General features: G+C 47.4%; 92 protein-coding genes and 4 tRNA genes. 40 read left to right on the top strand and 56 right to left on the bottom strand.

The genetic code is table 11. The features are described from left to right. From B160_RS28460 to B160_RS0104935, 4 genes are all read right to left on the bottom strand, one after another. Positions 1–224: ISAon1 family transposase N-terminal region protein (locus tag B160_RS28460; protein WP_018626772.1), on the bottom strand; the 224-nt coding region annotated here is incomplete at its 3' end. Positions 225–354: 130 nt separating this feature from the next. Continuing rightward, positions 355–428 (bottom strand) — tRNA-Val (locus B160_RS0104945). A 106-nt stretch (positions 429–534) separates the two neighbouring features. Further along, positions 535–607: transfer RNA gene (locus tag B160_RS0104940), tRNA-Lys, on the bottom strand. A gap of 199 nt (positions 608–806) precedes the next feature. Then, positions 807–3,266, bottom strand: a complete 2,460-nt coding sequence (locus B160_RS0104935) for a bifunctional glycoside hydrolase family 9 protein/polysaccharide deacetylase (RefSeq protein ID WP_018626771.1) — start codon at positions 3,264–3,266, stop codon at positions 807–809. A gap of 68 nt (positions 3,267–3,334) precedes the next feature. Here B160_RS0104935 and B160_RS0104930 point away from each other — a divergent pair, with 68 nt between their 5' ends. Then, positions 3,335–4,144 carry an SDR family oxidoreductase gene (locus tag B160_RS0104930; RefSeq protein ID WP_018626770.1) on the top strand — a complete coding sequence of 270 codons (810 nt, stop codon included), beginning with the start codon at positions 3,335–3,337 and terminating at the stop codon, positions 4,142–4,144. 65 nt (positions 4,145–4,209) lie between these two features. Beyond that, positions 4,210–5,037, top strand: coding sequence for an SAM hydrolase/SAM-dependent halogenase family protein (locus tag B160_RS0104925; RefSeq protein WP_018626769.1), 828 nt, complete (start codon positions 4,210–4,212; stop codon positions 5,035–5,037). A 171-nt stretch (positions 5,038–5,208) separates the two neighbouring features. Here the strand turns inward: B160_RS0104925 and B160_RS0104920 are convergent, their stop codons facing one another. Further along, complete coding sequence (locus tag B160_RS0104920) at positions 5,209–5,592, bottom strand: SET domain-containing protein (RefSeq protein ID WP_026309529.1); 384 nt, start codon at positions 5,590–5,592, stop codon at positions 5,209–5,211. A gap of 199 nt (positions 5,593–5,791) precedes the next feature. Between B160_RS0104920 and mgtE the strand changes: the two genes are divergently transcribed. The 3 genes from mgtE to B160_RS0104905 all read left to right on the top strand — a co-directional run bounded on the left by mgtE (position 5,792) and on the right by B160_RS0104905 (position 11,480). Then, a complete protein-coding gene (gene mgtE / locus B160_RS0104915; RefSeq protein WP_018626767.1) occupies positions 5,792–7,186 on the top strand; it encodes a magnesium transporter in 1,395 nt (464 codons plus the stop codon). A gap of 81 nt (positions 7,187–7,267) precedes the next feature. Further along, entirely contained in the window at positions 7,268–9,106 is a 1,839-nt protein-coding gene (gene glmS, locus B160_RS0104910; protein ID WP_018626766.1) for a glutamine--fructose-6-phosphate transaminase (isomerizing), read from the top strand. 169 nt (positions 9,107–9,275) lie between these two features. Next, complete coding sequence (locus B160_RS0104905) at positions 9,276–11,480, top strand: DUF4954 family protein (RefSeq protein WP_018626765.1); 2,205 nt, start codon at positions 9,276–9,278, stop codon at positions 11,478–11,480. A 198-nt stretch (positions 11,481–11,678) separates the two neighbouring features. Here the strand turns inward: B160_RS0104905 and B160_RS0104900 are convergent, their stop codons facing one another. The 4 genes from B160_RS0104900 to thrS all read right to left on the bottom strand — a co-directional run bounded on the left by B160_RS0104900 (position 11,679) and on the right by thrS (position 16,148). Further along, positions 11,679–12,065 carry a hypothetical protein gene (locus B160_RS0104900; RefSeq protein ID WP_018626764.1) on the bottom strand — a complete coding sequence of 129 codons (387 nt, stop codon included), beginning with the start codon at positions 12,063–12,065 and terminating at the stop codon, positions 11,679–11,681. Positions 12,066–12,308: 243 nt separating this feature from the next. Continuing rightward, the gene (locus tag B160_RS0104890; RefSeq protein ID WP_018626762.1) at positions 12,309–12,698 is read right to left on the bottom strand and encodes a hypothetical protein; all 390 of its coding nucleotides are present in this window, start codon (positions 12,696–12,698) and stop codon (positions 12,309–12,311) included. A gap of 56 nt (positions 12,699–12,754) precedes the next feature. Beyond that, on the bottom strand, positions 12,755–14,068 hold the full coding sequence (gene der, locus B160_RS0104885; RefSeq protein WP_018626761.1) for a ribosome biogenesis GTPase Der: 1,314 nt from the start codon (positions 14,066–14,068) through the stop codon (positions 12,755–12,757). Positions 14,069–14,207: 139 nt separating this feature from the next. Then, positions 14,208–16,148 carry a threonine--tRNA ligase gene (gene thrS, locus B160_RS0104880; protein WP_018626760.1) on the bottom strand — a complete coding sequence of 647 codons (1,941 nt, stop codon included), beginning with the start codon at positions 16,146–16,148 and terminating at the stop codon, positions 14,208–14,210. 276 nt (positions 16,149–16,424) lie between these two features. Here thrS and B160_RS0104870 point away from each other — a divergent pair, with 276 nt between their 5' ends. The 6 genes from B160_RS0104870 (at position 16,425) to B160_RS0104835 (ending at position 21,155) form a co-directional block, all read left to right on the top strand. Further along, a complete protein-coding gene (locus B160_RS0104870; protein WP_018626758.1) occupies positions 16,425–17,123 on the top strand; it encodes an outer membrane beta-barrel protein in 699 nt (232 codons plus the stop codon). A gap of 407 nt (positions 17,124–17,530) precedes the next feature. Beyond that, entirely contained in the window at positions 17,531–18,517 is a 987-nt protein-coding gene (locus B160_RS0104855) for a WD40/YVTN/BNR-like repeat-containing protein (RefSeq protein ID WP_018626755.1), read from the top strand. A 221-nt stretch (positions 18,518–18,738) separates the two neighbouring features. Beyond that, positions 18,739–19,344 (top strand): Crp/Fnr family transcriptional regulator, encoded by a 606-nt coding sequence (locus B160_RS0104850; protein ID WP_018626754.1) that lies wholly within the window; start codon positions 18,739–18,741, stop codon positions 19,342–19,344. A 211-nt stretch (positions 19,345–19,555) separates the two neighbouring features. Continuing rightward, positions 19,556–19,981 carry a VOC family protein gene (locus B160_RS0104845; RefSeq protein WP_018626753.1) on the top strand — a complete coding sequence of 142 codons (426 nt, stop codon included), beginning with the start codon at positions 19,556–19,558 and terminating at the stop codon, positions 19,979–19,981. Then, complete coding sequence (locus B160_RS0104840) at positions 19,981–20,568, top strand: YdeI/OmpD-associated family protein (RefSeq protein ID WP_018626752.1); 588 nt, start codon at positions 19,981–19,983, stop codon at positions 20,566–20,568. Before B160_RS0104845 ends, B160_RS0104840 begins: the two co-directional genes overlap by 1 nt. Then, complete coding sequence (locus tag B160_RS0104835) at positions 20,568–21,155, top strand: hypothetical protein (protein WP_018626751.1); 588 nt, start codon at positions 20,568–20,570, stop codon at positions 21,153–21,155. Before B160_RS0104840 ends, B160_RS0104835 begins: the two co-directional genes overlap by 1 nt. Positions 21,156–21,456: 301 nt before the next feature. Here B160_RS0104835 and B160_RS0104825 read toward each other — a convergent pair whose 3' ends face one another. Further along, positions 21,457–21,816 (bottom strand): winged helix-turn-helix transcriptional regulator, encoded by a 360-nt coding sequence (locus tag B160_RS0104825; RefSeq protein ID WP_018626750.1) that lies wholly within the window; start codon positions 21,814–21,816, stop codon positions 21,457–21,459. A gap of 134 nt (positions 21,817–21,950) precedes the next feature. Between B160_RS0104825 and B160_RS0104820 the strand changes: the two genes are divergently transcribed. Continuing rightward, a complete protein-coding gene (locus B160_RS0104820; protein WP_018626749.1) occupies positions 21,951–22,835 on the top strand; it encodes an NAD(P)-dependent oxidoreductase in 885 nt (294 codons plus the stop codon). Between the two features lie 361 nt (positions 22,836–23,196). Here B160_RS0104820 and B160_RS30440 read toward each other — a convergent pair whose 3' ends face one another. The 5 genes from B160_RS30440 to rpsU all read right to left on the bottom strand — a co-directional run bounded on the left by B160_RS30440 (position 23,197) and on the right by rpsU (position 26,332). Next, complete coding sequence (locus tag B160_RS30440; RefSeq protein ID WP_018626747.1) at positions 23,197–23,784, bottom strand: DUF6799 domain-containing protein; 588 nt, start codon at positions 23,782–23,784, stop codon at positions 23,197–23,199. A gap of 117 nt (positions 23,785–23,901) precedes the next feature. After that, on the bottom strand, positions 23,902–24,435 hold the full coding sequence (locus B160_RS30435; RefSeq protein ID WP_018626746.1) for a YMGG-like glycine zipper-containing protein: 534 nt from the start codon (positions 24,433–24,435) through the stop codon (positions 23,902–23,904). Between the two features lie 287 nt (positions 24,436–24,722). After that, entirely contained in the window at positions 24,723–25,022 is a 300-nt protein-coding gene (locus B160_RS0104800) for an HPF/RaiA family ribosome-associated protein (protein WP_018626745.1), read from the bottom strand. A 149-nt stretch (positions 25,023–25,171) separates the two neighbouring features. After that, the gene (locus tag B160_RS0104795) at positions 25,172–26,077 is read right to left on the bottom strand and encodes a tyrosine-type recombinase/integrase (protein ID WP_018626744.1); all 906 of its coding nucleotides are present in this window, start codon (positions 26,075–26,077) and stop codon (positions 25,172–25,174) included. A 57-nt stretch (positions 26,078–26,134) separates the two neighbouring features. Then, positions 26,135–26,332 carry a 30S ribosomal protein S21 gene (rpsU, locus tag B160_RS0104790; RefSeq protein WP_018626743.1) on the bottom strand — a complete coding sequence of 66 codons (198 nt, stop codon included), beginning with the start codon at positions 26,330–26,332 and terminating at the stop codon, positions 26,135–26,137. Between the two features lie 121 nt (positions 26,333–26,453). Between rpsU and B160_RS0104785 the strand changes: the two genes are divergently transcribed. Then, the gene (locus B160_RS0104785) at positions 26,454–27,056 is read left to right on the top strand and encodes a riboflavin synthase (protein WP_018626742.1); all 603 of its coding nucleotides are present in this window, start codon (positions 26,454–26,456) and stop codon (positions 27,054–27,056) included. After that, complete coding sequence (locus tag B160_RS0104780) at positions 27,053–28,237, top strand: hypothetical protein (protein WP_018626741.1); 1,185 nt, start codon at positions 27,053–27,055, stop codon at positions 28,235–28,237. Before B160_RS0104785 ends, B160_RS0104780 begins: the two co-directional genes overlap by 4 nt. On the opposite strand, the gene B160_RS0104775 is transcribed toward B160_RS0104780, so the two are convergent. The 4 genes from B160_RS0104775 to B160_RS0104755 form a co-directional block, all read right to left on the bottom strand. Continuing rightward, the gene (locus tag B160_RS0104775) at positions 28,179–29,636 is read right to left on the bottom strand and encodes a sulfatase-like hydrolase/transferase (protein ID WP_018626740.1); all 1,458 of its coding nucleotides are present in this window, start codon (positions 29,634–29,636) and stop codon (positions 28,179–28,181) included. The genes B160_RS0104780 and B160_RS0104775 overlap by 59 nt on opposite strands. Further along, entirely contained in the window at positions 29,617–31,005 is a 1,389-nt protein-coding gene (locus B160_RS0104770) for a class I SAM-dependent methyltransferase (protein WP_018626739.1), read from the bottom strand. The genes B160_RS0104775 and B160_RS0104770 overlap by 20 nt, the downstream gene beginning before the upstream one ends. 190 nt (positions 31,006–31,195) lie before the next feature. After that, on the bottom strand, positions 31,196–36,244 hold the full coding sequence (gene porU2 / locus B160_RS0104760; protein ID WP_018626737.1) for a putative type IX secretion system sortase PorU2: 5,049 nt from the start codon (positions 36,242–36,244) through the stop codon (positions 31,196–31,198). Positions 36,245–36,256: 12 nt separating this feature from the next. After that, on the bottom strand, positions 36,257–37,366 hold the full coding sequence (locus B160_RS0104755) for a putative type IX sorting system protein PorV2 (RefSeq protein WP_018626736.1): 1,110 nt from the start codon (positions 37,364–37,366) through the stop codon (positions 36,257–36,259). Between the two features lie 204 nt (positions 37,367–37,570). On the opposite strand from B160_RS0104755, the gene tyrS reads away from it, so the two are divergent. Beyond that, positions 37,571–38,869, top strand: a complete 1,299-nt coding sequence (gene tyrS / locus B160_RS0104750) for a tyrosine--tRNA ligase (protein WP_018626735.1) — start codon at positions 37,571–37,573, stop codon at positions 38,867–38,869. Between the two features lie 88 nt (positions 38,870–38,957). Here tyrS and B160_RS0104745 read toward each other — a convergent pair whose 3' ends face one another. Together B160_RS0104745 and B160_RS0104740 are read right to left on the bottom strand one after the other, a co-directional pair. Beyond that, positions 38,958–39,641 (bottom strand): SGNH/GDSL hydrolase family protein, encoded by a 684-nt coding sequence (locus tag B160_RS0104745; RefSeq protein WP_245562144.1) that lies wholly within the window; start codon positions 39,639–39,641, stop codon positions 38,958–38,960. Between the two features lie 105 nt (positions 39,642–39,746). Continuing rightward, positions 39,747–41,126 (bottom strand): exonuclease domain-containing protein, encoded by a 1,380-nt coding sequence (locus B160_RS0104740; protein ID WP_018626732.1) that lies wholly within the window; start codon positions 41,124–41,126, stop codon positions 39,747–39,749. 35 nt (positions 41,127–41,161) lie between these two features. Here B160_RS0104740 and B160_RS0104735 point away from each other — a divergent pair, with 35 nt between their 5' ends. After that, positions 41,162–42,106 carry a class I SAM-dependent methyltransferase gene (locus B160_RS0104735; protein ID WP_018626731.1) on the top strand — a complete coding sequence of 315 codons (945 nt, stop codon included), beginning with the start codon at positions 41,162–41,164 and terminating at the stop codon, positions 42,104–42,106. 378 nt (positions 42,107–42,484) lie between these two features. Here the strand turns inward: B160_RS0104735 and B160_RS0104730 are convergent, their stop codons facing one another. From B160_RS0104730 to B160_RS0104670, 11 genes are all read right to left on the bottom strand, one after another. After that, on the bottom strand, positions 42,485–42,694 hold the full coding sequence (locus tag B160_RS0104730) for a hypothetical protein (protein ID WP_018626730.1): 210 nt from the start codon (positions 42,692–42,694) through the stop codon (positions 42,485–42,487). Continuing rightward, on the bottom strand, positions 42,684–43,781 hold the full coding sequence (locus tag B160_RS0104725; protein ID WP_018626729.1) for a lipase family protein: 1,098 nt from the start codon (positions 43,779–43,781) through the stop codon (positions 42,684–42,686). The genes B160_RS0104730 and B160_RS0104725 overlap by 11 nt, the downstream gene beginning before the upstream one ends. Positions 43,782–44,056: 275 nt before the next feature. Further along, positions 44,057–44,743 (bottom strand): SIR2 family NAD-dependent protein deacylase, encoded by a 687-nt coding sequence (locus tag B160_RS0104715; RefSeq protein WP_018626727.1) that lies wholly within the window; start codon positions 44,741–44,743, stop codon positions 44,057–44,059. An 89-nt stretch (positions 44,744–44,832) separates the two neighbouring features. Then, entirely contained in the window at positions 44,833–46,416 is a 1,584-nt protein-coding gene (locus B160_RS0104710; protein ID WP_018626726.1) for a vWA domain-containing protein, read from the bottom strand. 251 nt (positions 46,417–46,667) lie between these two features. Then, positions 46,668–47,468 carry a hypothetical protein gene (locus tag B160_RS0104700; RefSeq protein ID WP_018626724.1) on the bottom strand — a complete coding sequence of 267 codons (801 nt, stop codon included), beginning with the start codon at positions 47,466–47,468 and terminating at the stop codon, positions 46,668–46,670. A 184-nt stretch (positions 47,469–47,652) separates the two neighbouring features. Further along, positions 47,653–48,528, bottom strand: a complete 876-nt coding sequence (locus tag B160_RS0104695; RefSeq protein ID WP_018626723.1) for a flavin reductase family protein — start codon at positions 48,526–48,528, stop codon at positions 47,653–47,655. 120 nt (positions 48,529–48,648) lie between these two features. Further along, positions 48,649–50,013, bottom strand: coding sequence for a methyltransferase RsmF C-terminal domain-like protein (locus B160_RS0104690; protein WP_026309526.1), 1,365 nt, complete (start codon positions 50,011–50,013; stop codon positions 48,649–48,651). A 244-nt stretch (positions 50,014–50,257) separates the two neighbouring features. Then, positions 50,258–51,691, bottom strand: a complete 1,434-nt coding sequence (locus B160_RS0104685) for an NAD(P)(+) transhydrogenase (Re/Si-specific) subunit beta (protein ID WP_026309525.1) — start codon at positions 51,689–51,691, stop codon at positions 50,258–50,260. Positions 51,692–51,876: 185 nt separating this feature from the next. Next, positions 51,877–52,074: a four helix bundle protein gene (locus B160_RS28445; protein WP_018626719.1), complete on the bottom strand. Its 198-nt coding sequence runs from the start codon at positions 52,072–52,074 to the stop codon at positions 51,877–51,879. A 21-nt stretch (positions 52,075–52,095) separates the two neighbouring features. Continuing rightward, a complete protein-coding gene (locus B160_RS0104675) occupies positions 52,096–52,410 on the bottom strand; it encodes an NAD(P) transhydrogenase subunit alpha part 2 (RefSeq protein WP_018626718.1) in 315 nt (104 codons plus the stop codon). A 48-nt stretch (positions 52,411–52,458) separates the two neighbouring features. Further along, on the bottom strand, positions 52,459–53,592 hold the full coding sequence (locus B160_RS0104670) for an NAD(P) transhydrogenase subunit alpha (protein ID WP_018626717.1): 1,134 nt from the start codon (positions 53,590–53,592) through the stop codon (positions 52,459–52,461). A gap of 123 nt (positions 53,593–53,715) precedes the next feature. On the opposite strand from B160_RS0104670, the gene tpx reads away from it, so the two are divergent. Next, positions 53,716–54,213 (top strand): thiol peroxidase, encoded by a 498-nt coding sequence (gene tpx / locus B160_RS0104660; protein ID WP_018626715.1) that lies wholly within the window; start codon positions 53,716–53,718, stop codon positions 54,211–54,213. A 164-nt stretch (positions 54,214–54,377) separates the two neighbouring features. Then, positions 54,378–54,968, top strand: a complete 591-nt coding sequence (locus B160_RS0104655) for a TMEM175 family protein (protein WP_040679328.1) — start codon at positions 54,378–54,380, stop codon at positions 54,966–54,968. On the opposite strand, the gene B160_RS0104650 is transcribed toward B160_RS0104655, so the two are convergent. The 7 genes from B160_RS0104650 to B160_RS0104620 form a co-directional block, all read right to left on the bottom strand. Further along, complete coding sequence (locus tag B160_RS0104650; protein WP_026309524.1) at positions 54,965–55,765, bottom strand: O-methyltransferase; 801 nt, start codon at positions 55,763–55,765, stop codon at positions 54,965–54,967. The two genes, B160_RS0104655 and B160_RS0104650, sit on opposite strands and share 4 nt — an antisense overlap. Before the next feature lie 132 nt (positions 55,766–55,897). After that, positions 55,898–56,389, bottom strand: a complete 492-nt coding sequence (locus B160_RS0104645) for a dihydrofolate reductase (RefSeq protein ID WP_018626712.1) — start codon at positions 56,387–56,389, stop codon at positions 55,898–55,900. 37 nt (positions 56,390–56,426) lie between these two features. Then, positions 56,427–56,783: a four helix bundle protein gene (locus B160_RS0104640; protein WP_018626711.1), complete on the bottom strand. Its 357-nt coding sequence runs from the start codon at positions 56,781–56,783 to the stop codon at positions 56,427–56,429. A 30-nt stretch (positions 56,784–56,813) separates the two neighbouring features. After that, positions 56,814–57,638 carry a thymidylate synthase gene (locus B160_RS0104635; protein ID WP_018626710.1) on the bottom strand — a complete coding sequence of 275 codons (825 nt, stop codon included), beginning with the start codon at positions 57,636–57,638 and terminating at the stop codon, positions 56,814–56,816. A 295-nt stretch (positions 57,639–57,933) separates the two neighbouring features. After that, positions 57,934–59,031: a tetratricopeptide repeat protein gene (locus B160_RS0104630; RefSeq protein ID WP_018626709.1), complete on the bottom strand. Its 1,098-nt coding sequence runs from the start codon at positions 59,029–59,031 to the stop codon at positions 57,934–57,936. A 104-nt stretch (positions 59,032–59,135) separates the two neighbouring features. Continuing rightward, positions 59,136–59,786 carry an NAD(P)-dependent oxidoreductase gene (locus B160_RS0104625; RefSeq protein ID WP_018626708.1) on the bottom strand — a complete coding sequence of 217 codons (651 nt, stop codon included), beginning with the start codon at positions 59,784–59,786 and terminating at the stop codon, positions 59,136–59,138. Positions 59,787–59,844: 58 nt separating this feature from the next. Continuing rightward, a complete protein-coding gene (locus tag B160_RS0104620) occupies positions 59,845–60,249 on the bottom strand; it encodes an Rrf2 family transcriptional regulator (protein WP_018626707.1) in 405 nt (134 codons plus the stop codon). 139 nt (positions 60,250–60,388) lie between these two features. Here B160_RS0104620 and B160_RS0104615 point away from each other — a divergent pair, with 139 nt between their 5' ends. Continuing rightward, the gene (locus tag B160_RS0104615) at positions 60,389–60,826 is read left to right on the top strand and encodes a DUF6526 family protein (RefSeq protein WP_018626706.1); all 438 of its coding nucleotides are present in this window, start codon (positions 60,389–60,391) and stop codon (positions 60,824–60,826) included. Between the two features lie 207 nt (positions 60,827–61,033). Here the strand turns inward: B160_RS0104615 and B160_RS0104610 are convergent, their stop codons facing one another. From B160_RS0104610 to B160_RS0104600, 3 genes are all read right to left on the bottom strand, one after another. Next, a complete protein-coding gene (locus B160_RS0104610; protein ID WP_018626705.1) occupies positions 61,034–61,693 on the bottom strand; it encodes a gluconate 2-dehydrogenase subunit 3 family protein in 660 nt (219 codons plus the stop codon). Between the two features lie 40 nt (positions 61,694–61,733). After that, entirely contained in the window at positions 61,734–63,413 is a 1,680-nt protein-coding gene (locus tag B160_RS0104605; RefSeq protein WP_018626704.1) for a GMC oxidoreductase, read from the bottom strand. Between the two features lie 372 nt (positions 63,414–63,785). Then, positions 63,786–65,015: a proline dehydrogenase family protein gene (locus tag B160_RS0104600; protein WP_026309523.1), complete on the bottom strand. Its 1,230-nt coding sequence runs from the start codon at positions 65,013–65,015 to the stop codon at positions 63,786–63,788. A 271-nt stretch (positions 65,016–65,286) separates the two neighbouring features. Between B160_RS0104600 and B160_RS0104595 the strand changes: the two genes are divergently transcribed. After that, on the top strand, positions 65,287–65,796 hold the full coding sequence (locus B160_RS0104595; RefSeq protein ID WP_018626702.1) for an acyl-CoA thioesterase: 510 nt from the start codon (positions 65,287–65,289) through the stop codon (positions 65,794–65,796). A gap of 2 nt (positions 65,797–65,798) precedes the next feature. Here the strand turns inward: B160_RS0104595 and B160_RS31550 are convergent, their stop codons facing one another. Continuing rightward, positions 65,799–65,942, bottom strand: a complete 144-nt coding sequence (locus B160_RS31550; RefSeq protein WP_157557880.1) for a hypothetical protein — start codon at positions 65,940–65,942, stop codon at positions 65,799–65,801. Positions 65,943–66,261: 319 nt separating this feature from the next. Here B160_RS31550 and aroQ point away from each other — a divergent pair, with 319 nt between their 5' ends. The 5 genes from aroQ to B160_RS0104555 all read left to right on the top strand — a co-directional run bounded on the left by aroQ (position 66,262) and on the right by B160_RS0104555 (position 71,354). Continuing rightward, positions 66,262–66,687: a type II 3-dehydroquinate dehydratase gene (aroQ, locus tag B160_RS0104580; protein WP_018626699.1), complete on the top strand. Its 426-nt coding sequence runs from the start codon at positions 66,262–66,264 to the stop codon at positions 66,685–66,687. A 9-nt stretch (positions 66,688–66,696) separates the two neighbouring features. Further along, positions 66,697–67,929: an MFS transporter gene (locus tag B160_RS0104575; RefSeq protein WP_018626698.1), complete on the top strand. Its 1,233-nt coding sequence runs from the start codon at positions 66,697–66,699 to the stop codon at positions 67,927–67,929. Positions 67,930–68,179: 250 nt separating this feature from the next. After that, positions 68,180–68,785, top strand: coding sequence for a DUF4254 domain-containing protein (locus tag B160_RS0104565; protein ID WP_018626696.1), 606 nt, complete (start codon positions 68,180–68,182; stop codon positions 68,783–68,785). After that, the gene (locus tag B160_RS0104560; RefSeq protein ID WP_018626695.1) at positions 68,785–69,822 is read left to right on the top strand and encodes a glycosyltransferase family 9 protein; all 1,038 of its coding nucleotides are present in this window, start codon (positions 68,785–68,787) and stop codon (positions 69,820–69,822) included. Before B160_RS0104565 ends, B160_RS0104560 begins: the two co-directional genes overlap by 1 nt. 35 nt (positions 69,823–69,857) lie before the next feature. After that, positions 69,858–71,354, top strand: a complete 1,497-nt coding sequence (locus B160_RS0104555; protein WP_018626694.1) for a S41 family peptidase — start codon at positions 69,858–69,860, stop codon at positions 71,352–71,354. 3 nt (positions 71,355–71,357) lie between these two features. Here the strand turns inward: B160_RS0104555 and B160_RS0104550 are convergent, their stop codons facing one another. The 3 genes from B160_RS0104550 to B160_RS0104540 are packed head-to-tail and all read right to left on the bottom strand — an operon-like array spanning position 71,358 to position 73,331. Next, positions 71,358–71,621, bottom strand: a complete 264-nt coding sequence (locus B160_RS0104550; protein WP_018626693.1) for a hypothetical protein — start codon at positions 71,619–71,621, stop codon at positions 71,358–71,360. A 36-nt stretch (positions 71,622–71,657) separates the two neighbouring features. Beyond that, complete coding sequence (locus B160_RS0104545; RefSeq protein WP_026309522.1) at positions 71,658–72,851, bottom strand: M20 metallopeptidase family protein; 1,194 nt, start codon at positions 72,849–72,851, stop codon at positions 71,658–71,660. Positions 72,852–72,905: 54 nt separating this feature from the next. After that, the gene (locus B160_RS0104540) at positions 72,906–73,331 is read right to left on the bottom strand and encodes an SPOR domain-containing protein (protein WP_018626691.1); all 426 of its coding nucleotides are present in this window, start codon (positions 73,329–73,331) and stop codon (positions 72,906–72,908) included. A 127-nt stretch (positions 73,332–73,458) separates the two neighbouring features. On the opposite strand from B160_RS0104540, the gene B160_RS0104535 reads away from it, so the two are divergent. From B160_RS0104535 to B160_RS28440, 6 genes are all read left to right on the top strand, one after another. Beyond that, positions 73,459–73,701 carry a hypothetical protein gene (locus B160_RS0104535; protein ID WP_018626690.1) on the top strand — a complete coding sequence of 81 codons (243 nt, stop codon included), beginning with the start codon at positions 73,459–73,461 and terminating at the stop codon, positions 73,699–73,701. Between the two features lie 7 nt (positions 73,702–73,708). Next, complete coding sequence (locus B160_RS0104530; RefSeq protein WP_018626689.1) at positions 73,709–74,776, top strand: glycosyltransferase family 2 protein; 1,068 nt, start codon at positions 73,709–73,711, stop codon at positions 74,774–74,776. A gap of 43 nt (positions 74,777–74,819) precedes the next feature. Continuing rightward, positions 74,820–75,062 (top strand): hypothetical protein, encoded by a 243-nt coding sequence (locus tag B160_RS0104525; protein ID WP_018626688.1) that lies wholly within the window; start codon positions 74,820–74,822, stop codon positions 75,060–75,062. A 109-nt stretch (positions 75,063–75,171) separates the two neighbouring features. Next, a tRNA-Gly gene (locus B160_RS0104520) sits at positions 75,172–75,244 on the top strand. 90 nt (positions 75,245–75,334) lie between these two features. Further along, positions 75,335–75,420 (top strand) — tRNA-Leu (locus B160_RS0104515). Between the two features lie 115 nt (positions 75,421–75,535). After that, positions 75,536–75,946 carry a hypothetical protein gene (locus B160_RS28440; protein ID WP_040679326.1) on the top strand — a complete coding sequence of 137 codons (411 nt, stop codon included), beginning with the start codon at positions 75,536–75,538 and terminating at the stop codon, positions 75,944–75,946. A 95-nt stretch (positions 75,947–76,041) separates the two neighbouring features. On the opposite strand, the gene B160_RS31545 is transcribed toward B160_RS28440, so the two are convergent. The 6 genes from B160_RS31545 to B160_RS0104485 form a co-directional block, all read right to left on the bottom strand. Then, on the bottom strand, positions 76,042–76,455 hold the full coding sequence (locus B160_RS31545) for a hypothetical protein (protein WP_018626687.1): 414 nt from the start codon (positions 76,453–76,455) through the stop codon (positions 76,042–76,044). A gap of 20 nt (positions 76,456–76,475) precedes the next feature. Then, positions 76,476–76,883: a hypothetical protein gene (locus B160_RS31540; RefSeq protein ID WP_157557879.1), complete on the bottom strand. Its 408-nt coding sequence runs from the start codon at positions 76,881–76,883 to the stop codon at positions 76,476–76,478. A gap of 54 nt (positions 76,884–76,937) precedes the next feature. Beyond that, positions 76,938–77,360, bottom strand: coding sequence for a hypothetical protein (locus B160_RS0104500; protein ID WP_157557878.1), 423 nt, complete (start codon positions 77,358–77,360; stop codon positions 76,938–76,940). Between the two features lie 35 nt (positions 77,361–77,395). Then, the gene (locus tag B160_RS0104495) at positions 77,396–77,815 is read right to left on the bottom strand and encodes a hypothetical protein (RefSeq protein WP_018626685.1); all 420 of its coding nucleotides are present in this window, start codon (positions 77,813–77,815) and stop codon (positions 77,396–77,398) included. A 20-nt stretch (positions 77,816–77,835) separates the two neighbouring features. Beyond that, positions 77,836–79,791 carry a hypothetical protein gene (locus B160_RS0104490; RefSeq protein ID WP_018626684.1) on the bottom strand — a complete coding sequence of 652 codons (1,956 nt, stop codon included), beginning with the start codon at positions 79,789–79,791 and terminating at the stop codon, positions 77,836–77,838. 319 nt (positions 79,792–80,110) lie between these two features. Then, a complete protein-coding gene (locus tag B160_RS0104485; protein WP_018626683.1) occupies positions 80,111–80,398 on the bottom strand; it encodes a hypothetical protein in 288 nt (95 codons plus the stop codon). 301 nt (positions 80,399–80,699) lie between these two features. Between B160_RS0104485 and B160_RS0104480 the strand changes: the two genes are divergently transcribed. Genes B160_RS0104480 through B160_RS0104460 form a run of 5 tightly spaced genes read left to right on the top strand, consistent with a single transcriptional unit; the run spans position 80,700 to position 85,479 of the window. After that, positions 80,700–83,297, top strand: coding sequence for a hypothetical protein (locus B160_RS0104480; protein ID WP_018626682.1), 2,598 nt, complete (start codon positions 80,700–80,702; stop codon positions 83,295–83,297). Beyond that, positions 83,287–83,676 carry a hypothetical protein gene (locus B160_RS31535; protein WP_157557877.1) on the top strand — a complete coding sequence of 130 codons (390 nt, stop codon included), beginning with the start codon at positions 83,287–83,289 and terminating at the stop codon, positions 83,674–83,676. Before B160_RS0104480 ends, B160_RS31535 begins: the two co-directional genes overlap by 11 nt. Before the next feature lie 51 nt (positions 83,677–83,727). Continuing rightward, positions 83,728–84,693 (top strand): hypothetical protein, encoded by a 966-nt coding sequence (locus tag B160_RS0104470; protein ID WP_040679320.1) that lies wholly within the window; start codon positions 83,728–83,730, stop codon positions 84,691–84,693. Between the two features lie 2 nt (positions 84,694–84,695). Beyond that, on the top strand, positions 84,696–85,082 hold the full coding sequence (locus B160_RS0104465; protein ID WP_018626679.1) for a hypothetical protein: 387 nt from the start codon (positions 84,696–84,698) through the stop codon (positions 85,080–85,082). Positions 85,083–85,086: 4 nt separating this feature from the next. After that, positions 85,087–85,479, top strand: coding sequence for a hypothetical protein (locus B160_RS0104460; protein WP_018626678.1), 393 nt, complete (start codon positions 85,087–85,089; stop codon positions 85,477–85,479). Positions 85,480–85,649: 170 nt separating this feature from the next. On the opposite strand, the gene B160_RS32355 is transcribed toward B160_RS0104460, so the two are convergent. The 4 genes from B160_RS32355 to B160_RS32065 are packed head-to-tail and all read right to left on the bottom strand — an operon-like array spanning position 85,650 to position 87,942. Beyond that, a complete protein-coding gene (locus tag B160_RS32355; protein ID WP_281163359.1) occupies positions 85,650–86,066 on the bottom strand; it encodes an ATP-binding protein in 417 nt (138 codons plus the stop codon). 20 nt (positions 86,067–86,086) lie between these two features. Beyond that, positions 86,087–86,368 carry an ATP-binding protein gene (locus B160_RS32350; RefSeq protein WP_018626676.1) on the bottom strand — a complete coding sequence of 94 codons (282 nt, stop codon included), beginning with the start codon at positions 86,366–86,368 and terminating at the stop codon, positions 86,087–86,089. A gap of 54 nt (positions 86,369–86,422) precedes the next feature. Next, positions 86,423–87,445, bottom strand: coding sequence for a Mu transposase domain-containing protein (locus B160_RS28430; RefSeq protein ID WP_245562148.1), 1,023 nt, complete (start codon positions 87,443–87,445; stop codon positions 86,423–86,425). Positions 87,446–87,450: 5 nt separating this feature from the next. Beyond that, positions 87,451–87,942, bottom strand: coding sequence for a winged helix-turn-helix transcriptional regulator (locus B160_RS32065; protein ID WP_211218040.1), 492 nt, complete (start codon positions 87,940–87,942; stop codon positions 87,451–87,453). Positions 87,943–88,239: 297 nt separating this feature from the next. Between B160_RS32065 and B160_RS28425 the strand changes: the two genes are divergently transcribed. The 4 genes from B160_RS28425 to B160_RS0104435 all read left to right on the top strand — a co-directional run bounded on the left by B160_RS28425 (position 88,240) and on the right by B160_RS0104435 (position 89,818). Continuing rightward, positions 88,240–88,419, top strand: a complete 180-nt coding sequence (locus tag B160_RS28425; RefSeq protein ID WP_040679319.1) for a hypothetical protein — start codon at positions 88,240–88,242, stop codon at positions 88,417–88,419. A gap of 30 nt (positions 88,420–88,449) precedes the next feature. After that, on the top strand, positions 88,450–88,842 hold the full coding sequence (locus tag B160_RS0104445; protein ID WP_018626675.1) for a hypothetical protein: 393 nt from the start codon (positions 88,450–88,452) through the stop codon (positions 88,840–88,842). Positions 88,843–88,952: 110 nt separating this feature from the next. Next, the gene (locus B160_RS0104440; protein ID WP_026309521.1) at positions 88,953–89,315 is read left to right on the top strand and encodes a cysteine peptidase family C39 domain-containing protein; all 363 of its coding nucleotides are present in this window, start codon (positions 88,953–88,955) and stop codon (positions 89,313–89,315) included. 113 nt (positions 89,316–89,428) lie between these two features. Further along, complete coding sequence (locus tag B160_RS0104435; RefSeq protein ID WP_018626673.1) at positions 89,429–89,818, top strand: hypothetical protein; 390 nt, start codon at positions 89,429–89,431, stop codon at positions 89,816–89,818. Positions 89,819–89,851: the final 33 nt, after the last annotated feature.

Raw genomic sequence — 89,851 nt, 5'->3', positions numbered from 1 at the left:
TGATCCCGTATCGGGAAATCCTGTACACGTACCTCCGGTAAAAATCCTTTGGAATGATAGCGTTGTCCTTTGAACTCTTCTGGAAGCTCGTTGCGCTCTTCTAAAAACAACACCAACCCTTCCTTGTCTTTTAATACCCGAACTAAATCGAAATATTCCAGCGTACCTGCCGGCAAAAAATACCCCGCTAATGCCTTAAATGTCTCTGATTGATCTTCACTCATACCCCAGCAAAAAAATCACTTTTTTACTATTCCCCCAACTTTTTCACTTGATCCCGTTTATGGGATATATTTTAGCCGAACATAAAAAAGCCTTCAAAATCAAAGACTTTAAAGGCTTCAAAGTAATCAGTGAACCTTACTGGATTCGAACCAGTGACCTCTACCATGTCAAGGTAGCACTCTAACCAACTGAGCTAAAGATTCATGAGCGCAAATATTGCTAGCATAAAATGGAAAAGACTTTACTGGCCATCAAAAATACCGCAACCAAAAATTAAAAAAGGACGATCAAAGCTGACCGTCCTTTCTGTGATCCCGCTGGGACTCGAACCCAGGGCCCATACATTAAAAGTGTATTGCTCTACCAACTGAGCTACGGAATCAACCCTTTTCCCGTTTGGGAGTGCAAAAATAAGGGAATCAATTTATTGCTCCAAAAAAAAATCAGGGATTCTCATTTTTTTTTGCTTTTCTTCCCCGCACTCCTGTTGCTTTTAACCCAAAAAAAACTTTCTGCATATGGAAATCAGCACATCCCAAATGACGGAACGTACCCTGCTAAAAACCACCGCTACTCCGGTATCAGGGAAGCCGGTCCAAACGGTATCCTTTCGACCGTAAAAAAGAAATGATCGCTCCGAGGTGCTTATAAAATTTATCCTTCCGCCGCTCGTCGGTACCATAATGGATCAGCAGCAAACTTCCTCCAAGCCCCTTTTCCGATTCCACTTTTTTCAACCGGTCCAGCAATTGTTCGCTGCTTTTATAATTGGACTGCTCCGGCCATGTATAATCCGCATTGGTTCCGGTGCCCGGGGTAAAATTGATCACCGTCAGGCCTTCTTCGCCGGCCCATTGTACAATCGTTTTATTATACCACTCGTAGGGCGGCAGAAACCACCTGCCCTTTTCAATACCCATTTCTTTTAACGTCCGGTACCCTTCCCGGAGGTCTTCTGAAAACTGCTTCTTCGTTACCAGCAGCGAGTCGCGTTTATCCCAATCATTGTACAGCAAATGCCTGTTTGAATGGGAAGCTATATAATGCCCGTCTTTTTTTAATTGTAAAACAAAGGGCCGGAACGCGGGGTTACGCAAAAAATCGCCGGTAAAAAAGAAACTGGCTTTTACATGGTTTTTCTTTAACACCTTATTGATATAAGCGCCCCCCTCTCCTTTGTCGTGGGCTGAAAAGATGAGATACACTTTCTTTCCGGGCATTCCGATCACAGCACCTTCCCGGTCGGTAACCAGCCTCTCGTGAAGATGGGCCGCTGCTTGCTGCTGAGACAGGTAATAACTCAAACTTGCCGTACCGTCCATGGTAGGTTCATTGCTGGAATAATCACCATAGTCATCATGATAAATCACCAGGGGCGACTGGAATGCGGCAAATGCGTCGGGCTTATAAAGCCTGATGCCGATCAGTTTGTTCCAGATGCTTCCATAGATGGGACCATCCACCAGGCCCCCGGAAATTTTATAGCCGTTCAGATGTGTAAATGCAGAATGCGGGTCCTTTGGAGCCACTCCATTTTCCGGCAGGTCGCAGATCATGCTGGTGCCCCAGGGATTACACCCCAGCAGCCAGTCGCGAAGCGCCGCTTCCAGTTCATCATACTGGTGATCCCCGCTGGCTTTTTTATAAAGGCTGATCTGTGTAAGCAGGGCAACGGTAAGATTATTGGAGCACCATATAAACGGCACGCCCATCAGAAAAGGATTACCGGCCCCGCGCTTCTTTACCCGTTCGATCCCCTCTTTCATAAACGACAGGTACTCCTCCCGGTTCGCGGGTTGCTTTGTTCCAAAATAATGTCCCAGGTTTAAAAACGGGTACCACTGGTAATGCCGGGCGGTGTCGGCTCCCATCCAGGGGGTAACAGGCTCCTGCCGGGCAAAGGCGATCGCTTCTTTCAGATACCCTTCTTTTTTATCCGTTTCATAAAGTGCGAGTGCCGCCAGCTCCATATCATCTACATAATTGTCTTCTTCATAAAAATAAGGCGCCCCAAAAGGAATGGTCTGGTTATTTCCCGGATATTTTTTCCCGAATGTATACGCGTCTTTTGCTTTTTCGAGCAGTTGTCCTGCAAAAGACGGGTCATAGGATTTCAGGATCTTTGCACCCAGGGCAAAGGCAGAGGCAAACTTGCCCGCGCTGGAAGCCACTCCCCGGCTCCGGTTTTTGTATTTCGGACCCTGCGGTTCGCCGGAAATAAAATAAACCGGCCGGCTCAGCCCCATACCGGGGCCGTACCGTACCGTATCCTTATTGGGCAGCCGCATGCCGCGATGATCCCGGTCGTCCGCTATCTGGTTGTAATATTCCTCCTTTCCCGGGTTCATCTTTACCATCCACGTCAACCCCCACCTGGCCTCATCCAGAATATCCGGAATGCCATTGCTCCCTTTTCTTCCGTTGGCATCATATGCGTCGCCAAAGCTTGCCGGGTTCTGCATATAGGCAAACAGCATCTGAAAAGTAGCATTGGCGGATGTAGGCAGGTATTGCAGGTAATCGGAGGCATCATGCCACCCTCCTGCCACATCGATCCGCGTGGAATCTTTGGCTTTATCTTTATGATACACGATAAAGCCGTCTTCCGTATGACAGCTATCGTTCAGAAAAGGATTGTATTGGGATCGTTGCTGCCGCATATATTTCAGGATAAAATCCGCAGAGCCGTCGTACACCCGGTTGTTTACGGGGAATACGGGTGAAACAGCATCTCCCGCCTTTATATAATATGTTCCCGGTTTTTGAAAAGTCGTGAAATTCAGCCGGCACCCGCTTTTAAACGCCGCATAGGCCGGAAAGGCCTGAACCCGGTCACTGGTAAAGACCTCTTTGCCGGTGGCCGCATCGATCAAAGAGAAATGCCGGCAGGCGACCGCGTCTTTGGAAACCAGCACGGCAACCTTCACATCCCTTTCCGTGTATCCCAGTTGATTGACCCGTACCCAGGACTGGGCAGCGCCGGCAACGGTCGTCAATCCCAAAACGGACACCCATAGTATTTTCTTCAGCAACCGTATCATATAACAGGCATTAAAAGCTATTTTTTAATATTTTATAAGTAGGTTTGTTAAAATATTTTAATAGCCGCATGAACGAATATTACAAAGATAAGGTGGTAGTAGTTACGGGCGGAACAGACGGGATCGGGCGGGCCCTGGTGGATGTTTTGCTCAGATTTGGAGCTAAAGTAGCAACCTGCGGACGGAATCACGATAAATTATATGCCTTACAGGCAGCACATCCTTCTTCCTTCTTACATACCCTCGTGGCAGACGTGAGCGCGGAGGCCGATTGTCAGCGTTTTATTTCCTCCACCGTGGAAGTGTTCGGAGGCATCGATGTCCTGATCAATAATGCCGGCATCAGCATGCGGGGACTTTTTAAAGACCTGGACGTGGCGGTGATCAAACAACTGATGGATATCAATTTTTACGGAGCGGTATATTGCACCAAGCTGGCGCTGCCCTGGCTGATCCAAAGCAAAGGCTCCATCGTTGGCATTTCTTCCATTGCCGGCTATCGCGGGCTGCCCGGAAGGACCGGCTATTCCTCCAGCAAATTTGCCCTCCAGGGTTTTCTCGAATGCCTGATGACGGAGCTCCGGGATGACCAGGTGCACGTAATGTGGGTAAGCCCCGGCTTTACCGCTTCCGGCATTCGCGACAACGCCCTGAATGATAAAGGCGAAAAACAAAAGGAAAATCCCATGGATGAAGGGAAGATGATGACCGCAGCCGAAGTAGCCATCCGGATCCTGAAGGCGGTCAAAAACAAAAAGCGCACCATTGTAATGACCGCTACCGGCAAAGAAACCGTCTTTCTGAATAAATTTTTCCCGTCGCTTGCTGACAAACTGGTTCACAAATTTTACTTTAAAAACAAAGAGTTGATAAAGTAACAAATGCTCGTTTACTTTGCAGGATATACCCTTAACAACAAATAAGTGAATCTACTGAACAGGAAATGAATTTTGTAACATTAACATCTGATATCGGGTACCAGGACTATTTAGTGGGAGCGGTTAAAGCGCAATTGTTACAAGTAAATGCAGATCTGCAGCTGGTAGATATATCACACAATATTACTCCCTTCAATTTTCCGCAGGCCTCCTATGTATGTCGCGGGGCCTTTAAAAACTTCCCGGAATTCACTTTCCATTTGATCCTGGTCAATCTTTTTGGCACCCGGCCGGAAAACCTGCTGGTGGCTTTTCATAAAAATCAATACATTATCTGCGCAGACAACGGCTTGCTGAGCATGATCCTTGAAGAAAAACCGGACATCATTATCGGCGTGCCGCTGAGCAGCAATGCCGTAAAAAACACGCTGTACGTTACCGAGGTCATGGCCAAAACGGTAGAACGGCTGGTGAACGGGGAATCCATACAAAAAATAGGCGTTCCTGATTTCAGCTTCCGGGAAAAAAATCCCCTGCAGCCGCTGGTAGACAGTAATTATATAGAGGGCCAGATCATTTTTATCGACAATTTTGAAAACGTGATCGTCAACATAACCCGGGAGCAGTTCGAACAGCAGCGCAAAGGGCGTGGTTTCAAGATCGTATTTAAACGGGACGAGGTCATCGACCGGATCAGCGAATCCTATGCCGATGTGCGCGAAGGGGATAAACTGGCGCTCTTCAACAGTGCCGGCTATCTGGAGATCGCGATCAATAAGGGAAATGCCGCAGGGCTTTTCGGCTTAAAAGGATTCTCCGACAAAGCCAGCCAGTCGTCCAACATCATGCAAAACCAGCTCCTTTACCAGACCGTACGGATCTATTTTGAGTAACGGCGTCGGATTTGAGATCTGAGGCATAGAGGGCACCCGGCATTCGATTTTCCATCCTTTCATCCCTCTCATTAAAGTAATGCGATCCGGGATTATTGAGACCTGAAGTAAAGTTCCGATGACTCACATACATCAGAAAGCTCCGGTCTCAAATCTCAATTCCCAGGTCTCCTATTTCGCTTCAAACCAGACCGGCTTCTGCTCATCCCAGCTGCCTCCGTAGTTGATAAGCAGCTCCTCCCCCGCGCGGATATTTCTTACCGTTTTTATTTGTATGGAATTGGTGGTGTAATCCATTTCATATTCGCAATTGGCGGTGTAGGAATGATTGTACACAGATACCCACCCCAATGCCAGGGCACACTGAAGGCTATCCGTTCCCCATTCAAAAATATAATCGTGCAAAAGGGTCTGATCAATTAGCGCCCGCTCCTTTCCCGACATGACGATCACCGGCGCAATTTCGATCAGCGAGCCCGCAGTTATGGCCACGCTTGTAAATACGCCCCGGCCCATCTGTTCCGTATCTGCTATGTACAAACCAGGTGCGATCACACTGCTCCTTTTTTAATAATAAGACCTGATATTTAATCAAAAAATAATATACCCCGAACCGACCGGAGGCATTGCCTGCAAAATAAGCAAAGTTTGCGCATTCCCCGCAAAAACCCGGCCTCCGGAAGCACCCGATGCCGCAAAACTTTTCGTTCATCCCGTTGCGTAGGGAATGAAAAATTTTGTGTACGTTTGACGCATGTCTTTTGAAGAAGAAGATAAAACATTGGTAGAATCTTTCAAAGAGGTCATCGCCACGGAAGACAAGCTGGAGATCAAAAAATTTTTAGATGCCCAGAACATTACCGACGTGGTGGACCTCGTCTACGAAATGCCGGAGTACGACAGTCAGATCATTGCAAATATGTCGATGCACCGGGCTGCCAGTGTGTTTAAGCTGCTGGAAACAAGCAACCAAAAAGACATCATCCACAAACTGCCGCCCAGCAAGGCGGCGGAGCTCCTGAACGACCTGCCGGCGGATGACCGTACCGACTTTCTTGAAGAGCTTCCCTCTAACGGGGTCCGGGAGCTCATCAAGCTGCTTGATCCGGAAGAGCGGAAGATCACCCTTTCCCTGCTGGGCTATCCGGAAAACAGCATCGGGCGTCTGATGAACCCGGATTATGTGTACGTGTACCCCTATAACACCATTGCTGAAGTGTTTGATATCATCCGGAAATACGGAAAGAACAGCGACGCCATCAATGTCATTTATGTGATCAATCATAAAGGCGAGCTGCTGGATGATATCCGCATCGGCGAGTTTATCCTGAACCCAGCAGAAACCCTGGTGTCCGACCTGATGGATGAACGGCGGGTCATCTCCTTAAATGCATACGACGACCAGGAAACCGCCAGTGAAGTGTTCAAAATGAACAACCGCATTGCCCTGCCCGTTGTCAGCCAGAGCAATAAGCTGCTGGGTATTGTGACCATCGATGACGTATTATGGGTAGCTACAGAAGAGTACAGCGAGGATATGCAGAAGATGGGGGGTACACAGGCTTTTGAGGAGCCCTATCTTGATATAGCCCTCATCAAATTATATAAAAAGCGGGTGGGCTGGCTCATCATCCTTTTCCTCAGTGAAATGCTGACCGCCACCGCCATGCAGTTTTTTGAAGTAGAAATTGAAAAGGCCACCCTGCTGGCGCTCTTTGTTCCGCTGATCATGAGCAGCGGCGGTAACAGCGGCTCCCAGGCCTCCACCCTGATCATACAGGCCATGACACTGGGCGAAGTGACCATTGCCGACTGGTGGCAGGTGATGCGGCGGGAATTGTTTTCCGGGCTGCTGCTGGGTCTTACCCTGGGCACTATCGGCTTGCTGCGGATCATGCTCTGGCAGCAACTGCACCTTTATGATTACGGACAGCATTGGCTGCTGGTAGGCATCACCATCTTTTTTACGCTCATCGGCATCGTGCTGTGGGGAAGCCTGATCGGCTCCATGTTGCCCATCGTTTTAAAACGGCTCAAGCTGGACCCCGCCACCTCTTCAGCCCCTTTTGTAGCCACATTGGTAGATGTAACGGGGATCATCATTTATTTTTCCGTAGCTTATATGGTGTTAAAAGGCACGCTTCTTTAAACAATATTTTAATAAAGCTGCGCAATCGATTGCACAAAATTTTGTTTATTTTCGCCCTCTTTAATAAAAACAAGAAACATTATGTGCGGAATTGTCGGTTACACCGGAACGCGGGATGCGTATCCCGTTATTGTTAAAGGTTTAAAAAGATTGGAATACAGGGGATATGACAGCGCCGGAGTGGCCCTGATGCACAATGACCAGCTCCGGATTTACAAGAAAAAGGGAAAGGTAGCAGATCTGGAAGATGCGATCGGAATCAAAAGTGTGGAGGGTACAACCGGCATCGGGCATACCCGTTGGGCTACCCACGGGGAGCCCAACGATAAGAATGCACATCCCCATCTTTCCAAAAGCGGGGCCATTGCCATGATCCATAACGGCATCATCGAGAACTATGCCCAGTTAAAAAATGAGCTCCTCAAAAAAGGATACACTTTTTCCAGCGATACCGACACCGAAGTGCTGCTGAACTTTATCGACGAGATCCGGCTGCAAAACGACTGTTCCCTGGAGGAAGCCGTACGCATTGCGCTCAAACGGGTTTCCGGTGCCTATGTGATCCTGCTCATTGAAACCAGTAACCCGGACACGATCATTGCCGCCCGTAAGGGCAGCCCGCTGGTGATCGGTGTCGGGAAAAACGAGCATTTCCTTGGCTCTGATGCCTCCCCCATGCTGGAATACACCAAGGAAGTAGTATACATCAACGACTATGAGCTTGCCATTGTAAAACCGGATCAGCTTATTCTTAAAAACCTGGGCAACGAGCAGATCACCCCCTATGTTCAAAAGCTGGACCTGGAGCTGGCGGCCATCGAAAAAGGCGGGTTTGATCATTTCATGCTGAAAGAGATCTTTGAGCAGCCCCAAACCATTTTCGATTGCATGCGCGGCAGGCTGCATTCTGCAAACGGAACCATCACTATGGCCGGCATCCAGCAGTATGCCGAGCAGATCATCAATGCCAGCCGGATCGTCATCATTGCCTGTGGTACCAGCTGGCACGCAGGCCTGGTGGCCGAATACATCTTTGAGGAGCTTTGCCGCATCAATGTGGAAGTAGAATACGCTTCGGAATTCCGTTACCGCAACCCCGTCATCAACAAGGGAGATGTGATCCTTGCCGTAAGCCAAAGCGGTGAGACCGCCGATACCCTGGTGGCCATCGAAAAAGCAAAAGAAAAAGGCGCCATCATCCTGGGCGTGGTGAACGTGGTGGGCTCTTCCATTGCGAGGATCAGCCATGGCGGTGCCTATACCCATGCCGGACCGGAGATCGGAGTGGCATCCACCAAGGCCTTTACCGCACAACTGGTGGTATTGACCATGATGGCCCTGAAGATCGCTTATATCAAAGGCAGCATCGATGAGAACCGGTATAAAAAACTGTTGCTGGAACTGGATGCCATCCCCGAAAAAGTAGCCTGGATCCTGAATCATCATGAACAGATAAGACAGATTGCAGAAAAATATAAAGACGCGCGCGACTTTCTTTATCTCGGCAGAGGCTATAATTTCCCCGTTGCCCTCGAAGGCGCTTTAAAACTGAAAGAGATCTCGTACATCCACGCTGAAGGCTATCCGGCAGCAGAGATGAAACACGGCCCCATCGCCCTCGTGGATGAACAGCTGCCGGTGGTTTTTATTGCCAGCAAGGATGCTTATCATGAAAAGATCCTCAGCAATATGCAGGAGATCAAGGCCCGTAAAGGAAAAGTGATCGGCATCATTACGGAAGGCGATGAAACCAGCAGTGCCCTTTGCAATGACTCCATCAGCATTCCTGAAGCCGATGAGATCGTAGCCCCCATGCTGGCGGTGATCCCCTTACAGCTGCTCTCCTATTATATTGGTGTGGCCAGGGGCTGTAATGTAGACCAGCCGCGGAACCTGGCGAAGAGCGTTACGGTTGAATGATAATTTAGTTCCAGGTCTGAAGTTTAAAGTCTCAGGTTCGTTCCTCCCCGGGGTCAAGGACCATACATGGAATATCAAACCGCAATCAAACCAGAAACATGAAACGTTGAACCCGAAGCCGCAAAGAGCCCATCATCTAAAGTCTAATATCTAACGTCTAAATACGCTCATGAACCAAATAAAAAAACATCCGGTAGAAACCCTGGGTTATAATTTCATTCCCTGCGAATTCTTACCGGAAGGAAAAGATGAATTCCATATCCGTTTTCAACAAAACCCGGCAGCGGACTACCGCCCCCTGACCAAGCAGGAAATAGCCATCCTAAAATCGAACGGCAACCGGTCCGATAACTGGTCGCAGGTGCTCGTCCGGGAAGGGATCGATATCCTGCTTATTGAAGAATGCACATTTTTTGGATTGGTACGCATCGGTAAGCTGGAACCTTATTTTTTAGAGTTCAGCCAGCTGCGTACACCGGTAGGACTCTACCGGAGCCTGATCGTAAGCTGTGATATCGGCAACAATGTAGCCATCAATAATGTGCGCATGCTGAGCCATTACATCATCGCGGACGAGGCCATACTGATCAACATCAATGAAATGTCCTGTACCTCGCACAGCAAATTTGGCAACGGTATCGTCAAGGATGGCGAACCGGAAGATGTGCGCATCTGGCTGGAGATCTGCAATGAGAATGCCGGAAGAAAAGTGATCCCCTTCGACGGCATGCTTCCCGGGGATGCCTGGCTGTGGTCCAAATACAGGGCCAGCGAAAAATTACAGGACGCCTTCAAAACATTTACCGACCGGCAGTTTGGTACCTACAGGGGTACCTATGGCACTGTGGGCAAAAGAACGGTCATTAAAAACACGCATATCATAAAGGATGTCAAGATCGGCAGCGATGCCTATATCAAAGGCGCCAATAAATTAAAGAACCTTACCATCAATTCGGATGAAACCGCCAAAACCCAGATCGGCGAAGGCTGTGAAATGGTGAACGGTATTATGGGAGCCGGCAGCCGTGCCTTCTATGGAGTAAAGGCCGTGCGCTTCATCCTGGCGCCCTTCTCTCAGTTAAAATATGGCGCCCGGCTGATCAACTCCTATCTGGGGGAGAACGCTACCATTTCCTGCTGTGAGGTTTTGAACACCTTGCTGTTTCCCGCGCACGAACAGCACCATAATAATTCCTTTTTATGCGCTTCCCTGGTAATGGGACAAAGCAATATCGCTGCCGGCGCCACCATCGGGTCCAATCATAATTCAAGAGCTGCCGATGGTGAATTGCAGGCCGGACGGGGGTTCTGGCCCGGGCTCTGCGTAAGCCTCAAGCACAATTCAAAATTTGCTTCGTTCACCATGATCGCCAAAGGCGATTATCCCGCCGAGCTCAATATTCCCATGCCTTTTTGCCTGGTAAGCAATGATGTGCACCACGACCGGCTGCTGGTAATGCCGGGCTACTGGTTCCTGTACAATATGTATGCGATCCTCCGTAATGAGCGCAAATTTGCCGACCGGGATAAACGAAAGGAAAAAGCGCAGTTGCTGGAATACGATTTCCTGGCGCCGGATACGGTCAATGAAATGTTCCTTGCCCTGCAGCTGCTGTGCCGGTTCACAGGGCAGGCTTTTTATCAAAAGTACCGGCTCGTTGGCGGTAATAAGGAATACGAGCAAAAGGGACAGGAACTGCTGGAAAGCGATGCGCCTGTTCTGGATCAGTTAGAAGTACAGGCAACGGACTTTGAGAACTCCGGCCGCCCCGTGCACCTCATCAAAGTACGGGAAGGTTATATCCGCTACAAAAAAATGATCGCATACTATGGCACCCTGCTGCTGATCCGGTACCTGCAGGAAAATAATGACAAAAGCATTGCCGCCATCCAGGCCCTCTTTGCGGAAGCCGGCAGCCGGACCAGCTGGTTAAATGCAGGCGGGCAGCTTATACCGGAAGAGCACGTAAACACGCTGATCCGGGATATTGAAGCCGGGAAGCTGGAGCAGGGATGGCCGCAGGTGCATGCCTTCTATAAGGAACAGGCGCTCCTGTATCCGGTCCAGAAGCTGCGGCACGGTCTCGCGGCCCTGATGGAAATGGAAAACTTTCAGCCCGGGGCCGTGAACCTCCCGCTACTGAACCGGCTGCTCCGCGACGCCGCAGATACCAAGCAATGGATGGCACAATCTGTTTGTACATCAAAAGCAAAAGACTATGAAAACCCTTTCCGGAAAATGGTTTACGATTCCACCGCTGAGATGGAAGCGGTCGTAGGCAAACTGGAAGATAACCCGTTCGTCAATGAACAGCAGCGGGAAACAGCACAATTTAGGGATACGGTGGAACAGCTGATCGCCCGCATTTCCTGAAGGTGCGGGGCATTTTTGATTCATGCAGGCATTATCCCCCCGGATGGCTTCATAACAAACCAGTATCAATTCGATTAAAATGCGTATCATTACGAATGGTTTGTGAAGGCACAAAACATAGCTGTGCAACGATCCGTATTCCCACCAGCCGGATAATAAACTGATTTTGCTACAGGGTCATTATAGAAGTCTGTAAAACTACTCTCCGCTCAGGGTCTTACGGGTTTCGGCTACTGTTTTATGAACCGCATCTGAGGTCTTTTTAATTCCTTCAGAGATCTCTTTCGCACTCCTGGAACCGGCTTCTGTTACTTTTTTTACTTTATCCAGTCCTTCCTGTACCTGGTTCAATCCTTCCTTTACCCCGCCGGTGATCGTTTCGATGCCCAGCGAATCTCCGTCTGAGGTTTCCGGATCCGTTATCCCCTCTGTAAAGCCCCTTGCCTGGTTAATGCTATCGGCGATGCGTACTTTCCACAACGAATCGGCTCTTAATGAATCCAGGTCGACCTGCTTTGCATCTGGGGCAGTATTACAGGCGCCGATCAAAAGAATCGCCGCGAAAAGGAACCTATTATTTTTCATATCCCGGGTTTTAAAAATGATCAATAACCGGTAACAGCAGGACAAAATCCATTCCAAAAGTAATGGCAACCCATCCGGACCCGGTGTTTTGGAAAGCCGGCGATGCCGCACTCAACAACTACGGCAGCAACAAATACCCAAAAAAACTGGAATAAAGCGGTTAGCAAAAATGAAGAGCAAGCCAATACAGGTGTTACAACACTGCTGATTCCCCGGCAAACGGACGGCTATATCCGGCGGGATTTATTTTTTTAACGCTTCTTTTCCGGCTTCAACACCAGCTTTTGCAGCATTACCGATCTTTTCAGCTCCTTCTTTTACAGCATTGATACCTTCCTGCGCCTTTTCCCTGGCCTTGCTTCCCAGTTCCACAGAGCGGTCTTTTACCTTGCCGGCTACATTTTTCAGGTCGGCTTTTAAAGAATCACCCAGGCTTCTTAACGAGCTGTCGGCATCTTTACCCGCAGCAGCAATGCTGTCGGAAACCGCCCTTGTAGTACTATCCGTAACTTTTGTAATCGAATCGGAGGATAAAGAGTCCTTGTTCGCCTCCGTGCCGCTCCCCGAGTTGAGGTCGCAGGAAGCCATAAACAACATCATTCCCAAAGCGGTCAATTTCAATCCATTTTTCATAACGATCTTATTTTTTTATGATTCCGTTATACCCGGAAAGTAACCCGCTCAAATTGTTATTTTTTTCGGAAAAACAGCCGCACGGAAACACCGCTGAAATCAAAATGCTTGCGCAGCTGATTTTCCAGATAGTTCCGGTACGGAGTTTTCACATCATCCGGGAAATTACAGAAGAATGCAAAAGAAGGAACCACCGTAGGCAGCTGGGTCACAAATTTTATTTTGATGGCATGACCTCTCACCACCGGTGCATGATGCGCCTCCACGGCTTTCAGCATGACCTCATTCAGTTTATTTGTAGGGATCCTGCGCTGCCGGTTCTGGTACACTTCCAGTGCCGTTTCAATGGCTTTATAGATCCTTGTTTTTTCCATGGCCGACACAAACAGGATCGGCACATCGCTAAACGGAGCCAGCCGTTTCTTTAACTGGTCTTCATATTCCTTGGCCGTATTGGTTTTCTTGTCCTGCACAAGATCCCATTTATTTACCAGCAATACAATGCCTTTTCCTTTTTTGGCCGCAAGGCTGAAGATGTTCAGGTCCTGTGCGGTGATCCCTTTTTCGGCGTCCAGCAGCAATAAACAAACATCAGCCTCGTCCATGGCTTTGATAGCACGGATGACCGAATAAAATTCCAGGTCCTCGTGTACTTTTGCTTTCCGGCGGATCCCGGCCGTATCGATCAGCACAAACTCTTTCTGGAACAGGTTATAGTGGGTATGGATGGTGTCCCGCGTGGTTCCTGCAACATTGCTCACAATGGTGCGCTCCTCTCCGATCAACGCGTTCAGCAGGGATGATTTGCCCACATTGGGCTGGCCGATGATGGCAAATTTCGGAAGTCCCGCAATATGCTCGTCGATGCCGGCATCCTCCGTCATCAGGTCCGTAACCGCATCCAATAGCTCTCCTGTTCCACTGCCGCTGGCAGACGCTATGAAGAATACCTGGTCAAAGCCCATGCTGTAAAATTCGCTGGCTTCCAGCAGGCGCTCATTGTTGTCTACCTTATTAATGACCAGGAAAACCGGCTTGGTACTCCTGCGCAACACTTTGGCCATAGAGTCGTCCAGATCGGTAATGCCGGTAGCCGCATCCGTCATAAAGAGGATTACGTTGGCCTCCTCCACCGCTACCAAAACCTGTTTTGCGATCTCTTTTTCAAAAACATCATCGCTGCCATGCACAAAGCCCCCGGTGTCGATCACGTTAAACGTCTTACCGTTCCATTCACTAATGCCGTATTGCCGGTCCCGCGTTACGCCACTCACGTCATCAACGATCGCTTTCTTTTGCTCCAGCAAGCGGTTAAAGAGCGTGCTCTTCCCCACATTAGGCCTTCCTACAATTGCTACGGTAAAACTCATTTGAAATGTAAAATATAAAATGTAAAATAATAAATGTAAAGGGGGAGCACCGGAATCTTAACAATGTGGAAATGTGAAAATGAAACATCGAGCACGAAACCGGATTCAACCTGAAACTTTAAACGTGAAACGTTGAACTCTATACCGCATCCGTCCTGTTCTCAATCTCGCTTTTAATCCCCTCAATAAATTCCTCAACAGATTTTATACCGGCGTCGCCTTTGCCCTGACGGCGGATAGCCACTTTACCATCGTTCACTTCCTTTTCACCGATCACCAGCATATAGGGGATCTTCATCAATTCTGTGTCGCGGATCTTTTTCCCGATCTTTTCATTGCGTTCATCAATTTCCGAACGAATGCCCGCCCTGCGTAATGCGCGGTACACGTCTTTGGTGTATGCGGCAAACTTGTCGCTGATGGGAAGGATCTTTACCTGCACGGGGGCCAGCCATACCGGGAATTTTCCGGCATAGTGCTCCAGCAGGAACCCGATAAACCGCTCATGGGTGCCCAGCGGTGCCCGGTGAATGATCAGGGGTACATCATGCCCGTTGTCTGCAGTGGTATACTGCAGATTGAACCTCCGGCCCTGGGCAAAATCTACCTGGTTGGTGGCCAGGGTGAACTCGCGGCCGATGGCGCTCCAGATCTGCACGTCGATCTTCGGCCCGTAAAAAGCACCCTCTCCCTTTACTTCCACAAAGGGGATATTGGATTCTACCAGCACTTTCCTTACCAATGCTTCGGTTTCGAGCCACAGCTCCGGTTCGTTGATGTATTTCTGTCCCAGCTTTTCCGGATCGTGCAAGGACAACCGCATCACATAACGATCGATCCCAAAGATCTTAAAGTACTTCAGGTACATATCATTTACGGCACGGAACTCATCACCAAACTGTTCTTTGTTGCAATAGATATGCGCATCATTCATATGCAGACAACGCACGCGCATCAGTCCGAATAATTCGCCGCTCTGCTCATAGCGGTAACAGGTACCGTATTCGGCCAGGCGCAGCGGAAGATCCTTGTAACTCTTGGGCTCTGCTGCAAATATCTTATGGTGATGCGGACAGTTCATCGATTTCAGATAGTATTTCTGTCCGTCAACCTCCATCGGCGGGTACATGCTGTCCTGGTAATAAGGCAGGTGACCGCTGGTCAGGTACATGCTTTCCTTGGCAATATGCGGTGTTACCACCCGCTTATAATCGGCGGCATCCTCGGTTTCTTTTGCCAGCTTTTCCAGCTCCTCAATGATAATCGTGCCATTGGGCATCCACAGCGGCAGACCCTGGCCCACATCATCATCCATGGTAAAAATACCCAGTTCCTTGCCCAGTTTCCGGTGATCCCGCTTCTTCGCTTCTTCCAGCATCTGCAGGTATTCGTCCAGCTCTTTTTGATTGGGAAAGCTGATGCCGTAAACACGGGTCAGCATTTTATTTTTTTCGTCGCCCTTCCAGTAAGCGCCGGCCACACTGGTAAGCTTGATGGCCTTGATGATGCCGGTAGCGGGTATATGCGGGCCGCGGCACAGGTCCGTAAAATTCCCCTGTGTATAAAAGGTAATGTTCCCGTCTTCCAGGTTGGTAAGCAGGTCCAGCTTGTATTCATCGCCTTTTTCAGCAAAGTATTGTACCGCCTCGTTCTTCGGAACATCTTTACGGAGGTAAGGGTTATTCTGTTTGGCGAGTTCATTCATTTTCTTTTCCAGGGCCGCCAGATCCTCTTCGGAGAGCTTACGGTCGCCCAGGTCCATATCATAATAAAAGCCTCCTGAGTCTAACGGAGGGCCCACCCAGAACTTAACTCCCGGGAAAGCGGCTTCCACTGCCTCGGCCATCAGGTGCGCGGTCGAATGCCAGAATGTCTTTTTACCATCGGTATCACTCCAGGTCAGTAAAACCACAGCACTGTCTTCGTTGATCGGGCGCGTAGCGTCCCAGACCGCTCCGTTCACTGTTGCAGCAATTACCTTTCTTGCCAGTCCTTCTGAAATGGACTTCGCGATATCCAGCGCGGTAACGCCGGCCTCGTACGCACGCCTGGCCCCGTCGGGAAATGTAATATTGATCATATTCACTAAAATTCAATAAAATAAGGTTGCAAAATTAGCAAACTATTGGCAGTGTGCAAAGAGATATAATACCGGGCATTTTTTCTGCCATGTTTTTCCGAGCCGGCAACCGGACTACCTCAAAAAACGGATGCCGGAGCGCAGCCTGGTTGGTATAAAAAACGGTGATTTATGGAAAAAGCCACTCTTTGCGCCCGGGAGCCATAACATAAAGCTTACAGAATCAGTCTTTTTGGCACGGTTTTGCCGGCTGTATTCATAAATAACACTTTATATATGAAACATTTATTTTTTGCAGGGGTCCTGTTCATTGCGGGAGCACAGGGAGCAGCCGCTCAAACCGGTTGGAATATCGGCGACCGTGCCGCATTTGGACATAGCTGGACGGTGGGCAATAAACCGGAGGATGCCAAGCGCCAGTTCCATCCTACTTTTGAATTGGGCCGCACCGCTACTTATAACTTTACCGACGTTGCCGGTGTCGGTTTCGGTACCTTTTTCAGCAGCCAGGGTGCCACTTTTAAAGATGAAGATACCGACAACCGCCTGATCGCGAGGGCCAATTATATAAAGGTCCCCGTTTTTGCCAGTTTCAATTTTGGCAGTGCGGAGCAGCGGGTACGCCCGCGTTTGACCATTGGCCCATCGGTACAGTTCCTGGTAGGCGGTAAGTCTTTTCTGAAAACAGAAGAGGATGCGTTTGCCGGACTATATACCACTAAGGCCATGAACACCAAAATAGATGTGGGCGGCAATGCGTCACTGGGACTGAATATACGGGTATTTGATGGTTTTTACCTGAACCATGAGATCAATTATTATCATGGATTCATCGAACAAAAACCCAATAATTCCGATGAAGCTCCATCCTTTACCAACCGTAACCTGACCATGAGCCTGGGCATGCAGATCAATTCCGCCGCCATGAAAAAATGGAAAGGGAAAATGATGAAGATGCATCACCATAAAAGATAGGGGGGCTGTGTTTTACAGCGGCGATCTGCCGGCCGCAAGCGGTCAGCAGATCGCCGTTTTTTTCAGGTTCATTTTTAAGCCCCGGAAACAGCAGCCCTAGCAGCTGGTTGCGGATACCCAGTGAGCAAAAGGTTCTGATACATTTTCAGCGCTTTTCGTACAGCTTGTCACAAATTTGTGAAAAGTTGTGTTGTGAAATTTGAGAAATTTTACAAACTGATCTTTCACATTACTTCTTATTTCCCCCATTCACGACCATATTGTAAATGAACATAGCCAACACTGCATGCGCTATCTCATTTTAAGAACAGACCGGTAGTTTCGTATGCGTACATTGCCGGATCTTCTGCTAATCATGGAACCATTCACCCGGAAACACGGTATCTTTAAGTCAAAAAGGATCATCCATGTTTAAAAGCCTGCTTTTTGTTTTTTTATCTGCCTGCAGTTTAGGAGCAACCTCTCAAAACCTGGAGATCATCGCCAGCGAAAGGCCCACGAACCTCCGGGGGATCGGGGGGGTTAAGAATACCATTTGGGTCAGCGGCAGCAACGGGTACATTGGCCGCTCCACAGATGCGGGAAGAACCTGGGAATGGAAGCAGGTACCTGGTTTCGAGACCAATGATTTCAGGGACATAGCAGTACTGGATACGAACACTGCCCTGGTAATGGCCATCGCCAGCCCGGCCTATATCCTTAAAACCACCGACGGAGGCAACTCCTGGAAGACCGTATATGAAAACCGGGACACAGCCATGTTTTTAGATGCGATGATCTTTGCCGGTCAGAAGAAAGGCTATGTGATCGGAGATCCGGTGCTTGGCAAAATCTTTATAGCACAAACAACTGATGCCGGAAATACCTGGATGCCCCGGCCCGGTCCCACCGCCCTGCCGGGGGAGGCTTTTTTTGCGGCCAGCGGTACCAACCTCACGGTTACAGGAACAAAAGTCCTGATGGCAAGCGGGGGATCCACATCCCGGCTTTTTGATAATGGTAACACTATCCGGCTCCCGCTGATGCAGGGTACCGCCAGCACCGGCGCCAACAGCATTGCAGCCATGGGCTCCCTGCTGATGATCGCAGGCGGCGATTTCCAGAATCCCAACCGCAGCGACAGTGTGCTGCTAATCAGCAAAGACAGCGGTAACACCTTCCGGCAGCCGGAAAATGGCCCCAGGGGTTACCGGAGCGCCGTAGCACCACTGAACCAACGCATTTGGGTAACCTGCGGACTGAACGGGGTGGATATAACTACAGATGGAGGTAAGAACTGGAGACCCGTTTCCGGCCAACCGTTCAATTCCATTTATATTGACCGGGCAACAAAAACGGCTTATCTGTCCGGCCCTAAGGGAACCATTGCCCGTTTTGCAAGATCTGAAAATTGAGCCATCAACATTGCACCTCTCACCCGCTAACAAATGAAATGTCAAAAGCAGCGGCAGGCCGGGCTCCAAATACTAAATACCAAACACCGGCAACATCTCACCTGTTGCTCCTACCCTGGCGAATCACATGAGCCATAAAAATATCTGACATAATCAGTAAGTTTGAGGCCGGAATCCAATAATGGTCTCCGGCGTGTTGATATCCGGCAAAAAAAGTTACTATGCAAGCAGACCCAAACCCTGAATATGTAACCAGGTTTAAGAAGGCTATTTCAGATTACTATACCATATCCGAAAATACCTTTGCCTTGCTGGAACAGTTTATTCAATTCAGGAAATTTAAAAAAGATGACATATTGCTCCACAGCGGCCGGTTGGGCAATGATATTCACTTTATATGCAAAGGCGCGTTGAGGTCCTATTTTATCGACAAAGCGGGAAATACCTGGAACAAATACATCTACCTGGAAAATGATTTTGCCAGCACACGGTTTTCACTCATTTTGAGAGTGCCAACCGAGTATATGTTACAAGCTATTGAAGATACCGTGAGCCTCTGCTTACCTTATCTGAAGACCAAGGCGGCGGTCAGTAGAAATGATGAGCTGAAAAACCTCTATATTGCTTACCTGGAACAAAAATGGATTGTAGACAATGAGCAAAGGGAGATCTCATTGCTTACGGAAACGGCAACCGAACGCTATTTAAAACTCCTTCAGGCACATCCGGGCATTGAAAAAAGGATCCCGCTACAGTATATTGCCTCTCACCTGAGTATCACCCCCACGCAACTAAGCCGCATACGCAAAGAACTGGGAACGATTTAAATATTTTCGTCCCGCTCAACATATGTAGAGTGGCACCCGGATACGGTTTGGTATTTTTGACACATCAGACAAGCAGAGATACAGTCAAAAATCAATTTAAACAATGGGAAAAGAAACCTTCCTTAAACAGCGTCAGGCATAAAGTTCATCCCCTGAATAGTAGCGGTTGATACACTGTTTTCAAAGCGATTAATTTTTAAATACACACAATATGGAAACAACATTACGTGGTTTAACAACCCTGAGTTTTTATGCTGCTGATCTGGAAGCTGCAACCCAATGGTACACCGGGTTTCTAAAGATAGCGCCCTATTTTAAAGTGCCTGGTTATGTTGAATTTAGAATTGGAGACTATCAGCATGAGCTGGGCATTATTGACAGCAAATATGCTCCTGATGGAGCTACCGGCAATCCCGGAGGGGCCGTCGTTTACTGGCATGTTGATAATCTACAGGAGACACTCGACAAACTTCTGTCATTGGGAGCAACGCTCTATCAACCTATAAATGATAGAAGCGGCGGCAAGGGAGCGTTCGTAACCGCATCCGTTGTTGATCCTTTTGGAAATATTCTCGGTATTATGACAAACATTCATTATCTGGACATTCTTACCAGCAACAAACCGGGTCTACACTAATGGAAATCAAAGACGGAAAAAAAGTCGTTTTGACGAAGAACAGGACCGAATGGAGAAATTGGCTGTTGGCCAACCACGACAAAGAAAGTTCAGTATGGCTTGTGCTGTATCATAAAGGAAGTTCAACGCCATCCGTTGAGATAGCTGAAGCTATGGAAGAAGCCTTATGTTTTGGGTGGATAGACAGCAAAGCAAAAAAAAGGGACAAGGAAAGTTTCTACCTGACTTTTTCGCAACGAAAGCCTCAAAGCAATTGGAGCAACATTAACAAAGAGCGGGCGGATAGAATGATAAAACTTGGCCTGATGACCCAAAGCGGGCAACGGCTGATAGACCTGGCAAAGAAAACAGGAACCTGGGATGCATTGACGGATGTTCAAAACCTGGTTGTACCCGCAGATTTGCAGGAGTTGTTTAACCAGAACCGTTCGGCTTTCGGGCATTTTGAAAAATTTTCACCCTCTTCAAAAAGAGTCATCCTCGAATGGATACAAAATGCAAAGAAACCTGAAACCCGCCAGCGTAGGATAGTCGAAACCGTAAGGCTTGCAGCGGAAAACCGGAAAGCAAATCACAGCCGGCAATAATGAGCAATCAGTTCAAAAAGCAACCACCCCAGGCCTCTTCAAGCAAATCAGGGAAGACAAAGAACACCACCGGAGAAAGTGTAAATCTTACAAACCAAATCCAGAATTCCGTAACAGTCGCCGGTGCATGTTGGCATATTTTTGCTTATCAAAATTTATTTTGTAAACCTGATAAAACAAAAAAAGTGGACTCAAAAACACATCACCATGAGCATGCATACCCGACCAGCCAGTCATCGACAGTAAAAATGAAGATGCTAACGGCCACCGACACTATCCATATCGGAGAAAATGCACGACTGCTATTCCGGCCAGTAGACGCGCAGCGACCGGAGTTGCATTTGCCGCTGAGCGTGCAGCACGAAACTGTTTTTCATTTAATCGTTGTAAACAGCTCTCTGATGGTTTTTCAGCACCTGCATCAGGAAGCGGACGGACACGGCAATTATACGGTATTTCCCCAGGCAGGTATGTACCGTATGTGGGTACAATTTAAAACCGGTGAAGTATTGCACACGGCACGTTTTACACTGCATGTGAATAAGGCGCCATCCCCGGTGCATCAGCATCACGCACATCATCCTTGATAAATTTCACCTAACCATTCGCAGCGATGAACACAAAAGATCATGACTTTACGGTGTATCCGTCCATCGGCCTTTCCAGCTTTTTTGCGGGCAGGGTGCCCAATTTCTGAGGCTGGCGAGGCGTAAATTACGTGTTGCTGCTGCTGTCTGCAGTGTTTATTGCAATTACTTTAAGATGGTTTGCATACAGGAAAGCAAAAACGAATTTAGCAAAACAGTAGAGAAGCGTTTGCGTTGTTTGGTTAGCCGTTAAAAATAGTGCTCCAAAGAGCCAATGATTTTCATTTCAACGGGAATCCGGTCAGCTTTCTGCCGATGCTTGCAGGTTTTCGACCAGGTGATTATGTTCTATCCCCCATTTGTCAATAAGGGTTATAATGGGCAGCAGGCTCATCCCCAATCCGGTCAAACGGTACTCCACCCTGAGCGGCAGGCCGGGATAAACCGTCTTTGTTACAATGCCCGTTTCTTCAAGCTCACGGAGTTGCATATTGATGACGCGAGGGCTTGCTTCGTCAATAGCGCGATGCAACTCGCTGGGGCGTTTCATACCCTTGTTAATACCATCTAATATACAGGTCTTCCATTTTCCTCCAAGCACCTTCATGGTAACCACGATACCACAATCCAGGTCTTCCGGAATTTTCCGATTATACTTCATTATGCGCGTTTCGGCGAATTTAATAATTTTCAAAATCCCTCGGGGAATAATTATTCCCTGGGTGAATCCTTCTTCCCGTATTGCACCGCAGGTTGGTGCAATCTACATTTGCATAAATAAAACACAAAGACAAAATGGAAACAAGTAAAAATCAAATCAGTGTTATCGGTCTTGGCCCTATGGGCATAAAAATTGCGCAGCTCTATCTGCAAAAAGGGTTTGAAGTTACCGTGTTCAACCGGACAGCAGCAAAAGCACGACAACTGGTACAAGAAGGCGCCAAACTCGTCGAAACGCTACACGAGGCCGTTGAAGCCAGCCCATTGAGCATTGTCATCGTGCACAACTATGCCATAGCAACGGCACTTTTTGCCGCGGTCGAAACGGAAACAGTGTTGAATGGCAAGATCATTGTACAGTTGACAACCGGTACGGCACAGGAGGCACGCCAAAGTGAAGCCTGGTTCAGGAATAAACAGGCATATTACCTGGATGGGGCTATACAGGTGGCGCCGGAACAGATGGCACAGCCCGATACCACCATATTGTTTTCGGGCGATACGGAAAAATATGCAGCAATTGAAGACACCCTAAAAATTTTGGGCGGAAACTTGAAATACCTTGGCAAAAATATTGCCGCTGCTGCCGCCCTTGATACAGCTACGCTTTCCTATATCTATGGAGCGGCCATCGGTTTCTTTCATGGCGCACTCATCGCTGAATCTGAGAACTTTGACGTAGAGGAATATGGTAATATTATTGCTGAAATAGCACCCGGTATGGGCGAGTTTCTGAAACACGAGGGTGCCGTAATCAGTAGCGGTGATTTTAGGATATCGCAAAGCCCGCTCGCCATTTCCGTTAGCGCTGCAGAAAGAATCCTGTCCACTGCAAAGCTAAGCGGCATCAACAGTGAGTTTCCCCAATTTGCGGCAAACTGGCTCAAAAGGGCAAAAGAAGCAGGTTACGAACAGGAGGAATTTGCAGCATTGATCAAAACATTGCGGAGTCCGGCATAACGCGGGCAGAGTTATCAGGACCAGGAATTCAGCATCCCGCCTAGGCCTTCAGCTTTCAGTTATCAGACTGTTTGCGATCGTTACTCCATGAATAAATTTCTACTGAGCGATTACAACGGTATCCGGTATTCAGCATCCAAATACGAAATACCAGGGTCCCCGAATTTTCTGTGGAAGTCGGAAACCCATGAGCAATAAGCATCGAGAACCAAATCCTCAACAGTTCACTTCTCACCTACTGATAAGCGACACGTGAAAAGCGGCGGCTCCCCGGGATCCCGCGATGCCTTTTGCTTCAAAAAAAAACAGGGGCCGGTTGCCCGGCCCCTTCATCAAAACATAATCGAAAATGCTGTGCTGGTTATTTTTTAATATCGTCCACGACCTCCCTGGTCTTATCTCCTACTTTCTTTGCACCTTTTTTAATGGCTTCGCCGGTCTTTTGCGCGGCATCTTTTGTAGCCTCCACGCCTTTTTCCACACCTTCTTTTGTAGCGTCAGCCGCTCTTTGGGTGGCATCCCTGGTGGCTTCTGCCCCTTTTGACACCCCCTCCTTGGTTTTGTCCCATGCGTTGTCTATGGCATTACCGGTACGGTCAAAAAAGCCGCCGGACTTATTCACATACTCTCCTTCCTGCAGTACCACAACTTTTCCGTCCTTGCTCTTTACCGTTCCATCGGGGGTAATGATGATGCCGTTGTCCAGCTTGATCTCTTTATCGGCAGCCACCCAGCTTCCGTTGGTGTACACATACACTTTTCCTTCTTTCAGGATCACATCGCCATCCGTGTATTGAACGGCAGTTGGAGCGACAACCGCATTGGTATCTACAGTAACTACAGCTGTTCCCGTAGAATCGGCGGCGCTTTCCGGCGACCGGGTTTCAGAACTGTTGCAAGCAGCCAGCAGCGCCATGCTCAGGGCCAGGCCTAATGTTTGTTTCATCATTTTAGTTATTTTCTAAGGATTAATAAATACAGCTTTAAACAAATATATTGTCAGCAATGATCATGAATACAAAAAAACGGCCCGAAATTCATCCGGACCGTTTGTATTATTCAATCATTAATAGCCATTACGTTGACGTTCTTTTTTATCCACAATGGCACCCACACCTGCACCGGTTGCCGCGCCGATCACACCACCAACCACACCGCCTCCCAAACGGTTCTTTTTGTTTGCCACTGCACCGATGATCGCACCGGAAGCTGCACCTACGATTGCGCCTTTAGCCGTGTGGCTCATTCTTTTTTTCTGGGGAGCCGGTGCCGGAGCCTCGGTTGTTCCTGCAGAGCCGGAAGAATAATCGCCGTTTCCACCACTGTTATAAGTGGTACCCCGGCTGCCACTGCTTCTTGAACTGCTTCTCGCAGAGGAAGAACGTGCGGGGGCCGCCGCGGCCGGAGCCACTTCAGCCTGCTGTTCCTGCTCCAGGCGGTTGCGCACTTCATTTTCCATTTTCCATTTCTGATACTCGGCCAGTCCTAAGGTATCCTGCACGGGAATAGCGCCGGTACTGTCTTCTTTCTTGGTATTGCGGCAGGCTACGGCCAGTAACATTACTGCAATCACTGCAAAAGGTATAATTCTCTTCATCATAATAGATACGTTTTAAGTCCGAATTAAAAATCTATTTTAGTATATACATAAAACTGTGCCAAACTATGATAACAAGACCAAAAAAGTATACTCAAATAACTAACACTGCGTGTTTTAGCTCATGTTCCGGCCTTAAGACCGTTTTCCCGGGCCATTAGCGGCACCGTTCCCCGTTAATCATTTGTTAACCGGGCATCAGCAATAAAAAGCCCCGCCCCGGAAAACCGGGGCGGGGCTGAACGAATATGGATAATATATATAGTTATTTTTTCTTTTGCGGATATGATCTACGCGATCATTTTTTCTTTACGTCTTTTTACCTGGTTTACTAAAGAATCGAAAGCATTTTCAAACGACTCTTCAAAAGATTTGCTGGTGGTTTTTACAAAGAAACTATGCCGGGGCACCTGTACCCTGATCTCTACTATCTTATCTTTAATATTGTGTACGATGTTGTCTAACTTCAGATAGACATCCGTACCAATGATGCGATCGTGAAATGTAGCTAATTTGTCCATTTTGTGGTTGATTGACTCAATCAACTTCCTGTCTGCGTTAAAATTAACCGTTTGAATGTTCACATTCATGATAGTTGAATTTAAAAGTGAATAATCGATATTTTTCCTATTTCAAAGATCTGATGCTCTTTAGCCTAAAGTTAATCAAAAAAGATATCGATTCCCAAAATTAAATGCTAATTTTTGGGAGAATTTCTCCCCTTTTTTGCACCGCTTTTTTAGCGCGCCTTAGGATGCGCTTTCCGGTACACGTCTTTCAGTTTTTCTATGGAATTATGGGTGTAAACCTGGGTAGCGGCGAGGCTTGCATGCCCCAGCAGATCTTTTACCGCTTTTATTTCTGCCCCGTTATTCATGAGGTGTGTGGCAAAGCTGTGCCGCAGCACATGCGGGCTCTTTTTATCCAGTGTGGCAACGGCCGACAGGTGCTTCTTCACCAGCAGGTAGGCATATTTGGGATAGAGCTTTTTCCCTTTTTCCGTTACCAGCAACTCACCGGGCAGATCTGCAAACTGTTTTCGTTTCAGCTCGTTATACTCCTGTATTGAGGCGACCAGTACCAGGTCCAGGGGCAGCACCCGTTCTTTGTTGCCCTTTCCCAATACCTTAACCTGTTTCCGGCTCAGATCCACCTGGTCCGTTTTCAGCTGGATCAGCTCGCTCAAACGCATTCCCGTGCCATAAAAGAGCTGGATCAGCATTTTCGCATTCAGGCTCTTCCAATCCTCGGTAGCCCGCGTAAGCGTTTCGTTCAGTGTTTTCATATCCTGCTCGTTCACAAAAGAAGGCAGGCGTTTACTTGTTTTTGGCGCTATGATCCGGAACATGGGGTTCTCCCCGATCGTGCCCACTTTGATATGGTACTTAAAGAACGACTTCAGGGTAGAGATCTTGCGGTTAACGCTCCGGGCGGTAAGCCCTTGTTCCATCAGGTCTGCCAGCCAGCTCCGGATATACAGGTAGGATATTTCCCCGATGGGCGCATCCCCGTAAACCGGCGTGATATAATCTGAAAATGCACGCAGATCGGTCGAATAGGCCGTTACCGTGTGCCGGGAGTATCTTTTTTCAAACTTCAGATAGCTGATAAAGGGTTCAATATGGTCTGATAACCGTTCCGGCATAAAAAAAACCTCAAGTAAGTACTTGAGGTTACAATATTATATAAAATATCAACTATTTTATAATTCTATTTTACCGCTGGCGATCTGCTGCTTGTAAATTGCTTTTAAACGCTGTCCGCGGCTCTTCACCGATGGTTTTGTAAAATGCTGACGTTCACGCAATTGCAACAAAGTTTTCGACTTTTCGAATTTCTTTTTGTACTTCTTTAAAGCCTTATCAATGTTTTCGCAGTCTTTAGAATCAATAATTAACATAAAATATTTTTATACCTCCTTTGGTCATTTTTTAGGATTGCAAAGATAGGGGAAAAATATAAAATACCAAATTTCAAATCCTAAATCCCGAATTTTCAATTTCTTCCCGGAAATTTGGCGCATGTTTACAGGAATTATTGAGGCAACCGGAACCGTGGTTTCGCGTCATGAAGAAGGTACCAATCTTACTTATTGGATCGAAAGTGCGGTTTCCGCGGAGCTGAAGGAAGACCAGAGCGTGAGCCATAATGGTGTTTGCCTTACTGTGGAAGCCATTGCCCGGAACAGGCACCAGGTAACTGCGGTGGCAGAAACCCTGGCGGTAAGCAACCTGAGCAACTGGCAACCGGGAACCACGGTAAACCTGGAGCGGTGCATGATCCTGAATGACCGCCTGGATGGTCATATTGTACAGGGGCATGTGGACGGAACAGCCGTTTGCCAGGCGGTTGTTCCAAAAGACGGAAGCACGGAGTTTACGTTTGCGTTCGACCAAAAATTTGCTCCCCTGGTGATCGAAAAGGGGTCCATCAGCCTCAACGGCATCAGCCTCACTGTTTTTAATATTACCGATACCCGCTTTACAGTAGCCATCATCCCCTATACCCTTGCCCATACCAATATGGGGCAGCTGCAAACGGGCGATACGGTGAACCTGGAGTTTGACGTGATCGGGAAATATATTTTGAGGAGCAGGGAGCTGGAAAAAAACATGCTGCAATGAGGGGTACAGCAGAACATGACACCAAGCCCGTAACAAAAAGTACTACCGCCATCCTGGTCCTCTGCTGGCTTGGAGTTCAGGCAGGGTTATGGATCCAGTACGGAATCCGCACCGACTTCGAAGCGGTCAAATACATCCATGAAGCTCATACCTTTTTAAAAACAGGTAGCTTCAGCTCACCCAATTTCTGGTTTTACAGCTTAGAAATATTCCTTATTGCATTCTGCATTCAACTTAAATTAGGATTTGGCACCGTCGTTTTTATACATTTACTGGTAAATGCACTCGCCTGTTCTTTGTTCTACAGGTTTACCATTTCCGTTGCTGATAAAAAAACAGCTTTTATCACTACCGCCCTTCTGCTGATCTGTATCCCGTTCCATCAATATAATGTAGCCCTGCAAACGGAGTCGTTGTTCCATAGCCTTATTGTACTGTACACGGTCTATCTGTTAAAGCAGCGCCGTATTACATTTAAAACACTCGCCATTATTGTAGGGTTCCTCCTGCTACTAATGCTTACCCGTCCCTCCGGCCTGTTGCTGATCCCTCCAACGCTTGTTTATTTGATCTCAAAACTGAACCGGGGCAGCAACCGTTTTGTGCTGTCAGCCGCCGTCATTGCGCTGTTCATTACAGGCTGGCTGATCCTTGACCGGGCCATGGGAAGCGGAGGAGAGCTGGATTTTATGCTTCCCTTTAAGGAAAATATGATCATTTGCGGTGTACCGGTACACCACACTGCGCCCAATCTGAGTGATAACCCAAACTCCCTAGGCGGTATTCTTTATTATATCACGCACAATTTTTCACAGTTTGCACCCCTTGCGCTCAACAGAACAATCGCATTTTTCGGGGTCTACCGAAGCTACTTTAGTCCGGTGCACAACGGGCTGCTCATGGGCTTCTTTTTTTTATTATACCCGCTCGCGGCTATGGGAATATACAGCTGGTTCAAAATGAACAGAGGGCTCCTCCGCTTTTGCATCGTTGCGGTCATTTCCGTCTGGTGCAGTGTGATCTTAACCTGCGACGACTGGCATAACCGGTTCGTGGTTACGATTGTGCCGCACCTACTGATATTGGCAATACCCTTCATCAGCAAGGTGGTGAGCCGCTTTGTTAAAAAAGAACAACGGAATCTTTCAAAAACGGAATACGCTGATGATACCCCGCATTAAGAAGATACCTGAAGAGGTTTACCCCACTACGGGGAAACGGGATCTCCCGGTTCCCATTGGGTAACCGGATCGCGCAAAGATTGTCAAATGCAAGTGGTGGTGTATTCTTATCATTTTTAAGCTCCCTGAAACCATGGTCGCTCATGATGACCACAATCGCAGAAGGGTTTGTTTCCACAACCCGGCGGGCCACATTAAGGATCTGCTTATTGCTGTATTTTAAATAGGAAAGATAGCGTCCTTTATCGATCTTAACCGCCGGGCTTAAAAGATCGATACCTTCATTCGGCCGGCCAAGACTATCATAAAAATAAGGATGATGCGGAAGAAAGAAATGACCATATATCAGCCGGGGCTTTCCCACCTGCGGATTTAATGATGCCAATACTTTTTCTTCAACGGTTTCATTATAATGCCGGATATCGCCATAATATATATTCTGAAAAAACTTTACCGCGTGCCGTCCGGTTACAAACCACCAACCCAGGTCCTTTATGACCCGGTTATGCAGCATTTTATCCACGATCAAGCGGTTGGAATTGAGTATAAAGCTATTTACAGATAATGGCTTATTCCCCGTTACGGTAAAAACAGAATAGCTGCGGACCTCGTAGCCCAATGATTTAAAAATATCAAAAACCCTTGCCTCCTGGATCTCCTTATACCGATCCTGGATCACCGCCGTGGTCACCGGCCTGGCAACATCGCCATCTTTCACATAATCCATATTAAAGATCGATGCCATCGAAAAGGGCGTTTTGTTATAGTTGGAAAACGTTGAACCCACCGAAAAGCCCAGATGCGATAACCGGTCATAGAACAGATCATTTTTAAAACCAAAACTATCCCTGAGCGTTTTGTAGCCCGCATATTCGTCATACAACAGAAAATAAACATCCGGCTTATCTGACACAGACATTTCATTTACCGGAACTTTTTCAAAGCTGGTCACCTGTTTTTTGCTATTAAAAGAATGTCCCAGACAACTTGCCAGATCAATAACAACCAATACAAAAAAGAGTAAATTAAAATAGCGCGTAAGTTTGATAAGAAGCGGTTTCCTGCTACGGATAAAAAAGAAAAAGATGATGAGCAACAGCAGGAACAGCGGCAACAGGAACGTATAGCTGCCGGACAGCGTTCCGGCTAACGCGTCTTTAATGGCCCCAAAGAACAAATAGAATACCCCTCCTATTGAAGTTAAAAGAGCCGCGGACAGCAGATCCTTTAAGAGGATCCTGAGCACAACGGCGAAGATTACAAACGACAGGACAACCTGAAAATTCAGGAGCAGGATGTCGCCGAAGGAGATGAAATCAAAATTTTCTGCCCATCCATGCAAACAAAAGAACACCGGAATGAGCAAAAGATGAAAAGGCTTATCCCGGTATTTTGTCATGTCTTTTAAAAATAAAAAGTTCCCGGATACTGCCTCTAAGCGGATGTCTGTCCACCAATGTAAAATAGGCTTCGAACTCCCTGAGGAATGCCGCTGCCGTATAATCTCCAAAAATGTCCCTGCGGTTTTGCAATAATAATTTCACCTTCTCATCCTCTTTGGGAACAAATTCGATCACCAGGTGTTGCGAGATCTTCGCCAGCCAGGATGCAATCTTTTGAAAAGGCAGGTTTCCGGATATAGCCAGATGATGGATCAGCGCCAGGGCGATGACAACGTCGCTTTTAATTCGCTCCGTAAGGCCGGAGCGCTCTTCACCACTCCACCCGATTGCCGGCGTGGGATGGTTGATCGCGCTCAAAACAGGCGTAATATTCCTTATCTGATGCTGTTGAATACGCCGGTACAGGTCATTGACACAGGAATGATCTGCATCCAATGCAATGATCCTGCAATCCTGCTCTTGCAGGAGCAGGCTGAACTGTCCTGTATTACATCCGAGATCCAACAGAGAGGATGGTTTTAATGACTGCAGCGTCTGCAGCACCCGTTCTTTTTTATAGCTATAATACTCCTCTGTATGACAATCATCGTAATAACGTCGCCAGGCAGACGCTCCTTCCTCCCGCTTCCGGTTAAGAGATGCCGTGTATTGTTTCAATCCATTCAATAATGTCAGCAGCCGGCCCTCAGACATATTTTCCTCCCTGCCTGGTCCGCCTTTGTATTTTGTACTGATCTTGCTTTGCAACCAAATATGCAAGTAGGTATGAAGATTCCAAAAGGCCTTCCGGGGTAGCATTTTCCTCACCAGGCTTAAAGGGATCCCGTCCGGGTACAGCTGAAACAATTTACCAAGCTCCGGGGCCACATACTTCATTATCAATAAGGGAGCTAAAAATCCTTCGCAATACTGCCTGTAAGCAACCCAGGGAGTACCCGGCGTGTATCTTTCAAAGGAAAGCGTATCTATAAAAACAGGTTTTCCCTTGTCAAACTGGATATTAAAAGGGGTCGCGTCCTTTAATAGCATTCCTTTTTTTAATGCTTCCATCGCTGTTTCCAGAGTGCGCAGCGCTGCATCCTTCCACATATCAAAACTCCACTCATAAGGGTACGTTATCACTGTTAACTGCCTGGGGCGCAAAAACCTTCCAGGCAGCGCCCTTTCACGGAATATTTCGTCTGCCTCCTCATGCTCTATTAAAAGCCCTTTTTGAACCAGGGTTCCATACAACCCGCTTTCCATAAAGAAGCGGTACGTATCCATATACTCAGGAGAGAGATACCTGTAATAATTATTATTGTGGACAAAAACAAATCCGCTGCTATCCCGGTAGGAAGCGGGCACCCTTTGAAGCTCAAGCATAGTATGTCACCTGCGGGTTATTGATCACTTTCATTTTCATTCTTACTATCTTTCTTTGTAAAGATGCTTTTGACCCGTTGCCAAATATCCTTAAAGAAAAACAATCCGCTTAAAACTGCTGCAACGATCATTTGCACAAGATAACTGCCACTTCCGGGATCGATATAAAGAAAACTATTATCCATGTTGCTTACCTCATTAAATACATTTTGCCGTAGCCTTTATTGAAATACTTATCCGTATTGTCGTCCTTTGCCCTGTATTTATCCAGCGATTTCCCATGCAGATTGGTGATCACACGATAGAGGTACACGCCGTTGGCCAGCTTTTGTCCATATTGATCGGTACCATCCCACCGGTACTCTGTAATATTCCTTCCAATGCGCAACGGGCCCAGCTCCTGGCTGGTGATCTCTCTTACGATCTTACCGGTGATCGTCAGGATCTGGATCCGCAGGTTCTGAGGCACTTCGGACCCCGTCAGCGTAAAAACAAAGGCGGTAGCCGTAGTAAACGGGTTGGGATAATTGAGCATATTGGAGATCATGGGCTTGTTGATCACCTGGAATCCTACCCGGTACTGCACCTGGCCTGCTTCATTCCCGCTCTGATCCTTTGCAGAAACCAGCAGCTCATAGTCGCCGTCTTCCATATGCGGCCTGAAATTCATCGTGGCGGCATTCTCATCGCCATTGGATGGCGGGGTAAACTTAAGGGTATCCGTACCCACTTTATAATTATAGGTAATATTCCGGTTCTTGTTGATCAATTGTACACGGATCAGGTCAGGGTTATCCAGCAGCAGCCATTTGGCGTCATCCGTCAGCTTTACCAGAATATCCGGTTTGGCGGAAACAATGTCCCGATTCAAAATATGGATCCCGTCAAAAGTTACGTCCATATAGGGACTGGTCGTATCTCCGCGTACAAGAAACTCTTTGTACAGGAAATTATTAAAATGATATTGTTCCGGCTGGGCGCCAACCGGGTTGAATTCAACAAAAAGCGTGTTCTTTCCGGGTAATTGTTTCAGATTTACCGGAACCGTTAATTTAATGGTATCGCCGGCCACAAGCGCTTTTTGATCGGGCACCGCCACCAGCGTTTCTGCGTTATTCTGATTCCGGATCGATAGCTTTACCTTGATACTGTCGAAATTAAACGCGCTTACATTTTTAAATACCACACCTACATTTAAAGGTTCCCCGGCATCGATCGTATCCTTTACAGAAAGATACAGGTTCGGAGCTATGGCCCCCTCCGGCCCCGGCGTATAAAACAGCCGCCAGTACCGGAATTGGTACGGGGTATAGGAAACGGCATCTTTATTTTCCAGGCTTAGCTTCAGGTAGGGGAATTGTACGGCGTTGATCGAAGACAGGTCTACCTCCTGTTTGGCCAGATCCAGGTTCTGAAGCGGTGTTTCTGACCCGTTCTCACTCACGCCGGTCAGTGTAATGGCAGGGATGTCGCTGCCGGACTCCAGTTCATTGCCGTTCCATTGCAATTTTTTCCATGCTTTGGCAGGGCCGAATACAGGGCTGGTCATATAGCCCAGCGAATCCGGCCCGTAAGGATTGACCTTCTGTTCGATCTTATCGGAGATCCCCTCGCTAAAGGTGGTTGCCGGGGTAAAGGACGGGTCGTTCTTTTTATATGTGAAAATAAATGCACGTGGCCGGTAAAATGAATCGATCGTTGCGAAGCCCTGGGCTTTTAATTTGTGGTAAATCGTATTCCCTTCACCAAAAGCTGCAGCATCATTTTTCCAGGTATCGGCATAGGTATTGGAAGATGAGTCATCTCCTGAAATATTCCTGAACACCACCACATAGCCATCGGGGATCGAATCCAGGAACTGGGCTGCACTTTTTCGCTTGTTGGCATCCAGTATATTGTACTGGAAGTTCCATTTCCGGTTATCGCCACATACGGGATCGCTGCCAAACCGCCCCGGCTGCCCTGCCTCGGCATTTACCCAGGGCGTCATGCTGTTGGGCTCGAATACATTGAAGATAATCCCGGATACGCCGCAAACACTGCGTATATAATCCCGGCCATCAACCGTAACCGCATTATCACTGGCGGTTGCGCCGGCTGTGGGAAATACTGCGGCCTTGATCACGAGCTCGTGCTTTACCTCCCTGAAATTTGTTTTACGGGTGGCAGAATCAATGCTCATCCGGTCAAAAGTATTGTCCAGCAGCTGATGTACATGCGACTGGTTAAACCCAACCTGGTCGCCCTGTATATAAATAAATGAAGCGGTATTCCAGTGGGGCTGCTCACCGTTGTCCGGCTTGCTGGCCACCCGCCAGAAATATACCGTGTTGTTCTTTAAGCTTGCTCCCGGAGTAAATTCCACTACTCCGCCGGATGAAACCTGAGTGCGTGCTATTTTAAAGGGGGAGCTGAATAAGGCCGTTGTATCCATCTCCATCAGATAGGTGCGCGTGGTAGCAAGCGGGTTCGCCGTGGAAGCCGCCAGCGTTACGTTGGGTTGATTCACGATCGCATAGGTATATGGATAAACGGGGCGGATTTCATCTTCAAAGATGAACACATCTTTTACGGTACTGTTGTTCCCCTCATTGAGCTCTTCAATTGTGTTTTCCGGGTCAATGGTGATCGTGATCCTGTTCTGCCCCTTGTCCTTAACGGGATCTATCGGCAACGAGTAATTTAAGGAATCCAGATACCGGACGGGGTCCAGCGTATCTTTTCTGAAAACCTTCACAGACTGATCCGGGAATGTTCTTTTGAGCTCAACCACTACTTTTTCATTTACCGCTTTCCCCAGATTATTGATGTTTACCTTAACTGCAAAATTTGTTTCGGCCACCGAAATAAAGTTTGGTGCAATGCTCACGGAAGCGTCCTCAATGGCATAATCCGGCTTATCAGGCTGATACAAGCGGATCGCCGGATCGCCGTTGAGCGTGTATTCTTCGCACTGAGCCCGCTGCAGCAAGGCACTCTCGCCTTCCGGCCGTTTGTACACTTCCGCGATCGTATTGGTCATCAATTCTCCGATCGTTTTGCCGTAATCTCTTCCCGACAAAATAGAATAGAGCTGCGTATTGTACACATCCAACGTAGAAATATAGCCCACGCTGGTGCCGGCCATCATGCCGATGCATCCCCTGTCCTTCGCCAAAACATATTTTTCGGAAACCGTCTCAATATCGGAAAGCCGCGACGGCGTGTAGCCAAAGATATCCCCTACATTGCACCCCATCATATTGAATAGCGGGTACTTTCCGGCATTGGAATAGTTACCCGGATCTTCCATATTAAACCCAAGCGATGTTGCCGAGGAATGGCCAAAATAGGTAAGCAGGTTTGCCCCGGAATTTATGTGACTGGCCAGCCGCTCGGAAACCTGCTGTTGCAACACATTGGAGCTGTTCTTTACAAAGGTTTCTACGACAGCGCCGGAAAACCCGCCCTCGATGATCTTTTGATGTTGTCGGAGATCGCCTTCCAGGAGGTCCTGTGTAGCCTGATCATTGGCACCAACGATATGGATGGCCGTTTTTTTCCATGCGCTTTCACTGATGCCCGGAGAAGTTGTTGCCAGTTGCTGTTCGTACTGTTTTACCTTCTCCAGGTACACCGCAACCTCGTTGCCGTTAACCACGGACAGCCGCCCGATGGGCGTGAGCGGTTGGGAGCTGCTTCCCTCGGCGGCCAGCAGCACATCTGATGAAGGGTACCCAAAGGTGGGAACCAGGTTGAGCTGTGCCAGTTGCGGGGCCAGCTCATATGATGGATAGAGTCTTGACGACACATAGGAAACCCCCTTCCCGATCAAAAATACCTGCCTGGGCTGTGATGAGAACCTGGTCCGGGCGAATCTCAAAAAGTTCCGTACCAATGAGGGGTGGTAATCGATGCCATAGGCAAACTGATCTGCCAGCTGGTCTACAAGATAGATCTTCGCATTATATCCGCCACCGGCAGCCGAAGCACGATAGCTGCGATAATCGTTTACCGGCTGGGATCCGTTGCTGCCGGACAGCAGGGCGCGGTTCGTGATCATCAGGTAATCTCCCTGGTTCTGCGCAGCATTGTAATTAACAAAAGTGCGGGGCTCCAGTGCCGGCACCTGTCGCATATTTGCCGGAGCCCGGCTTACCAGTACCAGCTCCTGAGCCTGGGTAGTGGCCGGTAAAAATACCTTTAAAAGTGTGGGGTTGGAATCATCAACTGTATAGCGCCGGCCATTGGCCCGGTCGTATAAAACGGGGGCACCTCCGGAAAAACTGAAATTGGAGATCTCCAGGTAATACCCCGAGCCGCGGGCGGGCAGGCTGAATGCGAAATTTGCGGCGCCGCCAAAATCAAACTTCCGCGCATACGTCACCGCCAGCGAGGCCAGCCGGATCCGGCTGGGAACCGTAGCTACATCGGTTACTGAAAAAGCTTCAGCCCCCCCGGAGAGAATGCCGGCCGGCAGCGTTTTTGACAGTTTTGAGTATCCGAAATTAAACAGGGACTGGTCAAAGACCAGGGTTCCGTTCACCGTTAACTGCGCTTTCTTTGTTGCAATATTGGCGCCCACCACGTTCATCTGGATCGTCACCGCCGGCGCACCTGCACCGGTATAGGCATAAAGATGCTGCTGGAACGTTTTGGATTGTCCTTCGTTTATGTCTGCAGAAGTCCAGCCTTCGCCTTCTTCGATGGAGGCCACATATAAGGTACCCAGCCCTGAGCCTTCGGCCTTACCCAGGTGAATCTGCTCGCTAAAACCCGTATCCGCCCGGTACATAAAATAGGGCTCGGGCGTTGCACCTACCGGCAGCGTGTTGGGCGTGTTTATGAGTCGCCTGTTGCCACCTGCCGGGTTCACGGTTAAAAAATAGGCCGCAGAATCGGTAAACAGGCTTTTGGCATCCGAAAGCTGCTGATCGGGCATCCGGTACAATATATTGTCGGCCTTTCCATCGTTCTTCTGCCCCCAAAATTCGATATAGCCCCCGGAGCCCAGCGCGCCTGAGGCCACCGATGTATAAACAGGTATTTCTTCTCCATTATGCCATAACTGAAAATGGGATGCATCCACCCCGCCCAGGTTAACGGCGGCCAGTGCTGCAGACGGAATACGGTACAAACCGTTTGCCGCTATTTTGAATTTATAATACGTTTTATTGTAATCGATCCATTCGTTGCCGAACTGTTGCGCGCCCGCTGCCACGGAAAAGATCAATAGTGCTATCGTAAGCAGTTTTTTCATTCTCGCCACGTATTAATTATCGTTTCGTTTCCTCCGGAAATCCATTTTAAGGGAGAAAACATGCGTAAACAGCGGGTTCGACTGGTTTGCCAGGTTGGTAAATGCGTAATCGATCATGAGCGACTGGATGCGGAAACCCACCCCCACGCTTGGCTGAAAGATCCATACCTTTTTCTGGTTCAGGGTATCACCGTCGGCAAGCCCTTTCTGAAAATTATTGACCCCACCCCGTATAAAGACCACATCCTTATAATTGTATTCCAGCCCCAGTTTGGGATCGACGCTCACAGGATCGCCACTGACCACCGTATTCCTTCTTCCATCAAAAGTGAGGTCGAGATTCGCCTCGGCTAATACCCCGGATCTTTTACCGACCGGAAACACACGGGCACCACCCAGGATCAGGCGCGGGGACGTCATTTCGGTAGATTTTACAGGGATCTCATTCCGGGCAAGATATAAAGCTTCTTTTTCCTCCTCTGTAAAATTAAAGGCCCAGCTATTGAACGTAGTGGTGATATCCCGGCCTACGATGCCGAACCGCCATTTATCCTGCATGATCTGCAACCCTGCATCCAGGCCAAATCCCCAGGCCTTGGCAAAACTCCCAACGCTGCGATGGATCACTTTGGCATTTACGCCAAAATTGATGTTTTTCTTTTCCGTCTGTTTGAGGTTCTGTGCATAGGACAACAGGAACCCGTAATCTGCCGATGAAAAAGACTTAATATTGTTATAGTTCAGTGACCCGTCCGGTTCCACCAGGAACAGGGTATTCATGATATCATCTACGGCAAAGCGCAATGCCGTGATCCCCAATGTCCGTTTGGAGCTGGTTGTAGGCAATGTTACATTCAGGTAATCGTATTTACCGATACCTGCAAAATATTCGGCATGCATCAGGTTCACCTGAACGTTCTCCTGAACATTTACCAGCCCGGCAGGGTTCCAGTACCCGGCGGTTCCGTCAGTAACACTGGCTACCTGGGCACTTCCCATACCCAACCCCCGTGCACCCGCGCCAATATTCAGGAATTCATTGGAATACTTCCGAAACTGGGCTCCTGAAACGAGGGCGACCAGTAAAAACAGCAGTAAAAAGCATGATCTCAATGCTTTCATTCTATCAGATTAAGTTTAGGGTCTACAATTTTCCGATAAGTACAATTATTCTCAACGAAATTAGGCATAAAGCATTTACAAACATAGCTTTTTAGATCAGTTCTGTCATTTATTCGCCCAAGTATCTAAAACCATACCCCAACATTCGCTCTTATAGCACGGATGGCCTACCTTTGCACCTCATTATTAAAGAGCTATAGAATTATGAGCATAATATCAGAATTGAGATGGAGGGGCATGATCCAGGACATCATACCGGGCACCGAAGCACAACTGGAAAAGGAAATGACCACCGGCTATATCGGGTTTGACCCTACTGCCACCAGCCTGCATATCGGAAGCCTGGTGCCTATTCTGTTATTGGTGCATCTCCAAAGAGCCGGACACCGTCCGGTAGCCCTCGTTGGAGGCGCCACCGGTATGATCGGCGACCCCAGCGGCAAAAGTGAGGAAAGGAACCTGCTCAACGAGGAAACACTGGCAGCAAATGTTGCGGGGATCCGGCATCAGCTGGAAAAATACCTTGATTTCTCTCCTTCGAACCCCAATGCCGCCGTCATGGTAAATAACTACGACTGGTTTAAAGACATCCGTTTCCTGGAGTTCCTGAGAGATGCCGGAAAGCATATTACGGTGAACTACATGATGGCGAAGGACAGCGTAAAGAAACGCTTTGAGGGCGAAGTGGGCATCAGCTATACCGAATTTGCTTATCAGCTGATGCAGGGCTACGATTTTTATCATTTATATACCACGGCTGACGTAAAACTGCAGATGGGGGGCAGCGACCAGTGGGGAAACATTACCACCGGCACCGAGTTCATCCGCCGCAAGGCGGGTAAGGAGGCCTTTGCCTTTACCTGTCCGCTGATCCGGAAGGCCGATGGCACCAAGTTTGGGAAAACCGAAAAAGGCAACGTATGGCTGGACCCGGAAAAGACGACGCCGTACCAGTTCTACCAGTTCTGGCTCAACACCAGCGATGAAGATGCGGCATCCTGGATAAAGATATTCACGTTCCTCGAAGAGCCTGCCATTAAGGAGCTGATCAGCGGGCATCAGCAAAATCCTGCTGATCGCCTCCTTCAAAAAGCGCTGGCCAGGGAGATTACCTGCTTTGTACATGGAATACCGGAATATGAAAAAGCCGTTGCCACTACGGAAAAGTTGTTTGCCAATCAAAACAAGCCGGCATCTGAAATGAGCATCGAAGACCTCGAAGGCCTGGAAGGCGTTGTAAAAGCCGGTATCCCCGGGACTGCATTGGAGGCGGGCATGGATATTGTTTCCCTCCTGGCAGAAACAGGCGTGGCTTCCAGCAAAGGCGAAGCCCGGAAGCTGATCCAGGGCGGAGGCATCAGCTTGAACCGCGAAAAAGTGAGCGATGCGCAGCTGCTGGTAACCGGCGCTCACCTGCTGCACAACCGCTATATCCTGCTACAAAAAGGAAAGAAAAACTATTACCTGGCGGAGGTAGAGGAAGGAATATCAAATATTAAATAAGAAATGTAAAATGTAGAAATAGTGATTTTCGCCGGCAATGAGGCCCCCGGAACGGATAGTAAAGCCCTGAGCTTTTACATTCAATATTTTACATTCCCCCAAGGGACTTGATCACCTTCCACATGGCATCAGCCACCAGTTGATTGCCTTTTTCATTTAGATGGACCCGGTCCACGGTGAGGATCCCCTTTTCTTTATTGTCCGGGTTGTTTTTAGCCAGATAGTCGAGGAATATCTTGCGGAGGTCCACCAGGGGTACCTTGTTCTTTGCTGCGTATTCCCGGATCCATCCTGCATAGCGGTTCAGGTCGCCATCCTGCTGATTGGAGCAGTCGTTCCGCTCCCCGATCACAGAAGGCGTACAAACTACCGGCTGAATACCTTGCTTCACCAGCGTGGAAATGATCGCATCATAGAACTTTCCGAATTTATCAAAATCGGTACCCGTACCGGAAGAGGTCTTATGCCATACATCATTAATGCCCACATAAACCAAAACGATATCGGGTTTTTGATCCAGCACATCCGGCTGGAAACGGAGGAACAGGTCGTACACTTTATTACCACCGATCCCTTTTCCCACAAATTCAAACTGATCTGATACCCCGTCCGTCTTGCTCAGGCCTTCGATCAGCCGGATATATCCCCCGGGTGCCGCGCCCTGTTGGGTTATGGAATCTCCGAAAAAGATCACTTTCTTTTTCTTAACCGGCTGAAACGCGAACATCATGAGTACGAGAGGCAGCAGCAATGCCGTTTTTTTAATCATCATTGATACATTTAAATTTAATATGAACAGTCGTTATCAACAAAAGGGGTTTCACCTTCCTGACCACATCTTCCCCAAAAAACCGGGAGCAAAAATAACGACATCCTTTTAAGTGACCTGATCAAACTGAATAATTTTTGAGGGATATCTTTTGGCATAGGCAAACAGCATATTGGTAATGGTGCTGTTCTCTTTATAAGGGGTTATTTGTTCGCGGAGCTGCTCCGGCCGTTCTATCCTGACCTCACCTGAAATAAATCCCATACCATAAAAGCAGCCCTTCCAAACCAGGATGCAGGATCTTTCATCGTGGTGAATGCCTTTATCTACGATCGCAAACGAGGGAAGGTCCTCTAAATGCCGGATCGCCTCCAATACCCGGCTATTATAGCTTTCAGGAGATTCTTTTTTCTCACAGGCGCCTGCGCAAAACGCCTGGTGTGTTTCTTCATCATACAACGCCGCTCCCATAAAACATAAACGGGGGCATAAATGATGCGCGTGCACCAACTGCCGCAGGGATGCTTTTGCTCCCTCAATATGATGAAAAGAGCTGCGCAGCATTCTTCCGCGGATCATTTTGTCCACGCCCAGTCGTAAATAACCATTCTGGTCCTCATAGGAAACAATGCCATATAATTCTTCCCGCCTTTTCTGGGAGGCATTGAACCGCGGCCAGAGTCTTTTTATTTCCGTTGACTCCTTCACAGCGGCCATCAATTCGGTACCACATTCCTCATAGCTGATGTGATGCACATAGCGCATAAAATGCTGCCGCTGTCTTCCGGTGGAATTGTTGCTAAAATGACTGCTTACCCGGTAGCGGATATTCTTCGCTTTTCCTACATAAACAACCTTGCCCTTATCATCATGAAAATAGTACACCCCCGGCGTATAGGGCAACTGGTCAAAATCAGATTTGGGAACATTTGGCGGCAATGCCTGTTCCCCGGATGTTCTTTTGAGGCTTTTCTGAATGTGCCCTTCGGTATCCTTTTTTAACAACAGCTGAAACAGCGCTACCGTGGCATCCGTATCCCCTCCCGCCCTGTGCCGGTTCAGATGCCGGATCCCCAGCGCCTCACAAAGCCGGCCCAGACTGTAGGATGCATGCCCGGGAAGGATCTTGCGGCTTAAGCGTACCGTGCAAAGCTTGCTGGTATTTAATTCATACCCGCAATAGGACAACTGGCTTTTGACAAACGAATAATCAAAATTGACACTGTGGGCTACAAATACTTTATCCTGCAACAGGGTGTAGACTTCTTCGGCTATTTCTTCAAACAGAGGAGCCCCGGCCACCATTTCATTGGAAATTCCGGTAAGCGCACGGATATAGCCAGGGATCTCCTGCAGGGGGTTCACCAGGCTTTCAAAGCGGTTCAGCAAGGTACCCTCGGCATCCACCAGCTGGATGCTGATCTCTGTGATGCCGCTCGCAGCAGCATAAGAACCGGTAGTTTCAATATCAACAATTGCAAATTGCATTCCTGTAAAAGGCTAATTTCGCAAAAAAAACAAACTTGAACGAAGAAAAGTTTACCATGTTCCGCAACCGGTTTACAAAAGTTTACCGGCATCTTTCAAAACAGGCACAAAAACAAGGGGTTACCTGTTACCGGGTCTATGATCATGATCTGCCCGAATTTCCGGTTTCCATTGAGCTGTACGAAAACCATGTGTATGTGGCAGAATACAAGCGCAGGCATCATTTGGATGAGGATGCACATGCTATATGGATGCAGCAAACTATGCGGATCATTTCGGAAACCACCGGCATTCCAACGGAGCTGATCCATACCAAGCTGCGCCAGCGGAAGCCCGGCCGGAAAGGGCAATACCAGAAAACAGACGCTACAAAAAGTGAATTTACCGTACAGGAGAACGGATTAAAATTTATCGTCAACCTTGAAGATTACCTGGACACGGGACTCTTTTTAGACCACCGGGTCACCCGCAAAATGGTGCAGCAGGAAAGCGCGGGCAAACGGATCATGAACCTCTTTGCCTATACCGGCTCTTTTTCCGTTTATGCAGCGGCCGGAAACGCAGCCGCCATCGCCACCGTTGATCTTTCCAAAACCTATATCCAGTGGGCAGAGCGGAACCTGCAGCTGAACGGGCTTACAAATCCGGCCTATACCTTCCTGCAGGCGGATGTGCTTGCTCACATAAAACAGGTCCCCGTGGAGTCATATGATCTCATTATTATGGACCCGCCCACTTTCAGCAACAGTAAACGGATGGACGATATCCTCGACATCCAGCGGGACCACGTATCCCTGATCAACGATTGCCTGCGTATACTGGCGCCGGGGGGTATCCTGTATTTCAGCACCAATGCACGAAAATTTGTGCTGGAATCCGGCAAGCTGCAAACAGATAAGATAAAGGATATTACCCGCGCCACCACGCCGTTTGACTTTGAAGGAAAGCTGTTTCGCTGGTGTTATAAGATGGAGAAATAGTATCGTACCAGGAGTATAAACCGTTAAGAAGCTGTTTAAACCCGATTCAGGAAAATCCTCATCGTCACCAAATGTGCCGCTTTTATCGCATCTACTCAGGGCTTTGCTGTAGCCGTCATCCGTAAAAAAACGGGGTTCAACGATCATTTTAGCAAAAGAGGCATGGCCCTGAAAGATCCGGCAAGAACGGGTTTCAACCCGTTTACGAGTCCAAAAGAGCAACAGAGAGCCATGGGCCCGGGGCATAATGATCCGTGTCTATGGCTCTTATGAAATTACAGCTTCGTTAAAGAGATTGTATTAAAAGTCACTTTATAGCATGTTGTCATTCTGAGTATTCAATTTATTTCAGGGTCTATTCCTGTTTCAGGATCTGCTTTAATCTTGCATTGATGCCGAATAGATGCCGAAACAAGTCCGGCATGACAAATGAAAGACTTTTGATACAAACTCTTTAACGACAACGACGCGCCGGATGGCGCTTATAAGGGGAATCAAAATGCTATTTTCAAACAGCTTCCGGGAAAAACGCCCTGCGCTTAATAAAGCAGGCACTTCTTCAGTACCGGGCAGGGAATTATTTTCCATATTGTTTTTGCAGCAGGTAGAGATACGGGGCAAAATGATGATGGGCAAACCTGTCTGCTTCGTCCCTGCCGTACTTCTGATAGTAGGCAGTATCGGGCATCAGCACTACCGGACTTCCGGCCCGCATATAGCTCATGGAAGGCGCATACCTGGGCTCTTTTAATCCCGGCAATGCTTTTCTCACAGCAAGTTTATAAAGCTTGTGCCCCAGGATATTGGTATAAGACCGCTGTGCCTTCCGTGTTTTCCTGTTCAGCTTTCCATAGTAGAAATTGCCTGCAAGCCGCAGGAAGAACTTTTGTTTTTTTAAGTCCTCGGGAATATGAATAATGGGATTCAATGTATTCATATCCGAAACGCGCTGAATACTGTAAGGCGTTTCCGGCACCCAGTCGGCTGCGTTCACAACAGAATAGGCCCAGCCACCTCTGTTGATAAAGTCGAAATCATATGCATATTGCATATTGCCGGGCTTCGGCGCCGCGCTGGTATAGGTCTTAAACCGGATATCGGCCGGCAATGCCCCATCCTGTCGCCGGTAATAAAAATAAGAGCTTACCAGGTAGCTCAATGCCCCACCCTGACTGTGCCCGAAGATAAAAAAGTCGCGCACACCTTTTTGATAGAGCTCTTTGATTTTAGGCATCATATCCGTTACCAGGTAGGCCATGCCAATGGTCCAGCCGGCGTGGACATACGCCTCCTTACTTTCCGCCAGCTTGTAGCTGAATTGAGTAGCGGGGCCTAATTGTAGTGAACCTGTTGCGGGGATCATCGGGCAATAATAATTTTCCATCCAGCTTACCATATCGCCCACTGTTCCACGGATCACGATCACCGCCTGGTTCTGTTCGTTGGTATACAGCCACCAAAGATTTTTCATACCTACCTCCGGCGACTTATAGATCAGTTTATAGGGATCCTGTTGTTTTTCCCGTAGTGCTTTGTCGGGAATGCTGCTTTCATAGTGCGCCATCGACAGGAACGCGGCATATTCTTTTACATCAAATCCCGGCTGAAACTGCTGGGCAGCCACCACCCGTACAACAAGCAACAATACAATAAAAAATCGCAGGCGTAAATACATGGTATCTTTTTTTATGGATGCAAAATTAATCCTTCAGGCAGTAAAAAACAGCAGATAGGACGTACAGGGCAAACGGATTAAAATATATACAAAGACCGATCGGCCCGGTTCAATTGTAAAAATATGCGCTTTAGCTGTTTAAACCGGCCGCCGCAAAAATACTTTTGAGGCAGTTCTTTTCTGTGGCCCCAGCCCTGGCGCGTGCCCATGCGTCACTTAAGGGTCCAAACGGTTATGAACCCGTTTTAAATTACCGCGGTCGTATTGCCGGCAGCTCACACCTTCAACAATTGCATCAGGTCCTTTACCCCCTCTGTGGCCGTGTTTTCAATAGTATGCAAAAGCGGAAACCGGCGTACATCCGGGATGGCTTTATCGATGATGTACTTCGGAGCATCTTCCGCAACGTAATCGATCAGACCCGCAGCGGGATACACCAGCATGGAAGTGCCGACCACTACAAAGATATCAGCCATAGCTGCCAGCTTCGACGCCGGAACGATCATGGGCACCGCCTCCCCAAACCATACAATATCCGGCCTTAGCTGGCCGCCATCCGGCGCCTGGTCTCCTAACTGAATATCGCCCCGGATCTCATAGGATGGGGTCAGGGACCGGTCGCTCCGCATTTTAAAGATCTCTCCGTGCAGGTGGATCACATGGGTGGATCCGGCCCGCTCGTGCAGGTCGTCGATGTTCTGTGTGATCACGTGCACCTCATATTCCTGCTCCAGCTCTGCAAGACCGTAGTGGGCCGCATTCGGCGCTGCTTCCAGCGCCTGCTTCCGGCGCATGTTGTAGAAGTCGAGTACCTGCGCGGGATTACGCGCCCAGCCTTCCGGCGACGCCACTTCCATAAGGTCATATCCTTCCCAAAGTCCATCACTGTCCCTGAAGGTTTTTATTCCGCTCTCTGCGCTGATGCCCGCACCCGTAAGCACCACTAATTTCTTTTTATTCATGCTCAGAACCTTTTACAGTTTACAAGATAACACCTGTTGTGTAAAAATAAGAACCCGCAAAGACATTCGAAAGGCTGAAACAACGGCGTTTACTCATTCAATACGATCCCGTCATCCGCTAATTCCGCCCCTTTCTTCACCAACCGGATAAATGCTTCCCGGTAACCATTCTCATCAGCTCCTCTTGCTCCGTTTGCCAGTTCCAGCACCTGTTCGTAGCTTGAATGCTGTCTGAATGCAGAATTCCGAAGCAGCAGACCGAACTCTGCCACTGCTGCCGCAAAACGGAAATTATCCGTAGTGCTGTTTATGGCGATGGTACGGTCTGCAACGGGAATGGTAATAAGTTCACTACGGTCTGCATCCACACTTTTATAACGCAGCTTCAGTGTAAGCATTTCATCTGAAACTGCAAATCCCGCCTTCTCAGCCACCGGTCGATATTTCAGATCATCTACCGGTTTTGAAAATTCATTTTTTACGCCTACGGGTATTATTTCATACAAGGCCGTAACGGTATGTCCGCTGCCTATTTCTCCCGCATCTTTTTCATCATCATTAAAATCTTCCTTTCGCAGCATCCGGTTTTCATACCCGATCAGGCGATAAGCCTGCACCCTGCCCGGATTGAACTCCACCTGTATCTTCACGTCTTTGGCAATGGTAAACAGCGTTCCTCCAAATTCGCTCACCAGCACCTTCCGGGCTTCGCTTAAATTGTCGATATACGAATGATTGCCATTCCCCTTATCGGCCAGCTGCTGCATTTTACTGTCCTGGTAATTCCCCCTTCCAAATCCCAGTACTGAAAGAAAGATCCCTGTTTTTCGTTTTTCTTCAATCAGCCGCACCAGGGCATCGTCACTGCTGGCGCCTACATTAAAATCGCCGTCGGTAGCCAGCAGCACCCTGTTATTCCCTTTTTCAATAAAATTCTCTTCTGCCACCCGATAAGCCAGTTGTATCCCCGCACCTCCCGCAGTAGCGCCTCCTGCCTCCAGGCCTGCAATAGCCTCCCGTATCCCCGATTTGTTTTTCCCGCTTGTGGAAGGCAATACCAGTCCTGCATTTCCCGCATATGTAACGATTGCCACCCGGTCTTCAGGCCGCAGGTTATCTGTAAGCAGCAACAGCGATCTTTTTAAAAGCGGCAGTTTTTGCTCAGCGAACATGGAACCGGAAACATCAACCAGGAAAACAAAATTGGATGGAGGCAGGTCCTCTTTGGGAATTTCCCTCCCTTTGATTCCAATATGCATCAATCGATGCCGGGTGTTCCAGGGGCATGCCGCAACTTCTGTAGTTATACGGAATGGGTCTCTATTTTGGGGAGAGGCATAGTCGTAGTCAAAATAGTTGACCAGCTCTTCAATCCGCACCGCTCCGGCAGGCGGATGTATTCCTTCATTAAGAAAGCGGCGGACATTACTGTAGGCGGCTTTATCTACATCAATCGAAAAAGTGGATAACGGCTGCTGCGTCGTTGTTTCAAAGGCATTTTCTACAATATTTGCGTATCCCTCTGTATTAAAATCAGCTTCAGACGGATCCGCTGTTTTTAATGACTCTATGGTCATTTCAGCGTTGACACTGCCGGCAGACTGCTGACCGGCTTGTTTACAGGCAAATAATATCCAGGGCAATAGGGCTATTGCGAAAAAAAGGCGTTTCATAAAACTGTTTTTTTAGGTAATGAAGATCTCTGTTTTTTCAATCCAAAACGGACCAAAAGCAATCATACAGCAGGCTCCCGGGTGCGCCGCTTTACATTTTTTTTGGTATCAAATGTGTTCCATTTAACCGTTAATACAGCAACCGGAAAAAAGTAACCGCTCCTCCCTGTTAATAAACACAAAAAGCTCCCGGCTGCACCAGGAGCTTTCGCCTGTCTGTACAAACAGGCATGCATCAAGAACATATGATCTTAAACCCTTACCATAACACCCCTCGTCTCTTTGCTGAAATAATGCCGGTATTTTTTGCTCACTTCTTCCGTTTGCTTTTCTCCATTGATGTACAGGTCTCCCTCAATATACTGGATCCTGTTATCCGGTCCTTTCTCTATCAACCCATCCTGCTCCATCTCCTGGTAGGCATCTTTGAGTTTCTGTAACTGCTTCCTGGTGTTCCGCAGCTCATCATTCACCCCGGGAGCCAGGCGGTTCATTTCCTGATCCAGGTCTTTTTTCCGGAACCGGAGATCGCGCTTTGCATTTTCGAGCTGCTCTTTCAGCTGATCCAGGTGAACCCCTTCCAGGGCTGTACGCAGCTCATTGCGCACCTTCTCCTGATCAATTTTCTGGACCGGGGCCAGGGCGCGGGCAATACTTGCATCGACTTTTGCCTTATCAATACTGGCCATGGCTTTATCAAGGTCTTTATTCAGCTTTTCAAAATCGACCTTTTTAATGGCCGCCTGGACTTCCGATTGGATCCGGTCAAGATCAATGCCGGCCATTGCTTTTCCGATCTGCCGCTGAATACGGTCTGCATCAATGCTCCGGGCCTCGCCGGCGGCATTGCGGATCTGCTCATCTACGTAATTTAATGCTTCATCCAGCCGGCCGGTTTCAAATTCTGTGATCGCCGGAACCGTATCCGTCCAAAAAGGAAAGGAAGGGTCTGCCTGTGGTGCCGGCCGCAACGGAATAAAGGATAAAGATGCAACACATGTGGCCGACAGGGACGCCCAGAAAGCGGCCCTTAAAATTGATCTCTTTTTCATTAGCTGGGTTTTAAGATAAAACAAAAACGAATATCTTCGTAGTAAAAATACGGATACAAGCTGTATGATTGGTGTTAATGAAATGGTAATTTGTTCCGGCAGTGATCGATATCCCCGGTTTCATTTTTCTGACAGGGTGCACTGTGCGCGTACACCGCGGGTTATTTTTTAAGAGGCTCCGGTATCAGATTGCCTGAAGCAGCACCTGCCAGGCCTGGCTTAAGCTCCCGTCCCGAATCAGTTCTTTTGCATATTGATGAATGGCCAGGGTACGCTCCGCCCCGGGCAACCGATTCAGGAGTTGCTGCAGTTGCGCATCAGCAAAGCCGGGGTCTTTTTGCGGCAATTCCCTGAAATTTGCCAGCGCTCCAAGATCGTTGCCTGTAAGAACGGAGCTGTATCGAATAACAGCCGGCAGGGCATCAATTCCCATGCCCAGTTCTGTATTGGGCTTTGCTACTTCAAAGAGGCTTTCCAATCCCACTTTGCAATACCAGTTTCCGCCCAGCCGGGCAACCAGCTGCAATTTGCGCTGGTCTACTTTTTTATGCTCATTCAGGATGGAAGCATCGAGATGCAGCCGCAATACTTCACAAAGAACCAGGTTGCCGGCTCCGCCCTCTGTTCCCAGGGGTTTTATTTCCATTACCCGGCACTCCATTCTGGCCTTGCTTTCTTTCACCATGGGCGGCTTTACAAGCGATGCCGGTTCCATAGTAAATCCTGCTTTTATAAATTCATTGACATCCTTCGGATACTCACAACTGGCCAGTGATACCTGTTGTATCATATCATAGTCAACAATATTGATGACCACCTCCGGCCATTCCATTAAATTTTGCAGGGTGTGTTTGGTGCTGTTGTCGCGTACTCGTCTTGAAGGGCTGAAAACGACCACCGGCGGATTGGTGGAGAACAGGTTAAAAAAGCTGAACGGGCTCAGGTTCACATTGCCTTTTCCATCCACCGTACTGGCAAAGCAGATCGGCCTCGGTGCAATGACGTGCTGCAGGTAGTGCTGTTTTTCTAATGGCGAAAGCGCCGCTACATCTATAATCATATTGAACCGCAAAATACACTAAGAAATCGTTAAGGACCAGAAAAATAAACCTGGAAATACCTTGCAATCATTACGGTAAAAAACCAACCGCATAAACCGTAACAATGCAAGCCCGGAATCCTATTCATCCGGAGCCCGTTCTTTTAATATCCGTAGCTCTTTGGGATAATAATTATTGATCCTGTTGGGCAGCACGTTCATCCATCCCAGGGGCTGACCGGCAAATGCGGCCACCTGCCACCCGGTTTGCAGTCCTTCCGGATCTATCTCTTTTCGCTGGAGATAACGGATGGCAGTTTCGCGGGATAACCCGGCTCTTATGACCTGCCCGGGCAACAGTCCGCTCAGCGCCAGGGCATGGTCCGGGATCAGCTTGTTGCGGATCAGCTCGCCCGTCAGCACTCCCGAATACAAAACTTTCATCTTTTGCGCCAAAAGGTCAAACGATTCATAAAGCGCTTCAGGCCAGGAATAGATGCGGCCGCCAAACGCAACAAATCGCAACCCTTCCATCAGGATCCACCTGCTCAGCGCCACGGTCTCTTTTCCGGAAAGCGTCTTGTTCACCGGCCGGTACCGTTCGGGTTTCCCAGTGACCGCTTTTTTCCGGAAGGCCCCCATAAAGAAGCCTTCCCCTTCCAGGCGGTGCGGCCAGAACCGGTATCCAAAGGCGGTTCCCTCCTTCACGGGAACAATACCCCACCGGGGATCTGTTGCCAACTCGATACCTTCCAGATCCATTGCCTCCGCCAGCCATTTCAGGATGTACTCATCTTCTTCCTTCGAATACGAGCAGGTAGAATAAACCAGGGTTCCGCCCTCTTTGAGTGCGGGCAGCACGTCTGCCAGGATGCGCTGCTGCCGCCGGCTGCATAATTCCACGCTGCCTTCGCTCCATTCTCCGATCGCTTCCGGGTCCCTGCGGAACAAGCCGCTGCCGCTGCAGGGCGCATCCACAATGATGACGTCAAAAAAACCGGGAAGCACTGAGAAGTCTGCAGGATCATTGTTGGTAACCGCAACATTGTGCGCACCCCACTTAATGACGTTGTCCTTTAATACGGCCGTTCGGCTCCTGATGACCTCGTTGCTCACCAGCAGACTGTTCGCGGGGAGGAGCGATTGTATATGGGTGGTCTTTCCCCCGGGCGCCGCGCAAAGGTCCAGCACTTTTAACGGCCGGGAAAGATCCGCGCCCTGCTGCAGGGCCTGCTCTAAAAACATGCTGCTGGCTTCCTGTACGTAGTAACAACCCGCATGAAACAACGGATCAAAGGTAAACGAAGGACGCGGGGACAGATAATGGCCATAGCGGGACCAGGGAACGGACGTATGACCCCTCGTAAAGGGAATTTCTGAAATTTTACAAGGATTGATCCGGACAGATGTTACCTGCGCTTCCGAATGATGCAGGTCTATAAATGCTGCCTCATCAAAACCGGGAAGTCCTCTCAAAGAATGGATGAACCGAGATGGTAATTGCACAGCGCAAAAATAAAAATTTATCTACATTATCCCGATCATTTCTCTTTGCCCGCATGGATTGCAAAGACCGGTCTGTTATCACCGCATATCTGCATTGATCCCCGATCTTAAATACAAGCGCCGGGGGAAATGCCGGTTGCGCTTCATCCATCCCCCAATAGCAGGATCACCCTGGTCATATGCTTTTATAAAAATAGGGGACTGAAGATCTGCAATTCAGTGACATTGCTGCGCCCCCATATCCTCAGATGCTCTTCAACGCGGTTACCAGGTCCTGCAATACTTTTTTTGCATCTCCAAACAACATGGATGTTTTGGAACTGAAGAAGAGCGCATTCTCGATCCCGGCATAACCGGGTTTCATGCTCCGTTTATTAACGATCACCATTTTCGCCAGCTCCACTTCCAGCACCGGCATACCATAGATAGGTGAAGAAGGATCTGTTTTGGCTGCGGGATTCACCACATCATTAGCGCCCAGCACCAGCACAACATCCGTTTGGGGAAACAGCTCATTGGCGCGTTCCATTTCCAGCAGCTTCTCGTAGGGTACATCCGCCTCGGCAAGCAGTACATTCATATGGCCCGGCATGCGCCCGGCAACGGGGTGTATGGCATATTGCACCTCCACGCCCCTGTTTTCGAGCAGCTTCTCCAGTTCATGACAGGCATGCTGTGCCTGGGCTACCGCCAGCCCGTAACCGGGAACGATCAGCACCCGGCCGGCGTACCCCATTACTACCGCAGCATCCGGTATGCTGACCTCTTTAACCGTTCGTTGCTCCGTCCCGCCGGCAATCTTTGCCTGGTTTCCTCCAAAAGAGCCGATCAGTACATTGACCAGCGAACGGTTCATAGCCCGGCACATCAAAATCGTCAGCAATGTTCCGGCCGCACCTACCAGTATGCCCCCGGTGAGCATGGCCATATTCTGATATAAAAATCCGCCACAGGCTGCGGCCACACCGGTAAACGAGTTCAGCAGTGAAATAACGACCGGCATATCCGCCCCACCCACAGGCAATACAAAGAGCACCCCGTATAACAGTGCCAGTGCAAAGACCAGGTAAAACAAGACCCCCATTTGAGACGGGGCAAAACAAAACAACAGACAAACGGCAACCGCAACGATGGCCAGCAGGATCAAAAGGCTCAACAGGTGCTGTCCGCGGAATGTACGGTCCCTGATCTTTCCATTCAGCTTTCCCCAGGCAATCATACTTCCCGTAAAGGAAACTGATCCGATGATCATTCCCAGCAGGATGATGATCAGCGGGCCAACCGGTATCATTGTTCCAGTTCCGGTTGCTCCTTCTATCACAACGATCGAATGGCGCCGGAAATGATCAAACTCCACTACCGAGATCAACGCAGCACAAAGCCCGCCCATGCCGTTAAACATGCTGACCATTTCCGGCATAGCCGTCATCTTTACCTTCCTGGCTGCAACAACTCCTATTACCGCGCCCAAGGCCATCGCTCCGGATATCCAGGGAAGGTTCCCTAACCCATTGCCTTCCTCATCCCTGTATAAGAATAGTGTTCCAAGTATTGCAAGCGCCATACCCGCCGCTGCCACAAGATTCCCCTTCCGCGCAGTAGCCGGGCCCGACAGCATTTTCAGGCCGACGATGAATGTTACGGAGGATAATATGTAGCAAAGGATAAGTAAGTTCATGAAATATAATCAATATTGATCTATGTTGAAATATCAAATTCTAAACTCTAAATGCAATGGAACTCATTTAACCACCAAGCCTTCGTAAAATAGCTGCAAAAGTCTTCATTAGCTCTTCACTCTCCCGGATCAGAACCTGCCGGTCTCTTTCCAGCTCAGTTCTATTCTTTTTTACTGATCCTGATCTAATGCTTTAAATCTTTATCTCCCAGATTATCATTGGCCTCAATATAATTTGCTGCCACTGATCCTGCCGACCGAAGGACCTGGGAAATATAAACCCTGTTAAAGATATCGACCTTTAGCTTTAAACAGAAATCCCTGACCTGTAATGAAAATGTTTCCGTTCTTTGCTCTAAATCATATCTTTTTTCTTCAGGCATAAACTGATCTCTTTTTAGAATTTAAAGATTGGACTTTCTCCTCCTAAACATTTCCAGCATTCTATCCGTTACCACGAATCCCCCTACCACATTTAATGTGCCTACCACCACGGCCAGGAAGCCCAGTATCAGCGCCAGGTAGTTATCTGTTGCGGCCCTTCCTGTTACGATGATTGCGCCGATCACCACTACCCCATGGATGGCATTGGCACCGCTCATCAGCGGTGTGTGCAATACACCCGGCACATGCCCGATCACTTCGATGCCCACGAAGATCATGAGGATGACAATGTAAATGATCTGCTGATTTTCGGCGATCCAGTTAAAAAAAATCATTTGCAAAACGTTTATCGGTTAAATATGTACCAACCCTGATTTCCAAAATCACCGAGGCTCAGATCCCCCGTGCACGTTCCCGGATCTTTCATTTATGACTTCTCCTTTATAAACGATACAGGCCCCCTTCACCAGTTCGTCCTCAAGGGGAATCGCCCATTTTCCATCCGGACCGGATAGCAGTTGCAGGAAATTCAACAGATTCTTCCCATACAGTTTACTGGCGTCTGCGGGCATGGTTGCAGCCAGGTTTCCGTTGCCCACAATCGAGATCCCCCTGTACATCACCGTTTCCATATTCTTTGTCAGCGGCGTGTTGCCCCCCGTAGCCGCGGCCAGGTCGATGATCACCGATCCGCTGCGCATGCTGTTGAGCATGGGTTCTGTGATCAGGACCGGGGCCTTTTTTCCGGGGATCTGTGCCGTGGTAATGATGATATCCGATCTGGCCGCACTTTCGGCAATCCGCTGTTGTTGTCTTTGAAAATAATCCGTTGTTTGCTCCACGGCATACCCGCCCGCCCCGCTGGCATCTGCTGCTCCTTCCACTTCTATAAACTTCGCGCCCAGGCTCATCACCTCTTCCTTCACGGCCGGCCGGGTATCAAACACTTCAACCACCGCACCCAGCCGGCGCGCAGTGGCGATCGCCTGTAAACCGGCCACACCTGCCCCTAAAATGAGCACTTTTGCAGGTGCAATGCTTCCGGCTGCCGTCATAAACATGGGAAAATAGCGGGGATAGATCCCAGCTGCCAGCAGCACCGCCTTATATCCCGCGATATTGGCTTGTGAGCTCAGCACGTCCATTGGTTGCGCCCTTGTGCTACGGGGCAGCATATCTAATGAAAACAGGGTATGCCCCTGCCGGGCACAGGTGCGCATCCATTCCGGGTTGGATAACGGCTGGTAAATGCCGATAAAGACCTGAGACCGCCCCTGGACCGGATAGGGTTCAACGGGATGCAGGGCAAGCAGCACATCGGATACAGCCATCAGTTCTGCCCGCGTTTTTATCTGCCCGCCGGATTTTTCATAGGCTGCATCACTGCAGTATGCTTTTTCACCGGCACCGGCCTCCACATACACTGTAAGATCCTTCTTCACCAGCGCAGCAACTGCCTCTGCCGGTAAGGACACTCTTGTTTCAAAAGAAGGTTCCCGCAAAACTCCGATGATCATAACCAGGGTTATAACAGGTAAGTTAAGCATTTTAATCGTAAAAAACATACCCGTTCCGGTTCCGGATAAATTTGCTTTCTTTGTAGGGAGTGACAATAAAAATTAAAAAATAAATTTTATACTATGGCTGAAATTATGTTAAAGGCGAACCCGGTTACAACCGTAGGAACCCTTCCCGGAAAAGGAAGTAAACTGAAAGACTTTACATTGGTGAATGCGGGTCTGGCGGAGAAAAAACTGGCCGATTACGCCGGCAAAAAGGTCGTGCTGAATATCTTCCCCAGTGTCGATACAGGAGTGTGCGCTGCCTCTGTAAGAAAATTTAATGAAAAAGCAGCGGCGCTCGACAATACCGTGGTGCTCAATATTTCGAAGGACCTTCCATTTGCGCTGAACCGCTTTTGCGCCGCAGAAGGGATCAGTAATGTGGAGACCCTGTCTGACTTCAGGGGGCATTTCGGCGATGATTACGGTGTAACTTTTGCCGATTCTCCAATGAAAGGCCTGCTCAGTCGTGCCGTGATCGTAGCCAATGCCAATGGTGAAGTCGTGTACACGGAGCAGGTACCCGAAATTACCACGGAACCCGATTATGAAGCGGCTCTGGCTGCATTAAATTAACCGGAAGCGGCCGTATCAAAAGTCGCTTTACAACGGATTGTCGTTCTGAACTTGTTTCAGTACCTATTGATGAGTAACTGTTTTTAGATGTCAAAATCGCGATCGGAACGGCATGGCATGGCAAAATAGAGACTTTGGGTACGGCCGCTTTATTTCATACCTATATGACCAAATCAAGACTTGAAGCGTTCAGCGATGGCGTACTGGCCATCATCATTACCATTATGGTGCTGGAGCTGCGCCCACCCGAAGACGGATACACATTGCACTCCCTGCTGGAGCTGCTTCCCACTTTTCTGAGTTATGTGCTGAGCTTTATTTATGTAGGCATCTACTGGAACAACCATCATCATATGTTCCACATGGTTGACAAGATAAACGGTGCCGTATTGTGGAAAAACCTGAACCTGCTGTTCTGGCTTTCGCTCTTTCCTTTCACCACCGCCTGGATGGATAAAAATTATACGCAACCGCTGCCCGTTGCTGTATATGGTGTTGTGCTGGCAATGGCTGCCGTTGCCTACCTGATCCTTCAGAAGGAGCTCATCAAAGCGGGCGGGCCGGATTGTAAGCTGGCGCAGGCCGTAGGTGCCGACTCAAAGGGAAAGCTATCGGGCATATTGTATATTGCGGGCATCAGCGCCAGCTTTATTTCCACCTGGATCGGCATAGTCCTGTATTCCATTGTTGCGATCATCTGGTTCATTCCCGATAAGCGGATCGAGAAATTTTACAGCGACGACCGGGAAATCTAAAACCGGACGGTGAACCCCTGTTTTTCCTTAAATGCTTTCCGGAAGCTCACAATGCCGATATAAAAAAGATCGATATCACAGGTTACGGCTTCATGAGCCACAATATGCTTCCAGGCAGCTTCCATTCCCCGGCTCCAGTGAATATCGTCAAATACCAGCAAGGTGTCATTATGGATATGCGGCAGCAGTTGATTGAAATAACGTTCTGTAGGCTCCTGGCGGTGATTGCCGTCAATAAAGGCAAAATCGATCTTCGGCATCCTTTCCAGTACTGCAGGAAGGGTATCGTCAAAATCTCCTTCTACCAGCGTAATATTCTCCAGTCCCAAAACAGCAAAATGTTTGCGTGCACGTGCAGCCACAGCGGAGGCCCCCTCCAGGGTGATCACCCGGGCCTGCGGATCAGCAGCCGCCAGATAGGAGGTGGTAAGCCCCAGGGAACTGCCCATTTCCAGGATGTTCCTGGCGCCGTAATGGTGTATCATGCGGTACATGAGCTGCCCGTATTTTGCAGGCTTAGCTGCATTTTTAGCGATCGAAGCCACTTTCCGGACATTGGACCGGGTCTTTGACGAACCCGCGCCCAGGTCTTCTACCGTGATTACATCAGGATCCTTTAAAAGTTTTTTCCGGAGTCCTTCTATTTTATCATAATCGGGATAATGTATAAAATCATTCATCACCTTGGTGATGAATTCAAACACAAACGGTGAATGCATGCCATGTCCCTTGCTGTTGGAGGCGTGGATATAATATTTAAAATATTTTGAAGCGGCAACTAAAGGAGAATATACCATGGGAATGTAAAATATAAAATTTAAAATGTAAAAGTGTAAAATATTTAATCCGTTCTCCGAATAAGCCGGAACGTACATTACACGAGTGCTTTTAACTTTTACATTGGATACTGGTTATTCAATATTCTGCATTTACCTGCGCTCCCAAAGCTCGAAGGTATAATCGAATACATGCTTTTCATCTGCTTTGTATTCCTGCTTACTTGTCAACGTCCAGGCATCCTGATCAAAAACGGGAAAAAAGGCATCCCCTTCCAGTGCTGTATCCACGCGGGTCAGATAGATGCGGTCGGCTTTCGGCAGGTATAATTTATAGATCTCCCCGCCCCCGATCACCATCAGCTCCTTTACATCCATTTCTTTTACCAGCAGTTCCACATCCTTCAGGCTGCGGGCGACGATGGCGTTATCGATCTTCAGGTTTTTATTAGTGCTGAGGACAATATTCTTCCGGCCGGCCAGCGGCTGTTTAAAAGATTCGAAGGTTTTGCGCCCCATCACTACCGGCATGCCCCAGGTTACGTTTTTAAAATGCTTCATATCGTTCGGCAACGACCACAACAGTTTGTTGTCTTTACCAATAACGTTATTATTTGATGCGGCAGCTACTAAAGAAATGAGCATAATATAAAATATTGAATAATGAATTTAAAATGTAAAACTATCGATCCCTATTCTTCCCGGCGGCAGACACACTTGCTGCAAAAATCGTAATTAATTCATTACATTCCTGCAGTGCAATGGTCACCGACTCATGCTTTTCGCTTATAATTCTAAGATTGATCCTTGTTTCCCGAAGTTCTTTGAGTGCACATTTCATTTTATGAATAAAATCTGCCGGCGATTTTGCGGCCTGAACTTCTCCGTACATCGATGCCGGCGCGGTACCGCTTTTTGACAACTGATGTTCCAGATTATTTCCTGTTTTTGTTGACCGCAGAATGTCGCAAACATTCAGCGCAAGAATTGCAAAATAAACCAGCCGATCTTCCAGATCATATTTTCGCGTTTCTTTCATAGGTTAACTTTTATGCTTTACATTTATCATTTACACCGCAACCACCCCCTTGATCCCCGGATGTGCCTGGTAATTGACCAGCTCAAAATCCTCAAATGAAAAATTAAAAATATCTTTTACGGCCGGATTGATCTTCATTTGCGGCAACGGAAAGGGCGTACGCGACAATTGCAGCTTTACCTGCTCCAGGTGATTGCTGTAAATGTGTACATCACCAAAGCTATGGACGAATTCACCCGGCTCCAGGTCGCATACCTGTGCGATCATCATGGTCAACAAGGCATAGGATGCAATATTAAAAGGCACACCCAGGAACACATCTGCCGAGCGCTGGTATAGCTGGCAGCTCAGACGCGGTTTTCCCGGTTTCCCATCCACATCTTTGGGAACCGCTACATAAAACTGGAACAACGTATGGCAGGGCATCAGCGCCATTTCCGGAAGCTCGCCCACATTCCAGGCGCTAACGATCAGACGGCGGCTGTCCGGGCTCTTTTTGATCTGCCGGATCAGGTCGGTAATCTGATCGACCACCCGTCCGTCTTTTCCCTCCCAGCTCCGCCATTGCTTACCATATACCGGACCGAGATCCCCGTTCGCATCCGCCCACTCATCCCAGATCCGCACACCGTGCTCTTTCAGATACCGGACATTGGTATCTCCCTTTAAAAACCAAAGCAACTCATAAATGATACTTTTCAGGTGAAGCTTTTTTGTGGTCACAACAGGAAACCCCTTTTGCAGGTCAAAACGCATCTGGTACCCAAACGTGCTGATGGTGCCGGTACCGGTACGATCCGTCTTCTCAACTCCCTCATTTAAAATATGTTGTAATAAATCTAAATATTGCTGCATGGATGCAAGATAGCAATAATCGGAGCATCTCCGAAATCGGTCCCCGGGGAGCTGTGCAAAACCGGTGCATTTCCCGCAGTAAACGCGTGCGATCTTTGGCTAAAACCTGTAGCTGGCCGCCTATTGTTGTTCGAGGTTCAACCTTCCAGGCGGGATCTCCTCTTCTTATACGCTCAGGATCCGGATCTGGCATGGAACTTCAACCTGCAATCCTCCTTTAGCTATCAGCGATCAGTTTTCAGCCTTCAGGCTATCAGAATTGGGATTCGAACATTGAGAGTGAAATTACCTGCAATCAGTTAGCTGCGTTTACATCTGTGCTATTGTAAACCCCCGAACCCGGCCAGTGATATGCCTGCGTCCATGCCCCAAGCCGCTCCATCTGCTGCCGGTGGTCCTGGATCCAGACCTCATTCATCACATTACCGGAAGGGGAAAAAATATGATGCGCAAAACTTTCAGCAAGTTGCTGCTCGTGCAATCCGTTGAAGAACGGCAGGTAAAATTTCCCATAGAAACCGTTATGTCCCTTTTGAGCGGCCAGCTGCCCGATAAAGGACACCAGCCGGCTTGCAAAGCGGTCAGCCGGCAACATATCCTTTGTTTTTGAAAAAGCAGTTGCCGCCCCAAGTTCGAATAATAACTCCATCGATTCAAAATCGGTATCCGCTGACGGCTTCTTCCCCGTCTTTTTCAATGCACCCAATGAGACCGGAATGTGATAACTACCCGAATCCGTTTTTTTTACACCTCCCTCCACCAATCCGCGTACGACCCCCAATGCATCTTCCGCCCGCTTCGTTTTATTGTCCAGCAGCAGATAGGTCATATAAGGCAGCAGGGCGGCAATTTTATTACTCTTCAGCAGCATCACCCTGCCCAGCATAAAATGAGAAGATCGATGGCCTGGATTTTTTGAGATCGATTCTTCCAGCTCCAGAATGCCCGCATCCGTGTCGTTCATCCGCAAATAGGTGATCGCCTTATTATAATTGAGCATATTGTAGGCAGGCACTCTTTTGATCCCCTCATTGTAAATTTTCAGCGCCTTCTTATGTTCGCCCTGTTCATCCAGCGCAGACCCCCAGGTGCTGTATGCGTTGCCGACCATACGGGTATCGGCCTGCTTGTTCTCAATGATCTCCCGGCTCAGTGCAATGGCCTCTTCATACTTTTTTGATGCCATCAGCGAATAAGCCTTTTCATACCGGGCTACAATATTTGCCGGGTCTGCGGTCAGCACCTCATCATATTTTTTTATCGCATCTGCGTATCGACCCTGGTCATGCAGGCGGATGCCTTCCATCATCAGGGTCTTTACCCGGACAGAATCCTGTCCTGACACATTCAGAACGGCCAACAAAAATCCGGCAAACAGCAATAATCTTTTCATCTCTGGCATTTACTCCAAAATTACTGATCACCCGCTGAATTTCTACAAATAAAAAAAACGCTGTCCCAACGACCGGGCAGCGTTGCCAATACCCTTCCGGGGCATCAATACCCCGCAGTGAAACGTTGCCGTATATGTACCGGATGTTCTGCCTCATTCAGCACGGCCACGGCAAGGTCTTCCACAGACAAGCTGCTTTTTCCGCCGGCATCAAAAACTGGTGCATCGGTACCCAGCCGGAACTGACCGGTGCGCCCGGTCCGGATTCCCGGATGCATTTCGATGGCCGGACTGAAAAAGGCCCACTCCAGCAGCTGGTTTGTCTTCAGACGTTCCATATAATCCCTTGCCGCCGTGGCGCCGGCTTTATACTCCTGCGGAAAATCCGGGCTGTCCACCAGCTGCTTTCCATCGATAAACAGACTGCCGGCACCACCAATAACGATCAGCCGCAGCGTTCCCGCTCCTTCAACAGCGGCCTCTATATGACGGGACCCTGCCAGGAAATCCGTATAGAGATCGGGGTTCGACCAGCCGGCATTGAAGGCACTGATCACAACATCATTCCCTTTTAAAGCTGCTGCCAGCGCCGCTTCATCTGCCACATCCACATTCTTCAAGGTCAGGCGTCCCGTCAGGCCGCCGATCTTAGCCGTATCCCTCGCCAGGGCAGTTACTACATGCCCCCTTTCAAGAGCTTCCTTTACAAGCGCACTGCCTACAAATCCGGTAGCTCCGATAATTGCAATTTTCATTTTTTTACTTTTTATTTTTAATTGTACTATTTATTATTACAGTTCAGGTCAAAAAAAATCAGACCCGGTCCAGCAGGTCTTTGATCGTAATGGCATGGAACCGTTTCAGCAAGGCCTGTTCTGCCTCCGTATTTAACCCCTCCATAATGGCACTGATGCGCTTTCCTACCGCGCAATGCTGATTGGGCAGATTCCGGGAATGGGCAAACAGCCCTTCATTATAAACGACCTTGTAGAGATCCGATAACCGGATCTTTGAAGGCGCCACCGCCAGGCGACTTCCCCCATTCTTCCCCTCCAGGGTAGTAACGAATCCCGCTTCCCGTAAAATACTGATCTCCTTGCGCACCAGTACCGGGTTGATATTGATGCTGCCCGCTATGTAAGAAGAACTCAGCTCCCCCTCCTCCCGGCCCAGCAGGGTTAATATATGGATTACCGTTGCAAAACGCCCGTTGATCATTCTGTAATTATTTTTATTACAGAACAAAGATAAGAACGTTGCTCTAAAAAAGGGAACCGAAAACGTTAAAATTTTCCTTCGTACCATTTTCACCCCCTCCGGGCAATTTCCGTTAACTTAACAGCAAATTTTAAAGATCATGGCTGTTCAAAACTTCGATCACCACGTACGCTATTATGTGCCACATCACTTTATTTTTTACTCGGTATTGCTCTTGTTAGAGATCGCAGCGGTTTACCAGATCTTTCATGATCCTCCACTAAAGAGCGTCTGGATCTTTATGGCCATCCTGGTGCTGGTAATCACCTGGCTTTCCTATATGCTGCGCCAGCACTACGCGCTTACGCTTCAGAACCGCATCGTGGTGCTGGAGATGCGGCATCGGTATTTTTTCCTGACGGGAGAAAATTTTGAATCCCTGGAACGCCAATTATCCTTTTCCCAGATAGCGGCGCTGCGGTTTGCGTCGGATGAAGAGCTGCAACCCCTGATCGAAAGCACATTGAAAGAAGGACTGCCCTCCCTGGAAATCAAACAGCGGATCCGGAACTGGAAGGCGGATAATAGACGGGTATAGCCGTTCCTCTTCTGCTGCGAAGGCGCAAAGCAGGAGATTTATAGTGGCAACCAATGACCGCTAAAACGTTAACCAAAGAAGATGCATTTAGAATGCGGCTTAACGATTCTTACGGCCCCGATGGTTTTCAAAAAGACCCGTTCGCGATTTAAAACCTTTGTGTATCCGTGTATTCTTTGTATTTCGGGAGCTCTTTGGCAGCTGCAGTTACATTGCCCATACCTTATCGCCCTTCTTATAAGGATAAGCGCCATCATAGCGGCCCGGTGTTTCCACATAACGCAAGGCTTTCGTCATGCCGGTTTCCGAACTAAAATAGCCCCAAAGTGTCAGTTGCCGCATCATTATGAAATAGTGCGGCGGATAACGGGCTTTTAGATAACGGGCGCCGAAATCATTCCGGGCGGCCGCCGCTTTTACGGCTTCCTCCTGCTGTTGATCAAATACCTCCTTCGCTCTTTTATAGGCATCGGTGGCAGCAAAGGCCTTGGCCTCTGCGTACAGGGCGGTAAGAAATGCAGCCTTCTCCGTTTGCGGCAGGTTGCTGAATGTTGTTTTATATTGCTGCCGGCAGGCTTCCGTTAGTGTTGCAATGCCTTCTTTAAAGGTCTGCTGTTCCATTTCCGTATAACAATCCGTCACGATGGTTTGCATGAATGCGCTGATCCCGGCGGCTTTTGCACCTCCGGCACCGGGTGTGGCCGGGATAATGGCTTCACCGATCTCATCCAGCAGGGCAAGATCTTCTGCGGCAAACAGGTTGCTGCTTCCCGTTGTGCTTTTACAGCCTGCTAAAAACACTTCGGCACCTACCAGGGCGCCACCCAGTAAGACCGAAACGGATGCCAGCGCTTCTCTTCTGTTCATAATGTTTCATTTTTAGATGGGATCATCCTTTCTGATCGAATTATAGATTCTGTTTTTTCAGTTCATCAACGGCGTGATCCACGGCGCGGGCAGTAAATGCCATATAAGTAAGAGAAGGGTTTACACAACCCGCCGATGCCATAAACGAGCCGTCGGTCACAAACACATTAGGGGCGTCCCATACCTGGTTCCACCTGTTCAATACGGAGGTTTTGGGATCCAGCCCCATACGCGCTGTTCCCATTTCATGAATGCCCTGCCCCATGATGCCATCATTATCGAATCCGTACACATCTTTTATCCCTGCCTTTTCCAGCATTTCTTTACCATCGCTGATGATCTCTTTACGCATCTTTTGCTCATTCTCTTTCAGCTCGGCATCAATAGCCAGCACATTCAGGCCCCATTTATCTTTCCTGTTTTTATCCAGTGTTACCACATTGTCATGATAAGGCAGCACTTCTCCAAAACCACCCATCCATACATTCCAGGTTCCCGGCTCGGTAAGCGCTTCTTTCAATGCGGTACCCACCGCTATTTCTTCGGCGGCCCGGGTACCACGTCCCCGGCCGGCGCCTCCCTGGTATCCAAAGCCGCGGATATAGTCTCTTTTTTCGCCGTTCAGGTTCCGGTAACGGGGAATATAAACGCCATTGGGTCGGCGGCCATATGTATATTTATCCTCGTATCCTTCAGCCCGGCCGCCGGCGCCCGAACCCAGGTGGTGGTCCATCAGGTTGTGCCCCAGCTCACCGTTGCTGCTGCCGAGGCCACCCGGCCATATATCTGTGGCAGAATGCAGCAATACCCAGGTACTGTTGAGGGTAGAGGCATTCAGGAAAACGATCTTCGATCTGTATTCGTAGGTTTTGTTGGTCTCCGCATCAAGCACCTCCACTCCGGTTGCTTTTTTTTGATCTTTATCATACAGGATACGGGTTACAATGCTCCACGGACGCAAGGTCAGGTTGCCTGTTTTCAGGGCCGCAGGAAGCGTGGAAGACTGGGTGCTGAAATAGCCGCCGTACGGGCATCCGAGATCACATTTGTTCCGGTACTGGCATTTGGTGCGACCGGGCAGTGCTTCCGTAAGATGCGCACAACGACCAATGATCATGCGGCGCCGGTCATTGTAAGCTTCTTTGATACGGGCAGCCATATCTTTTTCAACGACATTCATTTCCATGGGCGGCAGAAACTGTCCGTCGGGCAACTGCGGCAGATGCTCCACGCTGCCGCTGACGCCGATGAACCGCTCCACATGATCGTACCAGGGAGCTATTTCGGAATACCGCACGGGCCAATCCACCGCTATACCGTCCCTGGCATTGGCCTCAAAGTCGATATCGCTCCATCGGTAGGTCTGCTTGCCCCATAGCAATGAGCGCCCTCCCACCTGGTAGCCGCGGAACCAGTTGAACTGTTTTATTTCGGTATAGGGCGTCTCCGTGTCATTGGCCCACCAATCCAGGTTGATCTCGTTAGGGCCAAATCCCCGGATGCGATTCGGATAAAGCTTTTTCTGCGCCAGGGTCATACTGCCGTGATGCGCAAACTCCCAAGGCCCTTTGCCGGCGTTTACATAATCGGTTACATGTTTTACGTCCTTGCCGCGCTCCAGCAACAACACTTTGAGTCCTTTTTCACAGAGCTCTTTGGCAGCCCATCCGCCGCTGATACCTGAGCCGATCACAATTGCATCGTAGTTATTATCCGCCATGATTCCTGAAATTGGTTTTTAAAATATCGTTAAATAAGAATAACGCGCTTCACCGTTCTGCAAACAACCCGTCCTCGTTTTGAGGAATAAATATAGTTATTTTTTCAAAATAATGAAATCGATTACATTTTTAGGGCTGAATGCCATTTGTTTTAGGCTTCTCCAGAGAAGGGCTTACAGGATTTGCCTCGGTATCTATCTTTCAATTTTACCAAATAACAATACCTGAGGAAAAAAGCAGTTAAGAAGATCCGTTAAAGGAACCATATTCCCGACAAAGCTGACGGGATAACCGGCTTAATCAATTAAAATCCAGGCAGGAAGACGACTTATCTATGTATCTGCTCAAATCTGCAGAATTTGAAATGCATGCTATTTCCGGCGCAGCAGCTCTTTTTTGATCAGTCCCAGCTCCCGGCCGGTCTGCCCTTTTACGGAAGTGTTCTCCTGTGCGCGGCGCATCAGATAAGGGATCACATCATCAATCGGCCCAAACGGCAGGTATTTGCTTACGCTGCATCCGGCAGCTGCCAGGTTAAAGGTGATGTTATCACTCATTCCGTATAGCTGGCTGAAATGTACATGCGGGTGATCCGGGGGCAGCCCGTTCTCCTGCAAGAACGCTACCGCTTTAAGGTTGCTCCTTTCGTTATGCGTAGCCACCACAAGCGCAATCCGTTCCAGGTGTTCCAGGCTGAATTGCACGCCCGAGTCGTAGTCGCGGTCAGTGCTGGCCTTATCGGGTTGTATCGGTGAGGAATAACCCCTCTCCGTCGCGCGGGCCCGTTCCTTTTCCATATAGGCGCCGCGCACCAGCTTTACCGCAAGCACAAAATTCCGCTCTACGGCAGCTTCATGGCAGTCCTTCAAAAACTGCAGCCGGTCGTGCCGGTACAGTTGCACGGTGTTATAAATAATGGGGGTCATCTTATTAAAAGTATCCATCATTAAAATGGTCAGCGCATCCACCGGATCCTGTATCCAGGTTTCTTCTGCGTCGATTAATACACCGATCTTTTTCTCAGCGGCCCGTTCACAAATGCGCAGCAGCCTGGTGCGCACCCGGTGCCATTCTTCTTTTTCAGCAGTATCCAGCTGATCGATCACCTGCAGGTACCGTTTGATGAGGGTTCCGGTGACCGCGGTCATCAGCCGGTCGATCTTTTCTAGCAAAGAGAACCGCGAAAACCCCGTCACCTTGACACTCATAAAAGGTATATTGGATTGGGTAGCCGCATAGTCAATTACCCGGATGAACTCCCCGGCAGCGTGATCGTATTCCTTTTCCGAATCTTCCCCACCCTCTACACCATAATCGAGGATCACCTGTACGTTATAGCGTCCTAACCGGGCAGCAACCTTTGCGGTTTCTTCCAGCGTTTCACCACCCACAAACTGTTTAAAGATCGTGCTCCGTATCAGCCCTTTGATGGGTAGTTTATTTTTAATGGCCCAGGGAGTAAGCCGGGTACCCAGTTTTACCAGCGCGGGTTGTCCCATCATGGAGAACAACAGCCTTGCCTGCCTTAACTCACCGTCCGATTTGTATTTAAATGCGAATTCCGTATTATCGAATGATACCGGTAATTTTTCTTCTTGCATATAACCTATTAAAATATCCGGCAAAGGTAAGGCCGCCGTCTTTTGTATTTTCAAAAAAAAAGACCGGGTGCAACCGTTTGAGCAGGAAGGAACGTAATATCCACCGCCCCTCCGATACCGGACATAAAACACCGCCGATCCGCTGATTATTTTTAATTTCAACGATACCGCAGCTACTATGACACAGATCTGCGCATCAGCGGCTCTTCCTGCCATTTGCGCCGGGTTTTCTAAATTAGCCGTATCCTCCTACTTTTGCAAAAAATCTGAAATGGCAAAAAATCCTGCAGACAGCCTGATCGTGATGACGGAGCTGGTATTGCCCAATGATACCAATACTTTTGGGAACCTGATGGGGGGGCGCCTGATGTACTGGATGGATATTGCCGCTGCGTTATCCGCGCAAAAGCACGCCAACCTTCCCGTGGTAACGGCATCCGTAGATAATATCTCTTTTGAGAACCCCATCAGGCTGGGGAACTCGGTGCATATTGAGGCAAAAGTCACCCGTGCGTTTCACTCTTCGATAGAAGTCCATATGGTGGTACACGGAGAAGACCTGGTGAACCGCTACCGGTATAAAAGCAATGAGGCCTATTATACGTTTGTAGGCCTCGATCCCCACGGGAAGCCGGCCCCTGTACCGGCACTGGAACCGGTGACCGAAAAGGAGGTCCTGCTTTTTGAAGGTGCGCTCCGCCGCCGGCAGCTACGGCTCATCCTGGGTGGCAAAATGAAGCCGATCGATGCCGCAGAACTGCGGGCCCTGTTCCAGATGTAGGATTACGCCCCTCCCCTGGCGGATATCCATTCCACATAAGCATTCAGAAAATCTTCCAGGAATTTTTCCAGGCGCTTCCTGTCTTCCGATGAAGGATCGCCGAAGCAGGCCGTGATATTGCTCAGATAGGCTCCCGGCTGCTGCATCACAGGCACGTTTAAAAATACCATGGCCTGCCGCAGGTGGTGGTTTGCGGCTGTAAGAGGCGGCCCGCAGGCTTCCTACCAGCAGTCCTATTTTTTTATTGGTCATTATAAACGATTGGGTTAAAAATAAACGACCCGCCCCAGAAAACAAAGCGCTGCCCGTTAACCACAAAGCCCGAAGAGAATCCGCAAAGGGCGCTACGAAGGCTGCTAAATAACTCCACAAATCATACGGTTAAATGGCACCAGTAAAATTTCAATTCCAAACACGTGGTTTCCACGCTCAAATGTTTATATTAGCCCTCTAAAAAAGCAATACATGAAGCTTGCGATCATTAACGGGCCAAATCTCAATTTACTGGGAAAGCGGGAGCCGGGCATCTATGGCGATGCCAGTTTTGAATCATTTTTCGAGCAGCTCCGGGCAAAGTTCCCCGAAGTCCATTTTGATTATTTTCAAAGTAATATTGAGGGCGAGCTGGTCGGTGCGCTGCAACAATACGGGTTTGAAACGGACGGCATTATTTTAAACCCTGCCGCCTATACCCATACGTCCGTAGCCATCGGCGATGCCATCGCATCGATAAAAACGCCTGTTGTAGAAGTGCATATCAGCAACGTGCATGCCCGTGAAGAGTTCCGGAAGCTCTCTCATGTAAGCGCAAAGGCCGCCGGAAGCATCATTGGCCTCGGGCTAAAAGGATATGAGCTGGCGGTACACTATTTACTGGATGCCAAAAAATAAACCATTTCTATGAACGTTCAAAAACAGGCTTCTGTTTTCAGCCTGACCGTTGTCGTAGCCGCGCTGGGCTATTTCGTTGACATCTACGACCTCCTGATCTTCGGGATCATCCGCATTCCCAGCCTGAAAGAACTGGGATTGACCCCGGAGGAGATCACCACCCAGGGAGAATGGATCCTCTCCGCACAGATGGCCGGGTTGCTGATCGGCGGCATCCTCTGGGGCATCTGGGGCGATAAAAAAGGAAGGGTAAAAGTATTATTCGGTTCCATTCTGATTTATTCCATTGCCAATATTTGCAATGGTTTTGTTCAAAATGTAACGCAATATACCGCTATTCGTTTTTTTGCCGGTATCGGGCTGGCGGGTGAACTGGGCGCCGGCATTACCCTGGTGGCCGAGCTGCTTCCAAAAGAAAAACGGGGGATCGGCACTTCTATTGTTGCCGGTTTTGGTGTGCTCGGTGCTGCCATTGCCTTTTTGATAAAAGAAGAATTTCACTGGCGGACCTGCTATTTCATCGGCGGCGGGCTGGGCATCCTGTTATTGTTGCTCCGGATCTCAGTGCTGGAATCGGGGCTTTACGACCGGATACGCAAAAGCGATGTAAAAAAGGGACAGTTCTCCATGCTGATCAACACAAAAGAACGGTTCAGCAAATACGTCAAGAGTATTGTAATCGGGCTGCCCACCTGGCTGGTGATCGGTATCCTGGTGACCTTCAGCAGCGAATTCGGCAAACAATTTGGCATTGCGGAAGATATTGATCCGGGCCGGTCGATCATGTACGCCTATATCGGGCTGGCGATCGGCGACATCATGATCGGGCTGGTAAGCCAATGGCTGAAAAGCCGCAAAAAAGCGCTGTATATCTTTTATGCGTTAACCCTTATCTCCATCCTGCTGTATTTTACCACCCAATGGAACGGGTCTTCCGGGTGGATGTACACCCTTTGCTTTTTCCTGGGCTTCAGCATCGGCTTCTGGGCTATTTTTGTTACGGTGGGAGCCGAACAGTTCGGTACCAACCTCAGGGCTACGGCAGCCACTACCATTCCCAATTTTGTGCGCGGATTACTTCCGCTGATCCTGCTGCTTTTTAAAGAAATACGCGGCATTGGTAATATAGGCTACGTAAACGGCGCCATCATCACCATTGTGATCGTGATGGCCATTTCCACCATTGCGGTACTGACCCTGCCGGAAACATTTCATAAGGACCTGAATTATGAGGAAGTTTGAGGTTTCAGGTTTACTGCCAGATCCGGTTTATAGCCGGGGAGCGATTCAGGATACTGGATATTAGATATTGGATACTTGATTTTTGACTCCTGTAATTGAGAGATGAATTTCTACCGGAGCGTACATTATCAATCCATAAAAGGTCATTCATTCTCAAATTCTCAAATTTTCAAATCCATCTCCCAATACCACAATCTGATCCCGGTAGCTTACATTTGCGGGAGATTTTAATTCAAAAATAAATTTGATCATGCGCACGGCAGACTGGATCCTGATTTTTCAGCAAAGCATTACCGATTATCATAAAACGGACGACGTGGATACCCCCGTTAACAACCCATACGCCAAGGGCACCCTGGAGTCTTTGATGTATGAAAAGAACTGGATCGACACCGTACAATGGCACCTGGAGGACATCATCCGCGATCCGCAGATCGACCCCGTAAATGCACTTGAAATTAAACGGCGCATCGATCGCTCCAACCAGCACCGCACGGATATGGTGGAATACATCGACAGCTGGTTCCTGCAGCAATACCGCGACACAATACCTGCCGGCGATGCATCCTTCAATACCGAAAGCCCGGCATGGGCCATCGACCGCCTGTCCATCCTGGAGCTAAAGATCTATCATATGCACCTGGAAGCCGCGCGCGAAGAGGCTTCCGCCGCACACCGGGAGGCCTGCACCGCCAAACTGAGCATATTGCTGACCCAGCGGGAAGACCTTTCAACCGCCATCGACCAGCTGCTCAGCGATATCGTCACAGGAAAAAAATACATGAAAGTGTACCGGCAGATGAAGATGTACAACGACGAAAGCCTGAACCCGGTACTCTATCAGCAAAAAAAATAATGGCCCCGGCTCCCAAACATATACTGGCTTTACGGTTCTCTGCACTGGGCGATGTTGCCATGACGGTTCCGGTCCTGAAACTGTTGCTACAGCAGCATCCTCAACTACAGGTCACCCTGGTATCGGTGCCTTTCCACAAACCACTTTTTGAGCATATCGACCGGCTTCACTTTTACGGCGCCGATATCCGGGAGCAATACAAAGGGATCAGCGGACTGCTAACGCTGGCCCGTCAATTAAAGAAGGAGATCCCGTTCGATGCGGTTGCAGACCTGCACGATGTGCTGCGCACAAAGATCATCCGCAACTTTTTGGGGGCCATCCCCGTAGCGGTCATCGATAAAGGACGGAGAGAAAAAAAAGAGCTGACCCGGCCCCGCAATAAAAAGCTGCGCCCGCTGAAGACCACGTTTCAACGGTATGCGGATGTATTTGCAAAGCTGGGAGTGACGACAGATATCAGTCATCAGCAATCAGCAATCAGCAGTCAGCCGTCAGACCCGGTAGCAAACGAGGTCGGCAATATTCCGTTCCGGATCGGCATCGCGCCTTTTGCAAAACATGCCGCTAAGATGTACCCACTGCAGAAAATGGAGCAGGTGGTACGCCTGCTGCAAGGCAATGAAGCCCATACTCTTTATCTGTTGGGCAGCAGGGCCGAAGCTCCGGTACTGGAGCAATGGGCAACCGGACACCAGAACATCCAGGTGATCGCCGGCCGCTATCCGTTTGCAGAAGAGCTGCAACTGATCGCCCGGATGGACGTTATGCTGACCATGGATTCTGCCAATATGCACCTGGCATCCCTTTACGGGGTTCCGGTCGTTTCCGTTTGGGGCGGTACCCATCCCTGGCTGGGTTTTTACGGATGGGGCCAGGACCCCGACAATGCTGTTCAAACAGATCTGCCCTGCCGTCCGTCCTCAGTCTTTGGAAATAAGTCCTGTCCTGTACACGGAGCTGCCGGTTGCATGCAGGAAATAACCCCCGGCCAGATAGCGGAGAAGGTTATGAAAATTTTCACAAAAAAAAACTAATTAATCCCTATCTTTTCACAAATATTCCGGGCCTTATGCGTGTTTTTTCTATTGGCGCTCTTGTTTATCTCTGCACAATACTGCTCACTTCCTGCACAGATAAAAGCAAACTCCTTGATGTAAAACCGGATGCTGATGGCACAGAATTGCAGCGGATCGCTGACTCTGTCTATTTGTTCTCAAGAGAGATCTACTACTGGAACGAGATCAGGAGCACCACCTACGGGTCCTTCAACCCAAGGCAATACGTAAAGACAACAGCCCTGGAAACCGCCGAGGCCGCTATTGAAGCCGTACGGAATACCAATTCCTACGATCAGGATAAGGAGTACAGCTATGCTACCGACTACTATGACAGCGAAGCAGGCAGCCAGGCGACCCAACCGGAAAACAGCTATGGATTCTTTATAAAATCGGGCTGGAAAGCACGTATTCCCAAATATACCGCTTTCGAATATGACCCCGACTTTGCCGGATGGTTTGTCACCTATGTATTTCCCGATTCTGATGCCGGGAAAAAAGGCGTGCAGCGGGGCTGGAAAATGGTGAAGGTTGGAACCGAAATACTAAAATATGACAACGGTTCCATCGGCACTTTGAACGACATGTTCTATAGCCAAACAAAAAAGTCTGCAAATGTGACCTTTGAAAAGCCCGGCGGCGGAGAAGTGACGCTCGATTTATCGATCGGCTCCTTTACACCCGCATCTGTGCTCTACTCAACAGTGTTGCAGTCCCCCGGCGGTACCAAGGCCGGATACCTGGTCTATAAGTTCTTTGACCGGCTGGAAGATTCCCGTGCGGCGCTTGAAACGGCGCTTGGCACCTTTAACGATGCCGGTGTAAAAAATATCATCCTTGACCTGAGATATAACAACGGAGGCTTTACCCGTACCCAGGATTTCATGGCCAATAGCCTGGCGCCTGCTACGGTAAGCAATGGCAAAAAAATGTACACCTATTACTATAACCAGAACCTGCAGGCCGGGAACTATACGTTAATGCGCACAAGACATTCCTACAGCGCCACCTACTACAAGCCCGAATCCAATACCATAACGTTCAATAAAACCAATGTAATAACAGGATTTCCCATCAATCCGGCCAAGCTGTTCGTCATTGTAAGCGAGCAGACAGCATCCTCTGCCGAACTGCTGATCAACGATCTGAAACCCTATTTTAATGGAAACATAAAGCTGATCGGGGACCAAAACACTTTTGGCAAGCCGGTAGGGTTCTTTCCGGTCGACCTGTTCAAAAAAGTTACTTTCTGGGCTGTTTCCTTTATGACAAAAAACAGTGTTGATCAGCAGGTTCCTTTTGAGGGCTTTACGCCCGACTACAGGGTGTACGACGGGGTAGACAAATCCTGGGGCGATGTTACGGAAGATTGCACAAAAGCAGCTTTATATCTTATTGATGGACTTCCCATACCAAAAGCAGCAACAGCAAACACACGGGCACGTGCCCTCAGCTCAATACCAAAAGTGCAACTCCGGCCGCAGTATTATAATAACATGCTCCGGGAATAGGCGCTATTTCTTCCGGCAAAAAAGAAAACAACATTTTCTTTTCTTCTTTTTCTTTGCATCCGTCGCTGATGACTGGCTCCCCTCCGGTGCAGCTTCAATTTTTTTGATCTGCTTCCTGTTCCGGGTATTATCCGGATGGTCTTTGCGGCTTTCTTCCTGTTCTATTAAAAAATCCCGGGCCGATTTTGAAGAATCGTCTTTTGACTGTCCCAGTGCTGTAAGGGAACACAGGGTAAACAAGACTCCGGCTGCTGTAGCTTTTAACATGGTTCTTTTTTGTGAATGATGCAGGGAACGCCTGAATTACGCTTTTATTTTTGTTAAATCTGCTGCAATAGCCAGCCAGGCCATCATGCCCATGCCCAGTTCAATCGCATTTTCGTCGACGTTAAACGTAGGCGTATGTACGCCGGCAGTGATGCCCCGCTCTTCATTCATAACGCCCAGGCGATAAAAACAGCCGGGTATCTGCTGCGTATAATACCCAAAATCCTCCGCGCCCATACGGATCTCCGTTTCTTCTACCTGCTCTTCCCCTGCATATTTTTTTGCCAGCAGGGTTGCCTGCTGCGTCAGGGCTTCCTGGTTATAAACACTGGGATAACCGATATCAATATGCAGGTCCAGCTCCCCGCCCATCCCTTTTACCACACCTTCAGAAAAGCTCCGGATGATCTCGTGCGCTTCAAACCGCCATTCTTCGTTCATAGCGCGGAAAGTACCCTTCAACTTCACTTCATCCGGGATCACATTGGTAGTGGTGCCCCCGTTAATAGCCGTGATGGACAATACCGTCGGATTTTGCGGATTATTGCGCCGGCTGATCACCTGCTGCAATGCCACCACCACATGCGCGGCGATCAGGATCGGGTCTACACACAGGTTGGGCGCGGCCGCATGTCCTCCCTTCCCTTTAATGGTAAAATACAATTCGTCGGCACTGGCCATTACCTTCCCTTCACGGAAGCTAAGCTTTCCTACGCCAAGCCCGGGGTGCACATGCAAACCCAAAATGGCCGACGGCGCGGGGTTTTCCAGTACCCCCTCGTTGATCAGCAGGCTTGCCCCACCCGGGTTTTTTTCCTCACCCGGCTGAAAGACCAGTTTGACGGTACCCTCCCACTGATCCTTTGTGGCATTCAGGATCTTTGCCGCGCCCAGCAGGCAGGAAGTATGCACATCATGCCCGCAGGCATGCATCACCTGGTCATTTACGGACCGGTAGCTGACATCATTCAGTTCCTGGATGGGTAATGCATCCATATCCGCACGCAGCGCGATCACTCTTTTCTCCGGGTTTTTCCCTTTCAGCAATCCGACCACACCGGTTATTGCCTTTACTTCAAAAGGGATTCCCAAAGCGGTCAATTGCTTTTGAATATATTTTGAGGTCTCAAATTCCTGGTAACTCAGCTCGGGATGCGCATGCAGATAACGACGCACTTCGATCATTTCAGGTGCGTACTGCTTTGCCAATAATTGTATTTCATCAATCATCCGGCAAAAATAACTGATAATCCGGTCATTGGAAAAAATGTGCTGAAGCAGGGGTCAGTCCTCCCGGTTATTCTCCGGGCTTACCTCCACGACATCATTCATTAAGAATACACCACCGGGAAAAAAGGCTGCCAGCTTCTTCTGATAGGCCTGGGCCTCCTGCCGGGAGGTAAAATTGCCTGCTTTCACTTTAAAATAAGGCGACTGGTGCCACATATAGGGTTTCAGTTCAGGAAAATTGGAATAGATCTTTGTGCGTGCGGCAATTGCTTCTGCTTTGTTATTGGTACTGATAACCAGCAGGCGGTAGCCCGGGGCCGTTCTTCTTGCTGCAGCATTACGGGTGGAGAAGTTATTCACATCCGCCTGCTTTTTAAGCAACAGATCGATCCTCGGGTCCTTATATACCGCTACACCGCCCGATTGCGCCATCAGCTGGCACGACAGAAACATCATCAAAAAAGGTAAAATGTACTTCATATTTTTCCTGCAAATTGAATCTTCTTATTAAGCCTCCCCTCTTTGTCTGAACCATTCTTCAGGTAGAGGAGCTGACTCCGGAATAAGTTGCAGCAAAAATAATGCTACAAATAAATAACTTTACGCCATGAGTGAATCCGTTGAATATATTGGCTACCTGGCGATGGCGCTTTTGGTGATCTCATTTATTCCAAAACAACTGAAAGCAATCCGGCTTATTAATTTTGCCGGCTGCGTATTTTTTGTGGCCTACGGGGTCCTGCTGGGATGGAAATGGCCCATCATCATCTCCAACGGGTTGATCGCTGCCATTCAGCTTTACCACCTTTTTGTTAAAAAACACCCGGCGGCTGAAGATAAAACCGCTTGAAGGTGATTTGCATACATTATTTTTTGAATCTTTGCAGCCCATGATGATCCCGTCTGTCGCTATTGTTATTTTAAACTGGAACGGAAAGAAATACCTGGAGCAATTCCTGCCCGGTGTGGTACAAACCCGTTATGACCGTTTGCAGGTAGTTGTGGCAGACAATGGATCTACGGATGAATCCGTCCGCTACCTGGAGCAGTCCTTTCCCGGGATCCGGATCATCCGGTTCGGGGAGAATCACGGCTTTGCCAAAGGATACAATCTGGCGCTGGAACAGGTCGCTGCAGACTATTACCTGCTGCTCAACTCGGATGTACAGGTCACCGAAGGTTTTATGAAGCCTCTCGTGGATCTGTTGGAGGGCGATGTTTCACTGGGTGCCTGCCAGCCCAAGCTCCTTTCCTACGATCATCCCCGGTACTTCGAATATGCCGGTGCCGCCGGTGGCTGGATGGATCATTTCTGCTATCCTTTTGCCAAAGGCCGGGTATTTGACTTTACTGAAACAGACGAAGGGCAGTACGATATTCCTTCGCCTATATTCTGGGCCAGCGGCGCTGCCTTGTTTATCCGCTCAAAAGTATTCCATGAAGCGGGGGGCTTCGACCCTTATTTCTTCGCGCACCAGGAAGAAATCGATCTTTGCTGGCGCATCCAGCTATTGGGATATAAGATCAGCTCCTGTCCGCAGTCTGTGGTCTACCACGTGGGGGGCGGCACATTGCCCAGGGGCAACTCCTTAAAGACCTATCTCAATTTCCGGAACAATCATATCATGATGTACAAAAATATGTATGGCTGGAGACGGTTATACGTCATTGTACTGAGGGCCATCCTGGATGGTATTTCGGCGTTCAAAAGCCTGCTGGGCGGAGACGGTGGTTATTTTGTGGCAGTGGCCAGCGCCCATCTTTCTTTTGTAAAATGGATGCTGACCGATCAAAAGAAAAGCATCTTTCCGAAAAACAAAAAAAAGCCGTTGCTTGGCCTGTTGAAAAAGAACATTGCATGGGCGCATTTTGTCAAAGGCAAAAAAAAGTTCTCCGAAATTGTTGACAAAGAAGTGACAAATTAATGAATAGATCCTTATTTTTGCGGCACAATATTACTGATAGAGAATGGAACAGAATTACGACGTTGAACAAATAAAAGAACAGGAATACAGGGAAGAATTAAAAAAGAGTCAGAAAAAGGATTTTAAATTCAGCTGGGTTTCCACTTCTGCTTTTTTATATTATCTGACATTTACCTGTCTGATCCTGTTTACCTGGGGTGGTTGTTACCGTCTTTACACCAAAAGATTTGAAAAGCCCAAAGTAACCATTCAGGAAAGCACGCTGTACACTCCAAAGTATAAATAAAAAAAGTTGCTGATTTTTTTTGTAATAAAAAGAAATCGCTTATATTTGCAGCCCCTTAAGTAACTAACAATCTGGTACTTAAGGAACAATAAAAGAAGTTCTTATAAAAGCGGAAGTAGCTCATTTGGTAGAGCACGACCTTGCCAAGGTCGGGGTGGCCGGTTCGAGCCCGGTCTTCCGCTCTCTTTGAAAAAGTTATTCGTTATATGTTATAGGTTATTGGTAATGATTTACTGATAATACATAGCAAATAACTGATAACTTTTTTTTTCGCCCTGGTGGTGGAATTGGTAGACACGCAGGACTTAAAATCCTGTGGGCAGCAATGTCCGTGCGGGTTCAAGTCCCGCCCGGGGCACACGAAGGCCTTGTAATCAATTGATTTACAAGGCCTTTTTATTGACGTGTGTCGTTTTTGTGTCAGTTTTTTACGCTTTTGCTCTCATTTTCTGACACTCTAAAGACACACAAAAATGAGTAAAATGACACATGGGCGAAATAACGCTCAAAAATGCAAAAATTCTCATCTACCCCCCACCCCGCCTGCTTTTCAGCAAAAAATCACTCAACATTTGACACTTTTGCCCGGCGGCACGGAACAGGAACGGAGCCCGCACAGTACCATACGACACACGGCACGACACACGGAAAAGAAATTTCTGACACTCGATTATGGCAAAATGTCACAGCCTGTATCGCCGACTGGTAAAGGCTTAGAGCGTTTTAGCAAAATTTTATTCCTGTTCTTTTTCTTGGCTTTTTTTCATTCTTTCCCCTCAGGAAAAGAAAGTCATTCCCGGTTAAATGACACACACCCTTTTATAGCTACAGCGGCACAGGCATTGTGCCTCTATGGTTTCACTCGTAAAACCGTAGCGCTATGAATTTTCTTAAAAGATTGAATAAAAAAGGCAACAGTACCGCATCTCAAGTGTATTTTTTACACTTTCTTTATACCGGTATTTTGCTATCAGTAGCGCTACTTAGAAACAATATCAGCATTTGTTATTGTCGCCCGGCATCCCACGTCTATGCCTTTAATATTTGAATTTTTAGAAAACATCCAGCTATCACTTCTTGTAAGATCTTTCACAACTCTTACACTATTGTCACCCGGAACGATTATTGAAACGGAGTCATATTTTGAAAGAACGCAGTTTTCTAAGCTGGCGTACATAGGTCCGCTTCTTGACGTAAGATTTACTATTATCGCTTCATGATTTGCTTCGATTGTATAACTTTCCCGCTCTTTTCCGGAGTAAGGCTTATCAAAAATTAAAATCTTAATATCCTTCGTTGACGAGTTTCTAACTATTTTTTTCGAATTTGACGTTTTGCCACAAGCAAAGAACAAGACAGAAACCAATGACAGGAATAAGAAGGTTGATCTCATACTATGATTTTTTTTACGATTTAATAACCATACGAACTCCGTAATGCATCAAAGGCTGTTAGGGTATTAATCGGAGTGGTATTGTTGGGTAAATTATTTCGAAGTTTGTTCATTAAAATAGCTGGAGATGAAGTACTCCCATCTAAATAACTATATATTGTACTAATAGAATAACCGCTAACCGTATCAACCACCGGATTGGATTCATTCAACGCAGGTGTTATATTCCGATTATAATTATTATTATCAACTAAATCGTATAAAAATCCTGCCGGAATATGGTCCCATTCAAAGATAGGCCTACCAACATTTCCTCTGTTTTCACCGACAGCATACCAGCTGTTACTAAAGGAAGGAGCTCCAGGACTTGTGAAATATTCCAGAATTGGCCCTACATTCAGCGTAATATCCTTTTGATGTTTTTCCACTTCGCGTCCTTGGCCACAAATCCGGGTTGTTGAGATCTATTTTTATAACTTTATCTAATTTGATTTAGGTACAATATCTGCATCAGTAATGGTGGCACGGCATTCTGTATCAACGCCTCTGGCATTCGACTCCTTTGAAAAGGCCCAATTATCAGTGCTATTAAGATCCTTTGCAACCTCAAGCTGATTATTATCGATCACTTCAATTACAGTCGAATCTAGGCCATTACTACCACAACCTTTCCCATTGCCGTAATAAGGACTACTTTTGCCCCCAGTAAAACTTTCAACCACCGCTTCACCTTGAGGTTGTATTGAAAAAGCACGGGCAATTTCTACAGGGAACCTCTTGTAAATGAGTACTTTTAAAGGATGGGAAGAATTATTGCGAATCGTTTTTTTTCCATCATAGTTTCCGCCGCATGCAGTGATTCCCAAAAAACAAATAACAATTACAGTAGTACAATGGCTTTTCAAATGAAGATGATTTATTGATATACCTGGTAGTCTTTCTACTTATCCTCAATATCGGCGTCAGTAATCGTTGCACGGCATTCTTCTTCTATACTCCTGGAAGTGGAATGTTTTGAAAATGTCCAGCTATTACTGTTGTTAAGATCCTTTGAGACCCGAAGTTGCAGATTATCGACCACTTCAATTGTCATCGAGTCAAAGTCTCTGTTACCACAACCTTTTCCGTTCTCGTAATACGGACCACTTTTACCTCCCGAAAAATTTTCAATCACGGCCTCTTTTTGAGGTTGAATTGAAAGAGTACGACTAATCTCTCCAGGATAAAGCCTCTTATAAATGAGTATTTTTATAGGATGGGAAGAATTATTGCGAACGGTTTTGTGGGCATCATAGCTTTTGCCACAAGATGCGACTCCCAAACAACAAACAATAAACAATACATTAAAAAACCTTTTCATGTTCGAATAATTTATTGGTTTTAGTATCCATAAGAATTTCTTAATAGATCGAAATGGGCGGTGGCATTGCCTAATGGAAGGTAATTGCGAAGTTTATTCATCAAAATCGCCGGCGATCCTGTACTTCCATCCAGATTGTTATAAATGCGGCTTATTGAATACCCTGCAATTGTATCGGCCACAACAGTTGATTCAAATAAGCCCGGCACCCTCCTTTGGTTATATACATTGCTATCAATAATGTCATGCAAGAATCCTGCGGGAATATGATCGTGTTCAAATATATTTACCCCAATCCAACTTCTGTGTTCATTTACCGCATACCAGCTATTATTAAACGTAGAGGGAGAGGCATCCGCCACGCTATAATACTCCAGGATTGCGCTATGCGCATTTGGCCCGTATCTTCTGTGTGCATACTCCCTGCCCATAAAATAGCCCCACATTTCTATAAGATCAGTTCGCTCCACTCCCGGATCCCCAACATGACCATAAGGATTGCCACTACCCACGCCATAGTCTGCAACATACTTTACATTGTCTATCCACATTTGTGTAGTCGTTTTGCGGTAGTGACTGGCATGGGCAAATTCGTGGTAGGCAGTTTCTTTTATTTTATCAGTAGCGAAATCTGCAGATGATGTACCGACATAAGCATATCCAAAAACGATATCAGGCGCACTTGGGGCTAAAATCCCACCCAATCCCCCAACTCTTGTATTTAAGTAGTTAGTGACAGCAGCCGCATCCCATACGTTTCTGCTTTTCAGATCATTGAGCATCGGTGTGGAAGCTGATCCAGCAAAACAAGTTACCAATATTTTCAAATCGTTGCCAGGTGAAAGTATCCCGTCGTTTGCCGCATATTCATCAAACTCATACAGTGCATTATTAACCGTTGCCGCAACATAATACTTTGTATCATCCCCTTCATTGCTTGTATGGCGCTCATAAGATACGTTGGCATTATTCATACTGTATGAAATATTACCGTAGATATGTAATAGTGGTTTTGTGTATTGATCCGGAATTGTTTTATTCATCCCTCTGATCTCTTTACGATCACTTTTAAAGATAACGTTCAGGATAACCGGAAGCCGTGGTCCAATTAAAGGTCTAAATCCCCTAATGGCTCCTGTAGCTTTAAAGCACCCATATCGATCGGTTTGGGCAATAACCCGCTGGCCCTGTGGTCCCAGGATCTCTACCTTTACATCCCGTACGCCTTCATAGGCTATCCCACCATTTCCCCACTGTGTTTCTTCTACGGTGATCCGTCCACTTGGATAGTTTTCGTCTGTATTCATACTGCAATTATCGTATTCGACGCTAAATGGAGTAGACCGGTTGTCGGCAGGCTTCGGCGGTGCTGGTGGTGGTGGTGGTGGTGGTGGCGGCGGTTCTTCAATGGGACAATCTTCCCAGGGATCACAGGGATCGGCGGGTTCCTGTGGTATGTCATCCCCATTAGGTCGGTAAATAATTTCCTTACCTGCTGCCTGGTATGCAAGGGCAGCCGTTGGCGACTCCGGGTTGAGCAGACAAACACTATCCAACACTATATAAGGGCAGTTGGGCAAATTTCCCGAGTTCTTGATAGGAAGGAAAGTGTACAAGTTGGAATAATCCGGATTGCTGACGTCCAGGGAATCCGTAGCTAAAGGAAACGGATATGTGGGTATATTCTTTTCTTCTATCGCTCTGTAATGCCCGGCTGTAACGGGTTGGAAAACCATATACAAGTGCGAGGTTTGAATAACAGGGGCGGCTGTGAGCGACCGCGGTCTTGTGATCTTACGTAAATTGCTCATACTGAAAACAAAACCACCTTTTTTGTAGCCGATACCTTTTACGTCCTTCTTCGTAACGGTTGAAGTATCATCACCGGCCTTTTCATTAATGGCTTTATTACATCCAACGCAAATAAATAGAAAAAGCAACAGGAGACCGGAAAAATTAATTAATTTTTTTTTCATAAACAGCAGTTAAGTTCATTTTCAAAATAGGTTATATTATAAAATTCAAAATGTAAATTAGTAATAAAACCCTGTCCGGAAAACTTAACCCTGTCACGAATTTTAGTGACAAAGCCGGCTTCGGTATCATGAGCTCCTGCCGATCGGAAAATATGGATAGCTATAATATTCTACCAGGGAAACTGTTTCAACAGGCTTTTGATAACAGATCGGACGCACCAGATATTTAAGCAAAAATAGAACTTGAGCCGATGGTCGGGTATTGAAAGTTACACAAGAGGCTTTCAGTAGAAGCCCCTGTGTAGATCATGTTCCCATTTTAAAAAGTATATTTCAAACCCAGCCCGCCATAAAAAGGAGTTTTATAAGGCGCCGGAAGATAAGCATCGGGCAATTGGTTCAGGAACACCATATAGTAATACTGTGCCCCTGTGATAATGTTCGCGCTAAAATAGACATCCACTCCGAAATGCGTTGCAATGGTCCGGCTGATGCACAGTTTTGCGTTCAGCAGGTTATATGCCGGTGTGCTGTAAGCGCCATCAGAAGTGATTGGCATCACATCCCGGTAATTATACGTAATATGGGCATACAGCCCCCATTGCATTTGCAGGTCTATGCGGTTATAATAAATACTTTATGACTCCCAGCTCAACTTGCATTTCTCTGGCGTCCTTCAGTTGTACAATATTTCAAAATTCAGATACTTTATTTCAATATTAAGGAGATAAAAGAGATATTCTGCTTTTTTATAAGTAAGTTCAATGCACCATTAACATATACTACATCAAATACAGTACTGCTATGCTTTCCGTTGTTCTGCTCCCACACCCACTGCACCAGTGCATACGCCTTCAGGATTTCGACGTGATATGGTCAACGAAATAAAGGTTAACAATGTCTTTGACATGCGCCAGTATCTCGAACAGTACGGCATTAAGACAGATATCCTCAACACAGAGAATACGTTTAACCAGCTCACCAATAAATTTATACAGGACAACTGGGGCATTAATGCTGTAATCCAAAAAATTGAAATTCAAAAAAACAGGATATTGTATGATAAATTGTACAGCATATTTGACTACATTGTGACCAGCAGCGATTTAACAAAAGAACGAAATTACGAGTTAGCAAAAATCGCATTACGCTATCTCACAGATCATAAAATTGATATTTCAGCAATAACAACACTTGGTGACCTCTATACCGCGTTTAACCAAATGAGCAATGATGTTCCATGGGATCAGACAGACACTTATTTGCGGTATAGCATCCTTGCTAATTTGGAAAGCACCAGTCTTACAAGGAACCCGATAGGCGCAACCTGGTCAATAGAGAAAACGGGAAAGAAAAAGAAGATGTACCTGTACAATACGAGCCAAATAGACACTGCATTGGCGCAGAAAAATTACCAGGATAGCTTTTCTGAATTCGGCACGCCTATAGCTGATGCAATAAACATGCTTGTTCAGCTCGGATACCAATACCAGTCGGCAACCGGTTTTACATATAACGGAACATATACAGATGCAAGCCAATATGGTGGATTCTATCCTACCATCCAGTATTTGCTCAATTTAACCTATGATTACGATTATATGGATCCCAATGCCGACTATGGGCTTGGCAGAGACGACAGGAACCTGGTATTGGCCGCACTCGATACCGCATATCAAAATGTTATCAATAATTACACTCAATATCGAGATGCAGTAACGGGATATAACAATTCTGTATACGCCGTTGATTGCCTTGGAGATACGGGAGGCCCGGTCATACCTAGTTTTATAACTCCCGAATCTGAATGGCTCCGCGATCGCTATATTAATCTTTACTTTATTGAAGCGATTGAGTACTCGATTTCCACCTCTTATATGCCCTATACCGGTATTTATAAAGCGGACCAGGTGCCTGGCGACTATTGGGAAACGCATAAAAACCTGGCCGGTCTTTCCGGTAGCTTCCAGGTGCTCGCTGAGGCGGCACTACAGGAAGGAGACTACGGGAGTTATGATTTCTATATTGAAAAGCTAAATCAGTATTCCGCGCAATTATTCCAGTTAGAAAACAATGCATTTAAAAATTACGACTTTGAGGCCTACCTGGATGATCCGTTTATCATGGCTATTTTTGAGAACATGCCCGGATGGGAATCCTGGAGGTACAACCCTTACGGGGACCGTTTGGCAGAGGATGCTGCGGAATCGCTGCTGGAAACAACTTCGCGGCTGGATGCCATGGAGCGCGAAGCGGCAGAAAGGAACCTTGCCGCATGGGATGCCTTCTTCCAGTTCGCAACAAGGTACAATTCCGGGATTCAAGACTATATGAACATTCAGGGGATAACATCACTGAAATTTGATTCATTGCGGGATCTATATGGTTTTAATGTAGGGAGCGGGACCCTTGATAATAGAAATACTTTTTCTGTTGGCAGTGGCGGCACAACTTCTTTATGGAGGACCGCAGCGCTTTCTATTGCGCCCGACCTTTCCTTCAAAATGCCCGATTGGAGTAAAACAATCATTAACGAACAGTTAGCACAAACCTTTCTCACAATAGGTGTTCCATTATTTAATGTATATAGCGGAGTTGAGGACTATAAAGACGGAGGCTATGCCCAGCAGCAATTTTTAGGCTATAGCATATTCTCCCCGGATTATTTTGAAGGTACTCCTCTTGCAGAAGTAACTATAGGAACAAAAGGGAAGCCGTTTATCACCAATGCCACTTCTTCCGTTGCTATATGGCTTAAAAGTTTTAACTACCTCAGAGCCCCTCTAGGATACGCGCACGAAGGTGGATCTTATGGCTACCGGTCAATATCCCCGGTGAGCGGAAACTTTGGTGATTACTGGAGGTATGAAATCGTGGATGCATCAGGCACTCATTATTCAATTCAGAGGGACAGAGATTATAATTACTATTATTTACATAATAACAACTGGATCCCCTACGAGGAGGAGGGCCGAAGGGCTGCCCGACAAATGGGGCAGCTTGCAGATGCTACAGGTACCGCAGTTTTCAATATGGCATTAACCGGACCCACATTTTTTGTTGGTGGTGGAGCCGGAGCTATTGGATTTAATACATTAAAAGGCGCTGGCTGGCGCATGCTTATAAATGGCGTTGGTCAAACCGTTGCAAATGACGGTAACATAAGACAAACAGATGTAATAGATGTTCTAAGTGGTGGCTTTTTATTACCAGGAGCAGAGAGGATTGTATCCAGTTCTTTTGATTATGTACCCTTGAGTTCTGATATAATCAGATTCCGGGTAATCGGATACAATAAAGATATCAGATCTGCGTATATGGATCAGGCTTTTAGTTATGGCGGTTATAAGCTGCAAAGTTTTGCAGAAAAATGGGTATTAAAAAATAGTGGAAAATACCCCTACAACAATCAGCAGGAAAATCTGATCCGAAAATGGCTGGATATCAATATAAATATCCCAACTTCAACCTTAAGAAATCAATACTATATAATATATGGATATTAAAAGGCATTTTAAAAAATTTTATTCGCTATATATTGCCGGTTTAATACTTGCAATAAGTATATCGAGAGGTTGTATTCGAGGTGCTGAATTGGGAAAACATACAACATATACCGCAGGAAAAGTTATTAAGACTTCACCAATGGTTAAGGCTGGATTGCATGTAGATTTTTCTTTTAAATACAAAGGTCGCTCTTTTAAAAACTCCGACTCATATGGTTATAACAATATTGACACAAGCAGATATTACCTGATCAAATTTTCTTCCGATAATCCGAAAATTTCAATAATCAACTTAGAGCAAAAACTGAATATTTCAAATGATTCAGAAATTCCTTACGCAGGATGGGAGAATATTCCTGGATATTTATTAATTAAATAATTACACTTTCCCGGTCATGATGGTACCCTGCTATAAAGGTTCAAAAAAGAAGTGGTTCAAAAAAGAACAAGAAATACATTAATCGCATCCTTGCCATTTATAGTTGCAGCATCCCCACAAATAGCCCGGGGGACCGGATACCGGGTCACACAGCTGTTAAAAGACGGCACAACAGGCGATGTGGTGCTGGGATACGATGGAACAGTGGTCCCCTTTAGCGCATGGAGCGGGCCTTTTACAGCGATAAGCAGCCTTACTCCTGTTTTTGATTATCTACCGGGGAATATTGCAAAAACAGAACAACGCGCCCTTTGGGCCTACCAGCAGGCCCGGCTAAACGGCATGAGCGTGGAAGCCGCGTGGAAAAGCTTTGGAAATCCCAATTTCAACTCCTCCCGGTTTGAGGCCCTATACCAGGTGGAAAACGACTACCGGAATTTTTCCGGGGCTATGGCCGGCGGGCTGGTAACTGCGCCTTTGCTTCTTCCCGCAGTGCCCGCCATTGCTTCAGCCACCGGTGCCATTGGCAATATAGCCCTGAATGCGGCAAGAACATATGGGCCACAAATACTAAATCATTTTGCCAGAACTTGGAAATTGAGGGCATCGGTGGCAGGAATAGACTTAGCGAATCAATTAGTGTATGCAATTCCTCAAAGTCAAGCGAATGGCGATGGTGTTGGCAAGTACATAAATTTTGTTTCGCCGCTTTCAAAATTCATATTACCATCAAATATTTTTTTGTCAAATCTTATAGGACAAGGTCTAAATACAAATTTGAATGGGGAATATCGTGGCTTTTTTAGTGATGTCAGCACATTTGAAGTAATAAGAAATATTGGTTTAGGTATTGAGGGAGATTATTTTGGTAAATATTTAGGCAATAAATTTTCTCCGATCGGTTATTTTACAGGCGGACTTGCTGGGGATTTTCTAGGAGGTAATGCAAGCAATTTAACACAACTTATGTGGGATAACTTTTATAATTATTATTATTTTCAGCCTGTAAATCATTAGCAATGAAAAAATATCTCCCTACTATAGTATTTTTTTCTATATTACTCATATTCGCCTATCTCATTATACATTTCATACAGGCATCAAGAGATCTGAAAAATGGAAATTTAATAAACGGTGTATTTGTTGCAAAAATATCTTCTGCATTGGGAAGTACCAATGCGTATTTTGAGTGCAAACTTCCTTTCAACAATAAAGAGAGTACAATAACAACAATGACTCCGATCAAATACCGCAATGGCGGTATCCTGGTTGGTCATTATTTTCCAGCTTTATATTCTGAAAAATATAATAGATTAAAGCTATTACTCTTACCTGAGGATTTCAAAAAGCGTGGTTTATCTTATCCTGACAGCTTAAAATGGGTGGATAGTTTAAACAGGAGGTAATAGAATGAAAAAAATTCTTGTTCCACTTGTTTATCTATGCTGGGTTGGATTCTTTATTTGTATAATTGCACATGCGGTTGCTGTTAGACAGGATTTAAAAAGAGGAAAGCGGATACAAAATGTATTTGTTGTAGATAATTCTGCAGGATACAAAGGTTTGAGTGCCGCTTTCACGTGCAGAATTAATATAGACGGTGAGGAAAGAGAAATAAAGGTATCACCTTCGTCAGTAGAGGTTCCTACCGGTCGTTTTTTGGTGAACCACTACGTACCGGCAATGTATTCCAAAAAACACAATAAGCTGTGGCTATTACTTCTACCGAAGGACTTCAAGGAATACAGTTTACCCTACCCGGATAGCCTGCGTTGGATCGATAGCTTAAACAGAACATACTAAAACAATATGATATAAAAATATAACATTAGGAGTTGGTGCGGATTATTTTGGAAAATATCTCGGAAACAGATTTTCGCCTCTTGGCTGTAAATTTCGGTAATACGCACCCAGGGATTTCGGAGATATGCACCCAGTGATAGGGTTATTGCTTTTTGTTTAGCCTGACAAACTTACCGTTTTTTTCTTAAGCTGTCTCCTTTTAAATCGATTCTATGTGAAGTGTGTACGATCCGGTCAAGTATCGCGTCGGCGACCGTTGCTTCGGGGAAGACATCGAACCATGCTGATACCGGCAACTGGCTTGCGATGATAGTGGATTTGCGCGCATGGCGGTCTTCAATGAGTTCCATAAAATCGTTTTGCTGGTTACTGTCCAATGGGGTTAAACCAAAGTCATCTAAAATTAATAAGTCCACTTTTGCAAGTCGCTCCATTGATTTTAATAACAAGCCATCCAGGCGGGAGACTTTCAACTGTGTCATTAGTTTTTGAACATTGTAATAGGCAACGGCATGCCCTTGTCTGCAGGCCTGGTGTCCAAATGCAGAAGCCAAAAATGATTTTCCTACACCGGCACATCCCGAGATGAGTATCGCCTCGCCATTTTTTAAATATGTTCCAACGGCCGGGTGTTGATCTGAGTGGCGTCAATACCTCTGTGTTTGCCGGCATCAAGCTGATCGAGTGTGGCCTGGTATCTGAAGCCCGCATTTTTAATAAGGCGGCTATACCGATTGGACCAGCGTTGGTCTTTCTCGGCCTGGATAAGTAATTGCAGCCCATCTGAGAGGGAGAGCTCGTGTACTTTTCTTGTTTCATGAAGACTTTGCAGGCATACCGCCATACCGGATAGCTTTAAGGATAATAAACTGGATTTTACTTCTTCCATAATGTATGTTGATTTGAATATCCCGCTGAGTGGCGGGACGGGTTAAAAAATAATTTACTGATAATAATCTTTGCCCCGGATATTGCCGTGTTTGGGAAAAGGGATAGCCATTTGATTTTGAGCGTCCAGTAACGCGCACTGCGTAATGATTGCCTCCAGTCGCTTATAACTCATCAGGTCATTATCGTAAGCAATGCGACAGGATTTTTCAAAAACAAGGGGATCGGTCTTACGTTGCAGACTTAACAAGGCGTCACAGTTGCGGAAGGCCAGCTCGGGTATTTTCTCCACTTCAAATATCCGCTCTATGAGCCGGGTGAGGCTGGCAGATTTTTCATGGGCTTTGCCGATATAGTAGGCCGGGCTGCGTCGCATGTGGTGCTGGTGGGTGGAAGCAAAATGTTCAACAGCGGTTGTATAACCTGCACCGGTGGCGCGTTGGTGTGTGGCGATACAGGCCCCGCCCTTATAAATACGCACCAGCGTTCGGGTATAGATGATTTGTACCTTGTTGCCGATATATTGAAAAGGTACAGAGTAGTATTGCTTATCGCGTGCCAGATAGATACAGTTATTGGCCATTACGGTAAGGTCGGCGTAATATTTTATCTCAAAACCGGACCCGGGTAATGGTTTTAAACAAGCTTTTTCTTCTGCCAGGTATTTTTCCTGCCGGCTATAGCTGTGTTGCTGCATCCTGGTTTGATTGAGTGCTGTTACAGTCTGGCTGATGGCGGCGTTCAGCTCAGCAAGAGAGAAGAATACCTGGTTGCGTAGTTTGGCATAGACCCGCTGGTAGATGAGTTGCACCGTTCTCTCAACAGTGGGTTTATCCTTAGGTCGGACAGGTCTTGCAGGCAGTACCGCAAAGCTGTAATGGTTGGCTACATCTTCCATAACGCGGTTTAGCACCGGCTCATACCGGTCTGCCTTAATCACGGCGGCCTTCAGGTTATCCGGCACCACCACCTGTGGCACACCGCCCAGGTGTTTTAAGCAGCACCCGAGCGCGTAGAGAAAATCATCTGTCTTTTGTGAAGGAACCCCAAGCGCATAAGCGTAGCCCGAATACGGCAGTGCCGCTACAAATACCTGTACTTTGATCGCTTCCCGGTTGCGAGGTCAACATAACTAAGGCCGTCCCCGGCAAAATCAACTTCGAGCTTCATGCCCGGATCGTGGTGCATGATAGCGCTTGCCTTGCGGACAACCGCTAACTGGTTTAAATGAAAACAGAATTGGGTATAACCATATCCATCGGAATGTTGTGCTTTGTACTCCTGCCAAAGCAGTTTACGGGTAACGTGTTTACGCTGGAGCTCTTTTTCCAGGTAAGGGATCAGCAGTTTGAACTGTTCAAACCTTTCTTCCAGGTATGCCGGCGACCCGGCGTTAAACCTGCTTTCCAATACAGGGTCTTCCAGTTCCAGCAGTTCCTCTATGGAAAATTTACCCGCATTTAATTTTTGAATATAGCTATTTACCGTACCCTTATACAGCCCTAAAGTTGCTGCAATTTGCCGGTTGGATACGCCCTGCTGATGTAATCGTAGTAACTGTTTTATCTTACTCATTCTCGTTATTTTTCCTGCCATGCTTTGTTTATTCTATTTGTGCGAATAAACAACTGACAAAAAGCAATAATGAAAATGAGTGTCTGACTGGGTGGTTATGCTCCGGAATCCGGGCGTTGTGCATTCTGCGCCAACCTGCTTCGTTGCTGGAGCTGGGTGGTCTTGCTCCGAAATATCATTGATTTTTCACCCATCAACCATTGGTGGGTGGGTATGCTCCGAAATCCGATTTACCGACAACCATTTTAAAACCAAAAACTCACTTTATACCCTCCTTTTGGGTGCATATCTGCCGGAATGTCGCGGATTTTTCTCCCGATCGACTTATCTGGATTTAACCGTAATGTGGGTGAGTATGAACCGGATTATACACTTGGCCAACGCACAGGTGGCGCTATAGGCGATTTCCTGGGAAATAACGCCGGCAATCTTATACAGGTCATGTGGGATAACTATTATTACTACTATCAATATTAAGCATTATCGTTGCCAATAAAAATATTAATAATGAAAAAAATCCTTGTTTTACTTGTTTATTTAGGCGGGTTTACATTTTTTACTTATATAATTGTGCATGCGATTTCTGTTGCAAGGGATTTAAAAAGAGGTGAGTTGATCAGGAACGTATTTATTGTAAAAGATTATAAAGAATATAAAGGCTGGCATGCTTCCTTTAAGTGCCGGATTATTATTAGAAATGCAGAAAAAGAAGTATACACGTCTTCTTCATCAGTAATAGGACCGGTCGGTCGTTTTTTGGTAAATCACTATGTACCGGCAATGTACTCAAAAAAATACAATGAGCTGAGGCTATTGCTTTTACCAAAAGACTTCAAAAAATACGGCCTACCCTACCCGGATAGCCTGCGTTGGATCGATAGTTTGAACAGAAAATACTAAAACCATTGAATGCCTGAATGCAACCTCAGATGTTGGCAGTCCTCCGAACAATATTGCTAATATGACACCGTTGATTCGAGATCATTATGGATGCAAACAAAATATTGATATTGAAAAAATCATTTCCGGACTTCGGTTTCCACTACCAATCGGAAAGTAGCGATTGTGGCCCCGCCTGCGATATCTTCCCGGTTATCATTCACTGGCGCAAAAATCACATGGTCGTCATTTATCATGCAGATCCGCAATACGCCTATATTGCTGATCCCGCCAGGGGAAAGCTAAGATATCATTACGACACATTAAAACAGAGTTGGTATTACCCGGACAGTGCAAAAGGTGCCGTAATGGCCATAGAACCGAATACTGAGTCAATGCGGCAAAAGAAAAATTTGGTTAATACAAAACGGTCAATGGTCAAAGATCCAGCACTATTCAAAGAGCGGTTTCAAGAAAATAAACAATGCGAATAACGACTGAACTGAACGCACATTTCTCTTAACCTGCGATTACGAGTTTCTGCTCCGGTATTCCCTGGGCGCAGTTTAACAAAGAAGGATATCATAAGGATATAACATCAGCATATATGGATATTAAAAGACATTTTAAAAAATTTTATTCGATCTATATTGCTTGTCTAATTGTAATAGCAAGCATCCTTAATGACTATTCCCAAAATACCGAATTGAAAGAATATTCAAGATATACTGCAGGCAAAGTTCTTAAAATTTCACCTCTAGTTAAGGCTGGGGTAAAGGTAGACTTTTCTTTTAATTACGCAGGTGAATCTTTTAAAAGCGTTAACTCTTATGGCTATGGCAATATTGACACAAGCAGTTATTATCTGATTAAATTTTCTACCCGAAAGCCAAAAATCTCTATAATTTACTTAGACCAAAAACTGAACATTTCAAATGATTCAGAAATTCCTTATTCAGGATGGGAGAATATTCCTGAATATTTATTAATTAAATAATTACACTTTCCCGTCATGGTGTATCCTGGAATC

It is taken from the genome of Niabella aurantiaca DSM 17617 (assembly GCF_000374125.1).
Taxonomy (GTDB): domain Bacteria; phylum Bacteroidota; class Bacteroidia; order Chitinophagales; family Chitinophagaceae; genus Niabella; species Niabella aurantiaca.
This window is presented reverse-complemented; position numbering and strand designations above follow the sequence as displayed.

Excerpts from the sequence above, each read along its gene's own strand:
- B160_RS0104775 (WP_018626740.1), bottom strand. The coding sequence starts at position 29,636 with ATGACAAAATACCGGGATAAGCCTTTTCATCTTTTGCTCATTCCGGTG.
- B160_RS0104935 (WP_018626771.1), bottom strand. The coding sequence starts at position 3,266 with ATGATACGGTTGCTGAAGAAAATACTATGGGTGTCCGTTTTGGGATTG.
- B160_RS0104715 (WP_018626727.1), bottom strand. The coding sequence starts at position 44,743 with ATGAATAAAAAGAAATTAGTGGTGCTTACGGGTGCGGGCATCAGCGCA.
- B160_RS0104560 (WP_018626695.1), top strand. The coding sequence starts at position 68,785 with ATGGCCCCGGCTCCCAAACATATACTGGCTTTACGGTTCTCTGCACTG.
- B160_RS0104785 (WP_018626742.1), top strand. The coding sequence starts at position 26,454 with ATGTTTACAGGAATTATTGAGGCAACCGGAACCGTGGTTTCGCGTCAT.
- B160_RS0104535 (WP_018626690.1), top strand. The coding sequence starts at position 73,459 with ATGAGTGAATCCGTTGAATATATTGGCTACCTGGCGATGGCGCTTTTG.
- mgtE (WP_018626767.1), top strand. The coding sequence starts at position 5,792 with ATGTCTTTTGAAGAAGAAGATAAAACATTGGTAGAATCTTTCAAAGAG.
- B160_RS0104575 (WP_018626698.1), top strand. The coding sequence starts at position 66,697 with ATGAACGTTCAAAAACAGGCTTCTGTTTTCAGCCTGACCGTTGTCGTA.
- B160_RS0104755 (WP_018626736.1), bottom strand. The coding sequence starts at position 37,366 with ATGAAAGCATTGAGATCATGCTTTTTACTGCTGTTTTTACTGGTCGCC.
- B160_RS0104695 (WP_018626723.1), bottom strand. The coding sequence starts at position 48,528 with ATGATTATAGATGTAGCGGCGCTTTCGCCATTAGAAAAACAGCACTAC.
- aroQ (WP_018626699.1), top strand. The coding sequence starts at position 66,262 with ATGAAGCTTGCGATCATTAACGGGCCAAATCTCAATTTACTGGGAAAG.
- B160_RS0104540 (WP_018626691.1), bottom strand. The coding sequence starts at position 73,331 with ATGAAGTACATTTTACCTTTTTTGATGATGTTTCTGTCGTGCCAGCTG.
- B160_RS0104870 (WP_018626758.1), top strand. The coding sequence starts at position 16,425 with ATGAAACATTTATTTTTTGCAGGGGTCCTGTTCATTGCGGGAGCACAG.
- B160_RS0104900 (WP_018626764.1), bottom strand. The coding sequence starts at position 12,065 with ATGAAAAATAATAGGTTCCTTTTCGCGGCGATTCTTTTGATCGGCGCC.
- B160_RS0104525 (WP_018626688.1), top strand. The coding sequence starts at position 74,820 with ATGGAACAGAATTACGACGTTGAACAAATAAAAGAACAGGAATACAGG.
- B160_RS0104435 (WP_018626673.1), top strand. The coding sequence starts at position 89,429 with ATGGATATTAAAAGACATTTTAAAAAATTTTATTCGATCTATATTGCT.
- B160_RS0104485 (WP_018626683.1), bottom strand. The coding sequence starts at position 80,398 with ATGCAATGGGGGCTGTATGCCCATATTACGTATAATTACCGGGATGTG.
- B160_RS0104855 (WP_018626755.1), top strand. The coding sequence starts at position 17,531 with ATGTTTAAAAGCCTGCTTTTTGTTTTTTTATCTGCCTGCAGTTTAGGA.
- B160_RS0104555 (WP_018626694.1), top strand. The coding sequence starts at position 69,858 with ATGCGTGTTTTTTCTATTGGCGCTCTTGTTTATCTCTGCACAATACTG.
- B160_RS0104565 (WP_018626696.1), top strand. The coding sequence starts at position 68,180 with ATGCGCACGGCAGACTGGATCCTGATTTTTCAGCAAAGCATTACCGAT.
- B160_RS0104890 (WP_018626762.1), bottom strand. The coding sequence starts at position 12,698 with ATGAAAAATGGATTGAAATTGACCGCTTTGGGAATGATGTTGTTTATG.
- B160_RS28440 (WP_040679326.1), top strand. The coding sequence starts at position 75,536 with ATGAGTAAAATGACACATGGGCGAAATAACGCTCAAAAATGCAAAAAT.
- B160_RS0104495 (WP_018626685.1), bottom strand. The coding sequence starts at position 77,815 with ATGAAAAGGTTTTTTAATGTATTGTTTATTGTTTGTTGTTTGGGAGTC.
- B160_RS0104625 (WP_018626708.1), bottom strand. The coding sequence starts at position 59,786 with ATGAAAATTGCAATTATCGGAGCTACCGGATTTGTAGGCAGTGCGCTT.
- rpsU (WP_018626743.1), bottom strand. The coding sequence starts at position 26,332 with ATGTTAATTATTGATTCTAAAGACTGCGAAAACATTGATAAGGCTTTA.
- B160_RS0104845 (WP_018626753.1), top strand. The coding sequence starts at position 19,556 with ATGGAAACAACATTACGTGGTTTAACAACCCTGAGTTTTTATGCTGCT.
- B160_RS0104800 (WP_018626745.1), bottom strand. The coding sequence starts at position 25,022 with ATGAATGTGAACATTCAAACGGTTAATTTTAACGCAGACAGGAAGTTG.
- B160_RS0104620 (WP_018626707.1), bottom strand. The coding sequence starts at position 60,249 with ATGATCAACGGGCGTTTTGCAACGGTAATCCATATATTAACCCTGCTG.
- B160_RS0104710 (WP_018626726.1), bottom strand. The coding sequence starts at position 46,416 with ATGAAACGCCTTTTTTTCGCAATAGCCCTATTGCCCTGGATATTATTT.
- B160_RS31535 (WP_157557877.1), top strand. The coding sequence starts at position 83,287 with ATGGATATTAAAAGGCATTTTAAAAAATTTTATTCGCTATATATTGCC.
- B160_RS28445 (WP_018626719.1), bottom strand. The coding sequence starts at position 52,074 with ATGCCTGAAGAAAAAAGATATGATTTAGAGCAAAGAACGGAAACATTT.
- B160_RS30435 (WP_018626746.1), bottom strand. The coding sequence starts at position 24,435 with ATGATGAAGAGAATTATACCTTTTGCAGTGATTGCAGTAATGTTACTG.
- B160_RS0104615 (WP_018626706.1), top strand. The coding sequence starts at position 60,389 with ATGGCTGTTCAAAACTTCGATCACCACGTACGCTATTATGTGCCACAT.
- B160_RS0104650 (WP_026309524.1), bottom strand. The coding sequence starts at position 55,765 with ATGGTATATTCTCCTTTAGTTGCCGCTTCAAAATATTTTAAATATTAT.
- B160_RS0104630 (WP_018626709.1), bottom strand. The coding sequence starts at position 59,031 with ATGAAAAGATTATTGCTGTTTGCCGGATTTTTGTTGGCCGTTCTGAAT.
- B160_RS0104745 (WP_245562144.1), bottom strand. The coding sequence starts at position 39,641 with ATGATGATTAAAAAAACGGCATTGCTGCTGCCTCTCGTACTCATGATG.
- B160_RS0104835 (WP_018626751.1), top strand. The coding sequence starts at position 20,568 with ATGAGCAATCAGTTCAAAAAGCAACCACCCCAGGCCTCTTCAAGCAAA.
- B160_RS0104725 (WP_018626729.1), bottom strand. The coding sequence starts at position 43,781 with ATGTATTTACGCCTGCGATTTTTTATTGTATTGTTGCTTGTTGTACGG.
- B160_RS0104780 (WP_018626741.1), top strand. The coding sequence starts at position 27,053 with ATGAGGGGTACAGCAGAACATGACACCAAGCCCGTAACAAAAAGTACT.
- B160_RS0104610 (WP_018626705.1), bottom strand. The coding sequence starts at position 61,693 with ATGAACAGAAGAGAAGCGCTGGCATCCGTTTCGGTCTTACTGGGTGGC.
- B160_RS0104925 (WP_018626769.1), top strand. The coding sequence starts at position 4,210 with ATGAATTTTGTAACATTAACATCTGATATCGGGTACCAGGACTATTTA.
- B160_RS0104640 (WP_018626711.1), bottom strand. The coding sequence starts at position 56,783 with ATGAAAGAAACGCGAAAATATGATCTGGAAGATCGGCTGGTTTATTTT.
- B160_RS0104795 (WP_018626744.1), bottom strand. The coding sequence starts at position 26,077 with ATGCCGGAACGGTTATCAGACCATATTGAACCCTTTATCAGCTATCTG.
- B160_RS0104605 (WP_018626704.1), bottom strand. The coding sequence starts at position 63,413 with ATGGCGGATAATAACTACGATGCAATTGTGATCGGCTCAGGTATCAGC.
- B160_RS0104740 (WP_018626732.1), bottom strand. The coding sequence starts at position 41,126 with ATGCAATTTGCAATTGTTGATATTGAAACTACCGGTTCTTATGCTGCT.
- B160_RS0104490 (WP_018626684.1), bottom strand. The coding sequence starts at position 79,791 with ATGAAAAAAAAATTAATTAATTTTTCCGGTCTCCTGTTGCTTTTTCTA.
- thrS (WP_018626760.1), bottom strand. The coding sequence starts at position 16,148 with ATGATCAATATTACATTTCCCGACGGGGCCAGGCGTGCGTACGAGGCC.
- B160_RS0104635 (WP_018626710.1), bottom strand. The coding sequence starts at position 57,638 with ATGCAGCAATATTTAGATTTATTACAACATATTTTAAATGAGGGAGTT.
- B160_RS32065 (WP_211218040.1), bottom strand. The coding sequence starts at position 87,942 with ATGAGTAAGATAAAACAGTTACTACGATTACATCAGCAGGGCGTATCC.
- B160_RS0104850 (WP_018626754.1), top strand. The coding sequence starts at position 18,739 with ATGCAAGCAGACCCAAACCCTGAATATGTAACCAGGTTTAAGAAGGCT.
- B160_RS0104545 (WP_026309522.1), bottom strand. The coding sequence starts at position 72,851 with ATGATTGATGAAATACAATTATTGGCAAAGCAGTACGCACCTGAAATG.
- B160_RS32350 (WP_018626676.1), bottom strand. The coding sequence starts at position 86,368 with ATGGAAGAAGTAAAATCCAGTTTATTATCCTTAAAGCTATCCGGTATG.
- B160_RS0104670 (WP_018626717.1), bottom strand. The coding sequence starts at position 53,592 with ATGATCATCGGAGTTTTGCGGGAACCTTCTTTTGAAACAAGAGTGTCC.
- glmS (WP_018626766.1), top strand. The coding sequence starts at position 7,268 with ATGTGCGGAATTGTCGGTTACACCGGAACGCGGGATGCGTATCCCGTT.
- B160_RS28425 (WP_040679319.1), top strand. The coding sequence starts at position 88,240 with ATGTCGCGGATTTTTCTCCCGATCGACTTATCTGGATTTAACCGTAAT.
- B160_RS0104700 (WP_018626724.1), bottom strand. The coding sequence starts at position 47,468 with ATGAAAAAGAGATCAATTTTAAGGGCCGCTTTCTGGGCGTCCCTGTCG.
- B160_RS0104930 (WP_018626770.1), top strand. The coding sequence starts at position 3,335 with ATGAACGAATATTACAAAGATAAGGTGGTAGTAGTTACGGGCGGAACA.
- B160_RS0104675 (WP_018626718.1), bottom strand. The coding sequence starts at position 52,410 with ATGATTTTTTTTAACTGGATCGCCGAAAATCAGCAGATCATTTACATT.
- B160_RS0104655 (WP_040679328.1), top strand. The coding sequence starts at position 54,378 with ATGACCAAATCAAGACTTGAAGCGTTCAGCGATGGCGTACTGGCCATC.
- B160_RS0104600 (WP_026309523.1), bottom strand. The coding sequence starts at position 65,015 with ATGCAAGAAGAAAAATTACCGGTATCATTCGATAATACGGAATTCGCA.
- tyrS (WP_018626735.1), top strand. The coding sequence starts at position 37,571 with ATGAGCATAATATCAGAATTGAGATGGAGGGGCATGATCCAGGACATC.
- B160_RS0104445 (WP_018626675.1), top strand. The coding sequence starts at position 88,450 with ATGAAAAAAATCCTTGTTTTACTTGTTTATTTAGGCGGGTTTACATTT.
- B160_RS0104840 (WP_018626752.1), top strand. The coding sequence starts at position 19,981 with ATGGAAATCAAAGACGGAAAAAAAGTCGTTTTGACGAAGAACAGGACC.
- B160_RS0104685 (WP_026309525.1), bottom strand. The coding sequence starts at position 51,691 with ATGAACTTACTTATCCTTTGCTACATATTATCCTCCGTAACATTCATC.
- der (WP_018626761.1), bottom strand. The coding sequence starts at position 14,068 with ATGAGTTTTACCGTAGCAATTGTAGGAAGGCCTAATGTGGGGAAGAGC.
- B160_RS0104465 (WP_018626679.1), top strand. The coding sequence starts at position 84,696 with ATGAAAAAATATCTCCCTACTATAGTATTTTTTTCTATATTACTCATA.
- B160_RS31545 (WP_018626687.1), bottom strand. The coding sequence starts at position 76,455 with ATGAGATCAACCTTCTTATTCCTGTCATTGGTTTCTGTCTTGTTCTTT.
- B160_RS0104480 (WP_018626682.1), top strand. The coding sequence starts at position 80,700 with ATGCGCCAGTATCTCGAACAGTACGGCATTAAGACAGATATCCTCAAC.
- B160_RS0104820 (WP_018626749.1), top strand. The coding sequence starts at position 21,951 with ATGGAAACAAGTAAAAATCAAATCAGTGTTATCGGTCTTGGCCCTATG.
- porU2 (WP_018626737.1), bottom strand. The coding sequence starts at position 36,244 with ATGAAAAAACTGCTTACGATAGCACTATTGATCTTTTCCGTGGCAGCG.
- B160_RS0104730 (WP_018626730.1), bottom strand. The coding sequence starts at position 42,694 with ATGGAAAATAATTCCCTGCCCGGTACTGAAGAAGTGCCTGCTTTATTA.
- B160_RS0104550 (WP_018626693.1), bottom strand. The coding sequence starts at position 71,621 with ATGTTAAAAGCTACAGCAGCCGGAGTCTTGTTTACCCTGTGTTCCCTT.
- B160_RS30440 (WP_018626747.1), bottom strand. The coding sequence starts at position 23,784 with ATGATGAAACAAACATTAGGCCTGGCCCTGAGCATGGCGCTGCTGGCT.
- B160_RS0104645 (WP_018626712.1), bottom strand. The coding sequence starts at position 56,389 with ATGCTCATTTCTTTAGTAGCTGCCGCATCAAATAATAACGTTATTGGT.
- B160_RS0104825 (WP_018626750.1), bottom strand. The coding sequence starts at position 21,816 with ATGAAGTATAATCGGAAAATTCCGGAAGACCTGGATTGTGGTATCGTG.
- B160_RS0104460 (WP_018626678.1), top strand. The coding sequence starts at position 85,087 with ATGAAAAAAATTCTTGTTCCACTTGTTTATCTATGCTGGGTTGGATTC.
- B160_RS0104905 (WP_018626765.1), top strand. The coding sequence starts at position 9,276 with ATGAACCAAATAAAAAAACATCCGGTAGAAACCCTGGGTTATAATTTC.
- B160_RS0104770 (WP_018626739.1), bottom strand. The coding sequence starts at position 31,005 with ATGCTTGAGCTTCAAAGGGTGCCCGCTTCCTACCGGGATAGCAGCGGA.
- tpx (WP_018626715.1), top strand. The coding sequence starts at position 53,716 with ATGGCTGAAATTATGTTAAAGGCGAACCCGGTTACAACCGTAGGAACC.
- B160_RS0104595 (WP_018626702.1), top strand. The coding sequence starts at position 65,287 with ATGGCAAAAAATCCTGCAGACAGCCTGATCGTGATGACGGAGCTGGTA.
- B160_RS31550 (WP_157557880.1), bottom strand. The coding sequence starts at position 65,942 with ATGCAGCAGCCGGGAGCCTATCTGAGCAATATCACGGCCTGCTTCGGC.